Here is an 85,488-nt window from a genome sequence, read left to right on the forward strand (position 1 = left end):
GTTTGGACGTATCCTGATGGATTTACGTGGATGGAAATGTTCCAAGATGAAAGTAAATTTGGATTGCACGCAGCACTAACTCCTACTTGGAATGAAACTGCATTTTATGCAGATTATGTATTACCAATGGGATTAGCCTCTGAACGTCACGATTTAAATAGTTATGCCACTCACGGTGGAACTTGGGTTGCTTTTCGTCAACCAGTATTGAGAGAAGCTGCTAGAAGAAATGGAAAACCTGTGAAATTAACTTATGAAGCTAATCCAGGGGAAGTATGGGAAGAAGATGAATTTTTCATTGAATTATCTTGGAGAATTGATCCTGACGGAAGCATGGGAATCAGAAAAACATTTGAGTCGCCTTACAGACCAGGAGAAAAAATTACAATTGACGAGTATTACCAATATATATTTGAAAGAATCAAAGGTTTAAATGAAGCTGCCAAAGCAGATGGATTCACTGGGCAATTTGCAGCATTAGAATACATGAAAAAGTACGGAGCATTCGAAATTGAAAAGGGTGAATCCTACAAAATGAACGAAAATCTGCTTAGTGATGATCAGCTAAAAGGCACAAAAGTAGATCCAAAGACCGATGTAATTTTAAAAGATGGTAAAGCGATTGGAGTTATGATCAAAGGAAAACCATGTGTAGGTTTCCCAACTCCATCTCGTAAAAACGAATTTTATTCGCAAACCATGGTAGATTGGAAATGGCCCGAATATGCTACACCAAAGTATATTAAAAGTCATATCCATAATGATGTATTGGATAAATCTATAGGGGAATATGTATTAGTACCTACTTTTAGATTACCAACATTAATTCACTCTCGTTCAGGAAATGCCAAATGGTTAGTAGAAATTTCTAATAGAAACCCAATTTGGATGCATCCAGATGACGCTAAGAAATGGGGATTCCAAACAGGCGATTTAGTCAAATTAAATACAGATATCGGTTATTTTATTGATAAAGTTTGGGTGACACAAAGTATGAAGCCAGGAGTTGTTGCTTGTTCTCATCATATTGGACGATGGAGAAGACCTCAAGATAAGATTGGAAACCGTTGGGCTACAAATACCGTTAATATTGAAGGAGATGGCAAAGGCGGTTGGAAAATGAATACAATTTCAGGAATTAAACCATTTGAATCACATGATAAAGATTCAAAACGAATTTTTTGGAAAGATGGAGGTGTGCATCAAAATATAACACATGCAGTTCATCCTGATCCTATTAGTGGTATGCATACTTGGCATCAACGTGTTCGAATTGAGAAACCTAAAGAAGGTGAAAAATATGGTGATATTTTTGTTGACACGAATAAATCTCACGAAGTATATAAAGAATGGTTAGCGATGACTAGACCTGCTCCAGGACCAAACGGAGAGCGAAGACCACTTTGGTTTAACAGAGCTTTTACACCTGATAAAACAGAAGGAGGATGCTATTACATTCCAAAAGAAGATAAGTAACTCAAAAAAATCCCGCTTTAGCGGGATTTTTTTATATTCCATTCTAAATTTTAAGGAAGAATGAGAGAATAAGTTTGCTCTAAACGTTGTCTAATGTAACATTTGTATTTTGGTATATGATAATTATCATAATTAGCACATATCAATTATGACTAACTTTGTTCTTAGTTAAAAATAAACAATAAGTATTATGAGCAATTCTAAAAAAAAGAGTGAGGCTTTACTATATCATGAGTTTCCTACTCCAGGAAAAATACAAGTAGTACCAACAACAAAATATTCAACTCAACGTGATTTGTCACTTGCCTATTCACCAGGTGTTGCAGAACCATGTTTAGCAATTGAAGAAAACCCTGATGATGCTTATAAATATACAGCAAAAGGTAATTTAGTTGCTGTTATTTCTAACGGGACAGCAGTTTTAGGATTAGGTGACATTGGTGCTCTAGCAGGAAAACCAGTGATGGAAGGAAAAGGATTACTTTTTAAAATATTTGCAGATATAGATGTTTTTGATATTGAAGTTGACACTCATGATGTTGAAAAATTTATTGAAACTGTTAAAAATATTGCGCCAACTTTTGGTGGAATTAATTTAGAAGATATTAAAGCTCCTGAAGCATTTGAAATTGAACGCAGGTTAAAAGAAGAGTTAGATATTCCTGTAATGCATGATGATCAACACGGAACTGCAATTATTTCAGCAGCAGCTCTGAAAAATGCTGTTGAAATTACAGGGAAGGATATATCAAAGATTAAAATTATAGTAAATGGTGCTGGAGCAGCAGCAATTTCTTGTTCTCGATTGTATTTAGCAATAGGAGCAAAAAGAGAAAACCTTGTGATGTGCGACAGCAAAGGTGTTATTAGAAGAGATATTGAAAATTTATCTCAACAAAAGGCAGAATTTGCAACAGATAGAGATTTACATACTTTAGAGGAGGCTATGATTGATGCAGATGTTTTTATAGGACTGTCTGTTGGTAATGTTGTAACTCCTGCAATGTTAAATACTATGGCTAAAGATCCTATTGTTTTTGCAATGGCAAATCCTACTCCAGAAATTGAGTATGATTTAGCTGTAAAAACTAGAAAGGATATTATTATGGCTACTGGACGTTCAGATTTTCCTAATCAGGTAAATAATGTACTTGGGTTTCCATTTATTTTTAGAGGAGCATTAGATGTAAGAGCTACTGGAATTAATGAGGAAATGAAAATTGCGGCAGTTCATGCATTAGCTAATTTAGCAAAAGAGCCAGTGCCAGAACAGGTGAATATTACTTATGGAGAATCACATATTGAATTTGGTAGAGAATATATTATTCCAAAGCCTTTTGATCATAGACTAATAACGGAAGTTCCACCGGCAATTGCAAAAGCTGCAATGGAATCTGGTATTGCAAAAAATCCAATAACAGATTGGGATGCTTATAAAGAAGCTTTAGCTGAGAGATTAGGAACAGGAAATAAGTTGTTAAGACGATTAATGGCAAAAGCAAAATCAAACCCAAAAACTATCATTTTTGCTGAAGCAGATCACTTGAATGTTCTTAAGGCAGCTCAGATTGTTTATGATGAAGGAGTTGGAAAACCAATTTTAATGGGGGATAGGACTATTATTAAAGAATTAATGAATGAAATTAATTTTGATGTTGATTTACCGATTATTGATCCTACGGCTTTAGAAGAAAAAGAAAGAAGACATAGGTTTGCAAAACATTATTGGGAAAAAAGACAACGAAATGGAATTACATTACTAGCAGCTCAAAGATTAATGCGTGGACGTAATTATTTTGCAGCAATGATGGTGAATGAAGGAGAAGCAGATTCATTGGTTACAGGTTATTCAAGAAGTTACCCAGCAACAGTTAAGCCAATGATTGAACTAATTGGTAAAAAAGAGGGTGTTAAAAAAATTGCCGCAACAAATATTATGATTACCAAAAGAGGACCAATGTTCTTTTCTGATACAGCTATTAATATCAATCCTACTGCTGAAGAATTAGCAGATATTTGTTATATGACAAGCGAATCTATGAAAATGTTTGGATTTGATCCAAATTTAGCAATGTTGTCATTTTCTAACTTTGGGTCTTCAAACTCTTCGGCAGCTGAAAAAGTTGGTGAAGCAGCAAAAATAGCTCACAATAAATTTCCAGACCTAGTTGTTGATGGTGATTTACAAGCAGACTTTGCTTTAAATCCAGCGATGTTAAAAGAAAAATTCCCTTTTTCTAAATTAAACGGTAAAAAGGTTAATGGTTTAATTTTTCCAGGTTTAGAATCGGCCAATATTGGATACAAATTAATGAAAGAATTTAATAATGTAGAATCTATTGGGCCAATTATTATGGGACTAAAAAAACCAGTTCACATTATTCAGCTTGGAGCAAGTGTAGATGAAATTGTAAATATTGCTTGTGTAGCGATCGTTCATGCTCAAGAAAAAGTAAAAAATTAATAATTATTTGTTACATTTGGGTTTATTAAAAAGGTAAAATATGATAACCCAATTAAGAGGTAAATTAGTAGAAAAAAACCCCACTTACGTCGTGTTAGAAGTAGGTGGGGTTGGTTATTGGCTAAACATTTCTTTAAATACGTTTTCTCTTTTACCTAATGAAGAGTCAGTTCTTTTATATACGTATTTGTCAGTAAAAGAAGATTCACACACACTATTTGGGTTTATTAACAAAATAGAGCGAGAAATTTTTAAATTACTCATATCTGTTTCTGGTGTTGGACCAAGTATTGCGCGAACCATGCTATCATCTATGTCTACTGATGAAATTCAGCAAGCTATAGCCTCAGGAAATGTTGGAGTTATTCAATCTGTAAAAGGAATTGGAACTAAAACTGCACAGCGTGTATTGGTAGATTTGAAAGATAAAATTTCAAAAACCTTTGCAATTGATGAAGTTTCTTTTGTTGAAAGCAATACGAATAAAATTGAAGCGTTATCTGCATTAGAAGTCTTAGGATTTAATAAAAAGCAATCAGAAAAAGTATTAGATAAAATTTTATTAGAAGATTCAGCTGTTAATGTTGAAATTTTAATAAAAAAAGCGCTTAAAAACTTATAGGATTTGAAGAACAAGCAATTTATATTTAAAACACATATTGTATTTTTTATAGCGTTGTTTATTCAATTCGCAGTAAAAGCACAAACAACTTCAGTTGATAAAATTGCAGATACTACTAAAATTGTAAAGCTCAACGATACGCTTAAATTAAAATATCCTTTTTCTAGTTTAGAAAAGGGTAGTTTGTACTTATCTGACCCTACTAAAACTGAAATTATTTATGATGCAGAGATAGGTAAATATTTAATTCTTGAAAAAATGGGTAATTATTATGTGAAACGCCCAATTTATATGAATCAAGAAGAGTACAAAGAGTATAGACTTAAAAAAGATATGCTTGAGTACTATAAGAAAAAAATTAGTGCCACCAATAGTAAAAAAATTGGAAGTGAGGATGCTCAAAAAAACTTATTACCAACCTATTACGTGAACTCAGGTTTTTTTGAATCTGTTTTTGGAGGAAATACAATTGAAGTAAATGCACAAGGATCTGTTTTAGTTAGGCTAGGAATGCTTTATCAAAAAGTTGACAATCCGCAGTTGTCAGAGCGCAATAGAAGTAGTTTTACATTCGATTTTAATCAAGAAATTAGTGCAAGCATTTCAGCAAAAGTTGGAACTAGGCTAAAAGTTGGTGCGCAATACGATACGCAATCAACATTTAATTTCCAAAATCAAATAAAACTTGAATTTACTCCTACTGAAGATGATATTCTTCAAAAAGTTGAAGTAGGAAATGTGAGTATGCCTTTAAAAAATTCATTAATTGTAGGGGCACAAAGTTTATTTGGAGTAAAAACACAAATGAAATTTGGCAACACTACGGTAACGGGTGTATTTGCTGAGCAAAAATCACAAACAAGATCAGTAGCCGCTCAAGGTGGTTCAACCATTCAAGAATTTGAATTACAAGCGACAGATTACGATCAAAATAGACACTTTTTTTTAGCTCAATATTTTAGAGATGCTTATAATAATGCTTTAAAAGAGTATCCATTAATTAATAGCCCAATTAATATTACTAGAGTTGAGGTATGGGTAACTAATAGAGTTGCATCAACAGTTGACATTCGAAATATTGTTGGTGTTGCAGATTTAGGGGAGGGAGACCCAACAAATATTGGTCCAGCAAATGTTATTCCCGTTCCAGGTTCACTTTTACCAGAAAATGAATCAAATGATATCTCAACAATATTAACAACTTCAAATGCGGTAAGAAAAATTGCTACAGTTAGTGATGGGTTAGCACCTTTTTCAATGCAACAAGGAAGAGATTATTCGGTTTTAGAAAATGCAATAAAATTACGACCGGATGAATATTCAATTCATCCTCAATTGGGTGTTATTTCATTAAACAGAAGACTGGCTGATAATGACGTGCTAGCTGTTGCCTTTGAGTATACTGTAAGTGGAGAATCAAAAGTTTATAGAGTTGGAGAGTTGTCTAGTGATGGGATAATTGCACCAGATAATATTGTTGTGAAATTATTGCGAAGTGAGATTATTAGTACACAAATTCCTATTTGGGATTTGATGATGAAAAATATATATTCTTTACAAACCTATAGAATGCAGTCTGAAGGTTTTAGATTGGAATTATTATATGCTGATGATGCTACAGGTGTTCCGATAAATGTACTTCAAAATGCCCAAACAGCTGGAGCTTCGGACAGAACATTATTAAATTTATTCAACATTGATAGGCTTGATCAAAATCAGTTTCTAACACCAGAAGGAGATGGTTATTTTGATTATGTTGAAGGGTCTACAGTAAATTCAGAAAAAGGATACATTATTTTTCCAACAGTAGAACCATTTGGTGCAGATCTAGAGAGTAAATTAAGTAATCCCGATGATCAAGTTTATATTTTTAATGAGTTATATGATAGAACTCAGATTGAAGCTAAAAATGATTTTCAACAAAAAGATAAATATTTAATAAAAGGATATCATAAATCAGAAAGTGCTAATGGAATTCCACTAGGCGCTTTTAATGTACCTCAAGGCTCTGTTCGAGTTACTACCGGAGGTAGAGAATTAGTTGAAGGAATCGATTATGTTGTAGATTATCAAATGGGTAGAGTTCAAATTGTGAATCCAAGTTTAGAAGCTTCAAATGCGCCAATTCAAGTTTCAGTTGAAAATAATGCCGCGTTTAATTTGCAAACAAAACGTTTTTTAGGAATTGATATTGAGCATAAATTTTCTGATGATTTTATTGCTGGGGTTACAATTTTAAACTTAAATGAAAGACCACTTACACAAAAGGCTCTGTTTGGGCAAGAACCAATTAATAATACTATTTTTGGATTGAATGCTAGTTATGGAACAGAAGTTCCAAAATTAACAAAGTGGGTAAATAAATTGCCAAACATTGATACTGATGTTGCATCGAATATATCAATTAGAGGAGATTTTGCTTATTTGGCTCCAGGTTCACCAAAAAGAATTGAGCTTGAAGGAGAAGCAACATCTTATGTTGATGATTTTGAAGGATCTCAAATACCTTTAGAAATTAAATCCATTCAACAATGGCATGCGTCTAGTACGCCTCAATTTCAATCAAATTTTGATTTTGGAGGAAATGCTACCGATTTATCCTATGGATACAAAAGGGCGCGACTAGCTTGGTATATAATTGACCCTTTGTTTTATGGAGGTTCAACTTTAAAACCTGGAAATATTGATAATTTAGAACTTTCTCGAGCTGAAGTTAGAACTGTTAGGTTTGAAGAATTATTTCCTGAACAAGATTTAGATCTAACACAATCTACCATTGTTAGAACTATGGATTTGGCATACTTTCCAAATGAAAGAGGGAGTTATAATTATGACACTAACAATGTTGGTGTAGATGGAAAATTCACTAATCCTGAAGATAGATGGGGAGGAATTACTAGAGCCTTAACCACGACTAATTTTCAACAATCAAATGTTGAATATATTCAATTTTGGTTAATGGATCCGTACGACCACTATTCCATTACAAATGAAGAAGGATTACCAGTAGGTGTGGATCCTATGAATCCTGAAAATCAAGTTGGAGAGTTATATTTTAACTTAGGAAATATTTCTGAAGATATTTTGAAAGATGGTAGAAAGATGTATGAAAATGGATTACCTGAAAATCCTCTAAGTGTTTTAAACACAGATCCAACTATTTGGGGTAAAATACCAACAAGTCAGTCTTTATTATATGCATTTAGTGATAATGATGATGAAAGATTAAATCAAGATATAGGTTTAGATGGTATTAATGATGAAGAAGAATTACAACTTTTTGGAACTGCTTTTGGCCCAGATCCTGCAAATGATAATTATTCTTATTTTAGAAGTTTCGAGTACGATGCAAATGACGCTTCAATTTTAACTCGCTACAAAAAGTATAACAACACACAAGGAAACTCACCTACAAGTAATTTATCAACCGAGAACTATCCAACTTCAGCAACAACTTTTCCAGATACTGAAGATATTGATAGAGATCAAACAATGAATTCTGTAGAAAGTTATTATCAATACAAAGTATCATTAAATAAAAACGATTTAGTTGTTGGACAAAATAATATTGTTGATGAAAAGAATGTGTCGGTTCAGCTTGAAGATGGAAGTACTAAGCAATTTAGATGGTTACAGTTCAGAATACAGGTAAACAGTCCAGACGAGGTTGTAAACGATATTTCAGGATTTAATTCTATTCGCTTTATGCGAATGTTTTTAACAAAATTTAAAATGCCGATTGTTTTGCGTTTTGGTGAATTAGAATTAGTGAGAGGAGATTGGAGACGTTATACCAAAACATTAGACGATGCTATTGTACCGCCACAAGAGTTAACCAATCCGCAATTACAAAATTTTGAAGTTGGAGTTGTAAACATTCAAGAAAACGAAGATAGAACCCCTATACCTTATGTGTTACCTCCAGGAATTCAGCGTGAAATATTAAGAGGAAGTACAACATTACAACAACAAAATGAACAAGCTTTAACTGTAAAAGTTACAGATTTAGAACCCAATGAGACTAGAGCTATATTTAAAAATGTAAGTGTTGATTTAAGGATGTATAAGCGCTTAGAATTATTTTTACATGCCGAAGGTGTTCAAACAAAACCTCAAGTTCAAAATGATGAATTAAAAGCAATTGTTAGAGTTGGTAGCGATTTAAATGACAACTATTATCAAATTGAGAAATCACTTTCAATTTCAGATTATGGAGTATCAACACCACTAGAAATTTGGCCAGAGGAGAATAACTTAGATGTTTTTTTAGAATATTTAGGGAAACTTAAACTCTTGCGTTTAGAGGCTGCTATAGCGCCTAATGTTGTATTTCCAGCCGAAGGAGTTTTATCACCAATAGAAGGTCTTGAAGGTTATGAAATTAGAGTGAAAGGAAATCCAAATTTATCAAATATTAGAACCATTCTGCTTGGTGTAAAAAATGTAACAAATACCAATCAAAGTGCTGAAGTGTGGTTCAATGAAATGCGAGTTTCAGAATTTGATAATCAAGGTGGTTGGGCAAGTGTTGTAAGTGCTGATGCCAATTTTGCTGATTTTGCAAGTGTTTCAGTAACGGGTAGAATGGAAACAAAAGGTTTTGGTGGAATAGAGCAACGAGTGAATGAACGTAGTCAAGAGGAAACAAAACTATATGATGTGGTAACCAACATAAACGTTGGGCAGTTGTTACCAAAACAGTGGGGAATAAAATTACCTTTAAATTATAGTATTTCAGAAGAATTTAAAGATCCAAAATTCGATCCTCAATATCAAGATGTTCTTTTTGAAGATGCAGCTGATATAAATCCAAATAGTAAAAATTCAAGAGATTATACAAAGAGAAGAAGTATAAGTTTAATTAACGTAAGAAAAGATTATAATCCTGAATCTACAAAAAAACCTAAATTTTATAATGTAGAAAACGTATCTGTTTCATATGCTTTTAGTGAAACGTACCACAAAGATTATAATATTCAGAAATACGTAGATCAAAATGTTCGGGCTTCAGCAAATTATAATTACAGTTTTGAGAGTAAAAGTATTGAACCATTTAAAAATTGGGAGTTATTAAATAGTAAGTATTTACGATTAATTAAGGACTTTAATTTAAATTTATTGCCTTCAACTATTTCTGTAAATTCAAATATTATTCGCAGTTATAACGAACAGTTATCAAGAAGTTTAATAGAAGGTTTACCAGAATTACCTACCTTAAAGCAGCGACGCTTTATGTTTGATTGGGATTATAATATTGGTTATAACTTAACAAAATCGTTGCAGTTTAATTTTAGAGCAGCAAATCATTTTATTTATGATGATTTTGAAGCCTCAGACGATATTCAACTTATGGATAACTTTTTTAATCTTGGGAGGCCAAATCATTATCACCAAACTTTAAGTGCTACTTATAATATTCCAATTAATAAACTTCCATACTTAGATTTTATAAAAGCCGATTATGCATATACAGCAGATTTTGATTGGCAAGCAGCATCACAGTCTTATGTTGATAAAATAGGTAATGTAATTCAAAATGCGAATACCTATACTTTTGGAACTGACATAGATTTTAATAAGTTTTACAAAACAATTGGATTAGAAAAGTTGTTTACTAAAAAACCGGCTCCTGCTAATAGAACGAATCCTAAAATGCCAAATGCTCCAAGAAGTGTTAGTGCTAAAAAGAATAAATCACTAGGAGGTAAAATAGGCCAAACGTTTTACAATTTGCTAACATCAGTAAAAAAAGCTCGTATTAATTATTCAGAAAATAATGGTACATTTTTACCTGGTTATTTACCGGAAGTTGGATTTTTAGGGCAAGATAATTTTTCAGGAAGTCCAGCACCTACATTTGGTTTTGTATTTGGTAGTCAAATTGATATTAGACAACGTGCTGTTGAAAATGGCTGGTTATTATCTCGGGGTGCAGATGATCCGTATTACAATAGAACGTATAGCAGAACACATCTTAACAAATTAGATGGAATAATTACTGTTGAACCTTTTAACGATTTTGATTTAGAATTTAGAGGAAATAAAACATTCACTAAAAGTACATCTCAACAATTAGATGTTATAGATAATATTTTAAATACAAATTCTCCAATCACTCAATTTGGAAACTTTAGTATTAGTTATAATATGTTAAAAACATCATTTAAAAATAGTGATGTTAATTTTGAGGAATTTAAAGCAAATAGAGCAATAATAGCCGAACGTTTAGCTTTAGAATCTGGACAACCAATTAGTGGTTTCGGAGACACAAGTCAACAAGTTTCACTTCCTGCATTTATTGCCGCATATTCAGGCCAAGATGCATCAAAAGTAAGTTTGAAAGCATTTAAAAGTATTCCAATCCCTGGCTGGAAATTGAATTATAAAGGATTTATGAAACTGAAATGGTTTAAAAAACATTTTAGGAGCTTTTCAATGTCTCATAGTTATAACTCATTATATTCAATTACAAGCTTTAGTAATAACTTAGAATATAATGCAGAGGACCCTTATGCAGAAACCGATATTGTTGGAAACTATTTTAATAAAACACTTTTTACAAATGTTAATTTAATAGAAGAATTTTCACCTCTTTTAAAAGTAGATGTAAAAATGAAAAATTCATTTTCTTTTAGTGGTAGAGTTAATAAAGATAGGGGTTTAACACTAAATTTTAATAACAATACAATTACTCAAATAAAAGGCACAGAATATGTTGTAGGACTTGGATATAGAATAAAAGACTTAGCAATGAAATTTAGGTTTGGAGGCGATTTAACTAAATTAAAAGGAGATTTAAATTTAAGAGCAGATATATCATTAAGAGATAATATTACAATAATTAGAGCAATAGATCAAGATAATAATCAAGTGACGGGAGGTCAGCGTTTGTTGTCTTTAAAATTTTTCGCTGATTATGCTGTTAGTAAAAGTTTAACTGCATCTTTTTACTTTGATCAGAGCTCATCTCAATATGCTATTTCAACTACTTTCCCTAGACAATCAGTAAGTTCAGGGTTAAGCGTTAGATATGTTTTAGGAAATTAATTAATATAAATAAATAAAAATGAATATTCCAGCAGAATTAAAATACACTAAAGACCACGAATGGGTTAAAATTGATGGTGAAACAGCTACAATAGGTATAACCGAATTTGCACAAAGCGAATTGGGAGACATTGTTTACGTCGATGTAGACACGGTTGATGAAACTGTAGAAAAAGAAGATGTTTTTGGATCTGTAGAAGCAGTGAAAACTGTTTCAGATTTATTAATGCCTTTAACTGGTGAAGTAACCGATTTTAACGAGGGTTTAGAAGATGAACCGGAAAAAGTAAATTCAGACCCTTACGGAGAAGGATGGATGATTAAAATTTCTATTTCTGATGCTTCTCAAATAGATGAATTATTATCAGCCGAAGAATATAAAGAGCTAATTGGAGCGTAATTTTTATTTTTTTATAGCATTCTTTTTAACAATTTTAATTTCGGTAGGTAGTTTAATTTCATTAGATAATGCCATTAAATTACCTCAAGTTAATTTTATTGATAAGATATTGCATTTCTCAGCTTATTTTGCATTAACATTAAGTTGGCAATTAGCTTTTTATAAAAGTGTAAAGCTAAAAATCAAAGAAAGTTTAATAATTGTTGCTGTGTTTTTTTATGGCATAATTATTGAAGTTTTACAAGGAGCTTTAACTTCATATAGACAGGCTGATTTGTTAGATATTATTGCAAATTTTATTGGAATTATAATCGCTTGGGCTTTTTTTAGAGGATTTTTCTTTAAAAATAGAATGAAATAAAAAAATATACTTGTTTAATATATTAAAATTATTAAATTAGCACACTATTAAAATATTTTACATATGCAAATTAAAAAGAATCCAAAAGCAAATCTAGAAAATTTCAGTAAGTTGTTTATGCAACTAGGTTTAGTTTTAGCACTACTTGTAGTTTACTTAGCAATTGAAAAAAAGACATATGATAGAGTTATTGGAGACCTTGGTCCTGTAGTTTTAAATATGGAAGATGAGGAAGAACAATTAGAACTCGAAATAGTTAAACCACCAGAGGTTAAACCACCACCACCTCCAGCTCCAGATGTTATTGAAGTAGTTAAAGATGAGGAAGAAGTTGAAGAGACGGTAATTGAATCTACTGAAACAGATGAAGATGAAGCTGTTGAAGTTGAAGAAATTATTGAGGTTGAAGAAGAAGAAGAGGTTATGGAAGATGTACCTTTTGCAATTATTGAAGATGTACCAGTATATCCAGGTTGTAAAGGAAATAAAGATCAACTTAGAGCTTGCTTACAGGAGAAAATTACAAAACACGTAAATAGAAAATTTAATTCTGATTTAGCTTCAGATTTAGGTTTGTCACCTGGTGTAAAGCGAATTTTTGTAATGTTTAAAATTGACAAAACAGGAAACATTACTAATGTAATGGCCCGTGCACCGCACAAAAGATTACAAGAAGAGGCAATTAGAGTTGTAAATTTATTACCAAAAATGACTCCAGGAAAACAACGTGGACGTCCGGTAGGCGTAAAGTACAGTTTGCCAATTGCATTTAAAGTAGAATAAAAGTACAAAAGCATATTATTAAAAAAGGCTCAACTAATTGGTTGAGCCTTTTTTTTATGAAATATTGTTTTTAAGGTAAAATTATCGTAACTTTAGTATGATAATTATCTTGCAAGATATTGCACTATAAGTATTTCATTTTCCAATTTCTTGCATTATACTATATACTGTAAAGCAGTTTTTAGAAGTAATTCTTGTTTAACTTAAAACAAGGCAAAATGCAAATTAAAAAATATCCAAACGCCGCCCTCGAAAATTATAGTAAAATATTAATCCAATTAGGATTGGTATTGTCCTTATTTATTGTTTATGAATTTATGAATATGAAATCGTATCCGAATCCTATCAAAGAAATTGTTGGAAATTATACAATTGTGGATGATACTGAAGAGAATATTGAAGTTAAAGTTCTTGAACCAGAAATTAAACCACCTGCAAAATTAACGTTACCAGATAAAATTGTACAAGTTGAAGATGAAGTGGAGGTTATAGAAACACTTATAGAGTCCACAGAAACCGATGAAACAGATGCCATAGTAATAGATATTGATAAAGATGTCATTTCAGTTGTAGAAGAAGAGGAAGTGGTAGAAGATGTTCCTTTTATGGTTATAGAAGATGTTCCAGTTTTCCCTGGATGTTCAGGTAATAATTCAGAACTTAGAGCTTGCTTTTCTTCACAGATGACTAAGTTTGTTTCAAAAAGGTTTAATGCTGAGCTCGCATCAGATCTTGGTCTTGAGAAAGGAACAATTCAACGAATTTTTGTAATGTTTAAAATAGATAAAAATGGAGATATTGTAGATATTCAAGCACGAGCACCTCATAAAAAACTGCAAGCTGAAGCCATTAGAGTGATTAAGTTACTTCCACATATTACACCTGGTAGACAACGAGGTAGACCGGTAGGTGTTAAGTATGGTTTGCCAATTGTTTTTAAAGTTGAATAAATATAAAAGATGTTTTAAAAATCTCGCATATGCGGGATTTTTTTATGAACTAAAGTTAATTTATAAACTATTATGTTTTGTAAATTAGTATTTTCGTAAAATAAAATAGAAATATGAAAGTAAATAAATATTTAGATTCTACATATTTAAAAACCGCTGTGCAGGCTAACATTTCAGAAGAAGCGACTAAAAAAAATGTACAAGAGTTAGTTGTTGAAGCAATTGAAAATAATTTTGTTTTAGCTATGATTCGACCGCAATTTGTTGCAATGGCTCGTGAAATAGTGAAAAAAGCTAATTCTGAAACATTTATAGGTACGGTAATAGGTTTTCATGAAGGGACAAATAGTACCAGTGAAAAATTAGATGAAGCTCAAATAGCAATTGACAATGATGTGGATGAATTAGATTATGTTGTAAATTATGATGCTTTTAAAGAAGGAAAGATTAATTTGGTAAAAGCGGAAGTGTATAAAGGTACTAAACTAGCTTTAGACAATAATAAAGTTGCAAAGTGGATTATTGAAATTGCAGCTTTAACCAATGAAGAAATTATTTCAATAACACAATTAATTAGAGATGTGGTACTGGATAATTTTGGAGAAGAAAAAGCTGCTAAAGTATTTGTAAAATCATCTACAGGTTTTTATAAAACGGAAGAAGGTAAGCCTAATGGAGCAACTTTTGAAGCAATGAAATTAATAGTAGAAAACGCAAAGCCGCTGCCTGCAAAAGCTGCTGGAGGAGTTAGAAGTTTTGATGACGCTGTAAAAATGGTTGAATTAGGTGTTACACGTATAGGAACTTCATCTGCAAAGTTAATTGCTGATGGTGGTATTGGAAAGCAAGGTTATTAAAGATGGAAGATTATTTTGCACATACGACAGCTGTAATTGATGAAGGCTGTGACATTGGTAAAGGAACTAAAATTTGGCATTTTAGTCATATAATGCCAAATTCAAAAATTGGAGAAAATTGTAATATTGGTCAAAATGTTGTTATTTCACCTAATGTTGTTCTGGGTAAAAATGTAAAAGTACAAAACAATGTTTCTATTTATTCTGGGGTAGTGTGCGAAGATGATGTTTTTTTAGGGCCTTCTATGGTATTCACGAATGTTATAAATCCACGAAGTGCCATTGTTAGACGTGGAGAGTATTCACAAACTTTAGTTAAAAAAGGAGCGAGTATTGGAGCAAATGCAACAATTGTGTGTGGAAATGAAATAGGTGAATATGCTTTTATTGGTGCAGGAGCAGTAGTAACAAAACAGGTTTTACCGTATGCATTGGTTGTTGGAAATCCATCCAAGCAAATAGGTTGGATTAGTGAATATGGTCATAGATTAGATTTCGATGAAAATAATATAGCAACTTGTAAAGAGAGTAGTGAAAAATATAAATTGAGTAATAATAAAATAACGAAACTCTTGTAATGTAACTATGAAGAAATTTATTTTTAGTTTTATTTTCCTCTTTTCTGTCTATTCAGGTTTTTCTCAAACAGAAAAATATCCTGTTTTTGAAGCTTGTATTGAAGTTGATGTTTCTGAGATGCCCTCTTGTTTTAAAAATGAAGTTAAAAGAGCGATTGTAAACGAATTTAATATACCCCAAAGTATACAACAAGAAAATTTTAATGGTACTGTAAATATTGTTTTTTTAGTTACTACGTCTGGTGATTTCAAAGTAATTTATGTTAATTCACCTTATAAGGAATTAAAAACTGAAGTTGAGAGAGTTTTTGCAACTTTGCCTAGAATTACACCTGCAAAATTCAATAATCATCCTATTGAAATGCAGTTTGTTTTCCCATTAGCTATTCCGTTAAAAAATAATATTCAAGAAGTAATTGCCGAGAAAGTTGAAAAAGTTAAAGTTCTTCAAATTCAAGAGGAGCCGTTTAAAAAGGCAGCAATAAACACATTATTTCCTGAACATAAAAGCGAATTAAATATACCTTTTACACACGCAGAATATAATTCCTACGATTATTATTTAAATCAAACGTATAATTCACATACAGCAGTAAAACCATATGTATATGCTGAAGTTACTAAATATGTAGATTTAGATGCGCAAAAAAATAAACTAATAAAACCAAAATCTACTTGGTTTGGTAAAAAGCTATTGAATGAGCATATGGCTTTTGTGAAAGGAGACAATTTTTGGTTTACGGTTGATCCTGGAGCAGATTTACAAATTGGAAATGATAGTGAAGGCATTAGCACATTTAACAATACTAGAGCAATTCATATCAATGGTGGAATTGGCAAAAAGTTTAATTTTTCAACTAGCTTTTATGAAAGTCAGGGACGATTTGCAGATTATGTGAATAAGTACGCTGAATATTTAAGGCCAGATGGTGGTAACCCCGCTATGATTCCAGGACGTGGGATTGCAAAAGAATTTAATTCAGATGCTTATGACTATCCAGTTGCTGAAGCTTATATTTCATTTACGCCAAATAGTACGTTTAATTTTCAATTTGGAAATGGTAAAAACTTTATTGGTGATGGGTATCGTTCATTATTTTTGTCTGATGTGGCATCACCATACCCATATTTTAAGATAAATACTAATTTCTGGAAAATAAAATACACGAATTTATGGATGTGGATGCAAGATGTTAGACCAGAATTAACAGTTGATGGTGCTTATAGACAAAAGTTTATGGCGATTCATTATTTAAGTTGGAATGCCACTAAAAAATTAAATATTGGATTGTTTGAAACTGTTATTTGGGAAGATACAAACGATAGAGGTTTTGATGTAAATTATCTAAATCCGCTTATTTTTTACACAGCTGCTGAGTTTTCAACTGGATCTAGAGCTGGAAATACCTTGCTAGGATTGAGTTTAAAATATAAATTAAAAACCAATCTTTCATTGTACTCACAACTTATCTTAGATGATTTTAGAGGTTCTGAAATAACAGGAAGTAATGGTTGGTGGGCAAATAAATATGGTATTCAATTTGGAGTAAAATACCATAATGCATTTCAAATTAATAACTTATACTTACAAGCAGAGTACAATGCGGTAAGGCCATATACTTATTCTCATGATGAGTTAAATTTAAATTACGGTCATAACAATCAACCGTTAGCCCATTTGTGGGGATCGAATTTTAAAGAAGTGATAGGAATTGCTAGATATACAAAGGATAGATGGTTTGTAAATTCAAAAGTAATAATTGGTGAAAAAGGATTCGATTTTAATAACGGATCAGATACATTTAGTTATGGCGGAAATGTTTTTGCAGATAATGATAATAGAGCTTCAGATTATCAAAATGAAATTGGACAAGGTAATACGGCAACTGTTTTTATAGGTGATTTACAAGTTGGTTATTTGGTAAATCCATCAACTAACTTAAAATTGTTTGGAGGAATTACTTTTAGAAACTTCAATCCAGATGCGCCAACAGGTGCATTTGACAAAACCAATTCAACATGGGTTTCTTTTGGTTTAAGGACCGATGTGTTTAATTGGAATTTTGATTTTTAATTACCTTCTGCAACATCCAAATCGTGGAGTTCTCCTAATTCTTTTAAGAGGTCAAACGTTTTTTTAGCTTCGTCTTCGTCAATGGTAGAAATTGCGGCACCTACGTGAACCATCACATAGTCGCCCACGTTTGCTTCTGGTACTAAAGTTAAACTAACTTCTTTTAAAATACCGTCAAAAGATACTTTTCCAATTCTAAAAGTTTCATCTAACTGAGAGGTGATTTCTATTAATTTTCCTGGAATTGATAAACACATATTTTTTCAAGTTTCTAAATTCAATTAATTATTTTGGGCGTTCCTTTTCAGGTTGCGCTTTTCGTTATATCTTTTTTTTGCTTAGTTTAAAAAAAGGATACCATTTCAATCACTAACGCAAAAAAGACTAGCTAAGAGATATTTTCTCGTAACCATTTATACCAATTTTCCATACCTTCGCCTGTAGTTGCTGACACTTCAAAAAACTGCAAATTAGGATTTACTTGTAAGGCATAATCCTTTAATTTTTGAAGATTAATATTTAAATATGGAATTAAATCTATTTTATTGATGATACAAATATCTGAAGTATGAAACATATCAGGATATTTAATCGGTTTATCTTCACCTTCTGTAGTACTTATAATTACAACTCGTTTGTTTTCACCCAAATCAAACATAGATGGACACACTAAGTTCCCAACATTCTCAATCATTAAAATAGAATCATTTTTCATTTCCAATTGCTTTACAGCATCAAAAACCATATCACTTTCTAAATGACAACCTTTTCCTGTGTTGATTTGAATTACAGGTATTGATAAGGCATCAATTCTATTTGCGTCATTTAGTGTTTGTTGATCCCCTTCAATAACATAAAAAGGTATTTCATCTTTTAAATCGGCCAAAGTACGCTCTAGAATAGATGTTTTTCCAGATCCGGGAGAACTTACTAAATTTAAAGCAAAAACATTTTTGGCTTCAAAGAAACCTCTATTTCTAGCTGCTAAAACCTCATTGTTTTGTAATATATCTTGTTCAATTTCTAAAATTTTATGCTTCGGGTCGTTAGAATGACTGTGGGAATGAGAATGCCCATCGTGATGATGGTCGTGATCACCATGAGAATGAGAATGCCCATCGTGATGATGGTGATGTTCGTGATGAGTATGTTTATGTTCTCCAGGTTTTATTATTGTTGGACCATTTGAATCTGATCCGCAGCCACAAGTTCCGCACATAATTATAACTATTTAAATTACTTCTAACGCTTTTACTCTTAATTCTTTTCCTTGCAATATACCTTTAAAATTACTTCCACAATTAGGGCAGCAATCATAAATTTTATTCATATTAAATTCAGTATCACAATCAGCACATTTTCCTTTTCCTTTGATAATAAAAATTTGTTTTTCAGCTTTTTCAAGCACGGTATTTTTAACTGCACTATCCCAAACAAAATTTAAAGAATCTATTTCAACTCCAGATAAAGTACCAATTTCTAACTCAATTTTTGTAACTGTATTTATGTTTGCTTTTGCAGTTTCATCTTCTGCAATTTTAACAATTCCCATTGCTATAGATAATTCATGCATAACTTTAAAACGATAAACTCAAAATTACAAATTATATAATTGGAAAGCAATTTATAAAAATCACAAACGTAAAAGAGGTAACAATTGTTACAATAAAAGATAAAATTACCTTATTTTAAATCATTCTATATTAGATTGTTATGGTTGTTAAATTAAATAATTTGTTATAATTTAGTTCGGTGCTTTTTTGTAATATATATGAAGAGCATACTACTTTTAAATAACACTTAAAATTTTGCATATGTCTAACTCTTCTAAAAAAATGAAAACCTATTATGAAAGTATCATAGAAAAAGGATATTCACGTAGAGATTTCATTAAGTTTACAACCTATATGACCGCCTTCATGGGATTTGAGGCGTCAATGATTGGTCAAGTTACTAAAGCAATGGAAACCAAAAAGCGTATACCTGTTATTTGGGTGCATTTCCAAGAATGTACAGGTTGCTCAGAATCTTTTATTCGATCGGATCACCCTTTGGTTGCCGATTTAATTTTAGATCATATCTCATTAGATTATACGGAAACCTTAATGGCAGCTTCAGGGCATAATGCAGAAGAAGCAAAGCAAGAGTCAATGAAAGAGAATTATGGAAATTACATTTTAGTAGTTGAGGGCGCTATCCCGATGAAAGATGATGGCGTTTATTGTTCAATAGGAGGTAGAACAGCAATTGATATTTTGAAAGAGTCTGCTGCAGGTGCTGCTGCAATTCTTACATTTGGTAGTTGCTCATCTTGGGGTGGAGTACAAGCTGCACATCCAAACCCAACTGGATCTGTTCCAGTAGATGCAATTATAAAAGATAAACCAATAATTAGAGTTCCAGGTTGTCCTCCAATAGCGGAGGTTATGACAGGTGTAGTTATGCATTACGCTACGTTTGGAAGACTTCCAGAATTAGACTCTTTAGGTAGACCAAAACAATTTTATGGAAAGAGAGTACACGATACGTGCTATAGAAGACCAAATTTTGATGCAGGTTTATATGCAGAAAGTTTTGATAGCCAAGAAGCTAAAGATGGATATTGTTTATATAAATTAGGCTGTAGAGGTCCAGTTTCTTATAATGCTTGTGGATCTATGGGATGGAATAACGGTGTTAGTTTCCCTATTAAATCAGGTTATCCTTGTATTGGATGCAGTGAGCCGGACTTCTGGGACAATAGTCCATTTACTGAAAGATTAATGAATATTCCAGGCATAGGAATTGAATCTTCAGCGGATACTATTGGAAAAGTTACAGTTGGAGTTGCAGCAGGAGCTGCTGTTGTGCATGCGCTAGCAACCAATATCGCAAAGAAAAAAGAATTACGTGAAGCAGAAGAATGTGGTGAGGAAAACGAAAGAAATATTAAAGCTTAAAATAACTAATCATGGCAAATAGAATAGTAATAGATCCAATTACTCGAATAGAAGGACATTTACGTGTTGAAGCAGAAATTACTGAAGGTAAAGTAACAAATGCTTATGTGTCTTCAACAATGGTTCGAGGAATGGAAAAGATAGTTCAAAATAGGGACCCTAGAGATGTTTGGGCATTTGTGCAACGTACTTGTGGGGTTTGTACCACAGTACACGCAATTGCCTCAATTAGATCAGTAGAAGACGCATTAGATATTGTAATTCCACCAAATGCTGAGATTGCAAGAAATATTATCACAGTATCACATGCAATGCAAGATCACGTGGTTCATTTTTATCACTTGCACGCATTAGATTGGGTAGATATAACTCAAGTTTTAAATGCTGATCCAAAAGCAACATCTGAATTGGCTCAAAGTATATCAAAATGGCCAAATAGTTCACCAGGCTATTTTTCTGATGTAAAAACACGTATTAAAAAGTTTGTTGACAGTGGCCAATTAGGAATTTTTGCCAAAGGTTATTGGGGGCACAAAGCAATGAAACTACCTGCAGAGGTTAATTTATTAGCAGTTGCACATTATTTAGAAGCACTAGAATGGCAAAAAGAAATTGTAAAAGTTCATACCATTTTGGGTGGTAAAAATCCACATCCTCATTTCTTAGTAGGAGGTATGGCTAGTGCAATTAATGTAAATGATGCTGGAGGTTTAAATACTGAAAGATTGGCTTACGTAGGTCAATTATTAAAAGATGCACATAAATTTATTAATGAAGTTTATGTTCCAGATTTATTAGCAATTGCATCTTTCTATAAAGATTGGGGAGCAATAGGAGGCTCTAAATTCAATAATTATTTATCTTATGGAGATTTACCAACCGATCATTATAGAAATCCTGCTAGTTTTAAATGGCCACAAGGTGTAATTTTAAATGGAGATTTAAGTAAAGTTCACGAAGTTGACCTAGAAAACACTGGTGAAATTCAAGAATTTGTAAATAAATCTTGGTATAATTATAAAGATGGAAATGAAGTTGGTTTACACCCTTATGATGGAGAAACAGATATTAATTATACAGGGCCAAAACCACCATATGATTATTTAGATGTTGATAAAGAATATAGCTTTGTAAAAACACCAAGATGGCAAGGAAAACCAATGGAAGTTGGTCCATTGTCAAGAATGTTAATAGGGTATGCTAAAGGAATACCAGAGTATAAAAATGTTGTAGATGGCGCTTTGAAAGCTTTAGATGTTCCTGTATCTGCATTACTTTCAACACTTGGTAGAACTGCAGCTAGAGGATTAGAATCTAAATTATTAGCAGATTGGGGTCTTGAATTTTTCGACCAATTAATTGGAAATATTAAAAATGGAGACACCCGAATGGCTAATATGGAAAAATGGGATCCTACAACTTGGCCAAAAGAAGCTAAAGGAGTTGGCTATATGGAAGCTCCTAGAGGTGGTTTAGCTCATTGGATTAAAATTAAAGACCGAAAAACAGAAAATTATCAAATGGTAGTTCCAACAACTTGGAATGCAGGACCACGAGACCCTCAAGGTCAAATGTCAGCTTATGAATCAGCATTAATTGGAACTCCTATTGAAGATCCAGAAAATCCAGTAGAAATTTTAAGAACCATACATTCATTTGATCCTTGTTTAGCTTGTGCTGTACATTTATATGATGAACACGGTAAGCATGTAAGTCAAGTTCAACTTGATGGATCTTGTAGTATTTAATTTAAACTTGTAAGTAATGGCAACAACATTTAATTTTAAAAGAGTATATGTATGGGAATTGCCTGTGCGACTATTTCATTGGGTAACTGTATTTTCAATGTTAGTGTTAACTATAACAGGTTTTATTATTGCGGACCCTCCAGCAATCAATACAAATGTAGAGGCAACAAATTCTCATTGGTTTGGTTATGTAAGGGCGATTCATTTTATTACAGCTTATTTATTAATCGCAAATTCTATTTTTAGATTGTATTGGGCATTTGCTGGAAATCAATTTGCTAACTGGCGTAATTTTATTCCTTACACCAAAAAAGGTTTAAAAAATATATTTCACGTGCTAAAGGTTGATATATTTTTAATGGAAGACAAAGAGCATAAATTACACAATATTAGTATTGGGCACAATTATTTAGCAGCATTCTCTTATTTCATTATGGCCTTGTTTTTTATAGTTCAAGTTGTGACAGGCTTAGCTTTAATTGCTGATACTTCAGATTGGTGGTTCCCAAATATGTTTAAGTGGGTTTCTAATATGCTTGGTGGTGATATTTTAACCAGATATATACACCATATTTTGACTTGGGTATTTATGGCTTTTGCAATAATTCATGTATATTTAGTTTTATTCCATGATTATGTGGAAGCAAGAGGAGAAGCATCTTCAATGTTTAGTGGTTTTAAGTTTATTCGTTCAGAAAGAGTTAAAGAAACAGAATCTGAAATTATAAAAAGAGCAACAGAACAAATGAGAGAAGGAAAAACTATAGAAACTGATATAGAAGAAACAAAAGAATAATATGATTTCAGATGATGTAATTGAATTACAAAAGCTTTTTTATCAAACCCATAATTATTTAGAAAGTGATAAAAAAGATAGAATTTTAGTGCTAGGAATTGGTAACTATTTAATGGGTGATGAAGGAGTTGGAGTTCATGCAATACATGCTTTAAGCAAATTAGATTTGCCAAGCAATGTAGATATTATGGATGGAGGAACAGGAAGTTTCAATTTAATGCCAATTTTATCTCAATATCCGTTAGTTATTTTTATTGATGCAACTATGGATAAAAGACCGCCAGGAACAATTGGTGTGTTATACCCAAAATTTGCGGCTGATTTTCCAAGTATTTTAAGTGCTCATGATGTTGGTTTAAAAGATATGATTGAAGCGTTAGAGTTTCAAGGACAATTACCAAAAATTATATTAGTAACTGTTTCAATAAAGGAAATGATTCCTATGACCATAACTTTAACAAACGAAGTTCAAAATAGCATACATAATTTAACCGATAAAATTACTGAAATATTAAGCAAAATATTAATAAACAAAGCAACTTAGATTACGCTTTATTTCTTTAAATTATCCCTATAAATTCTTTAAATTATTGTAATTTTATAGGGATAATTTTTGTTTCCTTCATGCTTAAAACATATAAAATTTTAATTTCCGGATTGGTTCAAGGTGTTGGTTTCCGACCACATGTGTATAATTGGGCGTTAAAATTTTCGTTGTCTGGTTCAGTGTCAAATAATGAAATAGGAGTAATTATTTATGTCTCAGGAATAGAAAAGTGTGTTAAAGATTTTTACAATAAATTATTAAATTTTCCTCCGCCGGTTTCCTCTATAAAAGAGAGTTCAATAGTAGAGATTGAATTTCAAAATTTTGAGGATTTTAAAATTATTCCTTCAAGTAAAGATGGACAATTAAATTTACCATTAACTCCTGATTTTGCTATTTGTGAAGATTGTAAAAACGATATTAAAAGCACTAATAATCATCGCTATAATTATGCTTTTACAACCTGTGTTAATTGTGGACCAAGATATGCAATAACCGAAACATTTCCTTTTGAAAGAAAAAACACTAGTATTCATGAATTTCCAATGTGTACAACTTGTGAAGATGAATATATGAATCCAAGTAATAGGCGTTTTCATTCACAAACGAATACCTGTTCAACTTGTGGTATTTCATTAAAATTGATTAATAAAAAAGGAGAAATAGTAGAAACTTCAGAGTTAAATTTGTTTCAAAAAATTAATAATTTACTTTCAAATGGGCATATAATAGCAATTAAAAACACAAGTGGATATTTATTATGTTGTCAAGCTGATAATGAGGAGGTTGTCAATAAATTAAGAGTAAAAAAAAATAGACCGAAAAAGCCTTTTGCAGTTTTGTATCCTTCACTTATACAGCTTCAAACGGAGTTTATTTTAAACGAACAACAGCTTAAAAGTTTAACTTCAGTTGTGCGTCCAATTACTATTATTTCTTCCCATAATTACAAGGGAAATTTAGCATTAAATGCAATAGCTCCAAGCTTAAAACAACTTGGAGTTATGCTGCCATATACTGGAATTTTACAATTATTGGCGAATGAGTTAGACTTTCCAATTGTTGCAACAAGCGGAAATATTTATGGTTCTCCAATAACAAGTAAAAACGAAGATGCTTTTGAAAAATTAAAGGAAGTTGCGGACTATTTTTTACAGCATAACCTTAAAATTCAACAACCTCAAGACGATTCAGTTGTAAAATTTAGCACTAAATTTAAACAACAAATTTTATTTCGCCGTTCACGTGGTTTAGCTCCAAATTATTTAGATTGCAATATAAATTCTAATGAAAAAATACTGGCAATGGGTGCTGATTTAAAAAGCAGTGTTGCTTTTTATCCGAACCAATATTTGTACATAAGCCAGTATATTGGAAATCTAGAAAATTATGATGTTTATAACCGTTTTATAGAAACAACAGGTTCGTTTCTAACTGTTTTTGAGCAACAACCAAGTATTATTTTAATAGATAAACATCCAAATTATCATAGCTCCGAGTATGGGAAAGAGTTAGCACAAAAGACTAACTCTACGATAGTAGAGGTACAACATCATGAGGCACATTTTTCCGCAATTTTGGGAGAACATAATTTGTTTAATGAAAAAGTTTTAGGAGTAGTTTTTGATGGTACTGGTTTTGGAGATGATGCCACTATTTGGGGTGGAGAATTTTTTAATTATGAGGAAAATAAGATTGATAGAATAAATCATTTTGAGTATTTTGATTGGTTGTTAGGAGATAAAATGGCAAAAGAACCTCGTGTTTCATTACTGTCTTTAATTTCTGAAGAAAAGTATGAATTGGTTACTGAAAAATTTACTTCAAACGAACTAAAAACATATATAACCTTAAAAAAGTCAAATACTCTAAAAACTTCTTCTGTTGGAAGGTTGTTTGATGCGGTTTGTTCATTATTAAATATTGTTGATTACAATTCATATGAAGGAGAGGCTGCAATTTTAATGGAAAATAAGGTAATTGATTACAAATTAAGTTCTTGTAAAAGTTATTTAAATACTATTGAAAATGGAATTTCTTCAAAAGAAATTATTGAAAATATTGGAGTAGATTTCAAAAATGGGAATTCTAAAGAGCGTATAATTCTAAACTTCTTATACACTTTGGCACATGTAATTGTTGAAAATGCTATATCAAATAAATACAAACATGTTGCTTGTAGTGGTGGTGTTTTTCAAAATGCAACATTGGTTGATATGTTACTTGAATTAGCGCCAAAAGAAATAAATTTGTATTTTCATAAGAATTTATCACCAAACGATGAAAATTGTTCATTTGGACAACTTATGTACTACCTAAATATTAAAAACTAGAAATGAAATATTTATCTGAATATAGAAATTTAGAGGCCACTAAAAAAATGTTAGATGAAATTCACAAAATAACTACTCGTGAATGGAATATTATGGAAATTTGTGGTGGACAAACTCACGGTTTGGTAAAAAATGGAATTTTAGAATTACTTCCTGAAAAAGTAAGAATGATTCATGGTCCTGGTTGTCCGGTCTGTGTAACACCTTTAAATCTAATTGATAAGGCTATTGAATTATTAGAACAAGGAGTAATTGTTTGTTCATATGGCGATATGATTCGGGTTCCAGGAAGTAAAAAAAGTTTATTGGAAGCGAAAGCTCTTGGTGGTGATTTACGTGTTTTATATTCTCCAATTGAAGCGGTTTCAATTGCCAAACAAAACCCTGATAAAGAAGTGGTATTTTTTGCTGTAGGTTTTGAAACAACAGCACCAGCAAATGCCCTTTCAGTATTACATGCAGAAAAAGAGAATATTGATAACTATTCAATATTGGCATCTCATGTTTTAGTTCCACCTGCAATGGAAGCTATTTTATCTGATGAGTTGAGTACGATTAATGCATTCTTAGGTGCAGGACATGTATGCGCCATTATGGGATTGCAAGAATATTATCCATTAGTTAAAAAGTATAAAATTCCAATTGTGGTAACAGGCTTTGAACCTTTAGATTTGGTTCAAGGAATTTATATGGCAGTAAAACAATTGGAAGAAGGAAGATTTGACTTAGAAAATCAATATGCTAGAGTTGTTAAAGAAGAAGGTAATATATCAGCTATAAAAGTTATAGAAAAGATTTTTGAAATAGGCGCTAGAGAGTGGAGAGGAATTGGAAAAATTCCAAAAAGTGGTTATGTCATAAAAGAAGCATATAGAAGATTCGATGCTGAAGCAAAATTTAATATAAGTGATATAAAAGTACCAGAAAATTCAAATTGCATTGCTGGTGAAATTTTACGAGGTATAAAAAAGCCACATCAATGTGAGCAATTTGGAAAAGCTTGTAAGCCTTCGAATCCGTTGGGAGCTCCAATGGTTTCTTCAGAAGGGGCTTGTGCTGCTTATTATCATTTTTCAACTAATTTAATAGATTAACAATGAATATTGAAAACTTAGGATTTGAAACCATTAATTTAGGTCACGGAAGTGGGGGAGAATTAACCAGAAATTTATTAGATAAAATAATATTTAAAACTTTTAGTAATCCATTTTTAGATCAAAAACACGATGGTTCAATTGTAAAAATCGAAGGGGAAATTGCCATTTCAACTGACAGTTTTGTAATAACTCCTATATTTTTTAAAGGTGGGAATATTGGAGATTTGTCAGTTCATGGAACTGTAAATGATGTTGCCATGTGTGGTGCTATTCCAAAGTATTTATCATTGGCTTTTATTATTGAAGAAGGACTTAAAGTAACTGAATTTATTGAAATTGTACAATCGATAAAAAAAGCAGCTGATGAAAGTGGAGTATTAATAATTACTGGTGACACTAAAGTAGTTGAAAGAGGAAAAGGTGATAAAATTTTTATAAACACCACAGGTTTTGGAGCCATGCATCCAAAGGCAAATATTTCAGTTCATAACATAAAAGAAGGGGATCAAATTTTAGTGAATGGTTTTATAGCACAACATGGAATGGCTATTATGAGTGAACGAGAAGGATTGGAATTTGAATCAACTATTGAAAGTGATTCAACTAATTTAAACTTTTTAGTCAAAGATTTACTAGACAAATTTGGGGATAAAATTAAACTTTTTAGAGATCCTACGCGTGGCGGTTTAGGCACTGTTTTACATGAAATAGCCAATGATATTTCAAAAGGTGTTTTTTTAAAAGAGGTATCAATACCAATGGAAAAACAAGTGTCAGCAGCCTGTGAAATGCTGGGTCTAGATCCTATGTATGTTGCTAATGAAGGTGTTTTTTTAGTAGTAGTAGATAAAAGCATTTCAGCGGAAGTACTAGCACTGATGCGAGCTCATGAAAAAGGACAAAATGCTGCAATAGTTGGTGAAATCACCACTGAGCATCCAAATAAAGTTGTGATGCAAAGCTTGATTGGAGGAAAGCGAATTGTAAGCCCATTAGTTGGTGAACAGTTACCTCGTATTTGTTAGTTAGAAAGAACCCAATAAATACCTATTATTAATGCAAATAATCCACTTGCAAATCGAATGCCTTTAAAAAAATTAGCATTGTGGTTATTTTTTGAGACTTGAGAAATACGTCCTATTACAAAAGCATAAGAAATCATTGCAACCAGCGTTCCAATTCCAAATCCTATAATATACTGAGTGGAATCAAAATTTGATTTAAAACCAAGAACAGGTAAAAACAATAAAAAATGAGCAATACCAGCCAATCCATGAACAAAACCAAAAGATAAAGATGCAATATTGTTATGTCTTATATTTTTGTGTGTATGGCTATGATTTGATACAGAGTCATGCTGATGTGGATGTTTATGAATAATATGATTTGTTTCACTATGAACGTGGGTATGTGTGTGATTTTTTTCCTTTCTAAAAATTTGAGAAAAAATCCAAATACTCAATCCTATTAATAAGAATCCAACGAATTTTTCACTGTTGGCTGAAATTTTTTCGATAGGTATAAACTCTTTGAATAGTAAAAAAAGAACACCTATTGAAAGCATTCCTAATAAATGCCCGAAACCCCAAAATAAACCAACTTTCCATGCTTTCTTTTTACTTTCAATAGCAAATGGAGTTACTGCGGCTAAATGATCTGGTCCAGAAATTACGTGAGCAACTGCAGCAATAATTCCAGCAAATAAGGGTATATTGAAATCCATATATAAAAAAAGCTATAAAATTTAAAAATACAAATTATTCTAGTAATGTGATTAAATTTAAAAAAAAATAGTAAAAATTTAATGGTGTGATCTATCAATTGTATTTTTGAACCATTAAAAATTGTAAGTTGGAATAAACATGTTAAAAAAAATAGTTTTAGTTAGTCTCTTTTTGATGAATTTGAGTACTGTTTTTGCACAGACCAGTACTATTAAAGGAAGAGTTTTTAATAGTATAAATAATGAATCAATAGCATTTGCTTCTATTGTTATTGATAGTACATCAGTTGGTACAACTTCAGATATTGATGGAAACTATCAAATAGAAAATTTAAAACCAGGAACCTATAATGTGGTTTGTTCTTTTTTAGGATTTAAGAAAAAAGTATTTTATGAAGTAAGAGTAACTTCTACAAGAACCACCACACTTGATTTTGCTTTAGTAGAAGAAAGTACGGCTTTAGATGAAATTCTAATTAGTAAATCACCGTTTAACAGACCAGAGGAAAGTCCCGTTAGTGTTCGTACAATTGGAGCTTCTGAAATTTACAGAAATCCTGGTAGTAATAGAGATATTTCCAAAGTAATACAAATTTTACCTGGTGTTGCTTCTTCTGTTTCATTTAGAAATGATATCATTGTTCGTGGTGGTGCTCCAAATGAAAATAGGTTTTATCTTGATGGGATTGAAATTCCAAACATTAATCATTTTGCAACACAAGGTTCTTCAGGAGGACCAGTAGGTATGATTAATGTTAATTTTATTCAAGAGGTAGATTTTTATGCAGGTGCATTTCCTGCAAATAGAGGGAATTCATTGAGTTCAGTTATGGAGTTCAAGCAAATTGAAGGGAATGATGAAAAGTTAAGAGGTTCTTTAATGGTTGGATCGAGTGATATTGGACTTACTTTAGATGGCCCTATAGATGAAAAATCTACCTTTATTTTTTCAGCAAGGCGCTCTTACTTACAATTACTTTTTAAAGCTTTAAACCTACCTTTTTTGCCTACTTATAATGATTTTCAATACAAACAAACTATAAAGGTTGACGATAAAAATAGAGTAACAATTATTGGTCTTGGAGCTATTGATGATTTTGAATTAAATAAAGACGTAAATGATGGTTTAGATGATGAGGAAGACATTAAAAGAAATAATTATATTTTAGGAAATTTACCGGTAAATAAACAATGGAATTATACTGTTGGGGCTAACTGGAAGCATTTTGCATCAAATAGTTTTCAAAATTTTGTAATAAGTAGAAATCATTTAAGCAATAGCGCTATAAAATATCAAGGTAATATTGAACAACAAGATTTACTGTTATTAGATTATAATTCTGAGGAAATTGAGAATAAACTGAGGATAGAAAATACCTATCGGAAAAATGGTTGGAAATGGAACTTAGGAATAGGATTTGAAAATGCGACCTACAAAAATTCAACATTTAACAAAATTGAACTTGACGGAGCAATAAGCACTATTGACTTCGATTCTGAATTAAAACTGAATAAATACGCACTTTTTTCGCAGCTTAGTAAAGAATTTTTTAATGATAGATTATTGCTGTCATTTGGTTTTAGAACAGATTTTAATGATTATTCAAATGAAATGAATAACCCAATTAAGCAGTTTTCACCAAGATTTTCAGCATCCTATACATTGATAGAAGATTTCAATTTCAATTTTAATATTGGTCGTTATTTTCAATTACCTGCTTATACAGTAATGGGGTATAGAGATAATTCAAATGTTTTAGTGAATAAGGAGAATAACATAACTTACATTAGTGCGAACCACTTGATTGCTGGATTAGAATATAACCCAACCAGATTGTCTAAAATAACATTGGAAGGTTTTATTAAAAACTATGATAATTACCCGTTTTTATTAAGAGATCGTATTTCGCTTGCGAATTTAGGAGGAGATTTTGGAGTTATTGGTAATGAACCTGCCACTTCAACTTCTATAGGGAAAACATATGGGGTTGAATTTTTAGTTCAGCAAAAATTAAGTTCTTCTATTTATGGTATTTTGTCTTATACATTTGTGAAGAGCGAATTTTCAAATAACGATAATGAATTAACTCCTTCATCTTGGGATAATAGACATATTTTAAATATTACGGCAGGTAAGAAATTTAATAAAGGTTGGGAAATGGGTTTAAAATTTAGATATCTTGGTGGTGCTCCTTTTACACCTTATGATATTGAACTTTCATCTACTGCTGCCATTTGGGATGTGAACCAACAAGGTATTTTTGATTATGATAGGATAAATCAAGAACGAAACCCAGATGCGCACTTTTTAGATCTTAGAATAGATAAGCAGTGGTATTTTAATAAATGGGCATTTAATTTGTATGTAGATATACAGAATGTTTATAATTTTCAGGCAGAAGGACAGCCATTTATTGATGTAGAACGAGATGCGTCTGGAAATCCAGTTGTTGACCCAACAAATCCTAGCGCTTATAAAGTTTCAGAAATTGAAAATACAAATGGAACGGTGTTACCATCAATTGGAATTATGATTGAATTTTAATAGTAAGGTTAAATTTTATTTTCGTTCAAATACTAAATCAGGTCCATCAACATAAGATAGTCCTAATGTCATTTTTTTATTAGCTAAATTATAGGTCCATTTAGTATCATTAATTTTTATCAAAATAATCTTTGGGTCGTTCATACCTCCTAAATAATCTTCACCAAAAAAGTAGTCATATGCTCCAATAGGGTACCCAACATTTTCTCCTCCAGTTACAATTAAAGTTCCGTTTATTTGAAAATTGTAATAAATAGTATCATCTGAATAATCTATAGTGTTCAGACCTTGAAATCCATAGATATTAGCTTCAATTAATTTCCAATTCCCAACTATTTGGTAAGCGTTAGTTTCTTCATTTGAGCAGCTGAATATTAAAATTCCTATTAAAATAATAGATATAATTTTTTTCATATTGAAAGGTTATATTTGGATACTCTTTCACCTAACCAAGTAGTTTTATTCTATGATGTTTCAATAGTATTAGACTTTTTCTTTATTAAGATTCCAGATGTTGTAATATAGCTAAAGCTGCCCTTTCACCAGCAATCATTGCTGCGTTTAATGATCCGTTTAGTTGAGTATCACCAGCAAGAAAAATCCCTTTATTTAGTCTTGTTTCTGAAGGTGATATTTCATACTGTAAATTAGCAAGTGTTGGCAATGCTTGTGCAATTGAATAGTGTTTTATACAGCGTATAACATCAATGCCACAATATTTTTTCAATTCTTTCTCAACTTGTATTTTTAATGCTTCATTAGAAAGTTTATGATCTTTAACAACGGTAACAGATAGTAATTGGTTTGCACCTTTTGATTTTGTAGCGATGCTTGTATGGTAGAAAATATTATTAATTAGTGCTTCTCTGTTCGAGATAAGTCCTATTAATGGTTCTTTAATAGTTTTAGCATTGGTTTCAAAATAGAGCGTATCACAAGATTTCCATTGGGTTTCTTGATTTTTTAGATTTGAGACAAATGCACTTGGTTCTGTTGCAATAATTGTGAAATCACTTTCTAATATTGTTCCGTTAGTTAGAAATATTTTTCCATTTTCAACCGATTTGACCTTTGTGTTAAATCGAAAGGTGGTTTGCTTTAAATTATTTTTTAATTGCCTTGGTATAGCTTCAATACCAGCTTTTGGTAATGCTGCAAAACCTTCTCCAAACATTTTATAAACGAATTCAAACATTCTGCTTGAAGTCTCTAGTTCTGATTCAAGAAATATACCGCTGAAAAATGGTTTAAAAAAGTTTGAAATCATATCTTCTGAAAAGCCGAAGTCTGATAAATATTTAAATGTAGTTTTTTCAGGTTTTGCAAAAATTTCAGTAAGTGTAGTTTTTTTTAAAGCGTTGTTTAGCTTCAGAATTTTTAGTTTATCAGAGATTGTTCCTATTCCTGAAATTAAGGTTGGTATAAGTAAGGAAATATTACGAAGCGGATCACCAATGGTTTTTGAATTTCCATTATTAAAAATTGTAGCTCCTGGAAGAAATGATTGAAGTTCTAAAGCTCCAAAATTTAAATATTTTTGTGCAGCTGGATATGCTGTAAGCAATACTTGAAAACCATGGTCGAGCTGATATCCTTCTACAATATCCGTTTTAACTCTGCCACCAACTCGATCAGTTCCTTCAATAATTACAGGAGCTAAGTTATGATTCTCTAAAACTTGAGCGGCAATTAGTCCGCTTACGCCGGCACCAATAATATGTATTTTATAGTCTTTTTTGTTCATAAGTAATTGATTAGAAATAAATACAAATCTTTTAACAAATTTAAGTTTTTTCTATTTGTTTTTCATTTCATGAATCATAATAAGAAAGATTTAAATAATCATTTTTTATATCAATCATTTTATCAATAAATTTTTTATTAGCAATGTAATTCTTATTTTTTGAAAATTGAATAAAATTTCCATTGGCGTGAATACTAAAAAATTGAGAATTATAAATAACCAATCGGTAGTAAGGTATAATCCAAGAGAAACGTTCTAATTTTCTGGTATAATGCACAATAATACCTTTTGGGCGTAATTCAATATTACCATAATCTGTTTCTGAGAATTTCAATTTTCCAAGATCTAATTTTGGACTTATTGATTCAATAATTAATCTGCTAGAGCCAATACCACCTTGCTTTATTCGCTCTAGAAAGCTAAACGATTTTCCCAACAGTAATACACTCTGTTCGTTAAAATCTTCATTATTATATGTTGTATCAAATACCATTGTTTCTTATTTAGAGTGTTAAACTTTGTATATATTTTTCCCCATTATTAATATGCATTAATTGTTTTTCTTGTGGCATTTTATCAAACATAGCAACTAACATTCCCAATCTCGGGTTTTGCTGAAAGAAATTTCGATGTGTATTCATAAAACGCCAAAAAAGTCCGTCCCAAATAGCTTGCCATTCACCTTTTTTAAAATTGCTCATCTTTATCAAATAGTTACTACCACTTATATATGGTTTTGTTGCCATGAATCCACCATCTGCAAATTGACTCATTCCATATACATTGGGAACCATAACCCAATCATAACTATCAATAAAAAGTTCCATAAACCATTGATAAACTTCGTCTGGATCAAATTCACACAACATCATAAAATTTCCTAGAATCATTAATCGCTCAATATGATTGCAATAACCTGTTTTTAGAATTTTTTTTATCGTTTGATCTATTGGTAAAATTCCAGTTGTTCCGTTGTAAAATGATGCTGGAATTTTTTTTGTAAAACCCCAAAAGTTTTTAGTACGTTCATCACTACCACGACTTTCGTACATTCCACGTATAAATTCACGCCAACCTATTATTTGTCGCACAAAACCTTCTAATGAATTTATAGGAATATTGTTTTCTTTTGCATAAGCAATACTTTCATCTATCACCTTTTTAGGTGTAATTAAACCTACATTTAGCATAGGAGTTAAAACACTATGATTTAAAATTGAATTTTCTGAAATAATAGCATCTTCATAGGCACCAAATTCTAGAAAACGCTGTTCTAAAAATTGTTCAAACCAGTCTTGAGAAGCCTTGAAATTTGCTGGGTACAAAGAGTATTCTGTTAGTTGTCCAAGGTTTGTTGAAAAGTTTTTTTGAACATATTCACAAGCTTCTTTGTAAAAACTATCTACTACTGGAAAGTGAATTGAAGGAGGTGTTTTTTTTGCAGGATATTTTTTTCTGTTTTCAGTATCAAATGTCCATTTTCCACCTGTTGGCTTTTTGTCTACATCAATTAGTATATTTCTTTTAATTCGTTGTTCTTTATAAAAAACAGTTTGATGATATTTCGTTTTATCACTTCTAAAAAATAGTTGTAAATCTTCTTTGGTATTTAAAAACATTGGAGAATCAAATACCGTTCTTTCTATTTGGTGAATAGCACACTGTTCTTTTAGTCGCTTTTGAAGCCAATTATCAACAGGATCTATATAGTTGATTTGAGTGATTTTTTGTGATTTCAAATACGGAATCAATACTCGAATATCTGAAATGTCTTCTGCGGATTCGATATATAAAACTTTCACCCCTTTTGAAATCAAGAAAGCTTCATATTGTTTCATTGTTGCTCTATGAAACGCAATCTTTTGTTTATGAAAAGGATACTGTTTAAAGAATAAATACTCTTCAATTAAATAAACAGGATGTTCATTTTTTAAAAGAGAAGAACTTTCAAATAATTGATGTGGAAAAATAATATTTACGGTTTTCATTTAGATTTTATTTCTTTTACAACGTTCACTACAATACTTAACATTTCCCCAGTCTTTTTCCCATTTTTTACGCCATGAAAAAGGTCTTTTACAAACGATACATATTTTTTGAGGTAAATGTTCTTTTTTCAAAATTATTTATTTACATGTGATTCTAATATTCGTTTTTTTTCAGCTTTTACAGAAGGATGTTCTTTATGTCCCCAAATTTTTTCTCTAGCTTTTTTTGCACTTTTTTTTAAATCTACAATAGGAGCAGGATAGTGTTCACCAATGGTAACGCCGCAAAAAGTTTGTTCCATCAAGCTCATGGTCCAAGGTTCATGTATATACGCAATTGGGACATTCTTGAGTTCAGGAACCCATTTTTTAATAAATTCACCGTTAGGGTCGTGTTCTTGTGAATTTTTCACGGGATTATATAAACGAATGGTATTGATTCCCGTTGTACCGGCTTGCATTTGAAATTGTGGATAATGTATACCGGGTTCATAATCTAGAAATTGTTGTGCTAAATGATATACCCCTTCTCTCCAATCTTGGTCCAAATTAAGTGTTAGAAAAGAGACTAACATAGCACGCATTCTAAAATTTATCCATCCTGTTTTCTCAACAGCTCGCATACAGGCGTCAATCAAGGGAAATCCAGTTTTACCAGTTTCCCAAGCTTTTATAAATAATTCATTTTTCGGATGCTCCAAAAGTTCATAACCTCTATTTACACATCGAGTTTCATAGGTGCATTCTACTTCAAATTTCTGAATAAAATGGCAATGCCAGTGCAAACGGGTTAACATTCCAGAAAAAGCTCTATTATGTAAGGTTCCGTTTTGATGCGTACCTACAAATTGAAACACTTGTTTAATACTAATATTTCCCCAGGCCAAATAAGGTGATAATCTGCTACAGGCTTTTCTACTTTCAGTAGGTTTAGAAATATGCTTGTGATAAGTAAATCCTCTTTTTTGAGTGAATGAATTAAGGTAGCGCCAAGCATTCTCTTCTCCTGCTGGTTGATATTCTATAGGATACTGCTTAAGCTTGGAAATTAATTCTGAAGGTAATTTAAACAAATGTTCAAGTCTATTTAAAGTTGAAATCGAATACTTATTTTTAATAACAGAAGTGTGCATAGTAGTATGCCATTGTTTATTCCAATTTTTTCTGTTTTTAATGCCTCTTATAATTCCATCACGTTGATATTCTGTCCAAGTAATATTGTTTTTATCACAAAATTGTTTGATATTTTTATCACGTTTCCACGTAGTTTTAGTTCCACTTTCTTGGTAACTAAAGAGCTGATTTATGATGAATTTTTCTGATAAAAAATTAAAAACAGCAATTGCTTCTCCGTAAAATATATCAACATTTCGTTTGTACTTTATCAATTGTTCATCCATTGATTTTATGGAGTGATATCTAAATTGTAAATGTCTTAAACTTGTATCTGGATATTCAATAATACTAGGTTCAAACAAATATATGATTAAGAATGGGATGCCTGCTTTTTCTGCTGTGTCAAGAGGTTCGTGGTCTTGTAATCGAAGGTCACGTTTTAGCCAAACAATATTGATAGTTTCCCTACTCAAAATACAATTTCTTTTTTGCATTTTTTCCAAAAAGCAAAGAATGATGGATAGTAACCTTTTACAGAAAACATCCAATCTCTTTCCTCTTCAATTCCAAGATAATGTTGGTTTAATGGATGTTCTTTGTAATAAATGCTATCTAAATTATAGATTGATTTCAGTTCATTGAACTCTCCAACAAATACTTGTATATCTTCTATATTCTTAGAAAGGTTACTTATAAAATCAATAGACTTTTGCGAGACAGGATATTGTTTAAATTGTGAGGGCTCTAATAAAAGAATACGATTGGCATTTTTTTCTTTTTTCCAAAGCGGATCTAAATTGTAAAAATTATAAATTAGTGTTGGAAGATTTCTATTTATTTTTATTTCTTTTTGATTCGGAAGAGGTGTTATTAATTCTAATGTTTCTGAAGGAAGCAGTACTTCAGGTATCTTTAAATTTGTAATTTTGTCATAAGAAACATCTAGAAATGTATCTGTTTGGTTGCTGTAGCAAAAGTTATTTATGTTTTCTTGATTCGCATAATATTTCTTATTACTATTTGTACCTGCTACCCATTGCCAGCTTAGTGCATTACTAGCCCAATCGGCATCAAGTAAATGATAGTACATCCATTGGGCAGGATATTTCCAATGATTTTGACCAATATTACAGGCAATTGAAGCAATGTACATTCTTAAATGATTGTGAAGATACCCTGTATTATAAAATTCATAAATAGCAGAGTCTATAACATTTATTCCCGTAGTACCTTTTTGAATAGCTTTAGAAAGACCATTTGTTGTAACAGGTTTTTGAGGATGCTTTAAGTCTTGGTTTATGGCTTCCCTTTTAGCAATCCAAACTTGTTGCCAATAATCTCTCCAGGCTAGCTCTTGAATGAATTTGAGCATAGAATTGGGTTGATAGCCACTTTTCAATAAATATTGAAATACAAATTTTGTTGAAATTACACCACGTGAAATATAGGGAGATAAATAACTTACGGCTCCATCCAAGTAGTTTCTAGATGAACCATAAGCAATAGGATCGATTTTAGTTATTCTGTTAATTATAACATCATATGCTGTTGGGAAGTTCTCTTGTATATGTGTTTCATTATACATTAACGCTTACTTATTTTATTCCCTGAAATAGCTCTTTGTCTAGAACACTTAAAGCGACTTATTTCGTTGCTTCGCTTTTTTAAATGCTTGGTGCTGATACCACTATTAACACGTTTTCTCCAAAGTTTAAAGCTAGATTCTTTGAGATTACCACGCATTAGTTTTATAACTTCTTTTTCTGCCAATCCAAACTGAAAAGTTATGGCCTCAAACGGTGTTCTGTCTTCCCAAGCCATTTCTATGATTCGGTCGAGTTGTCTTTCAGTTAATTCTTTTTCAAGTACAATTTCTAAACTACTTTTTCCCATATTTGATCTGCATTTAAACGGAAACTTCCTAATGAGTTAAAATTACATTGATTGGGTGCGATAATTGATAAAAATGTATCACCATTTTCTCTCTTGTATAAATGGTAAGTGTCTCCTATACTAGGTTCAAAGTTAAACTTTGCTTGGTATATAAGGTTATTTGACTCATATTCTTGGATCAATTCCTCATATTGTGCTTTTATTTCTTCGTACCTTGTTTTTATTTTATGATTTAGCTTATTAATGCTTCTGTTTTTCCAATCAATTGTATCTATTGTTGTAATTACTGGAGCGCCAACATTGGTCGCATAGCGTTTTAAGGCAGCGTCATATTTTTGATTTTCTTCATCAAAAACAACATAATCGGGTTTCTTGTTACTAGCCATTTATGAATTGAGCATTTCTAATTTTTTCATAATTTCTTCTGCTTCAAAAGTCTTTTGGTCGCTTAACTTTCTGTTACTAGTTGAAAGAGTAAAGGCCTCTTTAGTAAGTTTTTGGTATTGCTCTTGTAACTTTTCTTTCTCTGATTTCTTTTTAAAAAGACTAAACATTCTAATATTTTTTATGTGTGATTACTTTCTTAAAATTTTGGTAAAGATACAAAATGTTTAACTATTTTTAAATAAAGTTAGACAAAAAATATTATTAGTGTTTTAATAGGCTATAGGTTTGGTTAAAAATAATTTTCTTCAAACTAATTCTAGGCGACTAACTTATATTTTGGTATTGCAGATTTAGATATAATTTTAACTTATTTAATAGGTTATTTCTAAGTTTAACTGCCTTCCTTCTTTAAATGCTTTTTTGTCCATACCGGTTCCAACTGCCATACCAATAGCCATTCCTAGCGGTAGGCCAATTCCAATGAGTCCCATATTACCAATGGTTGTGCCAAAAGCCACTCCAAGAGGAATGCCAAATGTAGCCATACCAAGCACTAACCATAAATTTCTATAATAATTTTTTGTTACAATTTTAAGTTCTTTCTCAAGCTTTTTAAGTATGCTTTTTTGAACCTTTATAATTTCATCTTTCAATTTTTTTTCTGAACTAACCGAGGTATCCAATTGCTCTATTGCTGCATTTATCAAAATTATCATATCATCAGGAATATTGGTTTTTTTCAATTCAGTACATAAATTATTGAATTGCTGAAATGTAGCTTCAAGCTTTTTGTTTTGGACGATGTTTTGTCTTTTTTTTAGTTCCTTTATTTCCATATGTAATAAATTTTTGATCCGCTATCACTTATTCATTGCACCAAAATAGAATCTTCTATTTTTTTTGATGTTACTAAATTAAGTTATTTATTTCCATAATTGCTTCTAGATGCATTAGAAATTAATAATTTTGTATTTTACTTTTGTTCATTCAAGATTATTTTAATTAAGATCTCTAAAATGAGAAAAACCCACTTAGAAAATTAATTCTAAGTGAGTCTTCCAAGATAAACCAATTATCAACCAATATGTAATTACTTTTTACTCTCCTTGTCCTAAAGAAAATCCTCTTATACCGTCAAACTCATACAGATTTTCTGTTTTAATTAGATCAAAATCATTTTGATGAAGCTTTGATAATAAAGCGATTACTTGTTCGTATTCAACAGTTTCATAATGCGGTTCTGTTGTTTTAATTTCTGCATTTTGTGCAACAAATCTACATCTCCAATGGTCTGTGCAATACGTTTCTTTTAATCCATTCGGAAAAACTTTGACACCTCTATTTGTAATCATTTTAAGTTTAAGATTATGAGACTTGATCTCACTTAAGTTATTTCCAATAGCTTCCGGATTGTTTCCTTTCCAATCAATAAATACATCAACACCTACTAATTTTTTTACAGAATTTTTTCTTTTGTATTCTGGAATTGTAATGGTTCCAGATCCTTTTGATAAATTGCTCACTGGAAATTTAAACGGATTGGAATCTAAGCGCTCAATAATAGCGTCAGCAAACTCTTCAGTGGTTACTTTTTTGCTACTTACTGATTCTTGATATACATCTGCTGTGTGGATTCCAGCTTCTAAAGTAGCCAACCAAGCATTTTTAATTCTGTCAGCAACCTTAGGTTGACCTATATGTGCAAGCATCATAACGGCAGCGTTTAGTAAACCAGATGGGTTTGCAATTTTCTTCCCTGCAATATCAGGTGCAGAACCGTGAATGGCTTCAAACATAGCAACATTTTTACCAATATTCGCTGATCCAGCCATACCAACTGAACCTCCAATTTCTGCAATAATATCAGAAATTATATCGCCGTAAAGATTCGAAGTTACAATAACATCGTAATTTTCAGGGACAGTTGCCACTTTCGCAGCTGCGATATCTATTATTTGTGAGTTGCTTTCAATCTCTGGATATTCCAATGCAATTTCTTTAAATACTGTATGAAATAACCCATCAGTTAGTTTCATAATGTTATCTTTAATCATACACGTAACCTTCTTTCTGTTGTAAGCTCTTGCATATTCAAAAGCATAACGCACAATTTTCTCACAGCCAGGTCTTGTAATTAGTTTAAGGCATTGCACTACATCTTCAGTTTGTCTATGTTCAATACCCGCATAAAGATCTTCTTCATTTTCTCTTATAACTACAATATCCATAGTTGGGAAATTCGTTTTCACAAATGGGTGTAAAGCTGTCACAGGCCTTACATTTGCAAATAATCCTAACGATTTTCTAAGTGTAACGTTTAAACTTTTATAACCTTTTCCTTGCGGAGTCGTAATAGGAGCTTTTAAGATAATTTTGTTTCGTGAAATTGCATCCCAAGCAGAATCTGTAATACCAGCACTATTTCCTGATAAATAAACTTGCTCTCCTACATCTATTGTTTCAGTTTCAATTTTGGCACCAGCAGCCTTCATAATTTTTAAGGTTGCTTTCATAATTTCAGGACCTATACCATCGCCTTTTGCAATCGCAATTTTGGTTATTTTTTCTACGTTATAATCTTTCTGTGTGGCTATAATGCTTCTATTTTTCATACTGCTAATATTTATGTTTATGCAAAGGTTAGAAATATAAAACATAAATCATAATTTATAATTATTATACAAAGTATAAAAATATTTTATGTATTAAAAAACTAAGATATCACGAATTTTAGCTAGAACTTTGAAGAATGTAGTTATAAATATAATTGAAAACTCTAATTTTTTCAAAAGGTTGCAAAGCAAGTTTTACATTTAATATCTTATAGGTTGTTTATTATTTTTTGAGCAGCTGCATTTCCAGAATAAACGGCACCATCCATATAGCCTGGAAATTTTAGAGCTGTTTCGGAATTAGAAATTAATAGTTTACCGTCAAAAAGACGATTACTAAAAATTGGGTTTCCATTATTTTGATGTGGAAATAGAAAATCTTCAGATGGCTCAAAAGTATGTTCTTCTTGGCTCCAAACGCAATCAGTATAGGTCGTAAATTGTTCTACTTTTTTACCAAAAAAAGGTTTCAATTGCTCGATTATGTTAGCACGCCTTTTTACAATTGAAAGATTATTATTGGATGAATTTATAAATCCACAGAGTGCATATTTTGATTTTTCGTGATTACAATGATCGTAAAGTTCTGTAATAGGTCCAGAATTACTAAATAAAGTTGAAGGTAGATTTTCATGTTCCCAAAAAGGATGTTCGTAGTTCAAAGCAACTTTAATAGAATCTTCCATCCACGTATGTGTTTGTTTGGCAATACGTAACAAATCACTTGGTAAATTTGGTGTGAATATAATTTTTTTGGACCATAACTTTGGAGGAATGGCAAGTACTACCTTAGTTCCTTCAAAAACTTCATTTGCAATTATTTGAACAGTATTATGATGGATTTTAATTTCTTTAACTGATTGATTTAGCAGCACATCATTTTTATCTAATTTTTCATATAAGGTATTTATCAAATAAGATGTTCCATCAGAAACCCTATAACTAGGAGACTGGTGAGGTATTTGAATGATATTTGCAGATGAAGTAGGAGAAGATTGATAAAATGCAGTGTTATTCATGAATTGTTTAAAGTATCCAATTTCTAATTCATGTAATAGAGCTATTAAATTTTGATGCTGGTGAGTAAACCAAGTTGCTCCCATTTCAATTGGAGCATTATTTAATTTGTAAATGGTGTTTATTCTTCCACCAATTCTATTTCGTGCTTCAAGAATTTTAAATGGAATACCTGCTTGTTTTAATCTATAGCCCGTTAATAGGCCAGATAATCCAGCGCCAATTATTAGTATCATTTTGCAAAAATAATAAACAGCAAATGAAAAGGTCTTAGTTTATCTATGAATGTTTAGATTATCGAATTCTTGTTAAGGGTTCTTTGAAAGTTATTTTTTATTAAATATGTATTCCTTAGAAGAAACTATAAATACACTTCAAGTATTCTCGCTTGATTAGACTTTAAGATAACCTCTGAAAAAGTTGCAGGAATTAATATTGTTTCTCCTTTATTTATATTAATTGATTGATCTTCCCAGTTTATATCAAAATTCCCATCCACACACATATAAATTACAAATGAATCTAATTTAGTATAGTCCTTTTCTATCACTCCTTTTAGGTCGATAACATCGGTTTTAAAATAAGGGGAGTGCACTAATTTAGATGCGGAATTTTCTATTAATTGATATTCCGTTTTATAATTTTTGTGCAACTTATAGTCGATTGCATCTAAAGCTAAATCTGTATGTAATTCTCTCTGTTCACCGGTTGTAGTATCTAACCTTTCATAATCATAAATTCTGTAGGTAACATCAGATGTTTGTTGAATTTCTGCCAAAACAGTTCCCGCACCAATAGCGTGAACTCTTCCTGTTGGAATGTAGAATGTATCTCCAGTTTTTATTTTTTCTGAATTTAAAATCTCCAAAACTGTACCATCAGCTAATGCTTTTCCATATTCATTTTGTGACACTTCTTTATTAAAACCAACTATTAAATTAGCATCTTCATCACAATCCATTATGTACCACATTTCATTTTTTCCGAAGGAATTATGACGCTCTTTTGCTAATTCGTTATTTGGATGTACTTGAATTGAGAGTGGTGTTTTTGCATCAATAAATTTAATTAAAATTGGAAATTCTTCTCCAAATTGTTTATAAACTTTTCCTCCAAGAAATTCAGACTTATAGTTTTTTATTAAATCTCTTAAGGACATTCCTTTTAAAAATCCATTTGCTACAATAGAAATGTCTCCTTCAACATCTGATATTTCCCAACTTTCGCCAATATTGGTTTTAAGAGATTCTTTTTTAAAAGTCTTAATTAATTTTTCTCCGCCCCATATTCGCTCTTTTAAAATGGGTTCAAATTTTATTGGATATAATTGCATATTCATTTTTTTTATTTTTTTTTATACAAAGTGGATAACTTTTTTCTTTTAAATGTCGACTAAAAAATTAGTGGAAAATTCTGAGAACCTCATTATTTGATTTAAATTAAACTTGGTTGAAAAGTTCAATTTGGAAATATTTTTCTTATTTAATAAATACCTAAACCCAACTTTTAAAGCGGCATCTTCACCTTTGTTTTTTTTAATATTAACAACACTTGAATTGGATGGGAATTTTTTATTTAATGTTTCTAAAATATTAGAGGTTTTATCCTTACTCCCATTATTTACAAAACAAATATCGATGTCTACGTTTTCCTTTAAAAATCTCTCAATTCCTAAAATATTGATTTCCTTTTGCCTATTTGTTAGCACAATTACAATTCCTGTTCGCATATTTGTTTTAATTTTTAAATAAACTATTCTTTATTTTGTTATAAATATTTGAGTAAAATAATTTCTACCTTTACTATTTTTCTCTGTTGAAATACCAAAATGAGTAAATTTTGAATTTTCAATCAATTGTTTATGAGAGTCGCTTAAAATCCAAGCATTAAAAACACCATTCGCAGAATTATACCCATACCCTACATTTTCACCTACAGTTTTAGCATTCGCAAGATTGACTAACTCTTGATGGCGATCATAAAAATTATCATGACTTACCTTTCCCACTTCTGCCATATACGTTGTATGTGAAAAGGCTACTGTAGATACTATATCCAGTTTACTTAATCTATTTATTCCTAGGCTGTCTCTATAATTATTAACCAAATTTAAAATCTCCAATTCCATACTTGAATAGGTGTTTTTATGATCAATAATCTGAGTCATGTAAATTTCTTCATTATCTTGTGAACAAGAAGCTACGCTGATTAAAATGGCTACTACAAAAAGCAGTATGAATACTTTCATTTTTTTCATTTTTTTTAGTTAATTACACTTCAAAAATACTGTCAATATTCTCTTTTTATACATTTATTCGATTGGTAATAAGGTTGTAACGTCGAATGGTAATTATCCTTCGATTAACAAAAAAAGTAGTTTTAAATTAAGTTTTAAGCACCTAAATTTTAGTTATTACTATAATTAAAACAAAAAAAATGCAGCTTAGAACTGCATTTTTTTTAAATCATTTAAATCGTATTTCAAGACGTCTTTATCTTAAAACCCATGCTATTTGACCAAGTTGTCCAATTATTTTTACGGAGTCTTTCATAGAAAGTTTTGACCCATCCGCATGTATCCATCTTTTTAATGGTTTTTCACATAATATTTGTTTCGCTTTTTGCAGTCCATACTGTTTTCTTACTCTTATGAAAATCTCAACATCGAATAACCACTTTGTTAAAAATTTAGAATCAAATGCAGTATTAATAATATCTTTATGAAAGATTTTAGCTCCACATTGCGTATCTTTAAATTCCATTTTTAATATTTTACGAATTATAAAATTAACTGTTAAACTTATAATTTTTCGAGCAGATTCTTTTGTAATATTAGCTCCCATTCTAGCAATTCTAGATCCACTTACAATCTTATATTCAGAGTTTTCAATTGTTGAAACCAGGTCATCAAAATCGGCTAAATCTGTAGAAAGATCCGCATCTAAAAAACCAATATAATCTAAATCTACTTTTTTAGCCATATGAAGCATTCCAAGTCTCACAGCTTCTGCTTTTCCACCATTTTTTTCGCAATCATAAACGGTAATAAAACTTTCTCTACCTTTTCTTAAATTATTTAAAACTTCTAATGTTTTATCTTTACTTCCATCGTTTACAAAACATAAATGATAACCTGAATGCTTATCAACAAAATCTAAGAATTCTGTACTTAACAACCTTTCTTCCTCATCATAACAAGGTATTACCACTCCAACACATCTTTGTTCTATAATAATATTATCATTATTTTCAACCAAGTTGTTTGTTTCTGGAGTACCAACAAGTCTTTTTACTCTTGCGCTTATTTCATTTAAACTTAAAGGCTTTTTCATATAATCGTTAATACCTAATTCGAATCCTTCAGTAATAATAGCGTCATCTGTATTTCCTGAAAGCACCATAATTGGAGTTGTTGATTTTTCTTCAATTCTAATAAATTTTACTACATCAATTCCAGACACCTCTGGCATATTAATATCTACAATTACTAAGTCTGGTTGAAATGATTTATAGGTTTCAATTCCAGTTTCAGCGTTAAATTCTGTTTTTACTTCATAACCTAATGCTTCTAATCTCTTCTGAAGTGGCAATAAAACTAATTGTTGATCATCAATGGCTAATACTTTCATAATTTTGTTTTAATTGATTTATACTTCAAAAGTATGGCAGTAAGCTTTTTATAATTTAAAAATTAGTTGAAACAAGCTCTAACTTAGATGAAAGGTAGTTTTATGTAGATAAATAAAATTGAGTGAAGTAACAAATTCTTTATATTTACATATCAGAAGAAATTTTTATTCTTAATGCAGGAAAAGACAAATAAATATTTAATTGTTGCTCTATTAATTGGTGTAATCTTTCATGGATCCTCTATATTTTTCACTTTAGAAAACACATACGATGCATTAATTCATTTGTTTTTTGCAGAACATTATTCAACTAGCTGGTTCGAACCTTGGAATTATAAATGGTATACTGGTTTTACAGTAATGGGATATCCACCGCTAGTTCATCAAACTATTGGTTTATTATCATTAATTGGAGGTTTAAAATTTGGAATGTTTACAGTTGCAATTATTGCCGTAATACTTTTTATAACTGGATCTTATCGATTTTCATTATTAATAACCGCCGATAGAAAAGCTGCAGGTTATGCGGCTATTTTGGCGACACTATCTTCTTCATTTGTTGAAACGCTGCATATTTTTGGGCAATTACCAAGTATCATTGGTATTTCAATTTTAATGCATTCCCTCCCTGAAATTTATTTATGGATTAAAACTGGTAAGTACCGTTATTTAATAACATCTATTTCTTTAATAGCAGTTACCGTAACATCTCATCATGTCACGCCTATTTTTGGAATGATTTTCTTTATTTTTCCCTTGATTGGAATGGTCATCATGGATCATTCAAGAGACAAAGTAAACACGATGAAAGAAGTAACATTTAAAGTGTTTTTACAATCATTTTTCAAGTTATTTAAAAGAATTATAGGTTTTGGGGTACTTTCTCTAATAACAATCGTGTTTTGTATTTTACCGTATTGGATGAATTCTAAAGCAAATCCAATTACTCAAGTTCCCATTCCACACGGAAGTAGGGATAATTTTTTAGAAATAACCTCATCTGGTTTAGTTTTTTTTCTAATTCCTTGGGGAATTTTATTGTTCATTTTACCCTATATTTATTATAGATATTACTCAAAACGGTATTTATTTTTTGGTCTTTCATTTACAATACTTTCAATTTTAGGAACTGGAGGAACTACTCCGATACCACTAAAATTATTAGGAGAAACAGCCTTCAATATTTTAACATTAGACAGATTTACATTATGGGCTTCAATAATGGCTATCCCAATGTTTGGAGAATTTGCCTATCGCTTTGTTGAAGGTGACTTAAAAGAAAAACTTCAACAAAAATTTGGTGCTGTGTACCATAGGATTTTAGGGGGTACTTTTATGGGCATATTTTTATTTTTCACAGCTTTCACCATTACTTTAGGTTATTTTAGACCAACGCAGCCTCAGCAAATTAAAATGCTGCCTATTTTAAATTTTCTAAATCAAGACCAACACGATCATTGGAGGTTTTTACCTTTAGGGTTTGGAGATCAAATAGCATGGCTTTCAGCACAAACAAACGCAATGACTGTTGATGGAAATTACCACTCAGCCAGAAGGTTGCCAGAACTTACAACCAGAGCAGTTGAACGACTGGAAAATTCAAAATTTAGAGGTGTAGAAGGGATTGGAAGTTTACAACAGTTTCTTACAGTTCCAGAAAAGTATAATTTAAAATATGTGTTTTCTAATGACAAATTTTACGACCCTATATTATATTTCTGTGGATGGCAACGGTTAAGACAACTAGAAAATGGAATTATGGTTTGGGAAAAATTAAACGTCCCTCCACTTTCTAAAATACTTCCTAAAGATGAAGTTCCAACATTTTTAAAATTAATGTGGGGAATTATTCCTTTATTAACAGTTCTAATTGCGTTTATATTAAATATTCAAATGGTTTGGTATCAAACCCTTAAAATTAAAATTAAAGCGACTCCACCGTTTTTAAAATATAAAAATAGTTACATCAACTTCCCTAGTCAATTAATTCTAATCAATCATATTTGGGCTGTTATTTTAACCTGTGTTTTCTTTTTTGGTATCTATTTATTTTATGTTAAAAATACTGCACAAATAAGCCCTAAAAATGTTGTTGAAGCTTATTATGATGCTCTAGATTTTAAAGAATTTGAAAGAGCACATTCTTATATTAGTCCAGACAGCGATATTGATATAGCACAATATATGTTAGAAGTTTCGGTAACCGATGGTATTTTAAGTTCATATGCAAAATTAGACGCCATAGATGTAGAGCTTGTATCAAAAACCAAATCAAACGCAAAAATAATTGCTAAAACGGAATGGATTACGCCTTTAGAAACAATTAGTAAAACCTTTAAACACGAATTGGTTAAAAAGAATAACAAATGGTATGTTATTCCAAATTCGTATGATTTAGATATTCCACCTGACCAGTTATTTTCAGATAATATTCCTGAGTATTACAATCATGGAAGAAGACGTATTACAACGCAACAGACTAATCATGAGGACGTTTTAAAACAACCAGTGTTAGAAATTTTATCTGCTTCATTAGTGAAATATAAAAATCAATACGTTATTGTTGGAGAACTTCAAAATATAGATAATGTGCCAGCTGATGTTGTTTTAAAAGGAACTTTATATTCTGACAATAATGAGGAATTAGCAAGTTACAATGCAAAATATGTTATTAAACATAAATTATTACCTAAGGAAATTACAAGTTTTCGCATCGATTTTGAAGGAATTTCCTGGTTAAATCCAAATGAAAAAATTCCGGCAACTTTTAATCCTGATGAATTTACTCCAATAGAGCTAGAGGAGCAACCAACTAAATTTAACTTACAAGCAGCAGGAAATGTTGCTACAACAGATTTATATAAAAATGTTGCAATTACAAATTTAGATATTGATAATAAACATATTGAGGGAACCTTATTTAACTATGGAATACAAGAAGTTACTATTCCTCAACTCTTGGTTACTTACTACGACAATAAAAAAGAAATAATTTGGGTGGAGCATCAATTTTTAAGAGAAGGTGTTAGAGTACAACGAAAACAATATTTCAATTATTTGCTTCAACAAAATGATAGCATGGAAGTTATAAATAATAGTATCGAGAATTGTTTTGTGAATGGTTTACCCAATAAATCAATTGCAAATAAGGTAGTTCCAAATAGAAACGAAAAACATTTAAAAGAACAATTGCAACTTATTAATAACGAATCCGATTTTAAATTTATTAAAATTGAACTTAACAATTATATAGGCAATCCAAAATAATGAGAAAAAGTAACTACATATCATTTTTTATAGTAATTACTCTGCTAATTTCTGCATTCTCGATTAAGACCGAGAGCTCTACATCTGACAAATTTAAACTTGAAACTGTAGAAAAATCCTTTTTAGCTGGTACTAAAGTTACCTTAACTTTTTTTACTGAAAATGGTAAAAAACCGCTTCTTTTTATTCATAATTCATACGGTAGTACCGTCATAAGTCCTAAAAAGGTAGAGGCAAAATTAGATTTTATTATTCCACCTGTTTTTTCTAAAAAGACCGGGATATTGAATTGGACTTTAATTTATGAAGGAAAATCTCAACTAAAAAGCAGCATTGAAATTCTCCCAAACAATACTACTAAAACACTTATTGAAAGCTATTTGGGGCCAAGAAGCATTCAGGCTGGGAAAAGAGATTATTCAATGTTTGTTATAATTCCTACTGATGAATTTGACAATCCTTTACTTGAAAATACTTCATTAAAAATTAATCAACAATTTTTAGACAATATTACTTCAACAGAAGAAAAAACTAAAAATCTAATTGCCTGGAATACTATTATGGCAAAAGAAAAAGCTGGATCTATTTTAGTTTCATCATCGTGTAATTCAACAAATTCAAATGAATTAACCACCATTATTTATCCTTCAAACCCAACAAACTTTATAATAAGTTTTAACAGAAATCACGATTTTGCTGATGGCAACCAAATTACGGAACTTACGACTTCAAAAATAGTAGATGAATTTGGCAATACAATTAGCGATGGAACTATGGTTGTATTTAATATCGTAAATACAGAAAATACTATTTTAAAAACCAGAGCAACAACTATAAATGGATTTGCAAAAGCTAAAATTTTACATCCAGATTCTAAAGATATTTGGAGCGTAAAAGGTTTTGTAAATGGCTTGGCTGAAAGTAATACCATTACCATAAATTATGAACCGATAACAACTAATTTTAATGTTCATTTTTCTGAAAATAACAGAAAAATAACAGTAGGACCAATTGAAAGTTTTATGAACCAATTAATCCCAGATGGAGCTTTGGTTAAACTTAAAATTTTTAATAACAATAATTTAGTAGAAACAAAAACAGGAACAAGTTATAAGGGGTTTATAACATTTGAAATTGCTGCTGAATTTTACAGAGAAAATAGTTATTCATTTATTGTAGAAGTTTTAGGGAATTCAAAAGAAATTGAAACAAAAAATTATGCAACAAAAACTGAATAAAAATATTTATAGAGGAATTTTAATTCTTTCATTTATTGCTGTAAATGTTCTTATAATTTATGGTGTTAGCTCTGTTTTGGCTTATTTAAAAACAGGAGCTGACAGAGCTAATATGTTGCATATTGATATTAAAAGTGAAACCGTTTATGCTCCTGAAATAAATTGGATAAGCGTAGATAATCCTGGAAGAGAAATATCAAAACAAGAATTAAAAAGTATTGAAGATCATTATTTGAAATCGTGGTATATTAAAAATATTGCATTTAAAAATAATAGCCCTTATGGAATTGAGGATTTTTATACAGATAGTGCACGTGTACATATATTTAATACACTTAAGTTAAATAAAGAACAAGAGATTTCTGTTGAAGCTACTACTATTAGTCATTCCCCAAAATTAGAATTTTATAGTGAAGACGGAAAATTAGCAGTTTTAACTGATAATAATGTGGTTGAATTTCAAAAAGTATTTCAAAATAATAAGCTGATTTTAAGCACAACCGACACAAGTTCGTATAAAATTGTGCTGTTATTAGAAGATGGTTTTTGGAGGATTAGACATAAGGTTAAGATTGAAAATGAACAAAAAAAAGACACTCTAAAAACAAAACAAATAAATGAAATTAAAGATTCAGAAATTTTTGTTGAAGGAACCCCATTTACAATAAAAGGAGTTAACTATTACCCAAAGGAAACTCCTTGGGATATGTTTGGAGAGAATTATAATTTAGAAGCAATTGAAAAAGATTTTAAACTTATTGAAAATTCTGGGCTAAATAGTATTCGAATTTTTATTCAATATGAAGATTTTGGAAAAGAAAAAATTCCTTTAGCAAAAATAGAAAAACTAGAACAAGTGTTGAATGCCGCCGAAAATTCAGGTTTAAAAGTTATTGTTACTTTATTTGATTTTTATGGAGATTACTCAGTTACAAATTGGACATTAACACATAGACATGCCGAACAAATTGTTTCAGCCTTTAAAACCCACAATGCTATTTTAGCTTGGGATATTAAAAATGAACCTGATTTAGACTTTGATAGTAGAGATAAAAATACAGTGTTGGCGTGGTTGTCTCAAATGATTAAAGAAATTAAAAAGTTTGATCCATATCATTTAGTTACTATTGGTTGGTCTTCTCCAGAAGCTGCTGTGAATTTATTAGATGAGGTAGATTTTGTTTCATACCACTATTATAAAAATATAGATAGTTTTGAAAATGATTTTAAAACCTTAAAAGGGCATTCTTTAAACAAACCAATTGTTTTGCAAGAATTTGGACTTTCATCCTATAAGGGTATTTGGAATTTATATGGTAGTAGTGAAACTAAACAAGCTGAATATCATAAAAAAATGCAAGCAATCTTTAAAAAAGAATCACTTGCATTTATGTCTTGGGGGCTTTATGATTTTAAACAAATTCCAACTTCAGTTGCGGGTCGCCTGCCGTGGAGAAATATAAAACAAAAATATTTTGGTTTTATTAATGAAAACGGAGTTGAAAAACCTTCGTTTTTATATATTTCCAACTAACTCCATACCAGCATTTTTAGCTGCAATTGTATTAAAGTACTCAATATACATATCTGTAATAGTTTCCATTGGTAATGAACATGCTGCTTTATAGTTATTTTTCCCTAATGCCATTCTATAATCATCTTTAGTAATTATTTCTTGAATTGCATCTGCTAAAGAAGCTGTATTTGTTGGGTTAAAAAATTCTCCTCTGTAGCCTTCATCTTTAACTAATAAACTTAAATCCCCTAAATCTGGTAATACCACTGCTTTTCCATAACTTCCAGCTTGGTGTAAAACCCCAGAACTTCCTGTTGTTGAAGTATATGGAAATACTACAACAGCACTTTCATTAAATATTACTGGGACATCACTTTCTTCTACATAACCTGTAAATGTTAAGTTTGGAACATGTGCATATTGCTTTTTAACATTTTCTAAATAACCTGGAGTATTTGGACTATCAGTTCCTGCAATAACAATTTCAATGTTTTCGTTTGTTCTTTTTCTTATTTTCTCAACTGCTTCAATCATTATTTCAACTTTTTTATAAGTTCCAAATTTCCCAAAAGTCATTACTTTTTTTGCGCCTTTTGGTAATTCAAAACTTGGTTCTGGTGGAGTTTCAAAAGAGCCATGAGGAATTAAAACAACATTATCTGCATTGTATTTTTCTTCTAATATTTCAACATATTTTTGAATAGTTACAGCAACTAAGTCTGCTTTTAATAAAAATTTAGTTAAGGTAGTTCCTATAAAATTATATGCTTTTTGTAATAATTTATTACTTGCAAAACCTGCACTATTTAAATCTACTTGTTCTAATATATTATGTAATAAAACAATAGAAGGGATTCTTTTTAATTTAAAAATCATAGGTAATAATAATCCTAAAGCGGCTGGTATTTTTTTATCACCAAACTTCATAAATTGAAGGTTGAATAAAACCGCATCTGGTTTTTCTTCATTAATAGCTTTATAAATGTTTACTACATTTGCGTAGCTATTAAATTTCCAAGAGTCTTTAACTGTAATTTTACAATTATTAGTTTTAAAATCAAGTTGTTTTTCTTCTTCTGTGTGGTCTGTAATTAAAACAATTTCGCTTATTTCATCCTTTTGAGCGAAGTGTTTTACTAAATGATAACCATACTCTGTTAAGGTTACTTTACTAGGTGGAAACGCTGTTACTATTGCTATTTTCATAATTAAATATTTTAGTTTTTTGTTTAAATTCTATTCAAAAATAATGGAACAATACAGCGTAAAATTTAATCTTCGATAGCTAGAAAGTAAGTGTCGACGAATGGAAAAAAGGTGTTGATAAAAGAATTTCGACTATACTAAATAAGAGTGCTTTTTAAAGATATTGATATTATAAAAGTGACCGTATTTCTTGATTATTTACAACTAAAAAAGATCAAGTAACTACTGTTTTTGTAGTCACTTGATCTTTGCTAAAATCAAAACATGAAATTGATAATTAAACTAGTTTTTCAGTTATGATTTATGATGATAAAAGAAATAACACAACTGAAAAACTAATAGTAAAAGCATTGTTATTACCTGCATTAACACAACTTGTTCTAATGAATTATGGTATAGAATTATTAATCCAATTTGGGTTAAACCCAAAAAAGCAGAAACTATAACTGGTATGTATTTACCTATTGATAAAAAGTAATAGGCAAAAATATTTGCGATTGCAAAAATTGAAGTTGCCAAAGCATATTTCCAAAGTAAAGATGCGATTGAAATGTATTGTTCTCCAAACATTAATCTTACCACAAATTCTGGAAATAACCAAGTAAAAGATACAATTAAAGTCGATAATGCAACTATATAACCCACATACTTTAATAATATTGGCAAGGTGTTTTTACCGTCTTTTTTTAGTTGAATAACTTTTGGTAATAATAACATTACAAACATCCATGATACAAAATAAACAACTCTACCTATTAAAGCTAGAGAAGCATATAACCCCGCTTGTTCATTATCAAAATAATGTTTTACTAAAATAATATCGCTGTTATTTATTATAATTTGAGTTAACTCATAAAATGCCGTTAATCCAAAAAAGATTATAATACTTTTTGTTTCAACTAATTTCTCTGATATGACAATAGTAGATTTAACAATGCTATTTTGAAAAGGAAATAATCCAAAAACAAATGAAATTACAATTCCAATTGCAATTGCAATTGATGATGGAATAGCAGGAATTAATAAAACAACTCCAATTGTAATAACTAACCTACTAATCATTTCATATTGATACGTAAGCGATAATTTATTTAATACATCTTTTCCCTGATACAACCCTCTGTTGACACTCATTAAAAAATATAGAGGAAGACCTAAAGCAAAAATCCAAAACATAGATGATGTTTGGGTATGAAAAATTAGTTGTAATTCTTTATGGAAGAAAAATATTGCTGCTCCAAATAAGATTCCAAAAAAACTTGCATATTTTGTAATTAATCTTAAAAAGGTTGCTAGTTTTTCCTCTTTAAATAAAACAGCATATTTAGCTGTTACAATTTGAAATGTCATCCCCACAAATGATAACACCAATAAAAATGTAATTAAAATCGCTGCATCTGCAAATTCTGAAGGTCCTAAAATTCTACCTAAAAGTAAATTATAAATGTAGTTACCTCCATTCACTAACAAAATAGACAACATAAAAACTTGCTCTGTACTAATTTGTTTGAAGAAAATTGGATTTTTAAATGCTAATGCTTTCATAAAAAAGATTTTAAATTAAAACTTATTAATAGGTAAATATTTCTTCTTTTTTAAATAAGGCTACCAATTCCTTATTGGCTAGACCGACAATAAAAAATACTTTGTTTTTTTCAACAGCCCTTCTATATAATGAGCTAATAAATTTTACACCTGCTATATCTAAGTCAGTTATTTTATTTATAGACATTTTAATAAAAGCTGATTGTTCTAATATCAATTCAAAATAGTTTTTGAATGAGCTCATACTTTGAGTATTTAAGGCTCCGCTTATTTCATAGACTCCCGATTGTTTTGTTATTGTAAGTGCCATTTTTGAATGTTTTATGTGTTATTGTTGATGCAAATATCTTATCAATCATTATGAAAAGCCTAAGTTATTCGATGAAGTGCAGGTTTTTGTCGACGAATTATTAGTACTTTATACTTAAATTGCAGGTATAAATAAATAACAAAAGGAAATGAATTTTCTTAAACAAATATGTTTTTTAATAGGGCTAATTTTTACATCAGTAACTTTTGCACAAAATATGCAAGAAGGGTTTCAATACCTAGAAACTGGAAAATTTGATAAAGCAGAAATCTTTTTTCATCAAATACTAGCAGACTACCCTAAAAATAAAACTGCCAACTTATGTTTTGGTAGGGCAGTTGGTTTAAATGGAAATGCACCGAAAGCCATTGGAATATTTACAGATTTATTAAAAGAGTACCCAGTAGATTTAGAAATACAATTAAACTATGCTGAATCTCTTCTATGGGGAAAGCAATTTGGGGAAGCAAAAGTTTACTTTACATCACTTGTTGCTGAAAACCCTGAAAATTTTGCAGCATTACTTGGGTTTGCAAATACTTTTTCTAATTTAAAAGAATATGAAAATGCCCTTATTTATGTAAATAAAGCATTGGAAGTTTCAGTTAAAAATCCAAATGCAATGGTTTCTAAAAAATACATTCGTTTGGGTTATGCAAATCAGTTTGTTCAAAAGCAAAATTATAGTAAAGCTATTTCACTTTTAAATGAAAACTTGATAGATTTTCCAAATGATAAAGAAACCTTATTAAATAAAGTTAATATTTATTTAATGACAAAAGAAACAGCTAATGCTACTAAAATTTATAAACAAATTGCAACCAACGCTAAAGATAGCTTGTTGGCTTTAAACGGATTGGCATTAGTTGCACATATTGATGAAAAAGATAAAAATGCATTAGAAATCTCTAAAACAGCTTTGTTAAAATCGAAAATTTTAAAAGATACTACTTTAACAAAACAAACTTTTGAACGCTATACTCAAGCACTAATTTGGAATAGAAAATTTAAAGAAGCCGAAACGAAAATTAAGGATTTAATATTGGATTATGGAGAACAGAATTGGGTACTTGCGCTTCGTGCAACCTTAGGAATGTATAGAAGTAATTTTAAAGAAACCATTGCAGATTATGAGCAAATATTAAAAAAAGATTCGCTTTCTTTTGATGGAAATTTAGGAAGTACAAACGCTTATTTTGCAAATGGTGAAGTAAAAAAAGCATATAACGGTGTTTTTAAAACACTAGAAATTTTTAAAAACCAAAAAGATGCTGTAGGATTTTTAAAGAAAATAAACAAAAACTATACTCCTTACGTTGAAGAAAAACTAAGCTATACTTTTGATAACGGAGATAACGTAGCTTATTCATCGTTTACAAAAATTACATTTCCAATTAATACAAGCTTAAGTTTTTCTACTAATTATGAATATAGAAAAACCGAAAATACTATTTCAAAAAATAAAGCGAAATCAAATAATTTTAATTTAGAATTACAATATCAATTTCATCCAAAAATTATATTCAATGCTAAAGGAGGTGTTTCTCGAGCAAATTCGTTTAGCAATAACTACTCTCAACTTTTAGCTGAAGTTTTTTTTAAAATGAAACCTTTAAAACTTCAAGATTTAGAGATTGGATATAAAAGAGAAGTTCAAAATTTTAATGCGGACTTGGTTGATAAAGAAATTGCATCAAATAACCTTATTCTAAATTATAATCTAAGTACAAATTTTAAATTTGGATGGTTTACTCAGTATTTATATACTACACAAACAGATGAAAATGAGAGAAATCTTTTGTTTACTTCCTTGTATTATAATTTTTTATCGAAACCCACATTTAAGGGAGGTTTAAATTTCCAATATATTACCTTTAAAAATCAAGTGCCTGAAACTTATTTTAGCCCTGAAAAATTTAATGCTGTGGAAGTATTTATTGATATTTCGAAAAATGATAAAAAGCTATTTTATAGTTTAAATGCCGCTACAGGTTATCAATATATTGAAGATCAGCCTAAGCAATCTACCTATAGAGTACAAGTTAAATTAGGCTATAATGTATCTGAAAGGTTCATAACAAATATTTATGGAACCAGAAGTAATATTGCTTCTGCAACAGCTGCGGGTTTCACTTTTACTGAGGTTGGTTTCGTAGTAAAATGGGATCTTACAAAAAAACCAATTTTTTATAAAAATTAGCAACTAATTCTTCACAATAAATTAAGCCTTTTCATTAATTCTGGTCTATTAGAACGGCTTACGGGAATGACATTATTTCCAATTAATACACTATTATCTTCAATGTCAATGATTTTCTTGGTGTTAATAATAAAAGATCTATGGACTTTTAAGAAAAGATCATCAGGTAATTTTTCTTCAATTTTTTTCATTGTAGAATGTACCGTATAATTTTTGGATTCAGTTTTTATTAATATATAGTCGCCTTTAGCTTCTACCAAATTAATAGTTTCAAAATTAATTTTTACTAAACGTCTATCTATATTTACATATAATTCTTTAATTTCTTCTTGCTCTTCAATTTTAGGTTGTGCAGCATCATTTTGAACAAATAAAACTGCTTTTTGAACTGCCTTATTAAAACGCTCTTGTGTTACTGGCTTCACTAAATAATCAACTATACAATCGTATTCAAAAGCTTCAATTGCAAAGTTTTTATCGGAAGTAGTTAGGATTACTTTAGGAGGGTTCTTTAGAGTTTGCAATAAATCAAATCCAGTAAATCCCGGCATATGAATATCTAAGAAAATTAGATCTACACTATTTTGATTTAAATATTTTATAGCTTCAATTGCATTAGAAAAAGATTCCTTTAAATTTATTTTTTTATTATTCGAACTTAATTTTTCAATAATAGCACGAGCCATTTCTTCGTCATCAATAATAATAGTTTTCATAGAGAACCTTTTAAACTGTTTTTATAAAGCAAACCATAGAATTTAAAATTTCTTCAAATTCTTTTTTTAAATTTAAGTTATCTATTTTTAAATTCTCTTCGTAATCTATTGCAACTTGATAACTTTTTTCAAGCCCTAAAATACTAATTTTATGTTTAATTTTATGCACAAGTTCTGAAGCTTGTTTAAAATTATTTTCATTTAGAAATTTTTTATAGGAATTTATTTCATTTGGAAGCTCTTTTTTTACAATTTCAAGCAGTTTTTTTTCAAACTCATCATCTCCTCCAGAAATTTCATGTAAGTAATTTAAATTTGGCTTTTCGCTCATATTAATTGTTTTTTAATACTAAAAAAGAAAGTTGTTCCTTTTCCTACTTCGCTTTCTAACCAAATTCTACCTTTATGAAGTTCAACAATTTTTTTTACAATAGATAAACCTATACCAGAGGAATCCTCACTTTTATTTAGATAGTTAAATATTTTGAAAATCTTTTTATGATATTTTTTTTCAATACCTATACCGTTGTCTTTTACAGAAAACTGATAATAGGCTCCTGAATTTTTAAAATCCACCTCCACAAGTCCATTTTTTTTATCGCAAAACTTAATAGCATTGCCAATTAAGTTTTGAAATAGTTGTTGCAATTTAGTTTTATCACCAGTAAGTGTTGGAAGCTTTTTCTTTATATTAAACTTGATATGATTAGGAATATATATAATTTGTTCTAAATCAGATACTACCTCATTTAAGTTTACTTCCTCTCTTTGGGTTGATGCCGCTTCTAAACTAGAGTACTTTAAAATATTAGAGATGAGTTGTTCCATTTTTTCTAATGTAGATTCAATAAGTGCAACGTTTTTAAGACTCATATCATCTAATTTACCTTCATTGTCCTCTTTTAACCAGGCTACTAGGGCGTATATGCTACGTAATGGTGATTTTAAATCATGAGATACTATGTGGGCATACTCGTGTAATTCATCATTACTTCTTTCTAAATCTTTAAGCAAGGTTTCCTTTTGTAATTGCAAATTTTTTAAATCTGTAATATCAAGATGAATTCCTATTGAACCAATAACTTCACCATTTAAGTTATAGTTGGGAGCACCACTTATTAGCCAATGCCTTATTTGGCCAGCTTTGTTTTTTGCACGTACCTCATAAGAATTTAACTGCCCTTGTTGGCGTTTTAGGTTTTCATTATTAATAATATCTCTATCAATATCTATTATAAAAATATCACTAGCTATTTTTCCAAGAAGCTCTTCTAATTTATAACCTGACATTTCTTCAAAACTCTGATTGACTAACAGTATTTCATCATTGGCATTTACTTCTACCAATCCAAGATTCATATTAGTTATAATACTTCTGTACTTATGCCTTTGAGCTTCAATACTTTTTCGGTATTGACGTTTTAAAGTAACATCTCTATATTTCCATAAATGACCTTTGTAGACTTTATTCCTATATATTGGAACAAAATCACGCTCATATATTTTACCATTAACCATAGTGAGTTCTTCACTTAAAACCAGTTCTTTTTTTGAAAGAATGGTCTCAATATTTTTTACAAATTCTTCCGGATTTTGAAAAAGCGACTTGCTTTCTTCAGCAGAATTACTACAATCTTGCCCTATTAGCTGTTCCACCGGGACAGGAATTTCAAAAAACTCACAAAATTGCTTGTTGGTTAGAATTATTTTTCTGTTTTCATCTTCCAATAAGATACCACTATCCAAATTTAGAATAAGAGTTGATAATCGTTCTTCAGACTCTATTAATTCTTCTTCAGCTTTCTTCCGTTCCCTTAAATCAACAGCACTTTTTAATTGTAATGCTACCAAACTGGCAATATTATTAAGCATCTCTAAATGCTTTTGAGTAAAAAAGTTTTCTTGATCGTTTTCGGAGTCTATAACCCCAATTACTTTATCACCAATTTTTATAGGAATTGTAATTTCAGATTTTCTCCTTTCAATATCCACAACATATCTAGGGTCGTTAATTGTATCGTTAACTATTTCAGAAATTCCTGTTTGAGCAACGTGACCAACCACGCCTTCTCCTTCTTTTAAAAAAATTTTATTTATTAGCTGTTTGTTTTCATCTAATTTTTCTCCATAAGCCGCAATTTGTTCGAGGGTATTTTGTTCTTCATGATATAGATAAATTACACAGTCATTAGACTCTAAGTAATTGGCAATTTTATGAGCGATTTCGAAGGCAATTTCATAAATATCTAGCTTTCCTAAAATAGATTGTGCAATACTATTGATTAATTCAATTACTAATTCGTCTTCTTTTGATTTTGTAATGTCTCGAACAATACCTTGAGCAGCTACCGGAATTCCCTTATCATAAATAACGCTAGCATTAATATGAACTAGTTTTATTTTATTTTTCTTGCTTCTGATTTTAATCTCAAAATCAGTTATAAAACCTGTTTTAAGGAAATTCTTAAAAGCATTTGAAATGGTGTCATAATCCTCTGGAAATACCATATTCATCAGGTTAGCTTCCACTTTTTTGCCATCAAATTCAAATAGGCTTATTGCGGAAGTGTTCATTTTTAAAATATTACCCGATAAATCCATAATTACATAGGCATCCACAATATTTTCGAAAACACCTTGTAGTTGAGAATCTGCTCTTTGTAAATCAGATTCTGCATCTTTATATAATTTTTCTAATTTTTTCTTTGATGAAAAGAGCTCTGTAGATTTTTGCTCTAATATTTTTTCAGCAGCTTTTCGTGCTTCTCGTTCTCTTTTTAGTGCGCGTTGTAATATGTCAATTTTATCTTGACTCATTAATTTTTGGTAATACTAAACTTTACTTCTGTTCCGTCAGCTTTAATTTTTTCTAGAACAATAGTTGCCTTAGAATTAAAATGTTCAAATGTTTTATTCATTAATCCTAATCCAAAATGATGCATTGACCTACTTGATTTATAAATCATTATGAGGGAATTTTCTGCTCTCTCAACAACTTCAAACGTTGGTAATTCTGCTTCTGGATAGATTTTAATAACTTCCACATGAATATGATTTTCTATAGAAGCTAGCATTTCAATTGGATCTGTATATAATTTAAAAAAGGAAGGATAATTGGTTTCTAAAACCGAAAAAAAATGTTCTCCATAAACTAAGAGTAACTGATCAATAGAAATTGTTGTTTTGGCACTTAAATGTTGCACTAATTGAAGCATTTCTGAAAAGTCGTAAGTTCCTATTGAAGTATAAACTCCATTTGATTTTAAATCTGATTTTTCAATAATTTCATCAACTGTTTCAAAACCAAACTTTTCTTCAACTAATTCTAAAAATTCTGTAAATACAATGCCTTTCATTTTAATTAAGCTTTTATTAATTCATTAGCGCTCCAATAGTCTAATACTCTTTTTATGATTTCGATATAGTCATCAAATTTTAGAGGTTTTATAACATAACCTGCAATGCCAATTTTATAACATTCTAACATATCTTTTCTATTGTTAGAGGTTGTTAAAATTATTGTTGGGATATATTTTAACTCATTATTATTTTTTAGAATTTCTAAAAATTCTATACCATTTAATTTTGGCATGTTTAAATCTAATAAAATTATATCGGGTAAGCTATCTTTTTTGTATAAAATATCTAAAGCATCTTCACCATTTTTAGCTTCAATAATTTTATGTGGATAATCGAGTTTAGCAATAGTTCTGTTTAACTTCATAACCTCTATCATATCATCTTCAATAAGAAGAATTGTTAGCGTATTTTCCATGTTTTTATAATTTTTTTAGAGAAATGTAAATTTCAAAAATACAATCTCAAATTAAATTTAAATTCGATGAAATATATAACACTATCGTTGAAATGCAGTTTAGTATCGACGAATGGTTTTAAAGGTCAGTATAATAAGGGTAATATTTAAATTAGAGCTTATGGCAGTTAACTTTTTATTTGCTTTTCGGCAATTTCTTTACGTAAACTGCTACTTGAAAAACGATGTTCTCTTTTATTATAATATAATTCTATTCCTTTTTCTTTGCAATATTTTTTACCTGTAAAATCTTTAAATTCATATTCATCACCTACCACGCGCATATCAATTTTAAAAGAATGCAATATATCTTCTAAATCTTGTTCGGTTGCATAAGGCACAATTTCATCAACAAATGTGCACCCTTTAAGCTGTATGTATCTTTCAACAACTGATTGAATTGGCTGATTTTTTTCCGGTCTATCTAATGTTGGGTCTGTTTGCAAACCGCAAATTAGATAGTCACATTTACTTTTAGCTTCTTCCAACATTTTTATATGACCAGCATGAAATAAATCAAATGCGCTAAATGTAATTCCAATTTTCATTTCTTTTTCCATTTTAATTCAAATTTCTTTTTTTTTGACTTAAACTTATAATTACCATTCACGATTATTATACCAGTTCAAAATTATTTTCTTTTACATCATTATATATTCCTTTGACCAAATCACTTTTTGAGCGTGGTAAAATTAAGATACTATCTTCAGTATCGACTATAACTACATTTGCAATTTCAGCACCAACTACTTTCTTTTTACTAAAAACAAAACTATTTCCATTTGGGTTTTCAATTTGCTGCAAGTTATCTACTTGGTTTCCTTCTTCAAAATAATTGATGATTGCATCAAAAGAGCCCAAATCAGTCCAATAAAAATTAGACGCAACTGTTTTAATCACTTTACTATGTTCCAATACGGCATAATCAATACTATCTGCTGGGATTGCTTTCATAGCCTCCAAATCAACAACTCCTTTTTCAATTGTTGGCAATGCTTTTTCACATGCGGCTAAAATATCTGGATGGTATTTGTGTAATTCATCTAAAAATACACCTGCTTTAAAACAAAACATCCCACTATTCCAATAAAAGTTACCTTTTTCTAAAAATAATTGAGCATCTATAGCTGTTGGTTTTTCTCTAAATTGTATAACTTCCTCATTTTCAAACTCTATATAGCCATAGCCTGTATGTGGTTCAGTTGGTTTAATTCCGAAAGTAACAATTTTGTTTTCATTCGCTAATTCAATAGCTCTTGAAACACAGGTTTTGTAATGTTCTTCATCAGCAGTCATATGATCTGAAGGAGTGACAAACAAGATAGCATCTTTAGCAACTGACAAGGCAGCCAATGCGATGGCAGGTGCCGTATTTCTGCCAACAGGTTCAATAATTTTATGTGCAATCTCAATTCCTAGGTCATCGGCTTGTTTTTCCGCTGCCTTATATTGTGCTTCATTGGTAATCAGCATATAATCATTAGCTACTTGTTGGTTACGTAACAACGTATGCTGAAATAATGACTTTCCATTAAATAATTGTAAAAATTGCTTGGGATTACTGTTACGCGATAAGGGCCATAAACGAGTTCCTGACCCACCACTTAAAATAATGTTGATGACTTTTTGGGGTGTTTTTATTGTATCCATTTTTTAACTGTTTTTCTTTCTGTAGCTTTTATTGAAAATTTTTGTTCAGATATACGCTGTCTTCTTTTGCTTTTAAGAAATCTGTATTATTTAATCCTGTAAATTTCCATTCTTCTCTATCATTTTTAGATATTTTATGATAATATGCTTCCAATATATCTGCAAATTGATCAAATGATAGTTTGTTATAATCCTCTACAATTCGCAATGCATCTATTAAGTTATTCATTTTTTATTTCTTTTAAATTATTACTTTTATGTATTAGCATAATTGCTTTTTCAAAAGTAAAAACTAAAATTAGTGAATAATCTAATATTCGATGAAGTGCAGAAAAATATAGACTGATGGTAGTTTTAGTTCCATAAAATATGAAACATAAATTTATATTTGAATACTTAATGTGGGAAATAAAAAACCTAGAACTGATAAGGTTGGAGGATCTATTTTAGAGATAGTAGAAAAAGTGTTAACAGTTTTATTGAAATTTTGAAGGAATTTTCAATATTTGATTTTTAAAATAAAAAACCTTCAACGAATAAAGTTGAAGGTTTTACTTAGTACAGAAGACGGGACTTGAACCCGTACGGGCCTTACAGCCCACTGGATTTTAAGTCCAGCGTGTCTACCAATTCCACCACTTCTGCATTGGTATTATAAATGTAGAGCGAAAGACGGGATTTGAACCCGCGACCCCCACCTTGGCAAGGTGATGCTCTACCCCTGAGCTACTTTCGCAGTCATATTTTTTATAGAACGTGCATTCAATGTTCTCAAATGCGAGTGCAAATTTAAAATAATTAAACTAATTGCAAAGCCTTTTTTAAAAATAATTTAAATTATTTTTTTAATCATATGAAGGATAAGGTTGTAATTCTCTAAGAATAAAATATATTTGCAGTGTTTATTATAAAATTTAATGCAATTAACTTCAGATTCAAATTCGATTAAGGTAAGTTTATCATCAATTTTTGGTGATTTTAAGCAGCTAACGAAGGTTGGCTTATCGTTAAGTGTTGTGTTTTCGTCACTAGCAGGATATTTATTGGCTGTTGATAAAATAAATGTATTAACATTAGCGATGTTAGCCGTTGGAGGTTATTTAATGGTTGGTGCTTCAAATGCATTCAATCAAATTATTGAAAAAGATACCGATGCTTTAATGAAGCGAACTATGAATAGACCTTTACCAACGGGTAGAATGCATGTTTCTATGGCTTTGGTAATTGCAATTTCATTTACAATTTTAGGATTAGCAATTTTATATTCTATTAATCCTAAAAGCGCACTATTTGGAGCAATTTCAATATTTTTATATACAAGTATCTATACTCCATTAAAGTCGGTAACACCATTATCGGTTTTCGTTGGCGCTATACCCGGAGCTATTCCTTTTATGTTAGGTTGGGTGGCAGCAACTGATGATTTCTCTATTGAGCCAGGAATGCTATTTTTAATTCAGTTCTTTTGGCAATTTCCTCATTTTTGGGCAATCGCTTGGTTGCAATATGATGAATATAAAAAAGCAGGTTTTAATCTAATGCCAACGGGGCAAAAAAATAAGAAAGCAGTCATACAAATTATTATATACACAGTTTGTTTGATTGTGGTTTCAATTATACCAGTGTTAAAAATGACAGGAAGTTTTTATATTTTCCCGTTTACAGCGTTTATTTTGGTGCTTTTAGGAAGTGTAATGTTGTTTTACGGAGTAAAATTATATAAAAATCAAACAAATAAAGAAGCAAGACAATTAATGTTGTCAAGTGTTTTATATATTACATTAATACAAATAATTTACGTTGTAGATAAATTTTTACATTAAATGGAGAACACATTAAAACAAGAATTAAAACAAGCTAAAAGAAAATCAGCAAAACCAATGTTATGGGTTTCAATGATTAGTATGACCATGATGTTTGCAGGTTTAACAAGTGCTTATGTTGTAAGTAGAAAACGAGATGATTGGGTTTCGTTCGATTTACCGGATGCATTTTTTACCAGTACAATTTTAATAGTAATGAGTAGCATTACTTTTATGTTGGCTAAATTTTTTATTAAAAAGGATAATAGAAAGTTAACAACCTTATTTTTAGTGTCAACTTTAATATTAGGCGTGGGATTTGTTTATTTTCAGTTTAGTGGATTTAATGAGTTATACAATTCTGGATTGTTTTTTGCTGGTGCTCAAAGTACCGTAAAATCTTCATTTATTTATGGAATTACATTAGCCCATTTGGTGCATATTGCAGCCGGAATCATTGTGTTACTTATTGTATTTTATAATCATTTAACAAAAAAATATTCTTCAAAGAATTTATTAGGATTAGAACTAGGTGCAATTTTTTGGCATTTTGTTGATATTCTTTGGATTTACCTATTTTTATTTTTCTATTTTATTAGATAAAAAAAATATGTACTTTTGGCAAAACTAAAACTAAAAATCAAAACAAAACTTTATGGAAGCAACTATTGCTACTAACACCAATGATAATAATTGGGGTGGAGGAAATCAAAAACCATTAGGTGCAAGTTATGGTAAAATGATGATGTGGTTTTTCATTTTATCGGATGCATTAACTTTTTCAGGTTTTTTAGGAGCATACGGATTAATGCGTTTTAAATTTATAGACTCCTGGCCAATTGCCGATGAGGTGTTTACTCACTTCCCTTTTTTACATGACGTACATGCTCCAATGTATTATGTAGCGTTAATGACCTTTATTTTAATATTTTCATCAGTAACAATGGTATTAGCCGTTGATGCTGGGCATCAAATGAATAAAGCGAAAGTAACTTTTTACATGTTTTTAACAATTATTGGTGGTGCTATTTTCTTAGGGTCTCAAGCTTGGGAATGGAAAAATTTTATACATGGTTCTTATGGAGCAATTAAGCTAAATGATGGTAAAATTATTCAGTTTGTTGATGCCGAAGGTCATCAAGTTACTTTAGAGAGTTTTGCAAAAGAGATTCCTTCTGAAAGAACACAGCACATAAAAAGTAAAGGAGTTTGGTTTGTTGAAGAAGCAGCATTGCCTGCAATAACAGTGAATGAAGTAATTGAAGGTTTTAAAGAACACCCTGAATTAACCATTAGAACAGAGCAACTTAATACAGAGTTAAAGAAAAAAACAATTATCCCAAGGGATAAGGCAATGGATTACTTAAATGAAAGTAATAAAGTTGTAATGGGAGCAAATCTTAAAGAGAATGAATATGGTAAAACCTTGTTTGCAGATTTCTTTTTCTTTATTACTGGATTTCATGGGTTCCATGTTTTGTCTGGAGTTGTCATCAATATTATCATATTTTTCAATGTAATTATTGGAACTTATGAACGTAGAGGTCATTATGAAATGGTTGAAAAAGTTGGACTGTATTGGCACTTTGTAGATCTAGTTTGGGTATTTGTATTTACATTCTTCTACTTGGTTTAATAAAAAATAGATTTTAAAATGGCACACGCACAAGAACATACATCACACACAAAATTAATTTGGAAAGTATTTGGAATACTATCATTGATAACTATTGTTGAAGTAATTTTGGGAATTATAAAACCTGATTCTTTACATTTAACACATATACTAGGAACGAGTATTTTAAATATTATATTCCTGTTGTTAACATTATTAAAGGCATATTATATTACTTGGTTTTTTATGCATATGGCAGATGAAAAAAAGAATTTAAGGAGAGCAGTTGTTTGGACAGCATTTTTCTTAATCGCATATTTATCTACCTTATTATTGCTTGAAGGAAGTTATATACATGATGTTTTAGGACCATTAACAAAATGGAACTATTAAAAAAACAAATTATTTAGATTAAAAAGGTGGTTTTAAACCACCTTTTTTTATTTTTGTAAAAAACAAAGTATGAAGAAATTTTGGGTACTTTTTAGTTTATTTATTCTACCATTAGTCTTTTATATTTTCTTGTCAAAAGGAATTTATAAATATTCTAATTTGCCAATTTTGACAGAGAACGTAATTGATATTAAAGAAATTTCATCAGATAACAGTTGCTCATTTGCTGATAAACTTTCAATAGTTTGTTTCTTAGGGAATGATTTGAATGAAGCCAAAGCAAGTTTATTCAATTTGAATCAAACTATTTACAAGCGCTATTATTTAAAGCCTTTATTTCAAATGATTGCTGTGATACCAGAAGGAAAGGAAGTTGAATACCAAAAAGTAATTAGTGAACTTTCAGCATTTACCGATATAAAGAACTGGCATTTTGTTTATTCAAATTCTGAGAATATTCAAACACTCTTTAATAGTTTCGAGACGCCTTTTTCGTTGAATACAAATTTATATTCAGAGAATGCTTATATAATTGATATGGAGCTTCGTTTGCGTGGAAGAAAAGATGATGAAGATACCGAAGGCGGAAAGCTTTATGGCTATAATATGACATCAGTAGCTACTTTGAAAGATAAATTAAAAGATGATATTAATATAATTTATTATCAGCTAAAAAAGTCTAGAGAAAAACAAGAACGTAGGAAAAGAAAAATTTAGATACCATGAAAAAATATTCATACATAGGTGTAGCATTTATCATTTTAATATTTGGTATTTACGCAATTCCTAAAATTGTAGATAAATTTACAACACCTAAATTAGTTACGATTGCTAAAGTTCCTTCTTTTGAATTTACCAATCAAGATGGGAAATTAATTTCAAATTCATTTTATGAGAATAAGGTGTATGTGGTAGAGTTTTTCTTTACAACGTGCCCAACTATTTGTCCGAAAATGAATGCGAATATGGTAAAAATTCAAAATGAATTTTATGCCTTTCAAGATTTTGGGATTGTCTCATTTAGTATCAATCCAAAACACGATACACCGGAAATTTTAAAGCAATATGCTAAAGACCACGGAGCTACTTTAAAAAACTGGAATTTTTTAACAGGGAAGCAAGATGATATTTATGAATTGGCAAATAACGGATTTACCTTATATGCCGGTGAAAATAGTGAAGCTGAAGGAGGTTTTGAACATTCAGGTATGTTTGCCTTAATTGATAAAGAAGGAAATATTAGATCTAGATTAGATGACTTAGGAAATCCAGTGGCATTTTATGATGGTTTAGACCCAAAAGGAGTTGAAATGATTAAAGAAGATATTGCAATTTTATTAAAAGAATAAGAATGAAATCAGACGTTACAAAATTTAATAAGTGGATTGTTATTTTATCTATTGCAATTCCTTTAGTAGTTGCAATTTTATTTGGAGTAAAAATTGATGTACAATTGCCTGTGTTTTTACCACCCATTTATGCAACTACAAATGCAATAACCTCTCTACTTTTAATAGTAGCTGTATGGGCTGTTAAGAATAAAAAAATAAATCTTCATGAGAATTTAATGAAAACTGCTATTGCATTCTCTGTACTTTTTTTAGTGTTATATGTAGCTTATCATATGACTTCAGAATCAACTAAATTTGGAGGTGAAGGGATGTTAAAAACAGTATACTTTGTAATATTAATATCTCATATTTTTTTATCAATTGCAGTTATTCCATTTGTGTTAATTACCTATGTAAGAGCAATTACAAACAATATAGAGCTACATAAAAAAATAGCAAAAATTACATTTCCGTTATGGTTATATGTTGCTATAAGTGGAGTAGTAGTGTACTTAATGATTTCACCATATTATATACGATGAGAAAAACTGCACTAATACTGTTAATATTTGTTGCTCAAGTTTCCAATGCGCAATGTGCAATGTGTAAGGCGGTTGTGGAAAGCGGAGGTGAATCACAAGCTGAAGGATTAAACTCTGGAATTTTATATTTAATGATATTTCCTTACCTTTTAGTTGGAGCTTTATTTTACTTTATTATTAAAAATAGAAGAAAGATTAAAATTTAACATTTCTATAAGAGACTAAGAGTGTAACAAATAATAATTTTAGTCGTCATATAACAAAATCAGCTTAACGTTAAACTCAATTTTATATAATGAGAACAAAATTTATTACAATTTTGGCATTTGTATTTTTTATATCTGTAAATGCACAAGATAAAAAATGGACACTTCAAGAATGTGTTGCTTATGCCTTAGATAATAATATTACCATAAAGCAAAATAAATTAAACATAGAAATAAGCCAAGAGAATGTAAATAGTTCTAGGGGTAATTTTTTACCAAATTTAAATGCTTCTTCAAGTGGTAGTTTAAATTTTGGATCTGGATTTGACCCAGTTTCTCAAAATAGAATATCCACAAGTATTTATGGAGGTTCTTTTGGGATTAATTCTGGAATGACAGTATTTAATGGTTACAGAAATTTAAATACATATAAGCAAGCTAAGTTAGGAGTGGAAGGAAGTAAATTAGATTTACAAAAAATTCAAGATGACATTTCATTATTTGTAGTAAACACGTATTTAAATGTGTTATTTGCGAAAGAAAATTTAAATGTAGCTAAGGTACAATTTGAAATTAGCACAAACCAAATTGAAAATGCAAAAGCTAGAGTAGAAGCTGGAGTTGCACCAAGAGGCGAGTTATTGAATGCACAATCAGCTGCAGCTGCGGATGAGCAGTCAGTAATTTCATTTGAAAATACATTAAATTTAGCCTTATTAGATTTAGCCCAATTATTACAAATTGAACCTGTTGGTTTTGATGTTGTAGTTATGGATGTAGAATCTCCATCTGTTGCTCTGTTATATAAAAATCCAAACGAAGTTTATGAAAAAGCCTTATCAAACAGACCAGAAATAAAAAGCGCAGAATTAGATATTGAATCTGCTGATTTATCAGTAGCAATAGCTAAGGCATCTTTTATGCCTTCAGTTTCAGTTGGTGCTAACGTTGGTACTGGATATGGTTTTAATTTGAAAAATAATTCACATATACCTTTCTTTACACAATTAGATGATAATTTAGGTTATGGATTAAGTTTTAATTTGAATATTCCTATCTTTAATAGAAATCAAACTAGGTCTAATGTAAATAGACAACTAGTGAATTATGAAATTTCTAAATTAGGTTTAGATAATCAAAAATTACAACTACGTCAAACCATACAACAAGCTTTTTATGATGCAAAAGCAGCAGCTAAAAACTTTGAGTCTGCTGAAAAATCTTTAGTTGCTCAAAAAGAAGCGTTTAAAAATGCTCAGGAAAGCTATAATTTAGGAGCTATGACACAGTTTGACTTTGATCAAGTTCGAAATCGATTTGTAAATGCTGAAGGAGCAATAATTAGAGCTAAATACGATTATGTGTTTAAAACTAAAGTGTTGAAATTCTATTATGGTGAGGCAATTTCATTAAATTAGCCAATTCAATAAAAAGTTAAATGAAAGCATCCAATTTTTACATTGGATGTTTTTGTTTTAAAGATATTGAATTAAGTATATTTGCCTCTCAAAATTATATACTGTTTGACCTATATATTAAACATAGAGACTGCGACAAAAAACTGCTCAGTTAGTTTAGCAAAAGATGGTAAAACCATTTTTTTAAAGGAACTTAATAGTGGCGGTTATTCTCATGCCGAGAAATTACATGAATTTATATTGGAGGTTGTTAAAAACTCAGGTATTGAATTATCTCAAATAAAAGCTGTTGCTGTGAGCAAAGGTCCAGGATCATACACAGGTTTAAGAATTGGAGTTTCGGCCGCAAAAGGCTTATGCTTTGCGTTAGATATTCCATTAATCTCTATAAATACGTTGAAGTCTTTAGCGTTGTCAATTTCAGTTATGAATGGAGTTATAGTTCCATTGCTAGATGCAAGAAGAATGGAAGTATATAGTAGTGTTTTTAATATGAAAAATGAAGAGCTAAGAGCGGTGAAGGCAGAAATAATTTCTTCAGAATCTTTTAATGAGTATTTAGAGGAAGGAATTGTGCACTTAGTGGGCGATGGAGTTGAAAAGTGTAAGACAATTATTACCCATAAAAATGTAATTTTTGTTGATGGTAAATTTCCATCAGCAAATGAAATGTCTAGTCTATCATTTGAAAAGTTCAAAATAAACGATTTTGAAGATGTCGCTTATTTTGAACCTTTTTATTTAAAAGATTTTGTAGCTATAAAATCTAAAAAGTAAATTACTTTTTTATGTGAACCTGATGTGGGTATGGTATTTCAATACAAGCCTTATCTAATGCTAATTTCCCTTCTTCTATAATACTAAAGTAAACACCCCAATAATTCTCTGGAGTTGCCCAAGGTCTTACAGCAAAGTTAACAGAGCTATCAGCTAATTCTGATACATTTACACTTGGAGCTGGATCTTTTAACACATTTTTGTTAGCAAGCATGACATTCATTAACACCTCTTTTGTTTTCTTAATATCTTCATTATAACCTACTCCAAAAGTTAAATCTACCCTCAATTTTCCTTCTTCAGTATAATTTTTAATATTACCATTAGATAAGGTTCCATTTGGAATAATAACGAGCTTATTTCCTGGAGAAATTATTTTTGTAACAAAAATTTGAATTTCTTTCACAACTCCAATTTCACCTTGAGCTTCAATTAGATCTCCAATTTTAAAAGGTTTAAAAATCATAATTAGTGCCCCTCCAGCAAAATTTGCTAGTGAACCTTGCAGTGCTAATCCAATAGCTAATCCTGCAGCTCCTAAAATTGCAATAAATGAGGTTGTTTCAATTCCAAGTTGCGCAATTGCAGTTATAAAAACTAATATTTTTAGTGCCCAACCTAATAAATCTCCTAAAAAATTTTGAAGTGTTAGGTCCACACCTCGTTTTTCCATAATTTTTCTAGTAAGTTTTACTAATTTTTTAATAAGCCATAATCCAATTATTAAAATAAGAATTGCAACTATTACTTTTGAAGCATTCATTTTAATAAAACTTAAAATTAAATCTAAATATTTTTGATAATCCATTGTAATTTATTTTATGAATAATGTTAGTATAATTCCAACAATTGCTGGTATTCCTTGAATATAAAATAGTTTTATTTTTTTAGTTGTAATTGAACCAAATATTCCTGCAATAGCAACGCAAGTTAAAAAGAAGGATGCTAATTCAAAAGAAAATGACTTATTTAAAATTGCCCAAATTAGTCCTGCAGCTAAAAAACCATTATACAATCCTTGATTTTGGGCCAAAATTTTAGATGCTTTAGCTTCTTCAAGTTTTAATCCAAAGGCTTTTAAACCTTTTGGTTTATCCCAATAAACCATCTCTAAAATCATAAAATAGATATGCTCAGAGGCAACGAAAGCCAAAATGAAAATTTGAAGGTTTTTCATAATTTTATTTTTAGTTGGTTTAAGGCTTTGTCCGTTTCAGTTACAGGAAGTTGGCACGCGCCATCTACACAAATATAAATGAGAGTTTCAGTTTCATTATATCTTCCTTGCATGAGCGGAAGGTTACTTTTTTTAGTGCTCCCGGCAATTAATTTATTTGGAATGTAGTTTTTATTAATTTCAATTAATTTATTTTTGACATCCTTACCTGAAATGGCGATTTCATAAAAATCACCAGAAAAATCTGCCATTAATTGCAGCCAATTTGAATGTCCAGAGCCATATTTTAGTGCTCTATCTTTCATGTTTATAAGCATTTGTTTACTTACTTTTAAATAATAACTATTGGAAAAGTAATGACTTAATTTGAATAAGTTTTTAGCCATTATTGAATTTGAAGCAGGAATTACGTTGTCTTCAACTTCCATTTTACGTGTAATTAAATTTGGATCTTCATTTGACGTAAAATAAAACATAACTCTATCAACATCATAAAAATGGTCAAAAGTGTAATCAGTTAATTGCTTGGCTGTTTGTAACCATAATTCATTAAAAGTGGCTTCATATAATGCAATATAAGCATCAATTACGGTGGCATAATCTTCTAAATATCCGTTAATAGTACTTTTACCATTTTTGTAATTGTGATTTAGGTTTCCGTTTTCTTGTAGTTGCTTCGTATAAATAAACGTAGCATTTTTAATTGCAATATCTAAAAAGTGTTGTTCGTTAAAAACTTTATAAGCATCAATATATCCTTTTAACATTAATGCATTCCAAGAAGTTAAAGATTTGTCATCTAAGCGAGGCGTATCTTTTTTATTACGTTCTTTTAATAGTGTTTCTTGCCAAGTAGTTACTTTTTCCTCTAATTCAGAAATGGTGATTTGATGCTTTTTTACAATTTCATTTGTATTATCTTTTCGAATTAACACATAGTTGTTATGTTCCCAAAAACCGTAATAATTTACGTTGTAATACTCTGAAAATAGCTCAAAGTCTTCACCTAAAATTTCGTTTAATTCAGATTTTGTCCAAACATAATAAGCACCTTCTTCTAATTTTCCTTTTGCATTAATACTATCTGCGTCTAGTGAAGAATAAAAGGTACCTTCATTGTTTGTTTGCTCTCTCTCAATAAATTCTAATGTTTGATAAACAGTATTTTTATACAATTCATTTTTAGTTGTTTGATAAGCTTCAGAAAATAAACTTACCAATTGACCATTATCGTACAGCATTTTTTCAAAATGCGGCACATGCCATTTATTATCAACTGAATAGCGTGCAAAACCTCCTCCAATTTGGTCGTAAATACCACCTAATGCCATATTAGTAAGTGATGTATTTACATAGTTTAAAATTTCGCTATCTTCAGTTTGAATAGCATATCGAAGTAAAAATTGATAGTTATTAGGCATGGGAAATTTTGGAGCTCCTTTTCTTCCACCCAAATCAAAATCCATATGTTGTTTCCACTCATTTACAGCTGATTTTAAATCAGTTACGCTAAAATCTATTTGATTATTATTCTTAGGAATTAAATCTGAATTTTTAACTCCTTCTGTTAAATTTACAGCATATTCAATTGCTTTTTCAGGTGTGTCTTTATATAAGTTTGAAAGTTGATTCAATGCGTTTATCCAGTTTTCTTTAGGGAAATAAGTACCACCCCAAATTGGTCTTCCATCAGGTAAAGTCACACAATTTAGTGGCCAGCCACCTCTTCCGGTAATTAATTGCACTGCATTCATATACACTTGATCAATATCCGGCCGCTCTTCTCTATCAACTTTTATATTGATAAAATTTTCATTCATAACTAGTGCAACTTCTTCATCTTCAAAACATTCGTGTTCCATTACATGGCACCAATGGCATGAAGAATATCCTATAGAGACAAGAATTAATTTATTTTCTCTTTTTGCAAGTTCCAAAGTTTCATTGTTCCAAGCATACCAGTTAACTGGATTGTGTGCGTGTTGCAATAAATAGGGGCTAGTTTCATTAATTAAGTTATTTGTATAAGTATGTTTTTTCATTTTTTTAGTTTTTTCATTTGAGCAGTTTACAAATATAATTAAGATACTTAAGAGCAGAAAATATCGTATTAGAAATTAGACTTTGTGAATTAAAAAAAGCGCCTTTAAAAAGCGCTTTAAACATGATTTAGTTGCTAAATTATTTTACTTCAAACGTAATTTTAGCATTTACCCTAAACTCTTCAATGTTTCCATTATTCACCACAACACTTTGTGACTGCACAAATGCTGATCTAATATGATTGATACTTTTTGAAGCATGAGCAACTGCTTTTCTTGTTGCGTCTTCCCAACTTTTGTCAGAGCTCGCCATTACTTCTATTACTTTCATTACTGCCATTATATTTGGTTTTAAGTTAATAAAACCTAAATATACAAAATAAAAGGGCCTTTTTAGGATTCTCATAGTTTATAAAAATCTACTATTATATAAGAAATTGTTTGCTCAATGATTTAGTATAAAAAAAGCTAAGCAATATATGCTTAGCTTTTTATTATAAAATGTGTGTATTATTTCCTTTTAGCTTAATACATTTTTAATTCTTTTGATAGCTTCTCGTAATTGAGCCTCAGATGCCGCATAGGATATTCTAATACAATTAGGAGCTCCAAAAGCTTCACCAGAAACAGTTGCTATGTTAGCTTCATTTAATAAAAACATAGAAAAATCTGACGCAGTATTTATTTTGAAACCATTAATTTCTTTTCCGAAAAAAGCTGAAATATTTGGAAATACATAGAATGCACCACCGGGAATATTTAATTCAAATCCTTCAATTTCACCTAATAATTCTAAAACCATATTTCTACGATTTTTGAATTCATCAACCATATATTGTATTTTCGAAACAGGGGCTTCTAATGCTGCTATAGTAGCTCTTTGAGCTATGCAATTTGCTCCAGAAGTAATTTGCCCTTGCATTTTGGTGCAAGCTTTAGCAATCCATTCAGGCGCCCCAATATATCCAATTCTCCAGCCTGTCATAGCAAATGCTTTCGCCACACCGTTTATTGTTATTGTTCGGTTGTACATAGAAGCTATTTTCGCAAAGCTAAAAATAGTTTCACCATAATTTATATGTTCATAAATCTCATCTGAAATTACATATATATTTGGATGTTTTTCTAAAACTTCAGCTAATGCTCTATACTCTTTTTCAGAATATACGGTACCACTAGGATTATTAGGAGAATTAAAGAAAATTAATTTTGTTTTAGGGGTGATAGCCTCCTCTAATTGTTGAGGTGTAATTTTAAAATTTGTTTCAATTGTTGAAGGAATTTCTTTATAAGTAGCTTCTGCCAATGTGGCAATTGCCGAATAACTCACCCAATAAGGAGCCGGTAACAATACTTCATCACCTGGATTTAATAACACCATAGCAACATTTGCAATAGACTGTTTTGCACCTGTAGAAACAACTACCTGATTTGGTTTATAATCCAAATTGTTATCGCGTTTAAATTTAGCACAAATAGCTTGTTTTAAATCTAGATATCCATCAACAGGGCTGTATGAATTATAATTATCATCAATTGCTTGTTTAGCCGCTTCTTTAATAAATTCTGGAGTATTAAAGTCAGGTTCTCCTAAGCTTAAACTAATAATATCTTTTCCTTCAGCTCTTAATTCTCGTGCTTTAGCTGCCATGGCTAAAGTTTCTGAAATTGGTAAACTGTTTATTCTGTTTGAAAGTTGATCAGTCATAAAAAGTGTTATACGTAAGAAGGCTTATTGCCTAAGGTTTTTAGTTGATTAAAATGCTCTATAAAAGCTTTTTTAAACGTTTTATATTCGTTGTATGGTAAATTAAATTCTAAAGCAGTGTCTTTCACAATTTTTGCTAATTTCCCATAGTGAACATGAGAGATATGAGGAAAAATATGATGTTCTACTTGATGATTTAAACCACCTGTATACCAAGAAATAAACTTGTTTCTTGGAGCAAAATTTGAAGTTGTAAATAATTGATGTACTGCCCATGTATGCTTTAAATTACCTTCTTTATCCGGTAATGGCATTTCTGTATTTGGAACTACGTGTGCTAATTGAAAAACAACACTTAATATCATACCAGCAGTATAATGCATCACAAAAAAGCCTAATAATACTTTCCACCAAGCTATATCTAAAATTAAAAGTGGTAAAGCAATCCATAAGAAATAGTAAATTATTTTAGTTACTATTAGAACTGTCCATTCAGTAGTTGGATTAGGAAACTTACCATACGAAAGTTTACGCTTTAAATAGGTATGCATTTGTTTAAAATCGGTTGTAATAGCCCAGTTTATGGTTAATAATCCGTACAATAAGAATGAATAATATTTTTGAAATTTATGGATTTTGAACCATTTTGCGTGTTTAGAAAAACGAATAATTCTTCCGGCATCTATATCTTCATCATACCCTTGAATATTTGTAAAACTATGGTGTAGCACATTGTGTTGAACTTTCCAGTTATATACATTTCCTGCTAAAATGTAAATGCTACTTCCCATTAATTTATTTACCCATTTTTTACTAGAAAAGGATTCGTGGTTGCTGTCATGCATCACATTCATTCCAACTCCAGCCATTCCAATTCCTATTACAATGGTTAACAGAAGTAATGCCCATTGGGGCATTGAAACTGTTAGTATTAAAATTAAAGGCACTAAAAAAATAGAAAACATGATTATAGCTTTGGAATATAATTTCCAGTTACCGGTACGTTTAATTTTATTCTCTTTAAAATAAGTATTGACTCTTTTGTTCAGGGTTCTAAAAAATTTCGCGTTATCAACTCTTGAAAAATGTAGTGTCTTGTTGTTCATAATTTTGTTAATAGTTATGACAAATATACTACCAAAATTAGACCATTTGTATTCAATTGAAGAATTTTTCTAAAAAATATAACATTTTTTGTAAAGTTGTTAATTTAAATTTTGAAAGATTAATTTTGTAACCGCTAAAATATATACAATGGAAATCCTTTTAAACTATTTTTCTGATCTATCTGAAACGCAAATCAATCAATTTTCAAAATTGAAAGATTTATATATTGAATGGAATGCTCAAATAAATGTAATTTCCAGAAAAGATATTGATGAATTATACCTTAAACATGTTCTTCATTCTTTAGGTATTGCAAAAGTTCAAAATTTTAAACCTGGGACAAGAGTGCTAGATGTTGGTACAGGAGGCGGTTTTCCTGGAATTCCTTTAGCAATCTTATTTCCTGAAACTAATTTTTATTTAGTAGACTCTATTGGTAAAAAAATTAAAGTTGTGAATGAAATTACTAAAGTATTGGAATTAAATAATGTAAAAGCTGAGCATTTAAGAGCGGAAAATGTAAAAGGTGATTTTGATTTTATTGTGAGTAGAGCCGTTACAAAAATGGATGATTTTGTAAAATGGGTTCGAAAAAAAGTTGCAAAAAAGCAGCAGCACGCGTTAAAAAACGGAATTTTATATTTAAAAGGAGGTGATTTAACAGAAGAGTTGATAAATTTTCCGAAAGCCAAACAATTTAATTTATCAGATTATTTTACTGAAGAATTTTTTGAAACTAAAAAAGTGGTACATATTCCTCTAAAATTTAAACCTTAGTCTTTTTTGTTGAATCCCAACTTGTTAAACCTGCAGAAACAATAAACTTCATCATTTCACTTGAATTTACATCGAGTTTTTTAATGGCCGTTTTTGGCACAATAAATAATTCTCCTGAAAAATTATAAGAATGAGGAAAATAGACGGCAACTTTATCTATTTCATTCAAAATCTCCAAATTTTGCTCAGTTATAAAACCTAACTTTTCCAATTCAGAATTCCCGCTCATTTGAACTAAAACAGGCTTGTTGAATTTTTTTTCTTTCCCAACAAAAGCTGAAAATAAATCTTTAATAGCGGTATAAACAAAATTTAATAAAGGAATATTTTTAATAATATTTTGAAAAATAATTTTTAAGGGATCAGCAATAATTGTTTTCCCAATAAAACCTATAAAAATTAAGAAAATAACCAAAGTTAAAAAACCTAATCCTGGAATTTTTATTTCAAAAAATTGCTCTAAATATTTTTGTAAAAGTCCGTCCATAAACATAAATGCACTGTAAATTATATATGCAGTTATACTTAACGGAGCTAGGTATAAAATTCCTTGTAAAAAATAATTAATTAGTTTTTTCATAATAAATTAAATTAGTTTTGAAAATGAGTATTCATTATGTTCTCTATTCCAAACGAAATTCGGTTATTTCAAGGTCTATTGCAAATAATTGAGGATGTTATTTGGATATGACAAATGTCACTTATTAACTGTAAGTTTTAAGGTAATTTAGTATTTTATATATAGACGACATTATGAGTAAAGATAAAACGTGTTTAGTTTGTAAGAAATCATCAAATGAAACACCTGTAACGAAATTTTATTATCAAAAAAGTGAATTTTATATTTGTCCGCAACACATACCAGTTTTAATTCATAACCCTCAAGAATTAATTGGGTTGCTGCCAGACGCAGATAAACTAGAAAAAGGATAATAGAATATTTAAACATTAGTAAAAAAAAACTCGCCGAAAGGCGAGTTTTTTGATTGTAATAATAAGTGTTTATTCACCTAAAAAAGGATATCTATAATCTGTAGGAGTTACAAATGTTTCTTTAATAGTACGGTTGCTTACCCAGCGCAATAAATTCCATACAGAACCTGCTTTGTCATTAGTTCCTGAGCCTCTTGCACCTCCAAATGGTTGTTGTCCTACAACAGCACCAGTTGGTTTATCGTTAATATAGAAATTACCAGCAGCATTTTCTAGTTTATTAGTTGCAATGTCAATAACATAACGATCGCCGCTAAAAATAGCGCCTGTTAATGCAAATTCACTAGTATTGTCAACTACATCCAACATTTCTTCCCATTGTTCGTCTTCATAAACGTAAATAGTCATAATAGGACCAAATAACTCATTAACCATAGTTTTGTACTGAGGGTTTGTAGTTACAATTATTGTAGGTTCTATAAAGTATCCAACAGAATCGTCGTAACCACCACCAGCAATAATTTCAGCATCAGCATCTTGTTTTGCTTCTTCTATGTAGCCAGATAATTTTTTGAAAGCTCTATCGTCAATAACAGCATTTATAAAGTTTGAAGTATCTTCAGGACTTCCCATTTTAAAAGATTTTAAATCTTTTAAAACAAAATCTTTAATATCTCCCCATAAACTTTTTGGGATGTAACCACGAGAAGCAGCCGAACATTTTTGTCCTTGATATTCAAACGCTCCTCTAGAAATAGCAGTTGCAACTTCTAATGCATTCGCTGAAGGATGTGCCCAAATAAAGTCTTTTCCACCAGTTTCACCAACAATTCGTGGATACGATTTGTAATTGTTCATATTTTTACCAATCGTTTCCCAAAAACTATTGAATACTGGTGTAGATCCTGTAAAGTGAACACCAGAAAAGTCAGGGCTATTTAATAAAACATCTGTAATAGTTGCTGAATTACCAGTAACCATATTAATTACGCCATCAGGTAAACCAGCAGCTTTAAATAATTCCATAATTACTTGAGCTGAATACACTTGAGATCTTGCAGGTTTCCAAATAATCACATTTCCCATCATTGCAGGAGCTGCAGGTAAATTACCAGAAATTGCTGTAAAGTTAAAAGGTGTAATTGCATATACAAAACCTTCTAATGGACGATATTCCATACGGTTCCAAATACCTGGAGAAGATTCTGGTTGATTTGTATAAATTTCAGTCATAAACTCTACATTAAAACGTAAAAAGTCTATTAATTCGCAAGCAGCATCAATTTCAGCTTGCATTACGTTTTTAGATTGTGCAATCATTGTTGCAGCATTCATTTTATAACGAAAAGGTCCAGCTAATAAATCGGCAGCTTTTAAGAAAATTGCCGCTCTGTGCTCCCAGCTTGTTGCAGCCCATTTTACTCTAGCTTCAGCAGCTTTTTCAACTGCTAATTCAATATGTTCTTTTTCGGCAGTGTGATATTTTCCAACTACATGTTTATGGTCATGCGGAGGAGTAATATCTACAGTTTTTCCTGTTCGATATTCTTTTCCACCAATATAAAATGGAATATCAACTTGTTCGTTATACATCTTTTTATAAGTGTCTAACAAATCTTTTCTTTCTTGAGTGCCCGGCGCGTATGAATTTACGGGTTCATTTACTGCTTTCGGTACTTTGTAAAATCCTGTAGCCATTATATTATTTTTTAAAGGTTTTTCTATTTAAATTTGCGTTGCAAAGTTACAAAATAGGATTCACTTTTTTTGTATAAAACTAATACTCAATATTCAAATTTTAATAACATGTGTACTGTTACTTTTCTTCCTTTACCAAACAGTAATTTCATTTTAACCTCAAATAGAGACGAGCAGCCGTTGAGAGAAACTTTTGCTCCAAAAAAGTATGAAGAAAATGGAATAGAAATGTTATTTCCAAAGGATAAAATAGCAGGTGGCACATGGATTGGGGTTAGCTCAAAAAACAGATTAGTATGCGTGTTGAATGGTGCTTACAAAAAGCATACTAGAAAAGAAATTTATAAAAAAAGCAGAGGTATAATAGCTAAAGAAATACTCAAAACAAGCAATCTAAACAAGTATATTGACCATTTAGATTTGGAAGAAATTGAACCTTTTACAATGGTAATTGTTGATTGGAATGATGGTGTACTAAATTTATTTGAATTTATTTGGGATGAAACAGAAAAGTACTTTAATAAACTTAAAAACGAGCCCCAAATTTGGTCTTCATCAACATTGTACGTAGATGCTATAAAACAAACTAGAAAGAAATGGTTTCACAATTGGACCACAAATAACGAATTTACTTCATCAGCTATTTTAAATTTTCACCATTCAGAAATAGGAGATAAAGAACAATCTATTTTTATGAAACGTTCTTATGTTGAAACTGTAAGTATTACCTCTGTCAAAAAAGAAAATACAACTATTGAAATGAGGTATGAAGATACAATAAATGATAAAGTGGCCTGTGTTAAGTTTTAACCTATAAAGAAAAAAGATAATACTGAAACTAATACAAATCCAACTCCTGCTAAAAACATGTAATAGCTATTTAAAAGTAGGTATTTTATAATTGTTTTAGTCCTTCCTTGTTCGTAAAAACAGCGTAAAGCTTTATATAAATAAAATAAAAATAAGAGGATAAAAACCCAGGTTATCGATTCCATTTCAATAAAAATATTCATTAAATAAAAAATAATTAACAGTAAGAAAAATACAGTTTGAGTATGAAAAACAAATACCAAATGTTCCATATAACTGAAGTTTCTTCGAATATAAAGTAATGATAGAAACATTGTAAATACAGGCAAAAATACAAACAACGAAATAGAAATATAGGACGTTAATTTTTTGATATAGCTTTTGCCTCCGTCCGATTTAATTTGTTCTATATTTTTATAAATAGTAATAATTTGCTGGTAATAAAATGTATTCCAAAATGTTAGTGGATATCCTAACTCAGTTAATCCTTTTTCATTGGTTTTTGTTGGATGTTCTTTATAATAATTTTGAAAATCATTTAATTTATTTCCAATACTAATTTCATTAGGAGAATTAGTTGCAATGTGGTAAACATATGCCAAAGTATCATTTTTTTTAGTTTCTGTTTCAACAATTTTAAATACATCACCTAAATTTGTTATTAAATTTGTTGCAGTAGAATCTTTTGGGTTTGCTGTTTTAATTTCTTCTTTTACAGATGTTAGTACTGAATCTAGCTGCTTTGTCCCTTTTTTAGATATGGAATCTAAATTTTCAGTAGCCGTTATAATATCGTTTAAGGGTGCTTGATTTGGTTGAAATTTATTGGTGATACCTAATATTAAAAAAAAAATGATAGACACATTTAAGTACAGTTGAAATGGATTAACAAATCGCACACGTTTCCCTAAAATATAGTCTTTCGAGACTTTTCCAGGTTTTGTTAATAGTGGAATAAATGTATTCCAAAATCTAGAGTCATACGAGAAAAATCCTGAAAATATATTGCTGATAAAGTTACTAAAGCTTAGTTTTTTTATGGAGTTTTTTTGTCCGCAATACGAGCAAAAATTTTCAATACCATTTAAAGGCTGTCCACAATTCAAGCATTCTAAACCTTTAGTTTGGAGTGATTTATTTTGCTTAAATTTTATAAGGCTAAATTTCATTTTAGTTATGAACGTTAAAAACCATTAACTGAAATGTAGGAATAGTTACTTTAAATGTTTTAGTAGTTGCAAAGTTCACCATGGTATAATAACCACTCATGGCACCAATAGGTGAAGTTAAAAAACAGTTTGAGGAATAAGAGTGAATTTGTGATGGTTTTAATATTGGTTTTTTACCAATGACACCAGATCCTTCAACTATTTCAGTATTGTTTAATGAATCAAAAATTTTCCAATGACGCGCTAAAAGTTGAACGGTTTCATTGCTTTGATTTTCTATGCTAACTTGATAACTAAAAGCATAATAAAGCCTGTAATTTCGATAACTTGTGCCTTCGAAATTAGTGGTGACTGAAATTTTTATGCCATTTGTTACTTGTTGCACCATAGCATTTTATCGCTTGATTTTAACCCAAAGGTACTAAATTTTTGAATTATAGGATTAATTATTAATTTTTTCAGAATTACCAAAACCAACGCCAATAATTTGTGTATATCTACTTCCAAATTTATTGTAATAGACAATCACAGTATAATCATTTTCTGTTTGAAAGAAAGAACCATCAATATCGTGATTGTTTAAGTTTCCATTGTTATCTTTAATTAAATACTGGTAATTATAAAAACCTTGTTTTAATAATAGTGTTGCTTCATACAAATTAGTTTCAGCATTAAAATGTAGTTTATTTTCTTCGTTTAATTGCCAATTATTAAAATTACCGCTCACATATAGTTCTTTTCCCTCTAAATTTTCTTTCGTTTTTAACGAAAAATGAACCCAAGTGTAATCAGCATCTAAATAATCATTTATACCATTAATTGTTCTAATAATAAAATTTCCATTTACATCAGGGAATAAAGTATACGGAGCATTAATTCGTTCTTCATTTGTATATAAATAGGTATGATATAATTCTCTACCCAATTCTACATTTGCAATATTTAGTGTGGTACTTCTTATGTCTTTAGAGTCGAAATATAAAAACTCATTACCAGCCCAGTAACTTGTTTCTTTGTTGTATTTGTACAAAAGTTGTTCACCTCTATAAAATTGAGGTTTTAAACCGCTAATTGCAGTTTGCCAATTATTATTTTGAAGTAAAACAGGTTTAATTTCTTCTTTAGGATTATTAATTCTAAAATTTGGGTGATTAATACTAAACTCAACCGATTGTTTGGTGTTTATATAAGAAATATCTCTGCTTCTATAAACAGCAACTCCAACAGTTACTTTTGGTTCATAAACAATAAAATGACGCTTCAAAACAATTTCTGAATCTTCATTTAAAATAGATAAGATATAATTTCCTGAGATTTTAATTTTAGTATCTTGATTAGGAAAGGTTACTCTATAATTTGTGTAAGGTTGTAAGGTGTTAAATGAGTTTTCAAAATTTCTAATTCTATCTTCAGCATAGCCTTGAATAAACTCAGATTCTATTAAGTCTGAAACCTCCCAATCCATTGTGCAATGTTCAATTTTGTAGGTATAATTATGTTCATCAGCATTTAAATCATCAAAAGACAAGTTGATACTTTCACCAAGTTTTATAATTGGAGCATATGTATTTAAAGCTGCAGGTTTAAAAATAACCGACTTAATATAATTTGGTTCTGTAAAATTAGTTTGTGAGTAGCCTTGACTAATAGTAAAAAGAAAGCATAGAATTACAAAATAATTTTTTAAGTAAGTAAAATTCATATATTTAACAATTAACAAAATTTATACCAAAAGGCAGTGATAAAAGTAACAAAACTAAAATAGATTTGGGAGGAATGTTAATGTTACATAAAAACATGATAAAAATCACAAATCTTAACCTAGAAATTATTATTTTTGCTCCGTTTTTAAAGACTATTAAATAAACTATAAATATGTCACAAGACATTCGAATTAAAAAAGGTTTAGATATTAAGCTAAAAGGTAAAGCTGAAAAAATTACCGAAAATGCATTATCTAGTAGTATTATTACACTAAGACCTGAAGATTTCCACAGTATTATTCCTAAATTATCTGTAAAAGTTGGAGAAAAATTAAAAGCTGGAGACCCAGTTTTTTATAATAAGGCCAATGAAGAAATGAAATTTCCTTCACCTGTTAGTGGGGAAGTAAAAGATATTATACGTGGTGCAAAAAGAAAAATATTAGCAATTCAAATCGAAGCTGACGCGAAGCAACAATATGTTGATTATGGTACGAAAGATCCAAAATCAATGAAAGCTGATGAGGTTAAAAGTCATTTATTAGCATCAGGGTGTTGGCCATTTATTACGCAAAGACCTTATGATGTAATTGCAGACCCTTCAAAAACACCGAAAGGTATATTTATTTCTGCTTATGCAAGTGCTCCGTTGGCGCCTGATTACGATTATGTATTGGCTGGAAAAGAAAAAGAGTTGCAAGCTGCCGTTACTGCTTTAAGTAAACTAACTTCAGGAAAAGTACATGTTTCTGTTGGTGAAAATTCAAACTCACAATTTGAAGGTTTAGGTGATATTATATTGCATAAAGTTTCGGGGCCACATCCATCAGGAAATGTAGGTACGCTTATTGCTAAAATTGATCCTGTAAATAAAGGTGAAGTAGTTTGGACAATTACACCTCAGGACTTGGTGATTATGGGAGAGTTACTTTTAACTGGTAAATTTAATGCTGAACGTGTTATTGCTTTGGCTGGATCAGCAGTGTCAACACCTAAATATTACAAAACCATTATTGGAGCAAGTATAAAATCAATTGTTGAAGGGAAACTTTCAAATGATAATGCTAGAATTATTAGTGGTAATGTGTTAAC

At 30.3% G+C, this 85,488-nt stretch carries 80 protein-coding genes and 2 tRNA genes; 37 read left to right on the forward strand and 45 right to left on the reverse strand.

Annotated elements, in window-relative coordinates; translation table 11 throughout:
• The 11 genes from HKP59_RS02405 to HKP59_RS02455 form a co-directional block, all read left to right on the forward strand.
• On the forward strand, nucleotides 1–1,476 hold a 1,476-nt coding region (locus HKP59_RS02405; protein ID WP_291803133.1), incomplete at its 5' end, for a molybdopterin dinucleotide binding domain-containing protein.
• A 190-nt stretch (nucleotides 1,477–1,666) separates the two neighbouring features.
• Nucleotides 1,667–3,940: an NADP-dependent malic enzyme gene (locus tag HKP59_RS02410; protein WP_291803135.1), complete on the forward strand. Its 2,274-nt coding sequence runs from the start codon at nucleotides 1,667–1,669 to the stop codon at nucleotides 3,938–3,940.
• A gap of 40 nt (nucleotides 3,941–3,980) precedes the next feature.
• A complete protein-coding gene (gene ruvA, locus HKP59_RS02415; RefSeq protein ID WP_291803136.1) occupies nucleotides 3,981–4,562 on the forward strand; it encodes a Holliday junction branch migration protein RuvA in 582 nt (193 codons plus the stop codon).
• A gap of 3 nt (nucleotides 4,563–4,565) precedes the next feature.
• Nucleotides 4,566–11,609 (forward strand): cell surface protein SprA, encoded by a 7,044-nt coding sequence (gene sprA, locus HKP59_RS02420; RefSeq protein WP_291803138.1) that lies wholly within the window; start codon nucleotides 4,566–4,568, stop codon nucleotides 11,607–11,609.
• Between the two features lie 19 nt (nucleotides 11,610–11,628).
• Nucleotides 11,629–12,009, forward strand: coding sequence for a glycine cleavage system protein GcvH (gene gcvH / locus HKP59_RS02425; protein WP_291803139.1), 381 nt, complete (start codon nucleotides 11,629–11,631; stop codon nucleotides 12,007–12,009).
• Nucleotides 11,999–12,370 (forward strand): VanZ family protein, encoded by a 372-nt coding sequence (locus HKP59_RS02430; RefSeq protein WP_291803140.1) that lies wholly within the window; start codon nucleotides 11,999–12,001, stop codon nucleotides 12,368–12,370. Before gcvH ends, HKP59_RS02430 begins: the two co-directional genes overlap by 11 nt.
• A 63-nt stretch (nucleotides 12,371–12,433) precedes the next feature.
• Entirely contained in the window at nucleotides 12,434–13,153 is a 720-nt protein-coding gene (locus HKP59_RS02435) for an energy transducer TonB (protein ID WP_291803142.1), read from the forward strand.
• 218 nt (nucleotides 13,154–13,371) lie between these two features.
• Nucleotides 13,372–14,103, forward strand: coding sequence for an energy transducer TonB (locus tag HKP59_RS02440; RefSeq protein WP_291803144.1), 732 nt, complete (start codon nucleotides 13,372–13,374; stop codon nucleotides 14,101–14,103).
• Between the two features lie 113 nt (nucleotides 14,104–14,216).
• On the forward strand, nucleotides 14,217–14,960 hold the full coding sequence (gene deoC, locus HKP59_RS02445) for a deoxyribose-phosphate aldolase (RefSeq protein ID WP_291803145.1): 744 nt from the start codon (nucleotides 14,217–14,219) through the stop codon (nucleotides 14,958–14,960).
• 2 nt (nucleotides 14,961–14,962) lie between these two features.
• Nucleotides 14,963–15,538: an acyltransferase gene (locus tag HKP59_RS02450; protein ID WP_291803148.1), complete on the forward strand. Its 576-nt coding sequence runs from the start codon at nucleotides 14,963–14,965 to the stop codon at nucleotides 15,536–15,538.
• Between the two features lie 7 nt (nucleotides 15,539–15,545).
• Complete coding sequence (locus HKP59_RS02455) at nucleotides 15,546–17,612, forward strand: gliding motility protein RemB (protein WP_291803150.1); 2,067 nt, start codon at nucleotides 15,546–15,548, stop codon at nucleotides 17,610–17,612.
• Here the strand turns inward: HKP59_RS02455 and HKP59_RS02460 are convergent.
• The 3 genes from HKP59_RS02460 to hypA all read right to left on the reverse strand — a co-directional run bounded on the left by HKP59_RS02460 (nucleotide 17,609) and on the right by hypA (nucleotide 19,185).
• The gene (locus HKP59_RS02460; RefSeq protein ID WP_291803152.1) at nucleotides 17,609–17,869 is read right to left on the reverse strand and encodes a HypC/HybG/HupF family hydrogenase formation chaperone; all 261 of its coding nucleotides are present in this window, start codon (nucleotides 17,867–17,869) and stop codon (nucleotides 17,609–17,611) included. The genes HKP59_RS02455 and HKP59_RS02460 overlap by 4 nt on opposite strands.
• Nucleotides 17,870–18,000: 131 nt before the next feature.
• The gene (gene hypB / locus HKP59_RS02465; protein WP_291803154.1) at nucleotides 18,001–18,831 is read right to left on the reverse strand and encodes a hydrogenase nickel incorporation protein HypB; all 831 of its coding nucleotides are present in this window, start codon (nucleotides 18,829–18,831) and stop codon (nucleotides 18,001–18,003) included.
• Between the two features lie 12 nt (nucleotides 18,832–18,843).
• On the reverse strand, nucleotides 18,844–19,185 hold the full coding sequence (gene hypA / locus HKP59_RS02470) for a hydrogenase maturation nickel metallochaperone HypA (RefSeq protein WP_291803156.1): 342 nt from the start codon (nucleotides 19,183–19,185) through the stop codon (nucleotides 18,844–18,846).
• 262 nt (nucleotides 19,186–19,447) lie between these two features.
• Here hypA and HKP59_RS02475 point away from each other — a divergent pair, with 262 nt between their 5' ends.
• From HKP59_RS02475 to hypE, 7 genes are all read left to right on the forward strand, one after another.
• Nucleotides 19,448–20,551, forward strand: coding sequence for a hydrogenase small subunit (locus tag HKP59_RS02475; protein WP_291803158.1), 1,104 nt, complete (start codon nucleotides 19,448–19,450; stop codon nucleotides 20,549–20,551).
• Between the two features lie 11 nt (nucleotides 20,552–20,562).
• Nucleotides 20,563–22,299 (forward strand): nickel-dependent hydrogenase large subunit, encoded by a 1,737-nt coding sequence (locus HKP59_RS02480; RefSeq protein ID WP_291803160.1) that lies wholly within the window; start codon nucleotides 20,563–20,565, stop codon nucleotides 22,297–22,299.
• A 16-nt stretch (nucleotides 22,300–22,315) separates the two neighbouring features.
• Nucleotides 22,316–23,095 (forward strand): Ni/Fe-hydrogenase, b-type cytochrome subunit, encoded by a 780-nt coding sequence (gene cybH / locus HKP59_RS02485; protein WP_291803162.1) that lies wholly within the window; start codon nucleotides 22,316–22,318, stop codon nucleotides 23,093–23,095.
• A 1-nt stretch (nucleotide 23,096) separates the two neighbouring features.
• Nucleotides 23,097–23,639, forward strand: coding sequence for a hydrogenase maturation protease (locus tag HKP59_RS02490; protein ID WP_291803164.1), 543 nt, complete (start codon nucleotides 23,097–23,099; stop codon nucleotides 23,637–23,639).
• Nucleotides 23,640–23,719: 80 nt separating this feature from the next.
• A complete protein-coding gene (hypF, locus tag HKP59_RS02495) occupies nucleotides 23,720–25,975 on the forward strand; it encodes a carbamoyltransferase HypF (RefSeq protein WP_291803166.1) in 2,256 nt (751 codons plus the stop codon).
• A 2-nt stretch (nucleotides 25,976–25,977) separates the two neighbouring features.
• Nucleotides 25,978–27,069: a hydrogenase formation protein HypD gene (hypD, locus tag HKP59_RS02500; protein WP_291803168.1), complete on the forward strand. Its 1,092-nt coding sequence runs from the start codon at nucleotides 25,978–25,980 to the stop codon at nucleotides 27,067–27,069.
• A 2-nt stretch (nucleotides 27,070–27,071) separates the two neighbouring features.
• Nucleotides 27,072–28,097: a hydrogenase expression/formation protein HypE gene (gene hypE, locus HKP59_RS02505; protein ID WP_291803170.1), complete on the forward strand. Its 1,026-nt coding sequence runs from the start codon at nucleotides 27,072–27,074 to the stop codon at nucleotides 28,095–28,097.
• Here the strand turns inward: hypE and HKP59_RS02510 are convergent.
• Nucleotides 28,094–28,795, reverse strand: a complete 702-nt coding sequence (locus tag HKP59_RS02510) for a sulfite exporter TauE/SafE family protein (protein WP_291803172.1) — start codon at nucleotides 28,793–28,795, stop codon at nucleotides 28,094–28,096. The genes hypE and HKP59_RS02510 overlap by 4 nt on opposite strands.
• Before the next feature lie 139 nt (nucleotides 28,796–28,934).
• Here HKP59_RS02510 and HKP59_RS02515 point away from each other — a divergent pair, with 139 nt between their 5' ends.
• Nucleotides 28,935–31,340 (forward strand): TonB-dependent receptor, encoded by a 2,406-nt coding sequence (locus HKP59_RS02515; protein WP_291803173.1) that lies wholly within the window; start codon nucleotides 28,935–28,937, stop codon nucleotides 31,338–31,340.
• A 15-nt stretch (nucleotides 31,341–31,355) separates the two neighbouring features.
• Here HKP59_RS02515 and HKP59_RS02520 read toward each other — a convergent pair whose 3' ends face one another.
• The 17 genes from HKP59_RS02520 to HKP59_RS02600 all read right to left on the reverse strand — a co-directional run bounded on the left by HKP59_RS02520 (nucleotide 31,356) and on the right by HKP59_RS02600 (nucleotide 45,726).
• Complete coding sequence (locus HKP59_RS02520) at nucleotides 31,356–31,754, reverse strand: hypothetical protein (RefSeq protein WP_291803174.1); 399 nt, start codon at nucleotides 31,752–31,754, stop codon at nucleotides 31,356–31,358.
• An 85-nt stretch (nucleotides 31,755–31,839) separates the two neighbouring features.
• The gene (locus HKP59_RS02525; RefSeq protein WP_291803175.1) at nucleotides 31,840–33,084 is read right to left on the reverse strand and encodes an NAD(P)/FAD-dependent oxidoreductase; all 1,245 of its coding nucleotides are present in this window, start codon (nucleotides 33,082–33,084) and stop codon (nucleotides 31,840–31,842) included.
• 67 nt (nucleotides 33,085–33,151) lie between these two features.
• Nucleotides 33,152–33,577, reverse strand: coding sequence for a hypothetical protein (locus tag HKP59_RS02530; RefSeq protein WP_291803176.1), 426 nt, complete (start codon nucleotides 33,575–33,577; stop codon nucleotides 33,152–33,154).
• A gap of 10 nt (nucleotides 33,578–33,587) precedes the next feature.
• On the reverse strand, nucleotides 33,588–35,072 hold the full coding sequence (locus HKP59_RS02535; RefSeq protein WP_291803177.1) for a cryptochrome/photolyase family protein: 1,485 nt from the start codon (nucleotides 35,070–35,072) through the stop codon (nucleotides 33,588–33,590).
• Nucleotides 35,073–35,204, reverse strand: coding sequence for a DUF2256 domain-containing protein (locus HKP59_RS02540; RefSeq protein ID WP_291803178.1), 132 nt, complete (start codon nucleotides 35,202–35,204; stop codon nucleotides 35,073–35,075).
• A gap of 2 nt (nucleotides 35,205–35,206) precedes the next feature.
• Complete coding sequence (locus HKP59_RS02545) at nucleotides 35,207–36,682, reverse strand: deoxyribodipyrimidine photo-lyase (RefSeq protein ID WP_291803179.1); 1,476 nt, start codon at nucleotides 36,680–36,682, stop codon at nucleotides 35,207–35,209.
• A complete protein-coding gene (locus HKP59_RS02550) occupies nucleotides 36,658–37,773 on the reverse strand; it encodes an FAD-binding domain-containing protein (RefSeq protein ID WP_291803181.1) in 1,116 nt (371 codons plus the stop codon). The genes HKP59_RS02545 and HKP59_RS02550 overlap by 25 nt, the downstream gene beginning before the upstream one ends.
• Nucleotides 37,773–38,081 carry a TIGR03643 family protein gene (locus HKP59_RS02555; protein WP_291803183.1) on the reverse strand — a complete coding sequence of 103 codons (309 nt, stop codon included), beginning with the start codon at nucleotides 38,079–38,081 and terminating at the stop codon, nucleotides 37,773–37,775. The genes HKP59_RS02550 and HKP59_RS02555 overlap by 1 nt, the downstream gene beginning before the upstream one ends.
• Nucleotides 38,063–38,467: a DUF2452 domain-containing protein gene (locus HKP59_RS02560; protein WP_291803185.1), complete on the reverse strand. Its 405-nt coding sequence runs from the start codon at nucleotides 38,465–38,467 to the stop codon at nucleotides 38,063–38,065. Before HKP59_RS02560 ends, HKP59_RS02555 begins: the two co-directional genes overlap by 19 nt.
• The gene (locus HKP59_RS02565) at nucleotides 38,468–38,635 is read right to left on the reverse strand and encodes a Lacal_2735 family protein (protein WP_291803187.1); all 168 of its coding nucleotides are present in this window, start codon (nucleotides 38,633–38,635) and stop codon (nucleotides 38,468–38,470) included.
• A gap of 204 nt (nucleotides 38,636–38,839) precedes the next feature.
• Nucleotides 38,840–39,304, reverse strand: coding sequence for a hypothetical protein (locus HKP59_RS02570; protein WP_291803189.1), 465 nt, complete (start codon nucleotides 39,302–39,304; stop codon nucleotides 38,840–38,842).
• A 261-nt stretch (nucleotides 39,305–39,565) separates the two neighbouring features.
• The gene (locus HKP59_RS02575; protein ID WP_291803190.1) at nucleotides 39,566–41,080 is read right to left on the reverse strand and encodes an NADP-dependent isocitrate dehydrogenase; all 1,515 of its coding nucleotides are present in this window, start codon (nucleotides 41,078–41,080) and stop codon (nucleotides 39,566–39,568) included.
• A gap of 209 nt (nucleotides 41,081–41,289) precedes the next feature.
• Nucleotides 41,290–42,333 carry an NAD(P)/FAD-dependent oxidoreductase gene (locus HKP59_RS02580; protein WP_291803192.1) on the reverse strand — a complete coding sequence of 348 codons (1,044 nt, stop codon included), beginning with the start codon at nucleotides 42,331–42,333 and terminating at the stop codon, nucleotides 41,290–41,292.
• A 125-nt stretch (nucleotides 42,334–42,458) separates the two neighbouring features.
• The gene (locus HKP59_RS02585) at nucleotides 42,459–43,430 is read right to left on the reverse strand and encodes a type I phosphomannose isomerase catalytic subunit (protein ID WP_291803194.1); all 972 of its coding nucleotides are present in this window, start codon (nucleotides 43,428–43,430) and stop codon (nucleotides 42,459–42,461) included.
• 48 nt (nucleotides 43,431–43,478) lie between these two features.
• Nucleotides 43,479–43,826 carry a glycosyltransferase gene (locus HKP59_RS02590; RefSeq protein ID WP_291803196.1) on the reverse strand — a complete coding sequence of 116 codons (348 nt, stop codon included), beginning with the start codon at nucleotides 43,824–43,826 and terminating at the stop codon, nucleotides 43,479–43,481.
• 30 nt (nucleotides 43,827–43,856) lie between these two features.
• A complete protein-coding gene (locus HKP59_RS02595) occupies nucleotides 43,857–44,345 on the reverse strand; it encodes a CAP domain-containing protein (RefSeq protein WP_291803198.1) in 489 nt (162 codons plus the stop codon).
• Between the two features lie 244 nt (nucleotides 44,346–44,589).
• The gene (locus HKP59_RS02600) at nucleotides 44,590–45,726 is read right to left on the reverse strand and encodes a response regulator (protein WP_291803200.1); all 1,137 of its coding nucleotides are present in this window, start codon (nucleotides 45,724–45,726) and stop codon (nucleotides 44,590–44,592) included.
• 174 nt (nucleotides 45,727–45,900) lie between these two features.
• Between HKP59_RS02600 and HKP59_RS02605 the strand changes: the two genes are divergently transcribed.
• From HKP59_RS02605 to HKP59_RS02615, 3 genes are read left to right on the forward strand one after another with little or no spacing between them, the layout of a single operon-like run.
• Nucleotides 45,901–48,993: a hypothetical protein gene (locus HKP59_RS02605; RefSeq protein ID WP_291803201.1), complete on the forward strand. Its 3,093-nt coding sequence runs from the start codon at nucleotides 45,901–45,903 to the stop codon at nucleotides 48,991–48,993.
• Nucleotides 48,993–50,231, forward strand: coding sequence for a hypothetical protein (locus HKP59_RS02610; RefSeq protein ID WP_291803202.1), 1,239 nt, complete (start codon nucleotides 48,993–48,995; stop codon nucleotides 50,229–50,231). The genes HKP59_RS02605 and HKP59_RS02610 overlap by 1 nt, the downstream gene beginning before the upstream one ends.
• Nucleotides 50,212–51,765: a cellulase family glycosylhydrolase gene (locus HKP59_RS02615; protein ID WP_291803203.1), complete on the forward strand. Its 1,554-nt coding sequence runs from the start codon at nucleotides 50,212–50,214 to the stop codon at nucleotides 51,763–51,765. The genes HKP59_RS02610 and HKP59_RS02615 overlap by 20 nt, the downstream gene beginning before the upstream one ends.
• Here HKP59_RS02615 and HKP59_RS02620 read toward each other — a convergent pair.
• The 3 genes from HKP59_RS02620 to HKP59_RS02630 all read right to left on the reverse strand — a co-directional run bounded on the left by HKP59_RS02620 (nucleotide 51,748) and on the right by HKP59_RS02630 (nucleotide 54,808).
• On the reverse strand, nucleotides 51,748–52,953 hold the full coding sequence (locus HKP59_RS02620; RefSeq protein ID WP_291803204.1) for a glycosyltransferase: 1,206 nt from the start codon (nucleotides 52,951–52,953) through the stop codon (nucleotides 51,748–51,750). The genes HKP59_RS02615 and HKP59_RS02620 overlap by 18 nt on opposite strands.
• Nucleotides 52,954–53,247: 294 nt before the next feature.
• Nucleotides 53,248–54,498, reverse strand: a complete 1,251-nt coding sequence (locus HKP59_RS02625) for a sugar isomerase (protein WP_291803205.1) — start codon at nucleotides 54,496–54,498, stop codon at nucleotides 53,248–53,250.
• Between the two features lie 25 nt (nucleotides 54,499–54,523).
• Nucleotides 54,524–54,808, reverse strand: coding sequence for an STAS domain-containing protein (locus HKP59_RS02630; RefSeq protein WP_291803207.1), 285 nt, complete (start codon nucleotides 54,806–54,808; stop codon nucleotides 54,524–54,526).
• 148 nt (nucleotides 54,809–54,956) lie between these two features.
• On the opposite strand from HKP59_RS02630, the gene HKP59_RS02635 reads away from it, so the two are divergent.
• Nucleotides 54,957–57,008 carry a hypothetical protein gene (locus HKP59_RS02635; protein ID WP_291803209.1) on the forward strand — a complete coding sequence of 684 codons (2,052 nt, stop codon included), beginning with the start codon at nucleotides 54,957–54,959 and terminating at the stop codon, nucleotides 57,006–57,008.
• Between the two features lie 11 nt (nucleotides 57,009–57,019).
• Here the strand turns inward: HKP59_RS02635 and HKP59_RS02640 are convergent, their stop codons facing one another.
• From HKP59_RS02640 to HKP59_RS02685, 10 genes are all read right to left on the reverse strand, one after another.
• Nucleotides 57,020–57,724: a LytTR family DNA-binding domain-containing protein gene (locus HKP59_RS02640; RefSeq protein ID WP_291803211.1), complete on the reverse strand. Its 705-nt coding sequence runs from the start codon at nucleotides 57,722–57,724 to the stop codon at nucleotides 57,020–57,022.
• 10 nt (nucleotides 57,725–57,734) lie between these two features.
• Entirely contained in the window at nucleotides 57,735–58,055 is a 321-nt protein-coding gene (locus tag HKP59_RS02645; RefSeq protein WP_291803212.1) for an Hpt domain-containing protein, read from the reverse strand.
• Nucleotides 58,052–60,541 (reverse strand): PAS domain S-box protein, encoded by a 2,490-nt coding sequence (locus HKP59_RS02650; RefSeq protein WP_291803213.1) that lies wholly within the window; start codon nucleotides 60,539–60,541, stop codon nucleotides 58,052–58,054. Before HKP59_RS02650 ends, HKP59_RS02645 begins: the two co-directional genes overlap by 4 nt.
• Complete coding sequence (locus HKP59_RS02655) at nucleotides 60,541–61,080, reverse strand: heme NO-binding domain-containing protein (RefSeq protein ID WP_291803215.1); 540 nt, start codon at nucleotides 61,078–61,080, stop codon at nucleotides 60,541–60,543. Before HKP59_RS02655 ends, HKP59_RS02650 begins: the two co-directional genes overlap by 1 nt.
• A 5-nt stretch (nucleotides 61,081–61,085) precedes the next feature.
• The gene (locus HKP59_RS02660; protein ID WP_291803217.1) at nucleotides 61,086–61,499 is read right to left on the reverse strand and encodes a response regulator; all 414 of its coding nucleotides are present in this window, start codon (nucleotides 61,497–61,499) and stop codon (nucleotides 61,086–61,088) included.
• 167 nt (nucleotides 61,500–61,666) lie between these two features.
• On the reverse strand, nucleotides 61,667–62,086 hold the full coding sequence (locus tag HKP59_RS02665) for an adenylyltransferase/cytidyltransferase family protein (RefSeq protein WP_291803249.1): 420 nt from the start codon (nucleotides 62,084–62,086) through the stop codon (nucleotides 61,667–61,669).
• 67 nt (nucleotides 62,087–62,153) lie between these two features.
• Nucleotides 62,154–63,188, reverse strand: a complete 1,035-nt coding sequence (locus HKP59_RS02670; RefSeq protein ID WP_291803218.1) for a sugar phosphate nucleotidyltransferase — start codon at nucleotides 63,186–63,188, stop codon at nucleotides 62,154–62,156.
• Between the two features lie 28 nt (nucleotides 63,189–63,216).
• A complete protein-coding gene (locus HKP59_RS02675; protein WP_291803219.1) occupies nucleotides 63,217–63,417 on the reverse strand; it encodes a hypothetical protein in 201 nt (66 codons plus the stop codon).
• 330 nt (nucleotides 63,418–63,747) lie between these two features.
• A tRNA-Leu gene (locus HKP59_RS02680) sits at nucleotides 63,748–63,833 on the reverse strand.
• 19 nt (nucleotides 63,834–63,852) lie between these two features.
• A tRNA-Gly gene (locus HKP59_RS02685) sits at nucleotides 63,853–63,924 on the reverse strand.
• 181 nt (nucleotides 63,925–64,105) lie between these two features.
• Here HKP59_RS02685 and cyoE point away from each other — a divergent pair.
• The 10 genes from cyoE (at nucleotide 64,106) to tsaB (ending at nucleotide 71,272) form a co-directional block, all read left to right on the forward strand.
• Nucleotides 64,106–65,011: a heme o synthase gene (gene cyoE, locus HKP59_RS02690; protein WP_291803220.1), complete on the forward strand. Its 906-nt coding sequence runs from the start codon at nucleotides 64,106–64,108 to the stop codon at nucleotides 65,009–65,011.
• On the forward strand, nucleotides 65,012–65,593 hold the full coding sequence (locus tag HKP59_RS02695; protein WP_291803221.1) for a cytochrome c oxidase subunit 3: 582 nt from the start codon (nucleotides 65,012–65,014) through the stop codon (nucleotides 65,591–65,593). It begins immediately after the preceding gene.
• 52 nt (nucleotides 65,594–65,645) lie between these two features.
• The gene (locus HKP59_RS02700; protein WP_291803222.1) at nucleotides 65,646–66,626 is read left to right on the forward strand and encodes a cytochrome c oxidase subunit 3; all 981 of its coding nucleotides are present in this window, start codon (nucleotides 65,646–65,648) and stop codon (nucleotides 66,624–66,626) included.
• 18 nt (nucleotides 66,627–66,644) lie between these two features.
• Nucleotides 66,645–66,998, forward strand: coding sequence for a cytochrome C oxidase subunit IV family protein (locus tag HKP59_RS02705; RefSeq protein WP_291803223.1), 354 nt, complete (start codon nucleotides 66,645–66,647; stop codon nucleotides 66,996–66,998).
• 69 nt (nucleotides 66,999–67,067) lie between these two features.
• Nucleotides 67,068–67,715, forward strand: coding sequence for a hypothetical protein (locus HKP59_RS02710; RefSeq protein ID WP_291803224.1), 648 nt, complete (start codon nucleotides 67,068–67,070; stop codon nucleotides 67,713–67,715).
• 5 nt (nucleotides 67,716–67,720) lie between these two features.
• Nucleotides 67,721–68,347, forward strand: coding sequence for an SCO family protein (locus HKP59_RS02715; protein ID WP_291803225.1), 627 nt, complete (start codon nucleotides 67,721–67,723; stop codon nucleotides 68,345–68,347).
• Nucleotides 68,348–68,349: 2 nt separating this feature from the next.
• A complete protein-coding gene (locus HKP59_RS02720; RefSeq protein WP_291803226.1) occupies nucleotides 68,350–68,871 on the forward strand; it encodes a DUF420 domain-containing protein in 522 nt (173 codons plus the stop codon).
• Nucleotides 68,868–69,077 (forward strand): hypothetical protein, encoded by a 210-nt coding sequence (locus HKP59_RS02725; protein WP_291803227.1) that lies wholly within the window; start codon nucleotides 68,868–68,870, stop codon nucleotides 69,075–69,077. The genes HKP59_RS02720 and HKP59_RS02725 overlap by 4 nt, the downstream gene beginning before the upstream one ends.
• 89 nt (nucleotides 69,078–69,166) lie before the next feature.
• Nucleotides 69,167–70,495, forward strand: coding sequence for a TolC family protein (locus HKP59_RS02730; protein WP_291803228.1), 1,329 nt, complete (start codon nucleotides 69,167–69,169; stop codon nucleotides 70,493–70,495).
• Nucleotides 70,496–70,600: 105 nt separating this feature from the next.
• Nucleotides 70,601–71,272, forward strand: a complete 672-nt coding sequence (tsaB, locus tag HKP59_RS02735) for a tRNA (adenosine(37)-N6)-threonylcarbamoyltransferase complex dimerization subunit type 1 TsaB (RefSeq protein ID WP_291803229.1) — start codon at nucleotides 70,601–70,603, stop codon at nucleotides 71,270–71,272.
• Between the two features lies 1 nt (nucleotide 71,273).
• Here the strand turns inward: tsaB and HKP59_RS02740 are convergent, their stop codons facing one another.
• The 6 genes from HKP59_RS02740 to HKP59_RS02765 form a co-directional block, all read right to left on the reverse strand.
• A complete protein-coding gene (locus HKP59_RS02740) occupies nucleotides 71,274–72,080 on the reverse strand; it encodes a mechanosensitive ion channel domain-containing protein (protein WP_291803230.1) in 807 nt (268 codons plus the stop codon).
• Nucleotides 72,081–72,086: 6 nt separating this feature from the next.
• Nucleotides 72,087–72,449, reverse strand: a complete 363-nt coding sequence (locus HKP59_RS02745) for a DUF1304 domain-containing protein (RefSeq protein ID WP_291803231.1) — start codon at nucleotides 72,447–72,449, stop codon at nucleotides 72,087–72,089.
• The gene (locus HKP59_RS02750) at nucleotides 72,446–74,491 is read right to left on the reverse strand and encodes a thioredoxin domain-containing protein (protein ID WP_291803232.1); all 2,046 of its coding nucleotides are present in this window, start codon (nucleotides 74,489–74,491) and stop codon (nucleotides 72,446–72,448) included. Before HKP59_RS02750 ends, HKP59_RS02745 begins: the two co-directional genes overlap by 4 nt.
• Before the next feature lie 139 nt (nucleotides 74,492–74,630).
• Nucleotides 74,631–74,831 carry a dodecin family protein gene (locus tag HKP59_RS02755; RefSeq protein ID WP_291803233.1) on the reverse strand — a complete coding sequence of 67 codons (201 nt, stop codon included), beginning with the start codon at nucleotides 74,829–74,831 and terminating at the stop codon, nucleotides 74,631–74,633.
• A gap of 180 nt (nucleotides 74,832–75,011) precedes the next feature.
• Entirely contained in the window at nucleotides 75,012–76,199 is a 1,188-nt protein-coding gene (locus HKP59_RS02760) for a pyridoxal phosphate-dependent aminotransferase (protein WP_291803234.1), read from the reverse strand.
• 8 nt (nucleotides 76,200–76,207) lie between these two features.
• On the reverse strand, nucleotides 76,208–77,305 hold the full coding sequence (locus tag HKP59_RS02765) for an acyl-CoA desaturase (protein ID WP_291803235.1): 1,098 nt from the start codon (nucleotides 77,303–77,305) through the stop codon (nucleotides 76,208–76,210).
• 148 nt (nucleotides 77,306–77,453) lie between these two features.
• Here HKP59_RS02765 and rsmG point away from each other — a divergent pair, with 148 nt between their 5' ends.
• Nucleotides 77,454–78,083, forward strand: coding sequence for a 16S rRNA (guanine(527)-N(7))-methyltransferase RsmG (gene rsmG / locus HKP59_RS02770; protein ID WP_291803236.1), 630 nt, complete (start codon nucleotides 77,454–77,456; stop codon nucleotides 78,081–78,083).
• Here the strand turns inward: rsmG and HKP59_RS02775 are convergent.
• Complete coding sequence (locus tag HKP59_RS02775) at nucleotides 78,073–78,663, reverse strand: DUF502 domain-containing protein (protein WP_291803237.1); 591 nt, start codon at nucleotides 78,661–78,663, stop codon at nucleotides 78,073–78,075. The genes rsmG and HKP59_RS02775 overlap by 11 nt on opposite strands.
• A gap of 173 nt (nucleotides 78,664–78,836) precedes the next feature.
• Here HKP59_RS02775 and HKP59_RS02780 point away from each other — a divergent pair, with 173 nt between their 5' ends.
• Nucleotides 78,837–79,016, forward strand: a complete 180-nt coding sequence (locus HKP59_RS02780) for a hypothetical protein (protein WP_291803238.1) — start codon at nucleotides 78,837–78,839, stop codon at nucleotides 79,014–79,016.
• A 69-nt stretch (nucleotides 79,017–79,085) separates the two neighbouring features.
• Here the strand turns inward: HKP59_RS02780 and pruA are convergent, their stop codons facing one another.
• Complete coding sequence (gene pruA / locus HKP59_RS02785; RefSeq protein WP_291803240.1) at nucleotides 79,086–80,714, reverse strand: L-glutamate gamma-semialdehyde dehydrogenase; 1,629 nt, start codon at nucleotides 80,712–80,714, stop codon at nucleotides 79,086–79,088.
• A 108-nt stretch (nucleotides 80,715–80,822) separates the two neighbouring features.
• Here pruA and HKP59_RS02790 point away from each other — a divergent pair, with 108 nt between their 5' ends.
• Nucleotides 80,823–81,524, forward strand: a complete 702-nt coding sequence (locus HKP59_RS02790; protein ID WP_291803242.1) for an NRDE family protein — start codon at nucleotides 80,823–80,825, stop codon at nucleotides 81,522–81,524.
• Here the strand turns inward: HKP59_RS02790 and HKP59_RS02795 are convergent.
• Genes HKP59_RS02795 through HKP59_RS02805 form a run of 3 tightly spaced genes read right to left on the reverse strand, consistent with a single transcriptional unit; the run spans nucleotide 81,521 to nucleotide 84,395 of the window.
• Nucleotides 81,521–82,693: a DUF3667 domain-containing protein gene (locus HKP59_RS02795; RefSeq protein ID WP_291803244.1), complete on the reverse strand. Its 1,173-nt coding sequence runs from the start codon at nucleotides 82,691–82,693 to the stop codon at nucleotides 81,521–81,523. The genes HKP59_RS02790 and HKP59_RS02795 overlap by 4 nt on opposite strands.
• Before the next feature lies 1 nt (nucleotide 82,694).
• Nucleotides 82,695–83,081, reverse strand: coding sequence for a Co2+/Mg2+ efflux protein ApaG (apaG, locus tag HKP59_RS02800; RefSeq protein WP_291803246.1), 387 nt, complete (start codon nucleotides 83,079–83,081; stop codon nucleotides 82,695–82,697).
• A 54-nt stretch (nucleotides 83,082–83,135) separates the two neighbouring features.
• A complete protein-coding gene (locus HKP59_RS02805) occupies nucleotides 83,136–84,395 on the reverse strand; it encodes a type IX secretion system plug protein domain-containing protein (RefSeq protein ID WP_291803247.1) in 1,260 nt (419 codons plus the stop codon).
• Nucleotides 84,396–84,568: 173 nt separating this feature from the next.
• On the opposite strand from HKP59_RS02805, the gene HKP59_RS02810 reads away from it, so the two are divergent.
• On the forward strand, nucleotides 84,569–85,488 hold a 920-nt coding region (locus tag HKP59_RS02810), incomplete at its 3' end, for an NADH:ubiquinone reductase (Na(+)-transporting) subunit A (protein ID WP_291803248.1).

The organism is Lutibacter sp. (assembly GCF_013041805.1).
Lineage (GTDB): Bacteria > Bacteroidota > Bacteroidia > Flavobacteriales > Flavobacteriaceae > Lutibacter.

What these genes read in the sequence shown, in the direction of transcription:
- HKP59_RS02460 (WP_291803152.1), bottom strand. Translation starts at nt 17,869, where the DNA reads ATGTGTTTATCAATTCCAGGAAAATTAATAGAAATCACCTCTCAGTTA.
- HKP59_RS02780 (WP_291803238.1), top strand. Translation starts at nt 78,837, where the DNA reads ATGAGTAAAGATAAAACGTGTTTAGTTTGTAAGAAATCATCAAATGAA.
- HKP59_RS02705 (WP_291803223.1), top strand. Translation starts at nt 66,645, where the DNA reads ATGGCACACGCACAAGAACATACATCACACACAAAATTAATTTGGAAA.
- HKP59_RS02625 (WP_291803205.1), bottom strand. Translation starts at nt 54,498, where the DNA reads ATGAAAGCATTAGCATTTAAAAATCCAATTTTCTTCAAACAAATTAGT.
- HKP59_RS02700 (WP_291803222.1), top strand. Translation starts at nt 65,646, where the DNA reads ATGGAAGCAACTATTGCTACTAACACCAATGATAATAATTGGGGTGGA.
- HKP59_RS02440 (WP_291803144.1), top strand. Translation starts at nt 13,372, where the DNA reads ATGCAAATTAAAAAATATCCAAACGCCGCCCTCGAAAATTATAGTAAA.
- HKP59_RS02710 (WP_291803224.1), top strand. Translation starts at nt 67,068, where the DNA reads ATGAAGAAATTTTGGGTACTTTTTAGTTTATTTATTCTACCATTAGTC.
- HKP59_RS02660 (WP_291803217.1), bottom strand. Translation starts at nt 61,499, where the DNA reads ATGGAAAATACGCTAACAATTCTTCTTATTGAAGATGATATGATAGAG.
- HKP59_RS02665 (WP_291803249.1), bottom strand. Translation starts at nt 62,086, where the DNA reads ATGAAAATTGGAATTACATTTAGCGCATTTGATTTATTTCATGCTGGT.
- HKP59_RS02610 (WP_291803202.1), top strand. Translation starts at nt 48,993, where the DNA reads ATGAGAAAAAGTAACTACATATCATTTTTTATAGTAATTACTCTGCTA.
- HKP59_RS02805 (WP_291803247.1), bottom strand. Translation starts at nt 84,395, where the DNA reads ATGAATTTTACTTACTTAAAAAATTATTTTGTAATTCTATGCTTTCTT.
- rsmG (WP_291803236.1), top strand. Translation starts at nt 77,454, where the DNA reads ATGGAAATCCTTTTAAACTATTTTTCTGATCTATCTGAAACGCAAATC.
- HKP59_RS02580 (WP_291803192.1), bottom strand. Translation starts at nt 42,333, where the DNA reads ATGATACTAATAATTGGCGCTGGATTATCTGGCCTATTAACGGGCTAT.
- pruA (WP_291803240.1), bottom strand. Translation starts at nt 80,714, where the DNA reads ATGGCTACAGGATTTTACAAAGTACCGAAAGCAGTAAATGAACCCGTA.
- HKP59_RS02790 (WP_291803242.1), top strand. Translation starts at nt 80,823, where the DNA reads ATGTGTACTGTTACTTTTCTTCCTTTACCAAACAGTAATTTCATTTTA.
- HKP59_RS02650 (WP_291803213.1), bottom strand. Translation starts at nt 60,541, where the DNA reads ATGAGTCAAGATAAAATTGACATATTACAACGCGCACTAAAAAGAGAA.
- HKP59_RS02720 (WP_291803226.1), top strand. Translation starts at nt 68,350, where the DNA reads ATGAAATCAGACGTTACAAAATTTAATAAGTGGATTGTTATTTTATCT.
- HKP59_RS02585 (WP_291803194.1), bottom strand. Translation starts at nt 43,430, where the DNA reads ATGCAATTATATCCAATAAAATTTGAACCCATTTTAAAAGAGCGAATA.
- HKP59_RS02450 (WP_291803148.1), top strand. Translation starts at nt 14,963, where the DNA reads ATGGAAGATTATTTTGCACATACGACAGCTGTAATTGATGAAGGCTGT.
- HKP59_RS02695 (WP_291803221.1), top strand. Translation starts at nt 65,012, where the DNA reads ATGGAGAACACATTAAAACAAGAATTAAAACAAGCTAAAAGAAAATCA.
- HKP59_RS02615 (WP_291803203.1), top strand. Translation starts at nt 50,212, where the DNA reads ATGCAACAAAAACTGAATAAAAATATTTATAGAGGAATTTTAATTCTT.
- HKP59_RS02740 (WP_291803230.1), bottom strand. Translation starts at nt 72,080, where the DNA reads ATGGATTATCAAAAATATTTAGATTTAATTTTAAGTTTTATTAAAATG.
- HKP59_RS02795 (WP_291803244.1), bottom strand. Translation starts at nt 82,693, where the DNA reads ATGAAATTTAGCCTTATAAAATTTAAGCAAAATAAATCACTCCAAACT.
- hypF (WP_291803166.1), top strand. Translation starts at nt 23,720, where the DNA reads ATGCTTAAAACATATAAAATTTTAATTTCCGGATTGGTTCAAGGTGTT.
- HKP59_RS02595 (WP_291803198.1), bottom strand. Translation starts at nt 44,345, where the DNA reads ATGAAAGTATTCATACTGCTTTTTGTAGTAGCCATTTTAATCAGCGTA.
- HKP59_RS02750 (WP_291803232.1), bottom strand. Translation starts at nt 74,491, where the DNA reads ATGAAAAAACATACTTATACAAATAACTTAATTAATGAAACTAGCCCC.
- HKP59_RS02755 (WP_291803233.1), bottom strand. Translation starts at nt 74,831, where the DNA reads ATGGCAGTAATGAAAGTAATAGAAGTAATGGCGAGCTCTGACAAAAGT.
- HKP59_RS02410 (WP_291803135.1), top strand. Translation starts at nt 1,667, where the DNA reads ATGAGCAATTCTAAAAAAAAGAGTGAGGCTTTACTATATCATGAGTTT.
- gcvH (WP_291803139.1), top strand. Translation starts at nt 11,629, where the DNA reads ATGAATATTCCAGCAGAATTAAAATACACTAAAGACCACGAATGGGTT.
- HKP59_RS02560 (WP_291803185.1), bottom strand. Translation starts at nt 38,467, where the DNA reads ATGGCTAGTAACAAGAAACCCGATTATGTTGTTTTTGATGAAGAAAAT.
- HKP59_RS02575 (WP_291803190.1), bottom strand. Translation starts at nt 41,080, where the DNA reads ATGAAAAATAGAAGCATTATAGCCACACAGAAAGATTATAACGTAGAA.
- HKP59_RS02635 (WP_291803209.1), top strand. Translation starts at nt 54,957, where the DNA reads ATGAATTTTCTTAAACAAATATGTTTTTTAATAGGGCTAATTTTTACA.
- HKP59_RS02645 (WP_291803212.1), bottom strand. Translation starts at nt 58,055, where the DNA reads ATGAGCGAAAAGCCAAATTTAAATTACTTACATGAAATTTCTGGAGGA.
- HKP59_RS02605 (WP_291803201.1), top strand. Translation starts at nt 45,901, where the DNA reads ATGCAGGAAAAGACAAATAAATATTTAATTGTTGCTCTATTAATTGGT.
- HKP59_RS02525 (WP_291803175.1), bottom strand. Translation starts at nt 33,084, where the DNA reads ATGAACAAAAAAGACTATAAAATACATATTATTGGTGCCGGCGTAAGC.
- HKP59_RS02730 (WP_291803228.1), top strand. Translation starts at nt 69,167, where the DNA reads ATGAGAACAAAATTTATTACAATTTTGGCATTTGTATTTTTTATATCT.
- HKP59_RS02455 (WP_291803150.1), top strand. Translation starts at nt 15,546, where the DNA reads ATGAAGAAATTTATTTTTAGTTTTATTTTCCTCTTTTCTGTCTATTCA.
- hypA (WP_291803156.1), bottom strand. Translation starts at nt 19,185, where the DNA reads ATGCATGAATTATCTATAGCAATGGGAATTGTTAAAATTGCAGAAGAT.
- HKP59_RS02620 (WP_291803204.1), bottom strand. Translation starts at nt 52,953, where the DNA reads ATGAAAATAGCAATAGTAACAGCGTTTCCACCTAGTAAAGTAACCTTA.
- HKP59_RS02480 (WP_291803160.1), top strand. Translation starts at nt 20,563, where the DNA reads ATGGCAAATAGAATAGTAATAGATCCAATTACTCGAATAGAAGGACAT.
- HKP59_RS02510 (WP_291803172.1), bottom strand. Translation starts at nt 28,795, where the DNA reads ATGGATTTCAATATACCCTTATTTGCTGGAATTATTGCTGCAGTTGCT.
- HKP59_RS02655 (WP_291803215.1), bottom strand. Translation starts at nt 61,080, where the DNA reads ATGAAAGGCATTGTATTTACAGAATTTTTAGAATTAGTTGAAGAAAAG.
- HKP59_RS02715 (WP_291803225.1), top strand. Translation starts at nt 67,721, where the DNA reads ATGAAAAAATATTCATACATAGGTGTAGCATTTATCATTTTAATATTT.
- HKP59_RS02565 (WP_291803187.1), bottom strand. Translation starts at nt 38,635, where the DNA reads ATGTTTAGTCTTTTTAAAAAGAAATCAGAGAAAGAAAAGTTACAAGAG.
- cyoE (WP_291803220.1), top strand. Translation starts at nt 64,106, where the DNA reads ATGCAATTAACTTCAGATTCAAATTCGATTAAGGTAAGTTTATCATCA.
- HKP59_RS02435 (WP_291803142.1), top strand. Translation starts at nt 12,434, where the DNA reads ATGCAAATTAAAAAGAATCCAAAAGCAAATCTAGAAAATTTCAGTAAG.
- HKP59_RS02515 (WP_291803173.1), top strand. Translation starts at nt 28,935, where the DNA reads ATGTTAAAAAAAATAGTTTTAGTTAGTCTCTTTTTGATGAATTTGAGT.
- HKP59_RS02570 (WP_291803189.1), bottom strand. Translation starts at nt 39,304, where the DNA reads ATGGAAATAAAGGAACTAAAAAAAAGACAAAACATCGTCCAAAACAAA.
- hypD (WP_291803168.1), top strand. Translation starts at nt 25,978, where the DNA reads ATGAAATATTTATCTGAATATAGAAATTTAGAGGCCACTAAAAAAATG.
- hypB (WP_291803154.1), bottom strand. Translation starts at nt 18,831, where the DNA reads ATGTGCGGAACTTGTGGCTGCGGATCAGATTCAAATGGTCCAACAATA.
- HKP59_RS02675 (WP_291803219.1), bottom strand. Translation starts at nt 63,417, where the DNA reads ATGAATAACTTAATAGATGCATTGCGAATTGTAGAGGATTATAACAAA.
- HKP59_RS02545 (WP_291803179.1), bottom strand. Translation starts at nt 36,682, where the DNA reads ATGCAAAAAAGAAATTGTATTTTGAGTAGGGAAACTATCAATATTGTT.
- HKP59_RS02640 (WP_291803211.1), bottom strand. Translation starts at nt 57,724, where the DNA reads ATGAAAACTATTATTATTGATGACGAAGAAATGGCTCGTGCTATTATT.
- HKP59_RS02760 (WP_291803234.1), bottom strand. Translation starts at nt 76,199, where the DNA reads ATGACTGATCAACTTTCAAACAGAATAAACAGTTTACCAATTTCAGAA.
- HKP59_RS02670 (WP_291803218.1), bottom strand. Translation starts at nt 63,188, where the DNA reads ATGGATACAATAAAAACACCCCAAAAAGTCATCAACATTATTTTAAGT.
- hypE (WP_291803170.1), top strand. Translation starts at nt 27,072, where the DNA reads ATGAATATTGAAAACTTAGGATTTGAAACCATTAATTTAGGTCACGGA.
- cybH (WP_291803162.1), top strand. Translation starts at nt 22,316, where the DNA reads ATGGCAACAACATTTAATTTTAAAAGAGTATATGTATGGGAATTGCCT.
- HKP59_RS02530 (WP_291803176.1), bottom strand. Translation starts at nt 33,577, where the DNA reads ATGGTATTTGATACAACATATAATAATGAAGATTTTAACGAACAGAGT.
- HKP59_RS02475 (WP_291803158.1), top strand. Translation starts at nt 19,448, where the DNA reads ATGAAAACCTATTATGAAAGTATCATAGAAAAAGGATATTCACGTAGA.
- HKP59_RS02535 (WP_291803177.1), bottom strand. Translation starts at nt 35,072, where the DNA reads ATGAAAACCGTAAATATTATTTTTCCACATCAATTATTTGAAAGTTCT.
- deoC (WP_291803145.1), top strand. Translation starts at nt 14,217, where the DNA reads ATGAAAGTAAATAAATATTTAGATTCTACATATTTAAAAACCGCTGTG.
- ruvA (WP_291803136.1), top strand. Translation starts at nt 3,981, where the DNA reads ATGATAACCCAATTAAGAGGTAAATTAGTAGAAAAAAACCCCACTTAC.
- HKP59_RS02775 (WP_291803237.1), bottom strand. Translation starts at nt 78,663, where the DNA reads ATGAAAAAACTAATTAATTATTTTTTACAAGGAATTTTATACCTAGCT.
- HKP59_RS02550 (WP_291803181.1), bottom strand. Translation starts at nt 37,773, where the DNA reads ATGTATAATGAAACACATATACAAGAGAACTTCCCAACAGCATATGAT.
- HKP59_RS02745 (WP_291803231.1), bottom strand. Translation starts at nt 72,449, where the DNA reads ATGAAAAACCTTCAAATTTTCATTTTGGCTTTCGTTGCCTCTGAGCAT.
- HKP59_RS02555 (WP_291803183.1), bottom strand. Translation starts at nt 38,081, where the DNA reads ATGGGAAAAAGTAGTTTAGAAATTGTACTTGAAAAAGAATTAACTGAA.
- HKP59_RS02520 (WP_291803174.1), bottom strand. Translation starts at nt 31,754, where the DNA reads ATGAAAAAAATTATATCTATTATTTTAATAGGAATTTTAATATTCAGC.
- apaG (WP_291803246.1), bottom strand. Translation starts at nt 83,081, where the DNA reads ATGGTGCAACAAGTAACAAATGGCATAAAAATTTCAGTCACCACTAAT.
- HKP59_RS02590 (WP_291803196.1), bottom strand. Translation starts at nt 43,826, where the DNA reads ATGCGAACAGGAATTGTAATTGTGCTAACAAATAGGCAAAAGGAAATC.
- HKP59_RS02725 (WP_291803227.1), top strand. Translation starts at nt 68,868, where the DNA reads ATGAGAAAAACTGCACTAATACTGTTAATATTTGTTGCTCAAGTTTCC.
- HKP59_RS02630 (WP_291803207.1), bottom strand. Translation starts at nt 54,808, where the DNA reads ATGGCACTTACAATAACAAAACAATCGGGAGTCTATGAAATAAGCGGA.
- HKP59_RS02765 (WP_291803235.1), bottom strand. Translation starts at nt 77,305, where the DNA reads ATGAACAACAAGACACTACATTTTTCAAGAGTTGATAACGCGAAATTT.
- HKP59_RS02600 (WP_291803200.1), bottom strand. Translation starts at nt 45,726, where the DNA reads ATGAAAGTATTAGCCATTGATGATCAACAATTAGTTTTATTGCCACTT.
- HKP59_RS02490 (WP_291803164.1), top strand. Translation starts at nt 23,097, where the DNA reads ATGATTTCAGATGATGTAATTGAATTACAAAAGCTTTTTTATCAAACC.